Origin of the sequence: Taibaiella sp. KBW10 (assembly GCF_003852495.1) — a bacterium.
Taxonomy (GTDB): Bacteria; Bacteroidota; Bacteroidia; order Chitinophagales; family Chitinophagaceae; genus Edaphocola.
In genome coordinates, this window is the sequence record NZ_QAJI01000003.1 from 115344 (window position 1) to 205841 (window position 90498).

Here is a 90498-nt window from a genome sequence, read left to right on the forward strand (position 1 = left end):
TGCCTAAATAAGGCTAATTGGTGGGTATAATTGAAAACCGGCCATTGGTTACGTGCAATATAGTATCGGACCAGATAATACCACCCAAAACAGCAGGATCGGAATGGTATAACTGCACGTCAAATTCAAAAGTGCCGGTTAACCGTTGCTCCGTTCTTTCTGTAAAAATGATGCTTCCCGTTTGGTTTGCTTTCATTTTGTAAAAATCATCTTGCCGTATAAAATCTTTTATCCTTATTGAGGCGGAAACATCATTCAATAATAGCGTATCCCGGAGCGGCATATGATTTCCGGAAAATGAAAATTGAAACATTCCTGTGGCGTTTTGATTTTTTAAACTCAAGGCATAGATTTGGTAACCTAGGCTTCCGCTTTGGTTGCCGGCACCGAGCGTATAGGCAGAGCCCACAAACAGACTCCCTTTGGTTTCATCCTGTGGATATTCATAACGCTGGCCATTAGCCTCAAATGAAAAATACTCCGATGACTGTTTCTTTTTATTACAGGCCGTTAGTGATAAAATTCCAAGCCCTACTATATAAACCCAGTTCATATAAAATAGTTTTATTGTCGTTAAATATACAAATAAAGATAAAAAAATATATACACTTTATTTTACTAAATTATGAATTAATAACTCCTACAAATCTATATAATTGACAATCTGATGTTTGTGCTTTTTGTTGCCAGAACAAGGCTTAAAGGAGAATCCATGAAGCGGATAGAAAAACAGGAAAAGAAGACTTTACATTTGCTTTTGAGAAGGTGCTCGTAGCACAAATGAACCCTATGGGTCTTCCTGTATTGATTAAAGGTATGGCCGCCTCAAAAAGGGTGTTTGCACAACATTTTCCCCACCACTTTATCGATCGGAAGGCTTAATGTTTCCATAAGCTTTTCTTCTATTGGGTAAAACTTGAGTGTTCCGGTATCTGAGGCTTCCGGAATATATTGCCCAGCTACTAGTGTGACCAGATAGTAGATGCTGATGATCTGTGTATCATCTATGATAGATTTCTGAAAAAAGTCAGTGGTGTAAAAATGGGTACAGTCTTTTATGTTCAAGCCCAGTTCTTCTTCGAATTCCCGACGCAGACAATCTATAGTGCCTTCTCCATATTCCATACCGCCACCGGGAAATTTCACAAAACGATGCGCGCCATATTGCTCTTCGCTCAACAGCACTTCACCCTGAGCATTGATCACGATGCCATAAACCCGTACGTTAAAGTCTTTACCCATAATGCTCTGTTTCAAAACTAACGACCAAAAGTATCATAATTATCTTCTGCATATTTTTCAAAGCGTTTCAACAGCGCTACATTATCTTTTTCTACCGGCGACAGTACTGCATCTACATTACTGCTTACGGGTATGTACCAGTCTACCTGGTCAAAGAACTGGCGTACGCCTTTCTTCTTAAAGGAATAGCCATGACGGGCGTAGACCGTATTGCGAATGATCTCCAGATCGAGTTTTTTCAAATTCTTCAATTGCGCCTCGGTTAGGGCTTGCTTGGAGGCATTGATCTGATACACTTTTTCAGAGGCCGCACGATAATATTGATTCACGATCGTATCGGTACTACCATCTTCATTTTTGTAAAATTCATTCTTTGTTTTACTGTTTTCGTAATCTACATATTCCCAGTCTTTAGGTAGCATGAGATTGGCATTATAAACAAAGGGCTTTTTACTCAAAACAAATTTTTTCTTCGGCCCTTTTACGTTTTGATCATAGCTTTCCCAGGTGCCCACCAGGCTATCGCCTTGGATGTAGAAATCAAAGCGGCCATCATGTTTATCATCGCCAGGCTCATCCATCACAAAAGTATATTTCGTTCCCGAAACCGTAAGCTTACCGCTCATCGGACGATTATTCCCCTTTACCACACTCCTGCCCTGCGCACCTTTGGCTGTAATTTGCGTAATCATAATATTGATCTTTGCCGACTCGATATATTCATCATTATCTTGTACGGCATCTTCAAAATTGCCGATATAATTTCCATAGAGTTCGGTATGCAGTTCCGGTTCCACCACCTCTTTTGCAGGGGCATCAACTTGCTGCTGCGTTTCCTTGTTATTGTTACAAGCACTCAGGAGGCTTAAGCAGACAATTGCGGTAATTATTGATTTCATATGAAATGATTTAGTGGCCTGTTATAAGTGGTTTACGATCCGGCCAAGTGGACGTTCTGTTTCGCTTTCCGACGTAAAAGTAAATATTCTACCCATAATAAATTGGGTACCCAGCCCAATCCGGAGATAATCATATACACATCCATTGGCGCAGGGTGAAACAGCTTGACCAGGATAACCTTCCATAACCGCAAGGTAATCGCAGAAAGTGCCAGGGCGTAACTGCGCATCATCAATTGGCGATGTTCCTCATAGGCTTTATTTTTTACGGCTATCCATGCCTTAAGAGTAAAGATAAACCATAAGATGGCTAAAGTGGTGAAGAATAGTTTTGCGACCCAGCCGCCATTGGCATGTAAGCCTATCACAAAACCGGAGGGCGCTGCAAAAAAGAGTACAGAAACGATATAGATAAAACCCAGTACACGATGTAGCTTTTTTCTTTGCTTCAATATTGCCCGATTAAATTGTGTAAAACCCGCAGGTAAGCAAAACATGGCGGAACAAACGTGGATGTAGAATATAGGAAGGTAATACCCGATCTGTGTAACCTCTGTCTGCTTGATTTGCAGGAAAGCCGCTTCCGGGCTAAAAGGGAAATAGCGGAGGGTTATTTCTAACATCAGCACCGCAAAATATGCCAAAGCCAAAAGCAATGCTACATAGAGATATTTGCCGGATGTTTTCCCTAAACTCATGCCCCTAAATTAAGAAAATATTTTGCAAGATTGCCGCCGCATTTATACGGTATAAAAAACCGTAGCAATCACTATGATTTCGGCGCACAAGAAGGTAGCTTTATAGAAAAATAAAAATATATAAAATGATTTCCCTAAACACAAAAATAAAAAATGATGAAACACAAATCTTTACTCCTCCCGATGGGTTTGCTCTGCTATTTGGCCCAACCCGTTTTGGCACAAAAGGCCGCCACAGACAGCTGTAGTACCGAACCGCAATATTTTGTAGGCATCTCCAGCCCCAATAGCGATCACAGTGTGTACACCGCTATGCAAAACATATGGTACTCCAACGAACAAATTTCCTATCTGGCCATCCCCAACTTCAAAACCGTAGCCAACCCGGCTATTCCGCTAAGAGACGGTGAAGGAAAAAGCGGTTTTCTTTTTGAAGGCAATTTATATCACCAGGCACCTATCATGATGGGGCGTAATCTTAGTAATCATTTATGGCAAACCTCGCGGCTCACGTTTGATTACGGATTCAATATCAGGATGGCTAAAGATCCTTCTAATCCGCTTGTGCCGAACAACAACGTTATCGGGTTGACCATCGACAAGATTCTCTGGGATTCGTATACCCGGTTTCAACCGCTCAAAAGAAACAGCGCCTATGCTTTCTCTGACTGGAACCGGCTGGAACAAGCCCTCACGACCGTCTCTCTGAACATCACGGCACATCATTTCTCCAACGGGCAGCCTCCCGGATTCTTTTTAAGGGATACGATAAACGGGATACCCCAACAAAGAAATAATTATTTGCGTGGCGATTTTTCGACCAATTATCTGCAGGTAGGTATTACGGCTTCGCACATGACCGCAAAGAGAAGTATTTTTTCGATTAAACTGGCTTATCAGCGGGATGGGAATGTCTTCGGCCCTTTGAGTTTTTCGGACGAACAGGTCAAGAGTTACGGGCAAGACCGTCTGAAAGGCTTTATTCAATACCGCTTCGTAGGCAGAAAAGTAAATCAGAAGGGCGGCACTACTATAATCGCGGCCATTTGTGACAGCTGTAGCCCGCAAAGAACGGTAAGATTACACAGAAGTTACGAACTCCTGGCCCGGCTGGATTATGAGTATATACTTGGTGATCTGAGCCTGTACCCGCATCAAAAGAAATACCGGTTTAACCCACATTTCTATCTGATGTACACCCGTCAGAAATGGCGTGCCTTAGGGTTTGTGTTCCACTATTATCATGGCCGTGATTATTCCAATATCCGATACGACTTACCCATTTCTACTTTTATGGCAGGCATCAGCATTAATTTCAATAAATTTAATATCCCTTTCTCCAATAAACAACGGTTTAGTTTAGTGTCCAAAAAGTAATGATATGGCTAATTGCACATCGCCAATTAGCTCTTAAATACACAAAAAACAGGCGCCGGAACCAATGCGTAAAGCGGTTTCGGCGCTTTTAGGGCTGAAAGTAAGGCAGACAAAGGCCCGAACGAATAAAAACCGCTACAGTACTGCATTGTACAACATTATCAACAAGCTGTGCATAAACTAAATCTTTAAAAATTCTGCTAAATATTACCTTTGGAAACCGAAAGGTTCATATTGGGTATTAAGCATTCGGTATAGAAGATATACAGAAGAAGAGATTGGGGGAATCGTGTGCAATTCACGAGCTGTAGCGCAACTGTGAGTAATTCATCATTACAAGTCAGGCTACCTATTTTAATACTATGATTTTTGCTTTCGCTAAAAAGCAATGTCTGCCCTTCTTGCGTACACCTGTTACGCAAATGGATAGCGTTGCTTTGAACGGAATATTATTATTCTTTTAAACAAAAAAGTTATCGCTATGAGTATTTTTGACTTCAGACAGAACTATAAACCATTCGAATATCCGGAGGTTTTACAATTTACAGATGCGATTAATAAATCTTTCTGGGTACACTCGGAGGTCGATTTTACCGCCGACCTGCAGGATTTCCACTCTCACCTTAGTGTTGCCGAGCAACAATCTATCAAAAAAAGTCTGCTGGCGATTGCACAAATAGAGGTAAGTGTAAAAACCTTCTGGGGCAATTTATACACGCATTTACCCAAACCGGAATTTAATGGCTTAGGCAGTACTTTTGCCGAATGTGAGTTCCGCCATTCCGAAGCCTACTCCCGCCTGCTGGAAGTACTGGGATACAATACCGAATTTGAAAAAATCCTGGAGATTCCGGCCATTCAAAAGCGCATCCAATACCTGGGTAATGCCCTGAAGAATGCTAAAAGCGCCGAACCACAGGAATACATCATTTCCCTGGTGCTGTTCACCATCCTGATCGAAAATGTTTCTTTGTTCAGCCAGTTTGCCATCATCCTTTATTTCACCCGTTTTAAAGGATTTATGAAAAACACCAGCAACATTATTGCCTGGACTTCTGTAGATGAGCAATTACATGCCAATGCAGGGATATACCTCATTAACGAGATCAAAAAAGAATTTCCGGAATACCTGAATGTTGATCAGGAAGCCAAAATCCAGGAGATCATTAAAGAATCCCTAACCATTGAAGCGGAAATCCTGGACTGGATTTTTGAAGATGGAGAACTGGAAAAAATCTCCAAAACAGATATCCTTAATTTCATGAAATACAGGATTGACGATAGTTTGGTTAAAATCGGCTTATCTAAAGTATATAATATCAAAGAAGCTGAATATATGCCGATGCAGTGGTTTGAAGAGGAAGTATTTGCCAATAGCCTTGATGATTTCTTTGCTAAACGCCCGGTAGACTATACCAAACATGATAAGAGTATTACCGCTATGGATTTGTTCTAAGCGAGAGCGAAGCACATTCCTCAAAAGCACATTCCTGATCTGATAATCTTAATCGAAACATAATAATGATGAACGTAGCGGAAAGAATAAAAAGCGCTGAGACGAGAATATTTAAAGTGGTTTTTCCAAACACCACAAACCACTATAATACGCTGTTTGGCGGTACCGCAATGCAACTGATGGATGAAGTCGCCTTCATTGCAGCTACCCGCTTCAGCAGAAAAAGAATGGTAACGATCTCTTCCAGCCAGATCGATTTTAAAGAATCTATTCCTGCCGATACGATTATTGAATTGGTTGGTAAGATTACAGAGATCGGTAATACCAGCTTAAAAGTTTCTGTAGAGATTTTTCAGGAAACAATGTTTGATGATGAACGTAAAAGATCGATCAGTGGCATGTTTACTTTCGTAGCGATCGACGAACACAAAAACCCAATTAAAATACTAGATTAAAAGATATGGAAAGATTATGGTGGCTCAACGAGGAAAGTGAGCAGATACTCAACAGGGGCTATTTATTAAAAGGAGAAACGGTAGAAGGTGCTATCGACAGGATTTGTACAGCAGCAGCACAACGTTTATACAAACCGGAATTCAAAGAAGGCTTTAAGGAGTTGATTGAAAAAGGTTGGATGAGCCTGAGCTCCCCGATCTGGGCCAATATGGGTACAGAGCGTGGATTGCCTATTTCCTGTTTTAATGTCCATATTCCGGATCATATCGAAGGAATTACCCATAAATTGGGAGAAGTAATCATGCAAACCAAAATAGGTGGTGGTACTTCTGGCTATTTTGGTACCCTAAGGGAACGCGGCAGTGCCGTAACCGATAATGGTAAGAGTAGCGGTGCGGTTTCTTTTATGAAATTGTTTGATACGGCTATGGATACCATCTCTCAGGGAGGGGTACGCCGTGGTGCTTTTGCCGCCTATCTGGATATTGACCATCCGGATATAGAGGAATTTCTGTCTATTAAAAACATCGGACATCCAATCCAAAACCTGTTCTTCGGGGTATGTATCCCGGATTACTGGATGCAGGAAATGATCGACGGAGATATGGCTAAGCGGGAAGTATGGGCCAAAGTATTGGAATCAAGACAACAAAAAGGCCTGCCTTATTTGTTCTTTACCGATAATGTAAACCGTAACAAACCACAGGTATATAAAGATAATAACTGGCAGATCAACGCCAGCAATCTCTGCTCGGAGATTGCCTTACCGTCCACTATAGACGAGTCTTTTATCTGTTGTTTATCTTCTATGAATTTAGAGTTGTATGACGAATGGAAAGATACGGAAGCGGTAAAAATGGCGATTTTCTTCCTGGATGCAGTGTTGCAGGAGTTTATTGTAAAAACAGAAGATAATTATTATTTAGCAGCAGCCAACAGATTTGCGAAAAGACACCGCGCCTTAGGTTTGGGTGTATTAGGATGGCATTCTTATTTGCAGAAAAACGGGATTCCGTTTGAAGGCCTGAAAGCCAAACAACTGACGAATGAGATATTCAAGCACATTCACGAAAAATCGGAAAAAGCAACCATTGAGTTAAGTTATATCTATGGCGAGCCCGAAGTATTAAAAGGCTACGGCAGAAGAAATACTACCCTTCTGGCGATTGCCCCTACCACTTCCTCATCTGCTATCCTGGGCCAGTCTTCGCCGGGTATAGAACCCTTTAGCAGTAACTATTACAAAGCGGGTTTATCGAAAGGGAATTTTATGCGTAAGAATAAATACCTGAAAGCCCTCTTAGAAGAAAAAGGACTCGATAATGAGGATACCTGGAGAACGATCATGTTGAATAATGGTAGTGTACAGCATGTCGAGGAATTGACCCAACAGGAAAAAGATGTGTTTAAAACCTTTAAGGAGATTTCCCAATTGGAGATTATCCAGCAGGCATCTATCCGTCAGGGCTTTATCGATCAGGCACAAAGCCTGAACCTGAATATTCCGTCTAATATGCCGATCAAAGATGTGAATAAGCTGATGATTGAAGCCTGGAAACTAGGCGTAAAAACCTTGTATTACCAACGCAGTCAAAGTGTATCAAAAGAACTGGTGAATAACCTGGTGACCTGTAGCAGTTGTGAGTCTTAAGAAGATCCCTGCTTAGGTCGGAAGAACAATACATGAACGCTTGTCTTTTTGAATGCAGCGAAGCGGAATGAGAAATCTAAACAAATTTTTATGGATTCCTCCTTACGTCGGAAGGACAAAAAAGACAATATAAAATCACATGACTACCCGCATTTAGGCCACTCTTTTTTTGGTCCTTTTGTTGCCACAAAAGGACCAAAAATGCCTGTTTTCATCAAGGCAAAAGGTAGCAATAGCTATAAATGGAAACCAAAATAATAAAGAAAGTCTTTGTTTACTAAAGCAGATATTCAATTAAATTACCCCGATCCGGAGTCCTCAAAATGCTTAATGAGGACTCCGGATTATTTTAATGCACCCCTACCCGCTGCATAACCAAAAATCAATTTATCTTTAAACAAAAAAAGTCCATGACTACTGAAGAAGCATTTTATACTTCCATTGGCCAATCCATTTCCGAAGCCGAACAAAGCCAGATGTTTGGTAAACCTTGCTTTAAAATAAACGGCAAAGCCTTTGTTTCTTTTTTTCAGGATGCCATGGTGTTTAAGCTTACCGGTAATACACGTGAAGCAGCACTACAATTAGCAGGTGCTGTATTGTTTGACCCTTCGGGTAAAAACAGGCCGATGAAAGAATGGATACAGGTGCCCTATGCCCATCAGAGTGAATGGTCGCGGCTCGCGCAGGAAGCCTTTCAATACGTAAAAAGTAATAAAACAAGGATGCAATAAGGATTTATTGTGCTGCTTACTCAGGCGTACAATCAGTGATCAATACAATCCGGTAATCGATAAATTACGCAAAAAAAATGCAGCAGAAGTTTTACGGATTAGACCATTTAAGAGCCCTGGCAATTATTCTAGTTTTTTTCTTTCATTATTTCATACTCAGTAGCGGGCAACCGGCATGGCTGCCGGGTCTTGCTGCCTTCGGATGGACCGGAGTAGATCTCTTCTTCGTACTGAGTGGCTTTTTAATTTCAGGGGCCTTATTTTCCCGGATTGGCAAAGGGCAAACCATTGCACTCCGATCCTTCTATCTAAAAAGATTTTTCAGAATAGTTCCGGCATACCTGATCACCGTCGGACTGTATTTTTGTATTCCTCTTTTTCGCGAAAAGGAACATTTACCTTCCTTATGGAAGTTTTTAACGTTTACGCAAAACTTCGGCTTGAACCTGAAAGATCAGGGTACATTTTCTCATGCCTGGTCCCTTTGTGTGGAAGAGCATTTTTATCTGTTCCTGCCTTTGATTCTTTTATTGCTGCAATTCACCAGAAGTATGAACCGCGCCTACCTCTTACTTATGGCACTGTTCGGACTGGGATTCCTTACAAGATGGTACAGCTATCATTACTTATACCTGCCGGAAATAGAAAACGCAAATGATTGGGTTTATTGGTACAAATATATTTACTATCCGACCTACAATCGATTAGATGGCCTGCTGGTCGGTGTTACCATTGCCGCAATCTATCAATTTTCGCCCCGTTGCTGGTCTACACTATCGAAATATGGTAATGGATTTATGATTTTGGGTATCGTACTACTGGCGCTTGCATATTTTTTATGTGCAAATCAGCAGACATTTAACGCATCCATTTTCGGATTTCCGTTAATTGCCTTGGGGTATGGATGTATGGTTACCGGGGCAATAAGCCCGGCCAGTTTTTTGTACCGATGGCAGTCCCGGGGCACCACTTTTATCGCAAGCCTTTCTTACGCCATCTACCTCACGCATAAAGGAGTCGTTCATATAACGCATCAATTGCTGGCCGACTATAAGGTGAATGAAAACCTGATGCTCCTGATTTGTATTATTATGTGTACTGCAGCAGCTTATTTACTACATCGCATCGTAGAAAAGCCATTTATAAAACTAAAAAACCGGTTAACCGGAACGCTGTAAATGCGGCTCCCGGTCTCCGGTTTTTATTTCTTTATTTGTGTAACTGCTATTTATTCAAATACAGCTAAATAATATTGTTTCTTGCCCTTTTGGAACAAGATATATTTATCATTTAAAAGATTGTCGGTCGTGATGCGGGCATCAATGCCCTGAATTTTTTCTTTATTCATACTCACCCCGCCGCTCTGTAACATTTTACGGGCTTCCCCTTTAGAAGGAAACACATTGGTATCCGCAAAGAAAGTGATCAAGTCCAAGCCTTCATTTGTCAACGCTTCTTTCTTAAAACTCACCTGAGGTACCCCATCCATAATATCCAGCAACTGGGCTTCATTCAGGCTGATTAATGCTTCCTGAGTGGCCTTTCCAAACAGTATTTCTGTAGCTTGCTGCGCAAATTCCAGGTCTTCTTTGGAATGCACCATCGTTGTAACCTCTTCGGCCAGGCGTTTTTGGAGCATTCTCAAATGAGGTGCTTCTTCATGTGCCTTAATCAATTCATGAATCTCAGCCACAGGTATAAAGGTGAAAATCTTGATCAGGTTTTTAGCATCCTCATCCGTAACGTTCAACCAGTATTGATAGAACACATAAGGAGAGGTTTTGTTGCGATCTAACCAGATATTACCGCTTTCCGTTTTACCAAACTTTCCGCCATCTGCTTTTTTCAATAAAGGACAGGTGAAGGCAAAGGCTTCTCCCTGCGCTTTACGACGTATAAATTCGGTACCGGTCACGATATTTCCCCATTGGTCGCCGCCGCCAAACTGCAATTTCACACCCATATTTTTGTACAGGTGAAAAAAGTCGTATCCCTGGATGAGCTGATAAGTAAACTCGGTAAAAGACAAACCAAATTCCAGACGCTTTTGTACGGAATCCTTAGCCAGCATATAGTTTACCGTAATATGTTTACCCACATCACGAATAAAGTCTAAGAAGGAGAATTGCCCGATCCAGTCATTATTATTAACGATTTCAGCTTTATTGGAGAGGGTTTCATCAAAATCGATGAATTTCTCCAATTGCTTGCGAATCCCTGCAATATTTTTATCAATGGTGGCTTCATCTAATAAATTACGTTCTGCCGATTTCCCTGTGGGATCACCAATCATTCCCGTTGCTCCACCAATGAGTGCAATAGGTTTATGTCCGGACAGCTGTAAATGCTTCAGCAAAATAATGGGCAGCATACTCCCGATATGTAAACTATCGGCCGTAGGATCAAAACCCACATAAGCACTCACCACCTCTTTGGCCAACAATTCTTCGGTACCAGGAATCATATCCTGTAACAAACCACGTTCTCTTAACTCCGGAATAAAATTTTTCATCAACATTACTTTAAGGTTGGCAAATTTATTAAGAATAATCCGAACCATCAACAGGAATAGTTCGTACCTTATTTATAAGGAAGCCAATAAATTACAAATTGTTAGTATATAAATAGCAATATTTTAGTTAAATTTGCCGTTTAGCGCATAAACTCAGGAAGCATTCACATGAAAATAAAAAATATACCCATTACATTCATTATCTTAAGCTTGCCTATTATCTCAACTGCCCAAAGCAGGATCTATGTCAATGAATATCTAAATATTGGCGTAGGGGCACGTGGTTTAAGTATGGGCGGTGCACAGTCGGCTTCCACACATGATGTATATGCAACGTATTGGAATCCGGCAGGTTTGGCACAAATGCAAAACAATGCAGAACTTGGTTTGATGCACTCGGAGTATTTCGGGGGCATTTTCAAATATGATTATGGTGGATTAGCGATAAAACTTAAAGACAAAAAACGAGCAATTGGCGTTTCTTTTATTCGATTTGCCACAGATAATATTCCCTATACCCTGGATTATGTGCAACCGGACGGATCATTTGATGAGAGTAAGCTCAAAGCTTTTTCTGCCGGTGATTATGCCTTCACCTTTAGCTATGCGCAGCAATTGGGCTGGTTTAAAAATAAGAAAGATTTCAGTGCAAGTTTTGGAGCCAATGCAAAAGTGATCTACCGTAATGTCGGGAGCATGGCGAATGCCTGGGGTGCAGGAGTCGATCTGGGACTGCAGATCAAGGCGAAACAATGGTACTTTGGGATTATGGCAAAAGATATTACAACCACCATTACGTCCTGGAGCTTTCACCTAACGGAAAAAGAAAAAGAAACGTTCAGCAAAACGGGCAATGAGATTCCAATTAAGTCCTATGAAGTCATGAATCCTAGAATCAATCTGGGTATAGGCCGGCATTTCATCAATCCTAAAAAAGATTTCCAACTAGGCGCGGAAATTGGCCTGGATGTAACTACAGATGGAAAACGTATTGCGTTGATTTCGTCCAAACAGGTGAGTGTCGATCCCCGGATGGGCCTCGAGGCTTCTTATAAAAACACCATCTTCTTAAGAGGGGGTATTAGTAATATGTATCATGCAACGGATAATGCCGATACCACAAATACCCGGAAATACTTCGTATTTCAACCGGCAGTAGGGGTAGGTTTTAAATTGAAACAGCTACATATTGATTATGCGTTTACAAGTTTGAATATGCAGGACAATCCTTTATACTCACATGTAGTCTCTCTGAAGTTAAATTTCAATAAAGCCAAAAAAGCGAATCCGGAAGCAGAAGCGATTCCTCCTGCTCCGGTAACACCAGCTCCGGCAGCGCCTGTAACCGAACAACCGATTAAACCATAAGCCTCTCCTCACCCTATTAATTCAATGATTATGTATAGAAATTTATGCAACAAAAAGACAGGATTATTTTCTGTGATTTTGGCTTTAGTATTTTTCTCCAACAATATACTTACCGCCCAGCCATTGGGTAACGAATGGATCAATTACAGCCAAACCTATTTTAAATTTAAGGTAGGAGAAAATGGCATCTATCGCATTCCTTACAGCGTCTTGCAAAGCTATGGATTGAGCAATGTACAAGGGGGACAGTTTGCCCTGTACAGAGAAGGGCTGCAATTACCGGTATATGTCAGCACCAATGGTTCTTTTACCGCTGCAGACTATATAGAGTTTTATGGTACCAAAGCGAATGGAAAGATGGATACGGAGATGTATCTCAATGCTTCGGAACAACCTAATGATGAAGTAAACAGCATATCTGATACGGCCTTTTATTTCATCACCTATACGGCCAATAGCGGTGGTAATACAAGATTGAGCCTGAACCCAAACACGATGCCGTCCAATCCGCCGGCAGCAGAAGCGTATTGTATGACCACGGCCTACCCTACGACTTCTTTAAGAACCAGCTTCTCCAACGGAGAGTCTTATTATCTGGGATCAGAGTTGGTATATTATTATTCCGGAAAGTATGATAAAGGAGAAGGTTGGGGGCTCACCGGATATGCACCCACCAGCTTAACGTACAATACCCCAAATGTATATACCGGTATCAGTGCCATATTACAAAGTGTCGTATTCTGGAATTCTAAGCTTGGCGGAGATTTAAAATTCACTTTAAATGGTAATTCGATATTTGACACGGCAGGTCTGGCGCCTTATAACCTTATCAAAAGAAATGTAAGCGTTAACACCGGCAGCCTTTCTGCAACAAATACCCTTAATGTATCTAATGTTTACCAATATGGCTATACGATACAGAAAGCAAACCTTTATTATCCCCGTAATTATAATTTTGCCGGTATCGCCAATTTAAATTTTGACGTGCCCAACAATAACAATACCCAACTGATCTCCCTGACGAATGTGGGTAGTGGAACAAACGCCCTGATCGACATCAATACGAATAATATATACCATCTTAACGGCTCGGGTACAATCAACTGCATTTTACCTCCGAATGGTGGTACCTTCAGAAACCTTTGCTATACACAATCGCCCAAAAACATCCTTGCCTTAACACCTGTAACCTTTAAGAATTATAACCTTACGGCCAACCAGGGAAGCTACCTTATCCTGACCGATCAGGCGCTGGTGAATATACCGAACAGTGCCGTTGCGGCTTATAAATCGTACAGAACCTCTACTGCCGGTGGGGCCTATAATGTTGCGGTGATTGAGGCAAATGAATTGTATAACCAATTTGGGTATGGATTCGATTATCATGCGCTGGCCATCAAGCGATTCCTGAAATATGCGCAAAGCAACAGCAACTGGAGCAGCAAACCGGAATATATGTTTATTATCGGGAAGGGCTTAAGCTATCAGAACATCAAAGGATATTTAGAAAACCAAAGTGCTTTTGATTTTCCGGCAGTTCCTACTTATGGAACACCAGGCTCTGACAACCTCTTTGCAGAAATAGGCAATAGCAATATTCCTTCTATTGCGATTGGCCGTATTTCTGTATTGAATAATACGGAAGTGGCTAACTATCTGGAAAAAATAAAATCGTATGAGGCAGCCATAAAAACACCGGCTGTACCGAATTTAGAAAATAGCTTGTGGAAGAAAAAAGGGCTGCACATTGCCGGTTCTCAGGGTGCCAATATTCAGGCAGAACTGTATTTAGGCCTTAATGCCTGCAAAAGTATTATAGAAGATACGCTGACCGGTGCTACCATTATTACTTCGGGCAAAAGCTCTACTGATGTTATTGAAAACGCGAGCGCACAGATCGATTCATTGATCAAATCAGGCGTACAATACGTTAACTTTTTTGGCCACGCCTCCTCCAGCGGTTTTGATTACAACCTGAATAGCCCGGAAAATACGACTACGAAGCCCAGGTTCCCCATATTCATGGCACATGGTTGTGATATCGCTAATATCTTTACCCTGACGGTATCGAAAACCATCAGCGAGCGCTACCTTGATGTGGCCAATGGTGGTTCTATTGCGATGATCGCCTGCGACAACTATGGCTGGACAACTATGGCTGGACAAGTTATCTGGACAATTATATGCGCGGTATGTACCGTAATATTGCTTACAAAGAATATGGCAATACGCTGGGAAAACAGTACAGAAATAACCTGGAAGGGCTGCAAAATGATAACCCGTCTAATATCTATACCGCTATCCACACACAAAATATGTTACTGCAGGGAGACCCCGGCCTTTCTGTTTACAATCCTGATAAGGCAGATTTTTTCGTAGAAGATGTGCTGCTATCCAACAATCCCTCGATCGTTAATACCACAATCGATTCCTTTACCTTAAATGCAACGGTTTACAATTTGGGTATGGCCGTAAATGATTCTGTTTACGTATACCTGAGCCATACAAAAGTAGGCTCTTCTGTTGTCCTCTTTCAGGATTCCGTTAAAATAAAGATCTTAAATCATAAAACCATCTCCTTTAGAGTACCGGTCAATCCCCTGACCGATGTGGGATTAAACAATTATACCATCAACGTCAATAAAGCGGCTTTACCGGATGAGATTTCCTTTGCCAATAATAAAGCGGTATTGCAATTGTATATTTCTGAAAACAACCTTACACCGATATATCCTTATAATTTCTCCATAGTGCATGAGCAGAATATCGAGTTAAAAGCCTCAACCCTAAATCCGTTTTTACCTAATACCCGGTTTTTAATGGAAATAGACACTACCGAGAAGTTCAATAGTGCATTTAAACAAACCAAGAATATTACCAGCCTGGGTGGTGTCATCAAGTGGCAGATTCCCTTCCAGATGACCGATAGTACCGTCTATTATTGGAGAACGACCATTGATACCCTCATTAATGGTAACCGTACCTGGAACAACAGTTCTTTTATCTATCTGGCCAATGGTTCTGAAGGTTGGAACCAGTCACATTATTTTCAATATGCCAAAGACCAGCTTAATGGTCTCGATTTAGCAGAAAACGACCGTCATTTCCACTTTGGGGCACACGTGAATAATGTAAGAATACTCAATCAGGTTTTTGGCTTTAATGCATCTTATTCTTCTAACTTTTTAAACAACGTCAATCTGGGTAATGCCGGTTGCGTATTTGAAGGTGGGGTACAATTTGTACTGATCAGTCCGGTTACCGGTTTGGCTATGGTGAATACGGGGCAGTATGCGGGTACCATACCAGTATGTCTCAACAGGATGTACCATTTTGAGTTTGCGACAACAAATGCGGCCTCCCGGAAAAGTGCCATGGATTTCCTCCAAAATATACCGGATGGTTATTATGTGATGACGAAGTCCATTATGAGTACCTCTTCCGGAGAAACGTATATTGACACCTGGAAAAACGATACCACACTTTATGGTTCCGGAAAATCCCTGTATCATTCATACATCAATGCTGGCTTGACCGACATCAATCAATTCACTTCAAGAAAACCATTCATTTTCTTTTTCAGAAAAGGCGATCCTTCATTTGCCCCTTCACAGGTAATGGGTAATTTAAGTACCGACAATGTGACTTTGGAAAGAGACTTTAATACTTATGACACCAAAGGCAATATGAACAGTACGACCATAGGGCCATCCAGCGAATGGAAAAGCCTTTTATGGTCTCCGAAATCGAACGATAATCATTTGGAATATGACAAGAATTATGTAAAAGTATATGGCCTCTCCGGTAATGACAATGCCACAGAAACCTTGTTATTCACTACCAGCAACACCGACACTTCCATAGCAGGGATCAGTGCTGCACAATACAAGTATTTAAGATTAGAATGGTATACCGAAGACAGTACCCTATCTTCCCCATCAGACCTGCGCTACTGGAGGGTTTTATACCAACCGCTGCCTGAAGCCGCATTAAACCAATTAGTAGCTTTCCAGTTCAAAGATTCGCTGCAACAAGGTGAAACACTATCTTTAAAATTAGGCGTGGAAAACCTGACCCGCTTACCCATGGACAGCATGCTGATCAAATATAAACTGATTGATGCAAATAATGTAACCCATACCATCGGTACTACGCGTTATAAACCATTGAAAGCATTGGATACGCTGGTCACGCATTTCCAGTTTGACCCTTCTGCCTACCTGGGTAAAAACGTATTATATGTAGAAGCGAATCCTGATTTTGACCAACCGGAAGAATACCATCCAAACAATCTCGGCTATCTTCCTTTTTACTTAAAATCAGACCAGATCAACCCGGTCATGGATGTAACTTTTGACGGTATTCATATCCTGAATAATGACATCGTTTCTGCCAAACCAATGATCAAAATACTCTTGAAAGATGAAAATTTACATAATCTTTTAGCCGATACCTCCCTAATGCAAGTGAGCCTTAGAGATACGGCAAACAGAACGTTTGTAACCATTCCTTTTGATGGTACGGTATGTAAGTTTATACCGGCCAGTAACAATGGAAAGAATGAGGCCTATATCGAGTACAGACCTACATTGGCAGACAATACCTACACGTTGCAGGTGAGCGCCAAAGATAAAGCAGGAAATCTGGCCGGAAGTACCAGCAATAAATATGAAATAGGCTTTATTGTACATAATAAGGCGACGATCACGAATGTACTCAACTACCCTAACCCCTTCTCCACCTCAACACAGTTTGTGTTTACCCTGACAGGCTCAGAAATTCCAAGTCAGTTCAAAATACAAATCATATCCGTTACGGGCAAAGTGGTAAAGGAGATTACAAAAGGCGAATTGGGCAATATCCATATCGGCCGCAATATGACCGAGTACCGCTGGGATGGCCGCGATCAGTTCGGACAACTTTTGGGTAATGGTGTCTACCTCTACAGGGTCATTACAAATAATAATCAGGGAGAAAGCATAGAGCTCAGCAAAAACAATTCGGTAGACAAGTTCTTTAAAAACGGCTACGGAAAATTATACATCATGCGATAAGAGAAACGGCCATCTTGCTACAGATGGCCATTTCTTTTTGAGATAAACATTATATTTACAAAAAATAGAAACGAAGTAAAGATTAAAAAGAAGCAATTATGACTAAGAAGAAACAATCACAATATATACCTAAAACACAGAAAAAATCGGCCCTCTCCGGAAGATCCGCAACCGGCAAACTGGAAATAGTGAAATCAGGAATGGGATTCGTCATCGTAGAAGGATGGGATAAAGACATTTTGATTAAAAGCAATGATATGAAGACCGCTATTGACGGTGATATCGTCAAAGTACTGGTAGAAAGAGTAAGCAGCAGTGGCCGGCCAGAAGGAAAAGTGACCGAAGTGGTTAAAAGAATGCAGAACGAATTCACCGGTATATTGGAAGTATCCGAAAATTTCGGCTTCCTTATCCCGGACAAAAACAATATCAATTTTGACATCTTCATTCCCTCCAAATTTTTAAAAGGCGGAAAGACCGGAGACAAAGCGATTGCAAGGATCAGTGACTGGAATGGTGCCAATAAGAACCCCCAGGGCGAAGTCGTAGAGCTGCTTTCCGCAGAGCGCGACAATCAGGTAGCGATGAAGGAAATTTTGCTGAATGCGGGATTCCAATTGCGCTTCTCCGACGAAGCCATGAAAGAAAGTGATGCTTTACCTGAAACATTGCCCGAAGCCGAGATCGCCAAAAGGAAAGATTGCAGAGACATTCTGACCATTACCATCGATCCTGCTGATGCAAAGGACTTTGATGATGCCATCTCCTTCCGTACGTTAAAAAATGGTTTATATGAATTAGGCGTACACATTGCCGATGTAAGTCACTATGTACAGCCGGATACCGAACTGGACAAAGAGGCCTACGAAAGAGCTACCTCAGTGTATCTGCCCGATAGAGTATTACCTATGCTTCCGGAACACATCTCCAATGTACTCTGTTCTTTAAGACCTAATGAAGATAAATTTACCTTCTCCGCCATCTTCCAAATAAACGAAGAAGGAGAAGTGAAACAATACTGGATTGGCCGTACGGTAACACATTCCGACAGAAGGTTTAGCTATGAGGAAGCTCAGGAAATCATCGAAACCGGAGTTGGGGACTACGCGGAAGAGGTGCTAACCATGCACCGCATAGCCCAGAACCTGAGAAAAGAACGTTTTGAAAAAGGGGCGATCAATTTCTCTTCGCAAGAGATCAGGTTTAAACTTGATGAAGAAGGGGTACCTATCGGCATTATGGTCAAAGAAAGTAAAGATGCGAATAAACTGATAGAGGAATTCATGTTACTGGCCAACAGAACGGTAGCGGCTTATGTGGGTAAACGAAAAGTAAACAATGCTGAAATCCCATTCCCATACCGGATCCATGATCTTCCTAATGAGGATAAGCTGGCCAATTTTGCACAGTTTTCTGCACGTTTTGGCTATAAACTAAATTTAAATACACCCGATACCATTGCGAGTTCCTTCAACCAGATGTTGAAAGATGTAGCCGGCAAACCCGAACAACATATCCTGGAGCAATTGGGTATTCGCACCATGTCGAAGGCGGTATATGCTACCGAAAACATTGGCCACTATGGTTTAGGTTTTGAAGATTATTGCCACTTTACCTCTCCGATACGCCGATACCCGGATGTGATGGTACACCGTATTGTACAACAGGTGATCGACAATGAGGTGAAAATTGATAAGAAAATGGATGCTAAATGTACCCATTGTTCGGAAAGAGAAAGAAAAGCAATGGAAGCCGAAAGATTGGCGGACAAATACAAACAGGTAGAATTCATGAGCAAGCATATCGGAGAAACCTTCGAGGCCTTGATCAGTGGTGTCGCAACCATGGGCTTTTGGGCAGAAACGATTGCACATAAATGTGAGGGAATGATTTCTATAGCGGACCTTAGTTCTTTAGATGAATTCGTATTTGTTGAAGCGGATTATGCCTTAGTAGGCAGCCATACCGGAATGCGCTTTAGAATCGGCGATAAAGTACAAATACAAGTTGTGCGTGCAGACCTGGAGAAGAAGCAGATTGACTTTGATTTTGTACCGGAAGACCAGGTCGGAAATGCCATACCTGTAAAGAAAGCCGCTGCTGCCCTAAAGGAAACTGTAGTAAAAAAGAAAAATACCAGTTCGGAGAAGAAAGGAGCCAATCCGGCAAAGAAAAGTACCAGCTCGCCAAAGAAGAGTACCGGTACCTCGAGAAAGAAAGACAATTAAAATAAAAAATATAAAGGTAATGTAAAAGAAAGGAGCGCTACGAATCGTAGCGCTCCTTTTGTACTATCACATTATTTAGTCTGTGTGCCTTATGCTTTTGAGGAAGAAAATCCATCCAGTTTATCCCGGAGGTCCTGAGGTAATTTATCTTTCAATTTAGTCCCCGCATTCTTTACGGTTTCTTTCACCTTATCCTTATCCTCTTTTTTCATTCCCCATATCCAATAGGCTGCCGCTGCTAAACCTAATGCTAATAATCCACCACTTTTTTTGTTTGCCATAATAAATAGTTTTTAAGATGAATGAATCCTGTTTACCTAACGAATGTAGGACTAATATTTCAATTCTAAATTCTATTTATGTGAAAGATTAATTAAATAACAAGCTATTGTAAGGTGATTTTTTGTGTATAAGTACTTCCTTCTTTATTCACAAACCTGATATAGTAAATGCCTTTGCTCAAATGAGAGACAGAGATTGTTTTTTCCTTGTTTTGCGTTGTCAGCTCATCTGCCCAAACGGCTTGTCCCAGTATATTTACCATTTGTACGCCACCGGCAATAGCCTCTTTATTCAGGACAATATTTAATTTGTCTGATGCAGGATTAGGGAAAATACTGACTCCTTGTGCAAAATTAAGCTGTTTAATACCTGTTGTCGTGTCAATAACCGGAACCGGGCTTGCGACAGTACCAATCACAACATTTCTGCGAGACATAGAGAAGAAGATATTGTTACTCGCCTTCACTTTCACCCTTGCCGTTGTACTGGCAACATCCGGAATAGTAACGATTGCACTACCTGTATTCGGTACATCTTGTGCCAATATAATAGGGAAGGTATTACCTGTATCTAAAGATAAGTAAATATTGACCGCATTACAATTGATCGGCGCACCGCCTGTATGTGCCTGATCCCAATAAATAGTAGTCGCACTGTTTCTGATGATGCTGTCATTTACATTAGGGTAAATGATGCCAAAAGGTCTTGGTGTAGCCACAACCGTAATATGATTCGTTGCATCAGAAAGATTAATTGCTCCCCAGCCATCTTTAACTTCTCTGGCGGTAAATTTAAAATTATAATTTCTGGCAACATCAGAAAGGCGTTGGCCCTTTTGTGAGGTAAAACCACCTTTTAGCATAGCAAGATTTGGAAAACTCCGGAACGCTACCGTGTCTGGTATAAAATTCCTAAATGAAGGTCCTGCATTAAAGCCGGATGCCCCACTTTCATTTTCCTGATAATTACCCAAATTGTATTGTTCAATACTATAGGTAATCCTACTGTCCGTATTTCCTGCAGTAACCGTAGGGAAATCAAATTCAAAAGGTGTTTTCTTAGGAATATAATAATCAGGAATATTATCAATTGTAAAGCTAGGAGAAGCAATACCGGCTGTAGCAACACCACAGGTCGAAGCAGACCCTATAGACAAGCTTGTTCCTATCTCATTAAGACTGGCACTGTGAAAATAGGCATCACTATTATTTTGAAGATTGTTACTAGAACCGCAAATACCGGCATAAGCCATTATGGTAGATCCGCTACCCGGCTCATAAGCGGTTGATTGGTTTTCCGTTCCGGTACAGATATTAAAAGTATGGTTAGCGCCAAATTGGTGTCCCATTTCATGTGATACATAATCTACATCAAAAGGATCGCCAACAGGATTAGGCCTTCCGGTTACACCCCTTGCTTTTAAATTAGTGATACATACCCCTTCCAGAAGGGCAATACCGCCACCACCGGTACTAAAAATATGGCCAATATCATAGTTAGAATTACCTACTTTAGAGGTTGTGTTGGATTGATTTTGACCCAACAATAAATCTCCGTTATTATTTGCCGTAAAAGGATCGGTCGTAGGATTAGTATATACAAGCGTATCGTTATTTGCAATAAACTGCATCGTTACCGATAACTCTCTTTCATAAATACCGTTTACCCGGTTCATAGAAGTCGTCATCGCAGAAAATACTGCTGCTTTAGTAGGATTCGCACCCGCAACTGCTTCTGCATATTCCCCCGTACAACTTAAAGCCAAACGATAAGTCTTGCGTGTATTACCATTCGTTCTTTGAGCAGTCGTACCACCTTGACGAATGCGGTCTTCTTGTGCTCCTGCTACAAATGAAGATTGTTCATCCGTATTTTCACAAGGCATAATTGCGCCCACTCTTTTGGCATCTCCTTTATAAAAAGCCGCATATGCACCGGTATTTACGTCAGTAGGATTAATAAAAAAAGTACGGTCTCCGTCGTATACCATTACATGAAATCCGTAAGTATTATAATCAAGCTTGGCGCTTACCCCTTTTTGATTCAATACAATGGCATCAAAAGTGAGTACTTCCGGAAACTTGGCCTGCAGCGCTTCCGGAAGCAGACTATTCTTCCATACCAACAACTCCAGTCGTTCTCCGCCAGGAGTGGGAATAAGCATTTTTACAGCGGTTTCCTTTGAATTACCCGCCTCATGTAAGGTCTGTAATAAAGTCTGACTATTTACGGTAAATCCATAAGCAGGATAATCCAACTTATTGTCCGTAACAGATGGGCGCCAATATGATTCTTGTGCCCTTAATGCTGAGAAGAAGCCCCCCATTAAAATACCGGTTAAAAGTATTTTCTTCATGTTTTATTCTTATTTATTGTTTACTTTATATCAAATTTATATACGCACTTTGACGTCCTTTATCCATTGGATGTTTAAAACCGGCTACACAATATTTCCCTCAAGATAAACCTACGATTGCATCAGTCCCCATACACCAGGTGATTATTATAACACTCCTGTGTCTATCCATATCATTACGTCACGCATATCGTAATGCATTGTCGTGTTTTCTGTAAATTATTACTTGCTTAGGGTGCGTATGGGTAAGTTCAGCAGAAATGATGTCGGAATATTTAACCACAAAGGCAGGCGCCTCAGAGCATCCCGATAAGGGGATTTTAATCTGGGGGCATTCATTTTTGGCAAAAAAAACGGCAAAATGTTCTTTTTGTATTTTATTATAGGTGGGTTGGTTGGTAGCCTTAGGTAGTTTTCTATGCTTGCAAACTATTTTAGTAAGCAAATCTTGAACAGGGTTAGTCGGTTTTTCCATACATCCTTGACGTTCTAAAAAGGATATATCCGAATTATTGTTTTGTACGGTCAATCTGGAATAATAACTAGAAAGAACAAGCCCTACCCCCAGACAAACGAGCATCACAATTGCCCTCTGCTTCATTTCCCAAATATATATTTATATGATAAAGAATAAAAAAACATTAACAAATGAAAATCCTTTTTTAACACTATTGAATGCCCTTATCCTTACAGGACATGATTTGATTTTAATTATCTGCACGATAATTATTACCTTTGACACCTTATTATAACGAGCATATTTTTGAAAAGTATATGGAGATTTCTTACAATTGGTTAATGCAGTACCTGCCTGAGCCTGTAGCAATAGATGAGTTAAGCCAGATTTTAACCAGCATTGGTCTGGAAGTAGAAAGCATAGAAAAGGCCGAAGCAGTTAAAGGCAGTTTAGAAGGTTTGGTGATTGGTAAAGTGCTTACACGGGAAACCCACCCAAATGCGGATAAATTAAGCATTACAACAGTTGATGTAGGTAAGGGCATTATTTTACCGATTGTGTGCGGAGCGCCGAATGTAGCGGCCGGGCAACATGTAGTGGTGGCAACCGTGGGTTGCACGGTACACCCAACTGAAGGAGAAGCGTTCCAAATTAAAAAAGCAAAAATCCGTGGGGAAGCCAGCGAAGGTATGATCTGTGCAGAGGATGAAATTGGCCTGGGTACCGGACATGCTGGTATTATGGTTTTACCGGAAGATGCACCAATAGGCACGCTTGCTGCAACATATTTCAATATCGCTTCTGCAGACCAGACGATTTCTATAGGCTTAACCCCCAACAGAACCGATGCCATGAGTCATTTAGGGGTGGCACGCGATGTATGTGCTTACCTGACGCATCATAAAGGCAATCCTGTAGCGGTAGTCTATCCGGAAATCAATATTCCCGCAGCAAAGGCAACTTTACCTATCGATATTAGTATTGAAGATGCGGTAGCCTGCCCCCGTTATATGGGCATTACCCTGACCGGCGTAACCATTGCTCCTTCGCCGGAATGGTTACAATTAAAATTAAAAGCCATCGGTGTACGTCCGATCAATAATGTAGTAGACAGTACCAATTTCGTCCTACATGAATTAGGGCAACCCCTGCATGCCTTTGATTACGACACCCTGAGCGGGCACAAAATCGTAGTCAAAAAACTGGAGGCAGACACCCTGTTCAAAACACTGGACGATAAAGAAAGAAAATTACGCAGCGAAGACCTCATGATCTGCGATGCAGAAAAAGGATTATGTATTGCCGGTGTATTTGGCGGAGCCACTTCAGGCATTACCAACAATACCACCAACATCTTCCTGGAAAGTGCTTATTTCGACGCAAAAACCATTCGCCGTACCTCCATGCATCATGGATTAAGGACCGATGCGGCTACCCATTTTGAAAAAGGGGTGGATATGAATATGGTTCCGCTTGCCTTGAACCGTGCGGTACAGCTGATTCTTGAGCATGCCGGCGGACAGGTTGCTTCTGAGGTTAAAGATATTTACCCTACTCCTTTAGCGCCAAGAAAAATCACAGCAAGTTATAAATTCATCAGTACGCTTTGTGGTAAAGAATTTGCTCCGGAGATCACCGATAATATACTGAAGACTTTAGGATTCATTAAAACAGCACAGGACGGAGATACCTTTGAAGTGCTGGTACCAACCAATAAAGTTGATGTGACGCAAGCAGCCGATCTGGCAGAAGAGGTATTAAGGATCGACGGATTGGACAATGTTCCGATCGGGAACAGTATTTCCATGTCGCTTAATAAAAGACCGGAACCGCTATCCCGAAAATGGAAAGAGAAAATAGCCAACCATCTGTGTCATATCGGAATGAACGAGATCATTACCAATTCGATTACCAACAGTAAGTACTATCCGGAACACAGCCAGATGGTAAAGATGCTGAACAACCTGTCCAGCGAATTGGATGTGATGCGTCCGGAACTCATGGAAAGCGGTTTGGAAGTACTGGCCTATAATATAAACAGGAAACAACAAGATCTGATGTTGTTTGAATTAGGGAATGTATATGCACAGTCTGAAATAGGAAAATATACACAAACTGCAAAACTGGGTATTTGGATTACCGGTAACACTCATGCACAGCAATGGCAGGGTAAGGCGGTAAACAGTTCTATATATACGGCAAAAGGTATCGTAACGCAATTGCTCGCCATCAGCGGCATTGCGAAATACCAGGAAGCCACTACAGACAAAGGCATCGAATGGAAACGCGGCAAGATCGTTTTGGCCAAAGCCCTTACTGTAGATACCACGAGATTAAAAGAATTTGATATTAAGCAAGCCGTGTATTACATCGAGGCGGACATCCAAAATTGGGTTGATGCCGCAGAAACGGTAAAAATAAAATATAGTGAATTGCCGAAATTCCCTGCTATGAAACGCGACCTTGCGCTAGTAGTAGACAAAAAAGTAACTTACGACCAGGTAGCCAAAATAGCGCAATCACAGAAATGGGATGCCTATAAAGGATTTGAATTGTTCGATGTATTTGAAAGCGAAAAATTAGGCGCCGATAAAAAATCACTGGCCCTGAGTTTCACCTTCCAACTCAATGAAAGAACCCTGACCGATGAAGAGGTAGAAGAAATGATCCAGAAATTAATACAACAGTTTGAAAAAGAAATCGGGGCAAGTATCCGTTTATAACCTGTAATCTTTATTGACTTAATATGATGTTGTATCAACTTCAAGAAAAGCTACGCGCCTTGATCAGACAGTTTAATCAAGTGCAGCAAAATGAGACCCTGTTAAAGAAAAAAGTAAGTTCCCTCGAGGACACGATACAGCTACAGGAAGAAAAAATACAACAACTGGAAGAAGAACTGATGATTAAAAGACTAGGCGAAAATGATGACCAGCAAGCATTAAAAACATATATTGATAACATTATTAATGAAATAGACAATACTATAAAAAATCTTTAAACTTGTTGAAACCACTACTCTATCTACTTTTAGGCATTTGCCTGTTTGCATCCTGTAAGCCGGATACACAGAACTGCTATGTGCCAAAATCCGTGACGGCACAAATCGGGTTCGAATACATAGATACCGTAATTGGAAAAGACATTTTACAAAGAGACAGTATTTATATAAGAACGGGCGACACCACCCTGAACTACCCTTCTATGTTATCGGTCAATGAAGATTCGGTCATTAAATTCCTGGGCGGTTTTAAAGCAACCCAAATGGCCGTAATGTTTAATCCGGAAAAGCCTGTGATTACCTATCGGTTTCAACCAGACTCTACCGTAAATCAATATGATACCATACGCTTGTATTACAAGCCATCCTATCATTTTATTTCTAATGCCTGTGGTTATACCTATTATTATAAGCTCGATAGCGTACGCACTACAAAACACTTACTTGATTCTGCCTTCGTTAATGTAGCTGATGTAACCCAAAGTGCCCAGGACAAACACGTGAAGCTTTACTTTATAGACTAAACAAAGGACTAACCGATGAAAATGAAGCTTGCCTTGTTATTGCTGCCGATATGGTGTATTTTGAGTATAGAGACCTATGCGCAAAATACCACTTTAGATACGGTGATCACAACAGACACCAATAAGGCAAAAAACGTTTCCTCGCCGGTAGATACCACAAGCAGCGCTAAGAAAAAAAGAGCTCCGTTTGAAAGACAATTGCGTTTGAGCACTGATCTGTACCGTATGATTGCGAGTATCTCCTATCCTTCCCGGTATGGGTATGAATTTATGGCCGATTATACCTTCAGAGAAGACAAATACCTGGTGTTGGAGGCCGGTTATGGTGGCGGAAAAATAAATTACGAAAACCTTAAATACAAAACCAGCAACGGCTTTCTTAAATTGGGGATTGACATTTCCATGTTCGACAAAATAGATAACAAAGACTGGGATATCATCCTTGTAGGCTTTCGTTATGGCATCGGTGTCGGCCAACGTGGCCCGGCAACATTCATTGTCAACAATCCTTTCGGCATACCTAAAAGCGATCAGGTTGCAGCCCGTAACTTCATTGCACATTGGGGAGAAATTACCGCAGGCATGCGCTTTGAGGTGCTTCCCCGTTTTTTTGCCGGCTGGAATGTACGGGCAAAGTTCTTTATTAACTCCGGCACTTTTGACGGACAGGTGTCCCCAAACAACATCTCCGGATACGGAAAAGGCGATCAATCCACCTCCTTCGATTTTAACTTCTACCTGTCTTATGCCATAAGATGGAAAGCATAAATACATCTATTTGTATGTCAAAAAAGCATTTGTACTTGAGGGTATAAATGCTTTTTTGTCTTTTGCATCTCTTATATATTCGCGAGACTGACAAAATGATCACAAAAGACGGTTTGGCAGCATTTTTGAGACCCATGGTATACAGAAAATGAAATCCATTTTCAACCAAACTATAATTTAAAATCAATTTTAAATCCATAATCTAATGGCAAAGAAACAACAAGCGAGCATTACGCCACTGCACGACAGAGTAATCATTAAACCGGCTGAAGCAGAAACAAAAACTGCCGGTGGTATCATCATTCCTGATACGGCAAAAGAAAAACCACAACGTGGTACTGTAATTGCTGCCGGTCCTGGTAAAAAAGATGAGCCCGTAACCGTAAAAGCGGGTGATGAAGTTTTGTATGGTAAATATGCCGGTACAGAAATCAACATCGATGGTCAGGATTTGTTGATCATGCGCGAAAGCGATTTATTAGCGATCATTTAATCCCGTTTAAAAGCACCTCAAGGGCTTTTAAATATTTTAAAAATCTCAATTAAAATTTTCAATTCATAATAATGGCAAAACAAATTTTCTTCGATATCGAAGCAAGAAATAAAATGAAGAAAGGCGTTGACATATTGGCCGACGCAGTTAAAGTAACTTTAGGACCAAAAGGCCGTAACGTTGTTATCGAGAAAAAATTTGGTGCACCGGCAATCACTAAAGATGGTGTGTCTGTAGCAAAAGAGATCGAATTGGAAGATGCGGTCGAAAATATGGGTGCACAAATGGTGCGCGAAGTGGCTTCCAAAACAGCAGATATCGCTGGTGATGGTACCACTACTGCAACGGTTTTAGCTCAGGCGATCATTGCAGAAGGTTTGAAAAATGTAGCTGCCGGCGCCAATCCAATGGATCTGAAACGCGGTATCGATAAAGCAGTAGCAATCGTTGTAGACAATTTGAAAAAACAATCTCAAAAAGTAGGCAACGATAATAAAAAAATTGAACAAGTAGGTACTATTTCTGCAAATAATGACACTAAAATCGGTGCCCTGATTGCAGAAGCAATGGCTAAAGTGGGTAACGAAGGTGTGATCACAGTAGAAGAATCCAAAAACACTGATACTACAGTAGAAGTTGTAGAAGGGATGCAATTTGATCGCGGTTACCTGAACCCATACTTTGTAACTAATACAGAGAAAATGCAGGTAGAAATGGCTAACCCATACATCTTGATTTTCGATAAGAAAATCTCTATGATGAAGGATATTCTTTCTATTTTGGAAAAAGTAGTACAAAGCGGCCGTCCGTTGTTGATCATTGCAGAAGATGTAGAAGGAGAAGCTCTATCGACTTTAGTGGTAAATAAATTAAGAGGTTCTTTGAAAATCGCTGCGGTAAAAGCACCGGGTTTCGGAGACAGAAGAAAAGAAATGTTGCAGGATATCGCAGTATTAACCGGTGGTACGGTAATCAGCGAAGAGCAAGGTTATAAACTGGAAAATGCAGACATGAGCTATTTAGGTTCTGCAGAAACCATCACAATCGATAAAGATAACACTACCATCGTAGGCGGTAAAGGTAAAAAAGCCGATATCACTGCACGTGTTAGCCAAATCAAATCTCAATTAGCAGTAACTACTTCTGATTATGATAAAGAAAAAATGCAAGAGCGTCTGGCTAAATTGGCCGGTGGTGTTGCCGTTCTTTATGTAGGAGCAGCTACTGAGGTTGAAATGAAAGAGAAAAAAGACCGCGTTGACGATGCATTACATGCAACACGCGCAGCCGTAGAAGAAGGTATTGTTCCAGGTGGTGGTACCGCATTCATCCGTGCGATTGAAGCTTTAGACAAAGTAAAAGGCGACAATAATGATGAAACAACAGGGGTACAAATCGTACGTTATGCTTTAGAAGCACCGGTGCGCACCATCGTTTCCAACGCTGGCCTTGAAGCCTCTGTTATCGTTCAGGAAATCAAGAAAGGTAAAGGAGATTATGGTTTCAATGCCCGTACAGAGCAATATGAAAAATTATTGACTGCGGGTGTAATCGATCCGACAAAAGTAGCACGCGTAGCTTTAGAAAATGCAGCCTCTATTGCAGGTATGTTATTAACTACAGAATGTGTGATCGCAGACAAACCAGAACCAAAATCAGCTGCTCCGGCAATGCCAGGCGGTGGAATGGATATGGGTTATTAAGATCTCATCCATATATAATAAATAAAGCCTCCCATTCAGGAGGCTTTATTTATTTCAGGCTTTTCAAATAACCAATCAAACTATTCATTTCTTTTTTTGAAAAATACGGAAAGGCAGTCATCGATGTTTTATTCCACTTATGATAAAGGGCTATAGCCGCCTTATCGCCATTGGCAATCATCCGGGATGGATTAGCAATCCAGGATCTGATCCAAGCCTCTGAATGCCTTTGCATCACCCCTTTCAGTTTAGGTCCGGTGGCATCGTTATAAGGATGATGACAGGAAGCACAATTCGCCTGAAAGATCTGTACGCCGGTTCTGTTTTCCTTTGCCCAAATCATCCGGTCGTATGCCCCTTGATTATTGACAGTCTTTTGCATCAGGGCATCATCCTGATATGTTTCGGTGTACAATAAAGTATCTCCTGTCTGGTCATAATAGCGTACACGCTTATGCCTGAGTGCATCCGTTTCATAAACCGTTTCCTCCGTAAGCGCACCCTGCTCACTATAGGTTTTCCAAACCCCCACCGGCCGGCCGCCACGGTAATATCCACTTATATACAGTTTCCCATTAGCGTATTTCGCACGATAGTCTCCTTCTTCCAGGCCGTCCTTGTACAACAAGGCATTAACCGTATCTCCGTTTTCATAAAAATGAAGCGAGGGGCCGTTTTTGATATAATTAAAACTATCGGTATATTGTTCATAACGAATCCGTTTACCATCATAAAAGCTTTCGCTGACCACACAATTACATGCCACATCATAATACTGTTTGTCCAAAAAAGTATGCCTTTTTTGATCCTGTATAAAAGATAAATTAAGAATGACTACAGTAGCCAAACCAAGGCCCCATAAAAAAGCATTTTTCATGATTATAAAGATATGGAAATCAAATGTACATCTTAAATAAACGCCTCACATTTCAAATTTATCGTACATTAGCAAATTGTTATTTACATAAAATATTGGTGACGGTATAATGAGCATAAAACTTAAATTAACAGTACTTAATTTCTTGCAATTTTTCGTGTGGGGCGCCTGGCTTATTACTATTGCCAATTACTGGTTCGGCACCAAGAACTGGGACGGAACACAATTCGGGCTTATTTTTTCCAGTATGGGTATTGCCTCTTTATTTATGCCTACCCTAATGGGTATTGTGGCTGATAAATGGATCAATGCAGAACGCTTATACGGCATCTTACATGTCTTGTATGCAGCCGTTTTATTTTACCTGCCACAGGTTGATAACCCAAGTACCTTTTTTTGGGTTATCCTGCTGGCCATGTGTTTTTATATGCCCACTTTGGCACTGTCCAATTCGATTGCCTACACCCTGCTCAAGTCCAATAAATATGATGTAGTTAAAGATTTTCCACCCATCAGGGTATTCGGAACACTGGGCTTTATTGTCGCGATGTGGATCACCAATCTCACCGGAAACAAAGCCTCCGCAAACCAGTTTTATATTGCGGGAACAGCCGCTGCGCTCTTAGGCTTATATGCCTTTTCGCTTCCTTCATGCCCACCATTAAAAAGCATTAAGGAAAATCAGAAATGGACCGAAACCTTTGGACTCAATGCCTTTAAATTATTTGCGAATTATAAGATGGCACTATTTTTCATCTTCTCGATGTTTCTGGGCGCCGCCTTACAATTGACCAATGCCTATGGTGATTTGTTTCTGGACGATTTTAAAAAAATGCCGGAGTATGCGGGTTCTATTGTAGTAGAATATTCTACGATCATTATGTCGATCTCCCAGTTTTCAGAAACCCTGTTTATACTTGCCATACCCTTCTTCCTGAAGCGTTTCGGGATCAAACAGGTTATGCTGATCAGTATGGTCGCCTGGGTATTACGTTTTGCTTTATTTGCCTATGGCAATCCACATGAAGGCTTGTGGATGATTATTATGTCTTGTATCGTTTATGGTATGGCCTTCGACTTCTTTAATGTGTCCGGTTCTCTTTTTGTAGAAACCTCTACCGAAAGGCATGTACGCTCTTCTGCACAAGGATTGTTTATGATGATGACAAATGGTTTTGGTGCCGTATTTGGGAGTTTACTAAGCGGTTATATCATTCAACATTACTTTACCGATGCCAATGGCAATAAAATGTGGCATGAAATATGGCTCACCTTTGCCGCCTATTCGGCAGTAGTCGCCCTGCTTTTCGCCATTTTCTTCCGGCATAAACACAATCCCCAAACAGTAGCAGCGATTAAACATTAAAAACGATGACGCAAACCATTATAGAACGGACCGTAGATTTCGTAAAACAAACTTTACAAGGCGCAGAAGCCGGCCATGACTGGTTTCATATAGAAAGGGTGTGGAAGCTCAGTACATACCTCGCCCGGGAGACAGACTGCAACGAAGTTGTGGTTGCACTAGGCGCACTGCTGCATGATATCGCAGATGCAAAATTCCATAATGGCAATGAAGACATCGGCCCGGATATGGCCCTGCAGTTTTTAAACAAGGAAAAGGTAGATCCCTCCCTTATCGATCAGGTCATCTACATCATCCGGAATATCTCTTTTAAAAACAGGAACGAGGTAAGCGCGCATCCCATCGAATTACAAATTGTACAGGACGCAGATCGGCTGGATGCGATCGGTGCAATTGGCATTGCGCGTACCTTTAACTTTGGCGGATACAAGAATAACCCGATGTATGATCCGGACGTTCCTGCCAACCTGAACCTGAGTAAAGAAGCCTATAAGCGATCTAATGGTACAACGATCAACCATTTTTATGAGAAGCTCCTTTTGCTTAAAGACATGATGCATACCGAAAGTGCCCGTAAAATAGCCGAAGAACGGCACCGGTTTATGCTTACATTTTTAGAAGAATTTTATAAGGAATGGAATGTCGCTTTATAAGCGGCATTTTTTATAAAAACAGGTTTTCCAAAGCTTTTGATTTGAGTAATACCTCTTCCCATTCCTGCTCCGGTACACTATCAATCGTAATGGCGCCACCGGTATGATAAGACAACATTTTTTCCTGCTCATGATAGAGCAAGCTGCGGATCACCACATTAAAATCAAAATCACCATCGGGGCTGAAATACCCGACTGCACCGGAATACAGCTCCCGCTTAGACTGCTCCAACGATTCGATGATCTGCATCACAATATGCTTCGGTGCTCCGGTCATACTACCCATCGGAAAGGCCGCCAACAAAGCTTCTAAGGGTTTCGTCTTATCTTTTAATATCCCCTTTACCGTAGAAACCATGGTATGCAAACTAGGGAAGGTATAAACCCCAAATAATTCAGGAACAGTTATCGATCCCGCCCGGCAGCTTTTAGCCAGGTCATTACGCATGAGATCAGTGATCATCACGTTTTCTGCCCGCTCCTTTTGGTCCTCCAGTAGTTTTATCTTCTGCGCTTCATCTTCCGCTTCATCACTGCCCCTGCGTATCGTCCCTTTCATGGGTTGCGCGATAATGACCTCCGACTCTTTATACAAAAAACGTTCGGGGCTACTACTCATAAGCCAGTGTTGTGCTTGCCGGTACAAGCAGGCAAAGGGAGCCGGATTGTGCCGGTTTAAGGCATCAAATACTGACACCGGATCAATTGCCACTGCTGTGGCATAAGCGCCCACGCAGAGGTTTAATTCATAACAATTTCCCTCTCGGAGTTGGACTTTTACTTGTTCTACCAGACTTAGGTATTGTGCAGGACTGCAGTTGCGGGTAAATTTAATTTCAGGAAATGATTCAGAACCTATAATAGCCGCTTCCAACATCATCTGCTGCCAGATAAGCTCAGGCATAGTACCCTCACTTTCTATTACCAAACGGCTGGTACCATAAGGAATATAGGCAACTACTTTAGGGCGAAAAAACTGTACCGGTTCATTCTTAAAATAAGCAGGATGAGCACTCTGTAAGGAAGGGTAAAGCGTATTTTTAAGATCGTAATTAAAATGGCCGAAAAGCCAGCCCTGCCCCACTTGTTCGCTTAAAACAGAAAGTGTTGTGATCTTTAAATCCTCATAGGCATCAGCCGCAATTAAAAGTTCATAACGATTATAAAGATTGGTATAATTATTATTATCCAAATATGAAAAAATGCTGAATTGTTTAATCCAATTCAGCATTTTTATTTTAATATCTTTTATAGGAAAAGAGGAAATATCAATTGTTTGACAATATTTCAAAGCCACCGTAATTTAAAATCTAAAAATCATCATCTTCGAAATCGTCAAAATCATCATTTAAAAATCCCAAATCTTCGAAATCATCAAAACCATCATCTTCTTCCTTTGTCGATTTTTTCTTACCACCACCGGAAGGCGTTTTTTTAGACTTCGGCATTTCAAATTCTTCAAAATCCGGATCTACAAACTCCTCTTCTTCTTTATAGAAATCATCGTCCTGATCATCATCCAAATCGGCATCATCATCGTCGTCGTCGATATCCTTCTTTTTAGAAGCTACTTTCTTTTTGGGGCTTTCGTCCAAATCGTCGTCTTCATCTTCATCCTCCTCCGCTTTTGTTGCTTTAGCAGTAGATTTCTTTACAGCCGCTTTTTTAGGTGCCGCCGCTTTCTTGGTAGTGCTCTTTTTACCAGAATTAGAATTACTAGTGGTCATTTTTTATAAATATTTTTGATTAAATCTGTGGTACAAATTTCTTTATTAGTTGTGATATTTCAAAGGCAAATTTTGTTTGTTTTCATAAAATTTCCAAATTAGAAACATAATTTTTTTTATCCCATTTAACCTTTTACTCAAGTCATGGTCTTAGGTATAATTGAATAACGTATGAAAAGCTGAAAAAAATGTTAGTGTTTTGATAAAAAACAACGGATGAAATACATTTTTTGTTTTATCAAAATAAATAAAATATCTTTGTTATCAATCCTAATTACAATAAAAAATACTCGACATATATGAAACTACTTTACAAAATATTTTTGCTAGCCATGTTGCCTTTGGGCTTTATGGTGCAAGACGTTAAAGCACAGAATGTAGAGCAACAACGCACCTTAAGCACCAGCGACAAAAAGATGATCGCCTATCCAATCCCTGCGAATAGCGCAGTGTATTTCAAGATATCGGTTGCTTTAAGAAACGAAGCAAAAACAGTAGAATTGGTAAACGTTATCGGAAAAACCGTTGCGATTCAGAATATTAATGCAGATGGTAATGACATCGTTTTCGGTGGCTTAAACCAACTTCCGGAAGGTATTTATATTGGTGTGATGAAAAACACAGAGGGTAAAATCATACAAACCACGAAGCTGATGATTCAACATTAATCTACTCAAAAAATATTTATTAACGGAAGCTTCAACGAGCTTCCGTTTTTTTGTAATTTAGTATACAAGAGGATAACAAAAGAGCAACCGGCTTTATGCCCTATATCCATTTTGAAAAATCAATCGTATGGCGAGCACTATATTGTATAAAAAAATCGACGAAGAACAAGAGAAGAAATTTATCTTAAGAGAATACAGAGCCTTATTAAAAGCACTTAAAGAACGCATCAAAAAAGGGGATCGTAAATTATTACGCAGAGCCTTCGAACTAGCTGCCGATGCGCATAAAGAAATGCGCAGAAAGTCTGGCGAGCCTTATATCCTGCACCCGCTTGCTGTAGCCCGTATCACCGTCGAAGAGATAGGCCTGGGTGTTACTTCCGCTATTTGTGCCCTATTGCATGATGTGGTAGAAGATACCGAAATAACACTAGACGACATCAGCCAGGAATTCGGTAGTGTATATGCGCGCATCATTGACGGCCTTACAAAGATTAGCAATGTCGTTGATTTCAAAAACGGCGTGTCAATGCAGGCCGAGAATTTCAGAAAGATATTGCTGACCCTTGCAGAAGACCCGAGGGTTATCCTGATCAAGCTTGCCGACCGCTTACACAATATGCGTACGCTGACCAGTATGGCCAGGGACAAGCAAATGAAGATTGCTTCAGAAACGTCTTTTATCTATGCACCGCTGGCGCACAGATTAGGTTTATATGAAATCAAATCCGAACTGGAAGACCTTAGTTTAAAATATACCCAGCCGGATGTATACATAGACATTGCTCGTAAACTAAATGAGACCAAAAATGACCGTGCAAAATACATCAGGGAATTTATCAAACCCGTTAAACAAGAATTAGAAGACCATAATTTCAATTTTGAGATCTATGGCAGACCCAAGGCCGTCCATTCTATCTGGAACAAAATGAAGAATAAGAATGTGGTCTTTGAGGAGGTATTTGACTTATTTGCCATACGCATTATTTTAGACTCCCCGAGAGAACAGGAAAAGGAAGATTGCTGGCGGGTGTATTCTATCATTACCAATTTTTACAGGCCCAGTACAGAAAGACTTAGAGACTGGATTTCCGTGCCTAAAGGAAATGGTTATGAAGCCCTGCACACAACAGTAATGGGTCCGGGAGGAAAGTGGGTAGAGGTACAGATCCGTACCAAACGGATGAACGAAATTGCAGAAAAAGGACTTGCCGCACACTGGAAATACAAAGAAGGGACCCAAAGTGAAAGTAAGCTGGACGCCTTTTTGAAACATGTGGGTGAAATCCTGAACAACTCTGAAGCGGACTCCCTGGATTTCTTGCAGGATTTCAAACTTGATCTGTTTACGGAAGAAATATATGTATACACGCCTAAAGGCGATATGAGGGTATTACCTAAAGGTGCAACCGCCTTAGATCTGGCCTTCGATATTCACTCCGCCTTAGGCGCACGCTGTATCGGTGCGAAAGTAAACTTCAAATTAGTACCCATCAGTTATGTACTCAAAAGCGGGGATCAGGTAGAGATTATTACCTCCTCTAAACAAAAACCCTCTGAGGACTGGCTTAAATTTGCCATTACGGGTAAGTCCAAGTCCAGAATCAAATATTATTTACGGGAAGAGAAAAGAACCATTTCTGAAGATGGCCGTGCCATCGTAGAGCGTAAGTTGAGCTCGTTCCATTTAGAGCCGAACACGCATAACATTAATGAGATTTGCGCTTACTTCAAATTCCCTTCTCCGCTGGATATGTATTATGCTGTTGCCGTGGGTAGCGTAGACCTCAAGGTCTTGAAAACATTTACCATCAACGGGGACAAATTTTACCAACCGGCCAAAGAGCCTACCCATCATCAGGAGACGAAAGAAAGTGACAGCAATAAAGCCAATACCCAGAAAGGCGGTGCCGAACTGATCATTTTTGGGGAAAGCTCTGATAAGATCTTATACAAACTGGCTACTTGTTGCCAGCCGATTCCGGGCGATGATGTATTCGGTTTTGTGTCTTCCGGAGAAGGCCTTAAAGTGCATCGATATGACTGTCCTAATGCCCAAAGTCTCTTGGCTAACTATGCCCACCGTGTGGTGAAAATCAAATGGGCCAAGAACAAAGAGATTTCCTTCCTTACCGGTATCCGTATTATCGGTCTAGATGATGTGGGGATCGTACAGGGCATCACTAATGTGATTACGACTGAGATGAAGCTTAATATGCGCTCAATCAGTATTGACTCACAGGATGGTGTATTTGATGGTACCATTAAAGTATTTGTAAAAGACAAAGAGGAACTGGATGCACTCTGTGTCGCTATCGAAAAAATAGACGGCGTTCAAAAAGTATTAAGGCTCGAAGCAGAATCTACAGAATCATAAGACCGGAACAATGACCAAAACATATACACAAGTAGTGGCTTCTGCCCTGCCCTTTCCACCGGTCAGTTGGTGGCAAAAAGTATTAAAAGCGAAAACATTGATCCTGGATACGCAGGAGCATTACCAGAAGATGTCCTACAGGAACCGGTATTACCTGGCCGATAAAAAAGGCAAATCAATATTAAGCATTCCGCTGACCAATGGACGCAACCAAAGGATACCAATGAATGCCGTAGGTATTTCTTATGCAGAACATTGGCAAAAGACCCATTGGAGAACGCTGCAAACCCTTTTAGGTAATGCTCCGTTCTTTGAATATATCGATTATCAGCTATTCCCTTTTTTCGAAAAGGAAGTACCCTTGCTGTCGGACTGGAATCTGGCGACCATCATTTGGGCAAATCATTTCCTGGGCAATCCGGTAGCAATCAGCACCAGCGAGGCATATATACCGGAATATGATCAGGATACCTTAGACCTCAGAACAAGTACGCATCCAAAAGATGAAGCTTATATCGGTGCACCTTATTATCAGGTATTTTCAGAAGAGAGTGGTTTCCTGTCAGATTGTTCTATTCTGGATCTTATTTGCTGTGAAGGTAAAAATGCAATAAATTTTTTGAGATAAATGATACTATAATGCAAAAGCGAGACCGGATGGCCTCGCTTTTTATATTTTATGCATAAAATAATCAGGAATGTAAGACTTTCAGTTTTACCGTCTCAATCTTAGTCTGTGTGGCTAATAAGATTTCAAACTCACATTTATTGATGATAATTTTACTGTTCTGCTTCGGAATGGTCGCATAGTTCTTGATGATGTAACCGGAAAGCGTTTCGGTATCTTTATCTTCCAAATCAATATCATATTTCTGTTTGAGATAGTCCAGTTTTAACCTGCCCGAGAAAATATATTCATTTTCGGCAATCTGGCTCTCAGTATATTCTTCTATATCATACTCATCTTTTATATCTCCAAAGATCTCTTCCAAAACATCTTCCATCGTTACAAAACCGGCCGTACCTCCAAACTCATCGATTACCCAGGCAATACTTTTTCGTTCTTTGGTAAACAGATGGATCAGATCGATGGCATTCATGGTCTGCGGTACCGTTGGAATCGTATGCAGAATCTCTTTAATACTCCCCGGATTGCGGCCGAGTTCCAGATGATGCACATAGCCAATTACCGTATCAATATCTTTTTCGTAAATAATAATTTTAGACAGTTTAGAACGCACAAAGGCGTCTCTTACTTCCTGAGGAGCACTACTCACATCCATAGCGAGAATCTCATTGCGGGGAATCATGCATTTCCGCACTTTTATCTGGGTCAGCTGCAATACCTTTTCAAATAACTCTTTGTTTAAAGAGTCATCATCGTTATGTCCATGGATTGAGTTGCGAAGAAACAAATTAGGGTCTACCCGCTCAAATATAGATTGTTTACGGCTTGTTTTAACATTGAACAGATACTTCAGGATCACCTCCGAAATACGGATAAAAAAGTTGGCGATCGGATTGGTAAATTTAATCACGAAGTTCAGGAATCCCGCCCAACTACCGAGTTTTCCTTCCGGATTGCTTTCAAAGCCTCTTTTGGCAATAAAACTGATCGTAAGCAGGATAAATACAGAAGCTAATACCCAATCGACAATGATCTGTGTATATTCAAAATCACGCAATACCTCGGGAAACATCTTTATGAGATGGCCCGACAAAAAATGTAAGGATAAGCAAAAGCCGATGAGGGATAAATAAAATGCTGTAATGGTTCCACCCCAGAATTTCTCGGGGTACTCAAAAAAATGTCCCAATAAAATACCGGAACGGGTCTGTTGTTTTCGCTTTAATTCTATGGTGAGCCGGTTAGCCGCAAAAAAGGCATACTCCAGACCTACGAATACCACAATAAAAAACAGGAAAAACAGTAATGAGACACTACATAGGATAATCAGGATATTAGCTACAGTCATAATCAATTGATCGATAGAGGTCAAATAATAGTAACCGCGTAAAGATAAAATATAATTCTGGTATAATGATTACTAAAAATAGGAGCAATATAATATAAGATATAAGGGTTATTAGTGATTAAAATCGTACCTTCGCTCTCCATTTTTCAAAAATTCCAATGATAAGTCGTAGAAATATTAGAATAAAGGCCATGCAAGCGCTGTATGCTTTAGATACCCTTGGTGCACTTGAGTTTAAAGACAATGATGCACAGCGCAAGAAAGGCTTACAGGTGCTCACGCAGAAGTTTATGAACGCAGCGGAGTTGTTTAATATTTCTGTATTATACCTTGCCCGTATAGCACAGTTTGCCGAAACGGATGCAAGATTGCGTTCTTCCAAATACCTGCCATCGGCCGCCGATATGAATGTGAACACGAAAATTTCGGGTAATATTTACTTATGGCATCTTTTGGAAAACGACACCTTCAATGTCCGCGTCAGCGAAGACAAGTTGGATGATAAGATCGAAACAGACCGGGTGAAGAAGATGTACCAGCATCTGTGTACCGAAGATACTTATCTGAGCTATATCGAGAAAGAAGAACGTACCGCAGCGGAAGACAAAGCCATGCTCTACTTCATCTGGAAGAACGAAATGATCAAAAATGAAGACTTCCTGGAGTATATGACCGACACTTTTGACGGTTGGGAAGATGATAAAGATATGGTGATGATGTTGATGGAAAACTTCTTTAAAAATCCAAAAACAATCAATTTTCTGCAATTTATCTCTCTGGAGAAAAATGAATATGCCCGTAGCCTGCTCACTTCTGTACTGGAAAAAGAAACCGTATTGATGGAATATATTGAGCCTAAGCTGAAAAACTGGGATGCGGACCGTGTGGCTTCTATTGATTTGATTTTATTAAAAATGGGGATTAGCGAATTCCTGTTTTTCCCAACGATACCGACAAAGGTTACCATCAATGAATATATTGAGATTGCCAAAAATTACAGTACGCCACAAAGCGGACAATTTATCAATGGTGTTTTAGACAACTTACTTAAAGAATTGACGCAGGAAAATAAAATCAGAAAGATCGAACGTTCGAAAAACTAATTGCTCATTTTCTATCATTTTTGCTACTTTTATGCTTATGAAAATATCATCTATAGGTACCTTATTGTTGATTTCCGGTTTGCTGACGATTAGTTTTAGTGCATGTACCGGCGTCAGTAATGATTCCGACAGAGGACCGATTACACTCGGAGACACGGCAACCATCGTGACCGAAACCGATAGCCAATATTTGGGAGATGTAGTGCTGGATCTTCAGGAAAAAGATGTGATTCCGGCCAATGTTCCTACAGCGCCTAAAGATACCTTTCGTAATGTAGAAGCGGCCAAACAACTGGCGGCACAGCAAAAGCAAGATTCGATCAATGCGGCAAAGCAGGCACAGACCAAAGAACAGCCTAAGGAAGAAGTGAAGAAACTAAGCCCGGCACAAGAAAGAGCTCAAAGAAAGAAGGATCAGTTAGAAGAAAAAAAGAAAAAAGAAGAGGAAGCGAAAAAGAAACAACATAGAGGTAAATCAGGAAAGAAAGAAGTCACAAAAAAGAATACTAAAGATCGAAGAAGATAAATAAAAAGGGCGGCTACANNTGTAGCCGCCCTTTTTATTTATTGTTTTATAAATTTCTGGTAATAGCTGTACCGGTCACCGCTCAGCTGCAAGAAATAGATACCTGCCGATAAGGACGACACATCCAGGTCTGTACCTTTTTGAGTTGAGGTCAACCATACTTTACCATAAATATCGAATATACGATAAGCCACTTCCTTATTCTCCGTATCCTTTATATACAGGCGATCTGCAACCGGGTTGGGATAAATAAAAATATTGTTTTTACGGGCAATATCCTCTGTACTTAAAGTTGCTGCAAGGTATTCCATCGCCGCTTTCATATTCGGCAATGGGCCGATATTTTCGGTTGCCGGACTTCCCTGAGGGATACCGGTATTTCTTAAAATCGTTTTAATCTGTTGCCCGGTCATACTATTGCCCCCGGTCAGATGGCGGTAATAAGCTTGCAAATTAACCACACAGGAAGCTACTATGGGTGTAGCAGAACTGGTACCGGAGAAATTGGTATAGGTCTGATTAAAGTCACCCCCTATCTGATGAGCATCTCCATAACCCGTACTGAATACATCTGTTCCCCAGGCTTGCAAATCTACCCTGCTTCCATAATTACTAAAATTAAGCCTCGTATGCGCTGTTGTATTGGTACCCGCACCAACCATAATGGCACCGCTATTGCCCCTGGCCATATACGTTGCATAGGCAGGAGCATCAAGATTTTGACTCCCGTTTGCAGCAGCGGCTACAATGATAATCCCTGCATCTGTAGCGGCCTTAGTCAGGCTCCATATCACATTATCATATTCAGCCGGTGCATAACCAGATACGCCGCCTGTCTGCATCTCATAAATAACGACATCTCCGATACTGGTGTTATTAATAGCTGAAGAAACCGCTAAAGCACGATCATAACCCGTTTCCACCGTATACTCCGGGTATAATACGGCTTCTGTAACATTGGGCACCATCCCGGATATCCCATAATCACCTTTATTTGCCGCCAAAATACCCAGTACCGCAGTACCATGTTCTGTATAAGCGGTCGTCAAGGAAGGCTCTATGGTTTTGCCTGGTTGGATAGTTATATTCTGGTCCTCCAGGTCCTCATGGTTTATATTCACCCCATATTCCACATCCCTCACTTTTACATTTTGCCCGAAGAAGCCCTTATCCCATGCATAACGCATATTCACACCCGGATTTACACCAATATAGCTTTGCTGCGCTTCAAAATTGGGCGTTACCGGTGCAATATCTGCAGGGGGTGCTATTGGCGTAAGTGGATGTGTCGACACGTAAGCAACAATATCCATTTGCTGCAATTCTTTTATCAAAGCCTCAAAATGCGTCTTATCTATCGAGGCAGTTTGTACCAAAAAGATCTTTTTCAGCTGTGCTACGGCATCATCATTACCCACGAGTTTAATCGCATTTGCCGATAATTCAGCTAATTTTTGATCCGTAAAATCAAAAGGATTGGCAAGAGAGAGGCCATACGCTTCTTTCAAGCGCTTATATACCGGGCTTTGCGCCATGATCTCCTTTTCATTGATAAGACGATTGTCGAGTGGCACAGCAGGCTTAAATGCCACATACAATTTATCATTCTGTGCCAAAGCAGTGGCACCGGATAGCGCAATAGATAAGATAATAAATAGAATACTTTTTTTCATTTCAAAAGATTGATTAATCCTAAAGATAATATTTTTTTTAGTATATATCACGGCCCTTTTCGGGTTCCGTTTCCAGGTGTAGGCCATTTTTTCGGCATTCCTGTTTTCATATCTAAAGGCATTTGTATTTTTTCCCGGCTCATCAGCTCCGGTTCTTCACAGGCCATGTAAACAAACATCGCAATCAGCATCGCGTTATTGCGGATATCTTCAAACACGATTTTGTCATAGGTATCCCTTTGCGTATGCCAAGTATAGTCGCGGTAATGCCAGTTTTTAGCCGACAAATAAAATGCAGGTATTCCGGCGGTTACAAAAGAAACATTATCCGATCCGCCATTATCCGGTGCGCCCGGATAGCGCATACTCAAATCACTCTTGATTGACTCCGGGATATAATTAAGCCACTTATCGAAATAGGCATAAGCATTTACAAATCCTTGTGTATTGATCTCGGCAATTCTTGCTGTACCATTGTCCTGGTTCAACACCAGACTGATATGATCTGCAATATCCTTATGGTCATGCACAAAGGAACGAGAACCGTTAAGGCCCTGCTCCTCCCCTCCCCAATGCCCGACCAGGATCGTCCGTTTCGGATTCGGATATACTTTTTTAAGAATACGCATGGCCTCCATCATCGTTAGCACCCCGGTACCATTGTCCGTTGCACCGGTACCTGCATCCCAGGAATCCAGGTGTGCCGATAACATCACATATTCCTCCGGATGTACGGTTCCTTTTATTTTTGCCATGGTGTTATAGGTAGGTACATAGGGCCCAAAAGTAGATTCCGCATATATTTGCAGCTTTGGTACCACACCATGTTCTAAATAGCGGTATAACAAATTATAGTCTTCCAGACCCAATTCTACCGAAGGTATTTTTTGTGTTTTCGCTGCAAACACACGGGTTACGCCCCAGCCACCAGACCAGGTATTGGCAATGATACCGGCAGCACCGGCGGCCTCTAATTGGGCAGGTAAGGTTCTGGCAGTAAAACCTGTTTTTGCAATGCGGTTCTGCCATTGAGTAGTTACCAGTTGTTTTGCCTTTTTAAAGCTGTCTAATCGCGCGGCACTGACATTAGCCTGCCAGCTATCCTCCGGCCTACCTGAGATTTGCGGTTGGGAAATCATAATCAATTTCCCCTTTACTGTCGGTAACCATTTGGCGTATGATATAGAATCGGCCAGATCCGGCAAGACCATCACTTCGGCTACCAAAGGCTTTTTACCCGTTGCCGGGCTCCAGGCCATTTGTGTACCCTCCAGGTTGATCCTGCGCGGGTACAGCATATCGATATGGCTAATCCCTCTTTTCCAGGATTTCCACTCTCCCCAAGGTTCATTATAAGCCTCTATCCCGAAACTTTCATATTCATTTTTGACAAAATCATGCGCCTGCTGCATCTCGGGCGTGCCGATAAGCCTTGGGCCAATCACATCTAAAAACCGGTAAGCCCTTGTTTCTAATGATTTATCGGCACTCCCTTCTTTATAGATTGCCTCTATGATAGACTGGGGACCGTTTTGGGCCGGGGAAGAAAGCGGGAACAGGGTACACAAAAGATACCCGATACCGTATATTTTTTTCATATAAAGTACATTTGACAAGCTATAAAAATAAGCTATTTTAGATAATCTATCCTGCTGTTGTTAAGAAGAGTTCGGAAATAAAATGGATCTGCAGGCTGATGCCCGATAAAATCAGCACGTTTTGGTAGCGCCGCCGTAGAAGAAAGTATGCGGCCACGATTGACAAGAGCATGAGCATTGTTCCTTTGATCAAGAAAGGGAGGACAACATCCCAGACAACCGCTTGTGGCAAAATAGGGCTGTTCAGCACATAATATATTTGGAAACAAGCTATAAAAGAAACGATAGTCAAAAAAATAAGAACCCATAACAGTATAGCTGCTATGGGTTTTAAAGACGTATCGTGCCTCTTCATTGAGACAATTCCTCCAAACGCTGTTTTTCTTTTTTAGACAGGCTTTGCAAACCTTTGTCATTAATTTTTTCGAGCAAGTCATCTAACTCCAGTTCCTTATCTTTTCTATGGATATTGTACCGGTCATCCATGCTTAATGCGGCCTGTTCTTTAGGAGAAAGGCCCTTTTTAGGAAAGAATTTATTTTTAAAAGCAAACAGTGCTACAAGCAATATGGCAATAGCGATAAGGATGTAAGAAAACATTGATAAAGGGCTTTCAAATATACACAAGTATTATACACAAAAAATCATATTGAAAAAACTACTCGTTTTCAATATGACCTTACTCAAAAGTACAAAAAAAATTTAGTGCAGAAACAATATCTGCACTAAAAAATAAGTTTATTTAAACTCTTAAAGATTCAATTATTTTTTAGCTAAATAATCGTTTACTTTATCTTTATGGATAATCGCTTCTTTAAAAGTATAAGCGCCAGACTTAGGACTGCGTACAGTTTTAATTACTTTAGTGTAATTTTTCGCATCCAAGTTAGCATTAGGATCTTTCTTAATCGCGGTTTTCGCTGCTTTTGCCATTTTTAATACGTTTTTAAGAATGATAGTAACCTATCAAACAAAATTAATTATTTAATTTCTTTGTGTACAGTTACTTTTTGAAGAATAGAGTTGTATTTTTTCAACTCAATACGCTCAGGCGTATTTTTCTTATTCTTAACTGTGATATAACGACTTGTTCCTGCCATTCCAGAATTCTTATGCTCTGTGCACTCTAAAATAACCTGAACACGATTGCCTTTCTTAGCCATCTCAGTAAATATTTTTAAATTTTAAACTAAATTAAATTGCTACACCCTTAGCACGCAAATCTTTCACAACTGCTAAAAGTCCTTTTTTGTTAATTGTACGGATTGCATCAGATGATACTTTCAGCGTCACCCAACGATCTTCTTCTACTAAAAAGAAACGTTTTACTTGCAGATTAGGCAAAAAACGACGTTTTGATTTCTTGTTAGAGAAAGAGACTTTGTGACCTGTAATAGGCTTTTTTCCGGTTACCTGACATACACGTGCCATATCTTACGAATGTTTATTTTTTTGGACTGCAAAGGTGCGACTTTTATTTTACCCAGCCAAATTTTTTTAATAAAATATTTATTTTTTTATTGGTTAGGCAATTTCAGGGTACAAAAGCTGGTCCAGGTCTGCAATACCAAGATTCGTATCTGAAATAAAGCCTTCTCCATAAGTCACGCCTATGCGTTTTCCGAGTAGAGAAGCACGATCCTTTATTTTATCCAGAAATTTTTCACTGGAAATATATGTAACCGGTGCCCCATCATTACTTTCGCTAAAGAATTGTGTTCCATAACATTTAACCGATTCCATCTTCACCTCCATACTCTCGCTGACATCTACAATAAAACTAGGCTCCAGAAAGCGATCCTGAATATAATGAAATACCCTTTTCGGGCGCCAGGGCTCTTGCGGCTTCCCTTCCCACTCGGTTTCGATCTTGATCAGGCCACTTAAAAATGCGGCATCTCTGATCAATGCCGCTGCCCTGCCATGATCGGGATGACGATCGGAAGGCGCGTTGGCAAGCACCACATCGGGTTGATGTAAACGAAGTATCTGTACTATTTTGAGGATATTTGCTCTGTTCAGTTCAAAAAAACCATCTTCCATTTTCAGGTTATGGCGATAAGAAAGTTGCAGCACAGCACTAGCTGCAGCCGCTTCTGTATATCTTGTAGCGATCGTTCCCCTGGAGCCTAATTCACCCTCTGTAAGGTCGACGATGGCCACTTTTTGCCCTTTTCTGACATGATTATACAGCGTGCCTGCACAGCCTAATTCTACATCATCCGGATGTGCTCCGATAGCCATTACATTAACTTTCATGACGCAAAAATAGCTTAAATCGGTATGTCAAACACCTACCGGTTTAAGCTATAACAAAGAATTAAAAATTATATTTATTCCTATTTTATTTTCCGAATTTGCACCTCAGGTACCCGGTTAAAATAATATTTTGACTCGATATCCTGTACAATTGCTTCAATGTCCTTATCCTTATTATAGGGATCATATTGTGCTTTAAGATCATTATCAAAAAAGTAAGACACCGTTTGGGAAATACGGGCATTCAGCCCTCCTTTCAGTTCTTTAATGATGGAATAACAATCCCGGCCGGTTTGCCGGTTAATGAGTTTTACAAGAATCGAGCCCTGAGTGGTCGATAAATTTTTCAGTTTATCTTTAAATTGCGCATTCAACTGGTTTTCTACCGATTTCAGGTATTGTTTTTTATCCCTTCTGCCATCTGCCTTTAAGGCTTCGATATCGACGTCCTTCAAGACTTTCGCCGCAGCTACGGCATAGGGCCACACCGTCATAACATTATACCTTAATCTTGCCATGCGGTCACTTTTATTTTTGTCCAGATAAGTCGACAATACGGCTACTTCCTGCAAATAAAAATAGGGTAAGGTATCCTGCCCCAGCACGGCACCATAGGTGACAATGGTATCATTCACCCCTTTTTTATCCTGGGCCATTATTTTTTGACCAAAAAGCATGGCAAAAAAAAGCAAGCCCGCATATCCTGTATATTTCTTATTCATATTCTTAAAGCTCGTTTGATGGAGGTGTGATTATAATAATGTAAAATTATAGAATAATTTATTTGCAAAAAGTTTAAAATATTACAGAAGCATCATGGATACGATTTGCTTAACTAGTCAGAAATATATATTTTGCATGCCTAATATTATCCTTAAGCATGATTATCAATTTAAGTCATCAGCATTCTCTCTTGTCACAATGGATGCACGAAATAAGAGCTGTTGATATTCAGCAGGATCGGATGCGTTTCAGAAGGAATACGGAACGCGTAGGCGAAATCATTGCCTATGAAATCAGTAAAACACTGGAATATACACATACAGAGACCACCACCCCTTTGGGCAACAAACAAGTGGAGACGATTGTGGAACAGCCTATTCTGGCCACCATCTTAAGGGCGGGCATTCCGCTGCATCAGGGATTGCTGAACTATTTTGATCAATCGGACTGTGCTTTTATAGCCGCTTACCGAAAACATAATAAAGCAGATGGTACTTTTGAGATCGAGCAACATTATGTAACCTGCCCCGATTTGGATGGGAAGACGCTGATTATAGCAGATCCTATGCTGGCGACAGGCGCTTCTCTGATCCTGGCCATTGAAGGTTTACTGGAATTCGGCAAACCCAAAAGCATTCATATCGCGACGGTAATTTCCTGCTCGGAAGGTATTGACAATGTACTGCGCAAGTTCCCGGAAGCGCATATCTGGGCCGGTGACATTGATGATGAATTAACCGCCAAGGGATACATTGTACCGGGGCTGGGTGATGCAGGTGACCTGTCTTTCGGAAGCAAACTCCAATTTTAAAAAATGTAATAAATATTTTTCATTACTATACTAGGAAATTTAAAGAAAAAGTTATAGTATTGTGAATGAATTCTTGTAATTTTAATTACAGCAGGTACAAGTGTTCAACTATCACCCAAAAAAATTACTCTTTAGATGAAGAAATTTTTATTTAGTATATCTACGGCTCTATTATGCATGAATGTGGGGACCTCATTTGCCCAAGACTCCCATTTCACTCAATATTTTGCATCTCCCTTAACATTGAATCCGGCACATACAGGCCTTACAAATGGTGATTACCGTTTTAGTGCAATTGCCCGGACCCAATGGTATACGGTAACAAATAACCCTTATACAGGTGGTGCTTTATCTTATGATATGCCTATTTTAAAAGGAAAATTACCGGAAGGTGATGCAGCCGGTTTCGGTTTGCAGGTATTATATGATAAAGCCGGTTCAGGTGCTTTACAAAACATTACCAGCTCCCTTTCTTTAGCGTATCACAAGGCTTTAGGCACTGAAAAAAACCATAGAATCTCTTTGGGTGTTCAGGGGTCTTTAGTGAGTAAGTCAATTCGCTTTGACAACCTGATTTTTGGTAATGAAATTGATTTCGGCAGACCAGAGGTATATTTAAAAGGTACTTCAGGTGAAGGTTTGGCGAATGCTGATCTGACTTATCCCGATTTCAACGTGGGCGTATTATACTCTGGTCAGGTAACCGAGAATACGATGCTTTATGGTGGCGTTTCTTATTATCACTTAACAAGACCTTCTGAGAAATTTACCAATATGTCGAACACCGTATCGACTAAAATCAACTCCCGTTATACCGCTTATGTAGGTGGTGCAATGAACTTAAACTCTCATACCGTTGCTTATTTGAGTACTATGTATCAACAACAAGGTAAAGCATGGGAATACCTGATTGGCGGTGCGGTTGGTTTTATCTTGAATCCTTATAATGATGAAGATACCAAAAACACAACATTCTATTTAGGTGCCTGGTATCGTTACAATGATGCGATCGCTCCTTATGTAGGTATCGAATGGTCTAAATGGCAAATCGGATTTACTTATGATGTAAACGTTTCTAAATTCCAACAAGCAACCGGTGGTCAGGGTGCGGTAGAGGTATCTGCCACATACAATGGCATCATTGACAAGATTGTTAAAAAGAGATACAACTTTGCTTGTCCTAAGTTCTAATACTTATTATAAACTATTGATAAAAAACCATACAATTTGTATGGTTTTTTTACTTTTGTGAAAATTAAAAATTTATGCCATCTGACGCGAATATACAACCGGCTAAAAGATTGTTTTTACCGGAACAATTTGAGGTTACTACCTGGGAAGCTATAGCACCTTATTTTACGACACTTATTGATACTTCTATTGAAAGTAAAGAACAACTGGAATCCTGGTTGCAGCAATGGAGCGAATTAGAGGCAGTAATTAGTGAAGATGCCTGCTGGAGACAGATCAGGATGACTTGCGACACAACGGATCCTGCTCTGGAAGAAGCCTTCAATTATTTTTGTCTGGAAATAGAACCGAAACTAAAGTCTTATACCAATACCCTGCAACAAAAACTGGTAGCCTCTCCTTTTACCAAATTGCTGGATCAGGAAGTTTATTTTCCTTTTTTAAGACAGGTTGAGAATGCACTGAGCTTATACCGTGAGGAGAATGTGGCATTGGAAGCACAATTAAGCGTACTGCAACAGCAATATGGAGTGATCTCTTCCAAGATGACGGTAGTGGTCAAAGAACAAACGTATACTTTGCAGCAAGCAGCCAAATTTTTACAGGAACCGGACAGGGAGCTGAGAAAAAATGTTTTTACCGCAGTAAATGAACGAAGACTCGAGGACCGGAAGGTACTGGATGAATTGTTTGATCAGTTGCTGGCACTGCGTCATCAGGTGGCCTTGAACGCGGGGTTTGATAATTACAGGGATTATAAGTTTAAGGCTTTGGGCCGTTTTGATTACACTCCGGAGGATTGTTATCAATTCCACGAAGCGATTAAGAAGCATATTCTTCCTTTACAAGAACGTTTATTAGAGCATCGCAGAAAGCATTTAGGCTTGTCTGAATTGAAACCTTATGATGTGGATGCCGTTGCCGAAGGGGAACAACCGCTGAAGCCTTTCCATAATGGACAGGAAATGCTTGAGAAAAGCATACAGGTATTCAACCAATTGGGTCCTTACTTTGGGGAATGTTTACTGGTAATGCAGCAAAAGAAACGCCTGGATCTTGATAGCAGAATTGGTAAGGCTCCGGGTGGCTACAACTGTCCTTTAGCAGAAACGGGTGTTCCTTTCATTTTCATGAATGCGGTAGGCACCATCAATGATGTGATCACTATGATGCATGAAGGTGGCCATGCGATCCATTCTTTCCAGTCGCATCATCTACCCTTAAGTTCTTTTAAGGAATATCCGATGGAGATTGCCGAATTGGCGAGTATGAGTATGGAATTGTTTTCTATGGATTACTGGGAGACTTTTTTACCAGATGCGGACGATTTACTAAAAGCGAAGCAAGAGGAACTGGAGCGTGTGATTGATGTATTGCCCTGGATCGCGACGATCGATAAATTCCAACATTGGTTATATACGCATCCGGGACATTCGGTAGCAGCACGTACCGACGCATGGAAGGCAATTTTCAATGAGTTTGCTCCGGCCAATATTGACCGCTCTGGTTTAGAACCCTATTTTGAAGCCAATTGGCAAAAACAGTTACACTTATTTGAGGTTCCTTTTTATTATATTGAATACGGTATTGCCCAGTTAGGTGCAGTAGCCATGTGGCGTCAATATAAGGGTAATAAGGAAGAAACCTTGGAGCGATATCTGAACGCCTTGTCTTTGGGTTATACCAAGACACTTCCCCAGTTATATGAAACAGCAGGTATCAAATTCAGTTTTGATGCGGATTATATAAAGGAATTAAAAGCTTTTATGGAACTGGAATTGACTAAAGTAGGATTATAATTGTATATTTTATAAAAAAGGTTGCGCGCNNGCGCGCAACCTTTTTTATAAAACCAAATACATAAGTTACCAATGTATCTATAAATAATGTATTTTTATCAAAATATACCCTATGAATAAACGCGCGCTTTATAAAGGATGCCTGGAGCCAATCATCTTAAAGCTATTGCAGGAGCATAAAAGAATGTATGGTTATGAACTCACGATGATGGTCAAAGAACAGACCAAAGGTGAATTTGTGATCACAGAGGGAGCGCTTTACCCCTTGTTGCACCGCTTGGAGGAAGAAGGCATCCTGCAGGCAGAACTGGAATATATCGGCAACAGACCCCGCAAATATTATAAACTTACGTCTAAAGGCCATACGGCACAGCAAAAAGCGTTTCAGGAACTCTCCAACTTTATCGAAACCTTACAATTATTAAGTAAACCTGCTCAAATCTAATTCTGATGGTACCCTTGACAGAACAACAGATAGACGTTTTATTTCTTTTTTGCCGGCAACATTATATCCGTTATTATGATGTACAGATAGAGCTGGTAGATCACCTCGCGAATGCAATCGAACAGCAGATACACCATCGTCCCGGTTTAGGCTTTGAACAAGCCTTAAACGAAGTTTACCAGGGTTTTGGCAAAACCGGGTTTCGCAATATCATTATTGCTAAAGAAAAATCATTGGAAGCGGCACATCGAAAGTATTACTTCCAGGCGTTCCGCGCCTATTTCACGCTTCCTAAGATACTCTTCACCTTATTCCTGCTCGTAATACCTTTCACTATATATCATTACTTCCAAACCGATGCTATGCTGCTGGGCACCTTTCTTTTTATAGTTCTGTGGCGGTCCTCCTTTATGAGATCAGTATGCCCATTTACCTGCATTATCGTTATAAACGACCGACACAACCGCTCATCAGCCGAATCGTACGGCAACCCTACTATTTTATCGGCGTTTTCGGCTACCCTTCTGTGACTTTAATTATGGATTACTTCTTTAATGACAACTATTTTGCAAAGGCGCAACACTATTTCATCCCACTTTGTCTTTTGAATGGTATATTGTTACTGCTCACTTTGGTGAATAGGAATGTCACTCAGAAAATATATGAAAAGGCATCCAATACTTATCCATTAGCTTTCGCATAGGATTGTATAAAAGTTTATAATGCTTTTGTGTTATGGCCGCTATGGTTGTTTATGCAGCATTGATGCAGGAAGATTGCTCTTATTGTTGGAATAATAAGAAAAGGAAAGTAGAAGGGCTATATTAATATGTAATAAGGAACACCTTTTTGTCTTTTCAAGGCGATGCGCGCTGAGCGAGAAAACTAAAAATAAATCCCTGTACTGCAAGGAGGAAAAGGCAGAAGAATATATGGATGCAGCTTTGAGCAAACGGACATTAATTAATAAACAAAGGGATACTACTATGTGTGATAGTGGTATCCCTTTGTTATGGTAATGATTATTTAGAATTGCGGCTGTACCGGCTTGGTGCCCATTATAACATCAATCTGGTCTAATACCTCGGCTGTCAAAAGGGGCATAACCTCTAATGCTTTCAGGTTCTCTATAAGTTGTGCTTCTTTTGTCGCCCCAACGATAGCGGTAGTTACATTTGGATTGGCAATACACCAGGCCATACTCAGGGTAGCTAAAGAAGTACCCAAATCATCGGCAATTTTTTTGAGGTTTCTTACATCTTGCAGTTTGTTATCGGTCAGTGTTTTGTCTTTTAACCATTCAAAACCATCTAAAGCTAAACGGGAATCTTCGGGAATACCGTCGTTATATTTACCTGTAAGCAAACCGGAAGCGAGGGGACTCCAAATCGTGGTACCCATCCCTACTGTTTTAAAAATCTGTGCATATTCCTGTTCCATTTTGTGGCGATTGAACAGGTTGTACTCGGGCTGTTCCATTTTGGGGCCTTCCAGACCCAAGCGTTGTGCCACAGCATGTGCTTCCATGATCTCTACCCCACTCCATTCGCTGGTGCCCCAATAGAAAATCTTGCCTTGTTGAATGAGGGTATTCATACTACGAACCACCTCTTCTATAGGTACATTTTTGTCGGGACGATGACAGAAATATAAGTCTAAATATTCGACCTGTAATCTTTGTAAAGCCTCATCACAGGCTTCCATAATATGCTTACGACCTAAACCATGTTGGTTGGGTTTATTATCATTTCCTCTCCATCCAAAAAAAACTTTGCTGGACAGTACATAGGAACTGCGATCCCAATTTTTGGTTTTCAGCACCCGGCCCATCATTTTCTCAGATTCCCCTAAGGCATATACTTCCGCATTATCAAAAAAGTTGATCCCGTTTTCGTAAGCAACGCTCATCAAACGATCTGAAATAGAATCGTCGATCTGTTTGTGAAACGTAACCCATGAACCAAATGACAGGAGGCTTAATTGTAAGCCGGTATTACCCATTTTGCGATATTCCATAAAATCTATAGTTATAATTTGAGTTACAAATGTAGGGTAATGTTGCCCACTGAAGCCTTAGTTTATGCTTAAGTATGTATCAATTTTTCCAATAACGAAGCCCAAGAATCAGGGTATGCACCGTGCCGAAATACTGGTTATTGTAATTGGGTCTCTCAAAATAGCCATTTGGCATGATCTGGTACTGAGCATTCAGATGCCAATGGGCGTTTATACGGTAACCAAGCCCTGCCTGAACTGCAGGCATAAAGGAGCGTGTAATCGACTTTGTAGCATTCCGGGATGTATACCGATCCCCATTTACGGTTACCAGAGATTGCTGGGTACTGTGTAGCGGAAACAGGGCAATACCTCCTGCACTGACGTCTATTTTGGGGGATAAAGGATATTTTAATAATAGTGGCAGCGACAAGGTCGTTACCGTATTGGTCAGGGTGATCTGTGTTGTCGTATTGGTATATTTGTTTTGATGCCGGTTGAGAGATACTAAAATACCCGACTCTAATCGAAGCTGTGCTGACAGCCGATATTCAAGAAGAGGGCCTGCTGTAAAGCCTGCTTGAATTACTCTCTTTTGCTCAAAAGCATCACTACCGGCAAAGTTCATACGAGCAATAGTCATCGGTATACCGGCTTCTAAGCCTATGTTCAGCCTTTGCGCGGCCGTATTGAAGGAAACAAGGATGCCTGTAGTGAGCATGCCCAAGAGATAACGAATCATGGCGTAAAAATAATCAAATACAATAAGATATTGCTGCTTATCCGCAAACAGCCCTTGCCGGCACAAACGGTCTCTTATCTCCGTAACACATAAACAGCCGATCATATCAATGACCGGCTGTTTATTCAGAAATATTGTGTAAAAATATTTTAGAATTTGTATCCTACCCCAACCTGAATGTTATGGATGGCACCAAAATCACTTACGTTGCGGGAGCTCTTATATAATTCCGGAGTAATGTAATTATACCTTGCTTCTACAAAAAAGCCTTTCACGATATAATAGTTTGCACCCACAACACCACCTAACTGAAAAGTGTTCAGATCGTCCTTAGTAGACAATTTATCACTCTTTACGGAACCGGATTTAGTGTTCGCATTAGAGGCCAGGTTAAAATTAAAGGAAGGGCCTAAGAATACGCTGAAAGAAGGTGTAATAAAGTATTTTCCAACCAAAGGAACACTAATAGCATGAACCCTGTTGATGCCGATCACATCACCTGTAGGTGTGGCGTATTTAGTTCTAAGATTGTAAAAATCATAGTTAACCTCTAACTGTGCTTTAAACTTATCGCTTGGTTTCTTGAAAGAAAATTCCGCAAGACCACCTGCATAGCCACCAATCCCAAAAGGGGCTTTCGTATCGAAAGTAGTGTTTTCTACGGCTGCCGTACTAAAGTTGGCGCCGCCTTTAATCCCGAATCTTACACTTTGTGCATTTACTGTTGTTCCTAATGCAGCTAAAGCTACTGCTGATAGCATGATTTTTTTCATATTATTTCTATTTTGTTTTTGTTTGTTTGTTTGTTTATCCCGCTTATTGCTAAACGTGGGTACAAAATAACGATGGCTTTGACTAAGAAAGTGCCTTCCCGGTTTAATTTATGAGTACTTTAACGCGCAATGCACCTTAAATCACAGGCTTGTCTGCATGGGAAATATAGAAATAATATACTGATAATCAATATTTTACAAAAAACAAAGACTACTTCTGAGTGGTCTGTATTATACTTTGATTTTGACGGACTTATTAGGTGCTAATAGGCTGCTTTTACGTTAAATAAGTACATAAGTTTGATGCCCCACACATTATTAAACTGTTCTTCCCGTCCAAAACTACTCAGGGCGGCATTCTTTTTCCTGATCGATACGAGGGAGTATTGAAACCTGGGGGATATGAAAAAGCCATAGCCAATATGGAAATTTGCCGTGAGGAGGAAACTGATGTCCAGCTTCCGGAAAGGGAATTGATAAGTTTGACCACTTATGGTATTGATCTTTTCTTCTGAGGCACCCAGGTATCCTATGGCAAAGCCGGCACCGTAAATGCTTTTGCGTGGCCCTCTCCAATAGTTTAGTTGTAAGGGTAATTCGGCATAGGTCAGTGAAATTTTCTGGCTTTTCAATACCGGTGACACAGACGCACCGGAACCATAAGCCCCTTTTCCACTGTATAATACTTCCATACTCCAGGCCAGTGTACCGTCAAAAGGCAGATCGGCATTGCTGATCGGAAAATACAGAATACCCCCACCGGAAGGACTGATTTTATTGTAGCCTTTATAGCCATCACCATCTACCTGTGAGAAATTGGCTCCCCCGAGTAAACCGCCTACGAGTCTATTCCCTTCTTCATAATGTTGCGCAAGGGCCTTTTGTGTATTTGGTAAAGAAAACAGCACAATTAAGAGAACTTTACTACCTTTATCGGATAATATTCTGAACACATTACGGAACATCGGTATTACAACATTTTATGAGTTTCAAATATACACCAAACACTTTAAAGAAAATGGAGCAACTCTTCGATGAGGCCAAGTATATTGTGCGCTACGAAAAGGGTACTTTTTCTTCAGGCTATTGTGTTTTGGAGCATAAAAAGGTGGTCGTGATCAACAAATTTCTCAATATTGAAGGAAGGATCAATGCGCTGGTAGAAATACTACCTTCTATCCGTATCGACGAGCAGACCCTAAGCGGAGAGATGCAAAAGTGGTATGGACAGTTAGTCCAAAACCCTCAATCCAATACGGGTTCGGTACAATCTGAATTAAATCTTTAATCCAAAGCTTGTTTGTGAATATTACTTTCTTAGGCACCGGAACCTCACAGGGTGTACCCATGATTGGTTGCACGTGTGCGGTATGCACTTCTGCCGACCCTAAAGATAACCGATTGCGTTCGGCCGTATGGCTTCGTAATGAAGAGACCAGTGTGGTAATCGACAGCGGTCCTGACTTCCGATACCAAATGTTACGCGCCAAGGTACAGACACTTGACGGGATTGTCTTTACCCATGGACATAAAGATCATGTAGCAGGCTTAGATGATGTACGGGCTTACAACTACTGGACCCAAAAGGATATAGACATTTTTGCCAATGCCGACACGGAAACCGTATTGCGTAGGGAATTTCATTACGCATTTAGCAATCTTCAGTACCCGGGTTTACCACAACTTAAAATTCATACCCTATCAGGCCAGGATTTCGAAGTGGGTAATCTGACTTTCAAAACGATCAAAACCTTACATTATAAACTGGAAGTATATGGTTACCGGATCGGGGACTTTACCTATATCACCGATGCCAATTATATTGCGCCCGAAGAGCTGGAAAAGATAAAAGGTTCCAAAATACTGGTGTTAAATGCATTAAGGCATGAAGAACATATTTCTCATTTTACCTTATCCCAGGCGATTGCGATTGCCCGGGAAGTAGGCGCCACGCAAACTTACTTTACGCATATCAGCCACCAACTGGGTTTGCATGAGGAAGTCAACCGGGAACTACCCGAAGGGATGGCCCTGGCTTATGACGGATTAACGCTAAATCTCTGATCTTGTTTTTGCTCATTTTCTTATATAATCTTTCGATAAGGCTGTATGCACTTGCTGCATATCTGCTGGCTTTTTTCAAACCTAAGGCACGGCTGTTTACGGCAGGCAGAAAGCATCTTCTCCAGAAAATCGCCACAGATATGGCAGGGGAATCGCGTAAAAGCGTATGGTTTCACTGTGCGAGCCTGGGCGAGTTTGAGCAGGGAAGGCCCGTCATGGAAGCCCTCAAAAGCATTTATCCCGATTTGTCTATTGTACTTACCTTTTTCTCTCCCTCGGGTTATGAGGTACGTAAGCAATATAGTGGTGCTGATTATATCTATTATCTCCCTCTGGATACGGCTGCCCATGCCAGACGCTTTATCGCATTGGTACAACCCAAACTAGCCGTATTTGTAAAGTATGAATTCTGGTATCATTACCTGAACACATTACACCGTGAACACATACACACCATTATTATTTCTACCATTTTTCAGGAACGCCATCCTTTTTTCAAATGGTATGGCGGGCTTCATCGCCGGATGCTGTCTTATTTTGATCATTTGTTTGTACAGACCCAATCTTCCGTTACTTTATTGCAGGGTATCGGCATAGATCAGGTGACGCTGGCAGGTGACACACGTATCGACAGGGCCTTGACGATTGCCAATACCCCGAAAACGATTCCTGAAGTACCGGAATTCAAACAACAAGGGCAATTGCTGATTGCCGGAAGTACCTGGCCGGAGGATGAGCAGCTCTTAAAGGATGCATTAAGTGCAATAAGTGCTAAAGGGGTAAAGCTATTGATTGCCCCTCATGAGGTAAACGCGGCCCATATTGCACAGATACAAGCTTTATTTGGTGCAGATTGTTGCCTGATCTCTGAAAGTTCACGATTAGCGCAGTCGACAGTAGCAATCGTAGATTCTATGGGCATGCTGGCCTATCTCTATCGTTATGCAGATTATGTATGGATCGGTGGGGGGTTTAATAAAACAGGAATCCACAATAGTATTGAAGCGGCAGTGTATGGCAAAGCTTTATGTTGGGGGCCAAATTATAGCCGCTACCAAGAGGCTTTGGATTTAATAGCTCTTGGCGCTGCACATGATTTTAGTTCGGGTGAGGGCCTTGCGGCACAGATCGCGCAATGGCAGGCAGACGAAAAAAAATACACCTTTGTCCTACAAGCCACAGAAAATTATGTGCTTCAAAACAAAGGTGCAACGGAACTGATCTTAAATTATATTGCTACGCGTAGAATTTTTTAATTGTTGCCAGCAGAGACAAATAGGTCACATCTTCTTCTGACCAGTTATACCGCTTGGTGGCTTCTTTACTGATCCAGCGTTCTGCGTCTGCCAGGTTGCCGCAAAAATTAATCTTATCCAGCGTTTCTTCGTAGGCCGTTTTATTATTCCCAAAAAGTTCGTTCATAAACTGATACTTATCGTTGATGCCGATAAAGGAACGAATGTCTTTACGGGGTCTTTCGAATACATAGTCAGTCACCGAGCTCTTAACAGCCTCATCATTCACTACCGGTAATTCAAAATGAATTTCAGAATGCACAGGGTCTTCCGTTTTTTCTGCAAGCACGGCTTCTTTTTTTTCTGCAGGCACAGGCACTTCGCTCAATTCAGGATAATCATCGTCATTGATCACGGTTTGCACCTTTTCAGCCTCAGGTACGGCAGCTTCAGCTGGTGTGGCAACCGGTATTTCTTCTTTTTCAATTACATCTTCCGGCACTTCCAGTGGCTCATCATTTTCTATAGCTGATGATGGGGCTTGCACTTCGGTTTCTGCACTCAGTGCGGCTTCCGTTTCTGCCACTTCAGTCTTCACTTCTTCTGTCGATACCGGAGCTTCTACCGGCAATTGAGCCGGAGTAGTCTCTTCTGTAGCAATAGCAGTAGGCACTTCTGTATCAACAGGCGCTTCTATTGCCGCTACTGTTTCTTCGGTATTCGGTACCGTCTCTTCCGCAATAACTTCCGGCTCCGGCACTACCGCCGATTCTGGTTCCAGAACGGGACTGGGCTTGGCAGTATCCTGTATAGTGTCTTTCCATTCAAGCAGGTCGGCATAGAGCACCCGTGTATAATCGAGCATCAGGTCTACATCGATGATTTGCTTCTCTTCCTTGTTATAATATAGGTCTTGTATCTTACGTAGTAAATTGTGTATGCGTTCCATTATGCTGCTTTGTGGCTTTGTGCTACAAATATATTATTTCCTGCTTAAAAAGTAAGTCCTAAAACTAAGCCAATATGTAGATGCATATCTTCATACTTACTTTCGCTGATCAGACTACGGTCTCCCTTTCCCTGATATAAGGCAACCAGGGCACTATTGGTATAGCCGGTCTCTTCTGAATTAATCTTTGTGGCAAACTCTAGTCCTATCCTTAAACGGGAGTCGCCGAATAAGGGAGCGGTCTGATAGGTAGGGGTAAACAGAAAGGTGCCTACAGAAGGGGTAAAGTCGTCGCTGTTCTTGGTTTTACCGTAACGGTAGTCGATATAGGCAATAGGTGTATGGTATACTGTTCCACCCGGAGTCAGGGTGTAATCGTCGTACAAAACGGTAACAGACCGCTTATTTTTCAGAGAACCCATCAGGTTAAATCCGGCAAGCAACTCCACACTACTTCCCTTGCGGGATCTATAGACTGTAGCACCCGCCATAAATTTCAGGTTGAGGTAATAGTTCGTAAAACTACTCGTCATCAGTTTTGTTTTTGTAAGGGGTTGTGTCACGGAAAAACCACTATGGTTCATCATGCCCCCGAAGGTAACCTGATATACAAAACCACCTTTATTGCCTTTTATGCCAATGGCAGCAGCTGCGCCTAAGCCCGGGTCGAGTTTCAATACATTGCCTTTATTAGATTGATAATCTACCCCATTTATATTTTGATATACGCCCAGCTCTACAATGGATTGAAGACTGCCCGGTCGTTTTACATTCCCAGGTCTGTCTCTACGTTGCTTTTGTGCCGATGCCGGTACACACAATAAGGCCAATAAAGCGATTAATAGATTTTTTTTCATAGGATTATCGTTTTATGCGGAATGATGTTGTGGTGTCTATAAAAATACCCCCTTTATCTGTTCTGATCTCTGCGCGGAATTGGTGTACGGCATTATCCAGATCAGGATTTTGGCGTATCGCTATCCCGAACTGAAAGCTACTGACGGGATCAATCCTGTTATCGCCATATACATTTTCCAACAGAGCAGATAGGGTTATGGGATCGGACAAGGTTCGTAGATTATAGTAATGAAAATTGCATATCGCTGTAATATCGGCACCCGCCGGATAGCTGCTGTTATAATTATTGAGGGTAAAAATCTTTACATCGGTAATTTTATCGATATGATTGTAATTATCGGGCGCAATGGTCAGTGCATAGGCCGTATTACCCAAAGCTGGCATTGGTGCGCTTTTTACGAGGTAGGTATAAGTACTCGTCTCAAAACGTAACATGAAACTATCGATCATTACGCTCACTCCCTGAGGAAGAAGTACGGTGTCTTGATCGGTACTTGCCGGGGGTAAGAGCCGGTAAGTATTCAGCTTAATATCTTTTAAAATAACATTATAGCTTTGTTGCCGGCAAGATGCCAGAGAGCATAACCAGACAAGAAAAGTAAGTCCGGTAAAGGAAAGGAGGGTTAAGGATAGTTTTTTCATATTCGTGTGATCGGGGTTTATAAAACTAAAAATAGGTTATTGCTTTTCAGAAAAAACCGCATATGATGGAATGCTTACTATTAGACGTAAAAAGGAACTTGATCCTTAGTCTTGTAAAGACAATATTCCTTAATACACCTTCCCTAATATACAGCGTTCCCTAATAACAAAGGGAATCCATACATGAATTCCCTTTGCGGTGCTTATACCCATGATACCAGGGTATACCTATTGCTCTACTTCATAGAATATTTTATAGTACTTTCTGCCTTCTTCATCAATCCCCTGCTCTAGCTTATTCCGGTCTCCGTGTATATAGATGTGAAAATTTTTATCCAGCTTGATTACACTTTTAAAGCTACGGGCTTGTTTTTTAAAGGCCGATTCCGAAATATCAAACTCATTCTCTACCTGCACTTCGTATTGTTGTTCAAATTCGTTCTTATATTTTGCAAAACGGTCGATAATATCGGGTTGAGCCATCACTTCCTGCTCAAAATCCTGCATATTAAAAGCCTCGTTTTCTTTAAAGTATTGCACCGATCTATTGAGGAGATCGGCCTGGTCGGCTTTGGAAACATCAAAAGCCTGCGGCAGATCCTGCATCACAAAATTTTTGTACATCGACATCGTTTGTGCGGTATGAAAATATTCGTTTTGCATTTGTTGCACCCTTAAAAATTCGTCCAGCCAATACTGTGCTTCAGTCGATTTGTTCAGGTTATCCACGACGGCTACCGTCATAGCTTCTTCACCTGCCCGTTTAATAATAAGACAACCTTTATCCAGTTTATTAATGTTGACCCCTTCCTGCTTTTCTATCGAGAAGTTTTCGTTCTTGGGATATACTTTCAAAAAGACATCTTTATTTTCCGATTTAAAAATACCAACTGCCGGTACGCTTTCTCCCTGAAACGTATAATCCGGGAAAAAGGTGACATACAACTCTCCGCCTTTTATTTTAGGATGATTACTTTGCTGGTATAAATGCTTGGCAATAGCCACAGATTGCTCATGAAGCGTATCCGGGTTTTCAAAGATGGCGCTTGCATATGTGAATACCTCATTCAGGCTCAATTGTGTTTCATGATAGAACTCATAAAGGGTATCGAACTTAAAAGAGGATAAAAAATAAGATTGTAATAACTCTTTGATTTCTTCTTCGGGCTGCAACAGGCTGTCCGACATAAAATATCCTTCATCATTCGATTTATTACCAACCTTGTGTAACGCGATTTGTAGCATGCTGTATAAATTGTACGCTTAATTTTATATGTTTTCTTTTGTTTTTTCCTGATTATTGAAGCGAAACAAACGGCCTCTGGTGAAGGTATAATAGGCTACAACCGCACTCAATCCCATCAAAAGGCCTCCCAAGATAAAAGGCGCTCCCGGCATATATACCGGTGCTTTCTTATGGGTAAAGAAGTAAAAAGTATTGGTCATCAGTGGCGGGCCAATAATTGAGGTGGCGCTCATCAGGCTCGTAAGTGCTCCCTGTAATTCTCCTTGTTCATTAGCCGGTACTTTTGAAGTGATTACTGATTGCAAAGCAGGCCCGGCAATACCACCTAAACAATAAGGTATAAGGAAGGCATACATCATCCAGCTTTCGGAAGCGCTTGCAAATAAGAACATACCTATGGCATAAAATGCCAATCCTACATAAATACTTTTTTCATTACCCAATTTCGGATTTACCCAGCGGATCAATCCTCCTTGCACAATACCGACCAGTACCCCCATCACACCCAAGGAAATACCGACCATCTTTTCGGTCCATTTAAACTGGAACATGGTAAAGTAACTCCAGTTGCTTTGCACCGCATGCGCGCCCACATAAACCAGGGTCAGGGAGATGATCAACCATAATAATTCGGGATATTTTTTGAGGCTCAGCAAGGACCCTACGGGGTTTGCCCGCTTCCAGTCAAAAGGCCTTCTGTTTTCCGGTTTAAGGGATTCGGGCAGGACAAAGTAACCATACAAAAAGTTGATCATACATAATATTGCGGCCGCCATAAAGGGTACTTTAGGACCATATTGCCCCAAAAGCCCTCCGATCAGGGGACCAATAATAAAGCCTAAACCAAAAGCGGCTCCGATCAAGCCAAAATTCTTGGCCCTGTCTTTTTCGGTACTAATGTCTGCAATATACGCACTGGCTGTAGTGATGCTGGCTCCGGTAATACCGGCCAGTACCCTACCCACCATCAACCAGGTAAAGGTTGGTGCAAAATAGAGGAAAATATAATCTAAGGAGAAGCCGACTAAGGAGAGTAATATAATAGGCCTGCGGCCATATTTATCACTAAGGTTACCCACTACCGGTGCAAATACAAATTGGGTAATGGCATAGGCAAAAGTAAGCCAACCGCCATAAGTGGCTGCGCCACTGGCATCGACATGCAGCATGTCTTCCAATAGCTTGGGTAGTACCGGAATAATGATCCCCCAACCGATAATATCAATAAGCAGGGTGATAAAGATAAACCCGATAGCGGCATTCTTTTTATTGGCTTGCATTTTCTTTGGTTTTGGGCAAAGATAAACGCATTACCATATATGGCAAATCAAATGCGCAAGATTAATCTATATAAAACAGTATCTTATACACCAGATTGATTTGCGTACGCCGGATTTAGGCAATTTTTACAGAGGTCATGGTTAGGGAACCGGCCACTGCTTTATCATTAAATAAATGCGGCACTTCGCCTTTTTCCTGCAGCGCCACTGTATATACCAGGGGTAAATAATGCTCGGGAGAAGGAATAGCCATATCAAAGGCCTTGCCTTGTTTTCTAAACTGGACTAAGGCATCATGATTGCCCTCCATGATGAAGGACTTCATTTTTGTATTGGCTTCTATAGCCCAATCATAGGCATAGTTGTCTTTATCAAAATTCTGCCAGTCTACCGCACCCAGGTTATGCACCATATTACCACTACCGATAATCAGGACTCCCTTTCTTCTGAGCGCCGCTAATTGTTGTGCGATTTCGTAATGCCGTTCCGGGCTGGCAGTATAGTCTATACTCATTTGAATGACCGGGATATCGGCATTCGGATACATGTGTTTGATCACGCTCCAGGCACCATGATCCAGGCCCCAGCGGTCATCTAAATGCACATCCGTTGCGGTAATCAGGTCTTTGGTCATTCTGGCTAGTTCCGGACTTCCTTTGGCCGGATATTGTACCTCAAACAATGCTTTAGGAAAGCCGCCGAAATCATGTATGGTCTTGGGCATTTCCATAGCTGTAACCATCGTGCCTTTGGTTTCCCAATGGGCAGAAATACAGATAATGGCTTTTGGCTTCGGTATGGTGGTGGCCACCTTCCGGAATCCACTTACAAATTCATTCTCTTCTATTGCATTCATTGGACTCCCATGCCCCAGAAATAAAACGGGCATTTTTTCCGTTGCAGAAAAACTACTCGCCATAGACTGCAGGGAACTCAGTTTCGTCGCGGCACCGGCAATGGGCAATAATGCCATTGTTCTTAAAAAGTTCTTTCTATCCATAATCATAATGCTTTAATACCAAATATTCATTTGCCCTTCCGTCCCCGCCTTTACCCAATCACAAAAGTGGAATGCTAATCTATTCGGGAACCTTGGTTTGTACTACACGCTCTACGGTTGACCTACTCTGCGCAAAAAATGTATCCTGAACGGAAAGGAGAAATGAAAATATTATTAAAAGGCAAACAGAAGCTATTTCTTATACGGTTTGTTGTACGAACTGCACTTCGGCGTCTATTTTTACTTCTTCACTAACCAATACGCCACCGGTTTCCAGTGCAGAGTTCCAGGTCAATCCGAAATCACTACGGTTGATTTTACCTTTTACGGAGAAGCCCGCTTTATGGTTGCCCCATGGATCTTTATTGGTACCACCATAAGTGACATCAAGGGTAATTTCTTTAGTTACATCTTTAATGGTCAGGTCGCCTGTAAGCTTATATTCTTCATCATCTACTTTTTTGAAGCCTTTGCCGACAAAAGTCAAACCGGGAAACTGCTCTGCATCAAAGAAGTCAGGGCTTTTCAAGTGCCCGTCTCTGTCATTGTTATTGGTAAAAACGGAGGCCGCATCAATATTTACGGTAAGGGGTGCCGTAGTAAAGTCTTCGCCATCGATACTGGCGCTGAAGGTTCTGAATTCACCTTTTACATTGGTGATCATTAAATGTTTTACTTTAAATAAAAGTTCGCTGTGGGTGGGGTCTAATACCCATTTTACGTTTGCCATAATATTTGTGTTTTTGAATCAGTGATTTATATTGCAAAGATCCGACACAAACAGGCCTGCTTGGTTACACTTTTAGGACAATGTGTTGTAATATTAGGAAACCAGCTTTTTCATTTCCTCGCGAAACTCAGTCGGGGTCTGGCCGCTTTTTTTCTTAAATACATTGGTAAAATAGGATTTCTCTTTATAGCCGAGCTCAAAACCGATTTCGGAAATGGTCTTATCGGTACTGACCAATAAATGTTTGGCTTCGGTAAGTTTCCGGGTTTCGATGATCTCCGAAATGCTTTGCTGCATTACATTACGGGCGATAAGGTTTAGATTTTTGCTGCTCATAAACAACTTTTCGGCATAAAAATCCACGCTTGTTCCGCGTTTATAATTTGCCTCCAGCAGATTGAGAAATTGCTTAAACGTCTCATTTTGCGTTTGGACAACAGGATTCGCATCTTTTTCCTGTTTGCGGCGTTCCGCTTCTATCATGGCAAACAAGCCACTGAGTAAATAACGCAGGACCGATTCATCGGGAACGGGCATTTTCATCTCGTCGTTCATGATTTCACAGAGCTTAACCATGCGCTCAAAGCAAAAACCTTTGGGCAAAACAATATTGGCACTATTGTGGTAGAAAGCGTATAAATGAAAGATCAGTTCGGGAATAAACTCACTTTTAAAGCGGATAACCCAAAAGCATAAAGCCCCATTAACGGTTTGGGAGGCTACTTTATGTAATTTTCCTTTGGAAATAAAGCTGACAAAAGGTGCTTCCAGGCTTACCGATTTAAAATCAATAAAATGAGTAAGTTGGCCCTGCACTCCGATAATCAGCTCTTCATAACTATGAAAATGCGGATTGTTACTACCCTGTTCTATTCTTAAGGCTTCTTCTGGTGTAAGCTGAAATATCTTAAATTTTTCCTGCATGATCTAAAGTGGTGATTCAAAATGCATTAAAGGCTTATTAGCCGCTTTGTACCACAAGTTATGGAAAATTCTGTTACCGCATAACATTGATAAAAAGCGCTTAAACAGATCAAGATTGATCTTCTGTTCTCATTACTTAAAAGGACAATTATAACGGCCCGGGAGGCTGCTTATGTCATTTTAATGCCCGACAGAATCTATACTATTTATAATGTAGATGGCTTCTTCCGCTACGCTACACTCAAAAATACAATAACAACGGTAATACAATAAGCACTTATACCCTTCCGACAACAGGAGGAATCTCTATTGTCACTGTGTTAGAAAAATGCTGCTTCCGCTACGCTCTCCCTAAAAAGAGAAAGAACAACGGAAGTAGCAATTACGATAACTTATACCCCAAACTGTCCGAAATGATGTTCCAAATGCTTTGCCAGCATATTGTTCCATTGCTGATGGTTTAAGACCCCAAAAGAAAGGGAGGCTTTGCCTTCAAAATGTTTGGCCCCCAGACCTTGTACCTGCTGCATAAAAGTGCTCAGTCTGGCCTTTTCTTTTTCAAAATCACGGGTATCGGTGATGATAAAACTAGGTGCTGTCGGGGAGCTCTTCTTATAGGGCTTTTCATTGGTGACCTTAGGTTTCACCAACCATTTAAGCAGGACTTTCATCATCCCTTTCGGAGCAGGATGCTTGCCGGGTTCAAAGATCATCTCGTAACTCACATTGAGGTGCGCTAACATTTGCGTCGCATTCATTTTACCCCATAAAGGTTGTGTATTGGTGTTCAGCTTTTCCATACGATCGGTAAAGTACTGTACATCCTTAGCGTCAAAAATATTTTTCATTTATAGTATATTAACTGTATTAAGGGCCTAAAGATAAGAAAGGGTTTTCCTCTGATGAAGAAAACCCTTTTCCTTATTTTATTATTTCGACTAGTTTTGGTCTACTGCACGCATTACCACCTCATAGCCTTTTTTATATTTATTAGGCTGATAGGTCCAGTAAATGCGCTCTTTATACACTAAACCGATACCGTAGGCATATATTTCCTGCGAATAGTTTCTGTCTGCATACACATCGCCATTAGGCGTGTTCGTACTGGCATCTACTTCATTAACCGTAACCGTATTATAGAAGGGATTATTACCCGGATCAAAGCTACTGCCTACATTTGCGTATTTATAGTTCCATCCGTATTTATCTACTTGGTATTCATCCAATTGCGGATCCAAAGTAGAAACAAAAGAATTTCCGTTCCAGGCAGTGCCTTCCACAACCGGGAAAACCATTTTGGTTAGTCTCACATTAGTTTGTACCCATTCTACAGCAGTTTTTGTTTTTGTTACCTGAATCACATCTTTTGGAATAAAGGCATCTGCAGAGTTTCTACGCCACATGACATTTACTGTATATGTTAGACGGTTTTGGTTGTCATAAAAACTATCTACTACATCATAACGCATTTGAGAACGGTAGGATATAGACGTATTATTAAAATCGTTATGTACAATAGAATCTACATCATAAAGAATGTATTTACCCTTTTGCAAAGGCAAATAATTGCTGTTATCAAAGGGTGCTTGGGTTTCTTTTGTACAGGAAGTAAGCATCAGCACAGAACCGGCGGCAAGGGTAACTACTACTTTAAATATATTTCGCATTATGGAATATGTTAAAAATCGGGACTAAGATAAATCAAAAATATTTCATTATGAACTTATTTCAGCGAAATATTTCCGGAACGGATAATACCGCCCGCCACAACATCGTCTCCTTCATAAAATACAGCCGACTGTCCCGGTGCAATACCGCTTACATTATCATAAAAAGAAGCTCTTATAGCACCATCAACTTCGTTATATACATTACTTAAAGTAGGCGCGGTTTTATAGCGGATTTTGGCATCTAATTCCATCCCGTCATAAATAGCATCGTATTTAATATAGTTGAGTCCTTGAACAATCATTTCATTTTGTTCCAGATCCAGGGCATCTCCCAAGACAACCGTATTCGTCTCCGGAATGATTTTAGTCACAAAAGCAGGTTTGCCCAAAGCAATATCCAAGCCTTTACGTTGCCCGATCGTATAAAAAGGGTATCCTTTATGCTTTCCGAGTATTCTCCCGTCTTTATCAACAAAATTACCCCCGATTACGGCATCTTCCAGTCCGTCTACATTACGTTTCAGGAATCCTCTGTAATCATTATCCGGCACAAAGCAGATTTCATAGCTTTCTGCTTTTTTAGATAATTCTATATAACCCATATCTGCGGCCAGTTGGCGCACTTCCGTTTTCAAATAGTCTCCCAAGGGATAAATACTACGGCTCAAACAGTCTTGTTCCAGTCCCCAAAGTACATAACTCTGATCTTTGGTCATGTCCTTAGCCTTAGACAGGATAAAGCGTTCGTTTTCTTCCCGCACTTTTACATAATGCCCGGTTGCAATAAACTCACAATCCAAAGCATTGGCCCGCTTCAATAAGGCCGCCCATTTAATATGGGTATTACACAACACACAAGGATTCGGGGTACGACCTGCAATATATTCGTCTACAAAATTCTGAATCACTGCACCACCAAACTCTTCCCTGATATCCAGGATATAATGTGGGAAGCCATGATGTACTGCTGCCTGTCGGGCATCGTTAAAAGAATCTATATTACAACAGCCGGTTTCTTTTTTTCCGCCCCCGGAACTATCATAATCCCAGGTCTTCATCGTGATACCCACTACTTCATAGCCCTGATGATGCAACATCAAAGCGGATACCGTACTATCGATACCCCCACTCATGGCCACTAATACTCTGCCTTTTTTGCTCATTTTAATTACTATTATAACCTGCAAAATTACTAAAATTTAACAGGAGTCTTATCGTAATAAATTATAGCGGTATTGATAAGCCTATGCACCGTTCAAATGATGAATATTTTTTTACCTTTGATCAAATTTTTTAGACCATGTTTTTCAAAATACAAAAAGCCCCGAAAGGGAATCTGGCATACCTTATTGACCAAACCACACAACTGGACGAAACAGACCTGGATAAATCAGAGAAGGCGTATATCGCACAGCAGCTCAAGAATGAAGCGAAAATGTGTAGTATCAATAGGTATACCCATCAGATTTATATCCTCTTTATAGACACTAAAGGAGCAGAATGGCTTATTGCAGAAAAGATGAGAAAACAAGGTGCAGCACTTTGCGGCAGCTTAAACCAGCTTAAAGCGACAGAAGTCCATATCAGCAACCTTTCTACACAGAAAAGGGCTGCTTATTTTCTTGCAGAAGGACTCTCCCTGGCCAATTATCAGTTTTTAAAGTATAAATCGAATGCAAAAAAAATCGCTCATAGCCTGAACGATATCTTCTTTACCAATCAAAGCATTACGGTAAAAGAGCTGAACGAACTCCAAACGATTGTTGCCGCGGTTTGTAAGGCAAGAGACCTGATTAATGAGCCTTTGCAATACCTTACGGCAGAGCAACTGGGTAAAGATATTCAGGCTTTGGGCAAAGAGGGTGGATTTAAGGTACAGGTACTGGGAAAAGCGAAGATCGAGCAGATGAAAATGGGGGGCATTATGGCGGTGAATAGCGGTAGTATTTTGCCGCCGACTTTCAGCATTATGGAACACCGTCCGCAAAAGTTTATCAATAAAGCACCTATTGTACTCGTGGGTAAGGGCATTGTGTATGACACAGGTGGTTTAAGTTTAAAACCAACACCCAACTCAATGGATCGTATGAAAAGCGATATGAGTGGTGCTGCGGTTGTGGCAGGGATTATGTATGCGGTAGGAATGCTGGATCTCCCCTTGCATATTATAGGCCTGGTACCGGCAACGGAGAACAGACCGGGAGAAAATGCCTATGTTCCTGGCGATGTGATTACGATGTATGACGGGACTACGGTCGAGGTATTGAATACAGATGCGGAGGGACGCCTGGTATTGGCAGATGCCCTGCATTATGCTAAAAAATACCGGCCCGAACTGGTATTTGATTTCGCTACCCTTACCGGTGCAGCCGCTAATGCATTTGGCGATGTAGCCATGTGTACAATGGGCACGGCCAATGAGCATACAAAACAAAAAATCCAGTCCAGTGGCTTTGCCCAATTTGAGAAAGTAATAGAGCTTCCGCTTTGGGATGAATATGGTCAAATGATCAAATCGGATATTGCGGATCTGAAAAATATCGGCGGCCCTACCGGCGGAGCCATCACGGCAGGTAAATTCCTGGAACACTTTACGGATTACCCATGGATGCACTTCGACATTGCAGGCGTCTCACATCACATTTCCGGTAAGGATTATCGCCCTACAGGTGGTGTGGCAATGGGTATCAGGATGATGGTGGATTTCTTAATGAATTATGGCAAATAAAGGTACACACAAACTATAGCGTAGAGATTCCTCCTAAAGTCGGAATGTCAAAAAATCAAAAGAAAGATGACGCGCTCTCGTCTTCTCGAATGATTGAACAATTTCTTTAAAAGTATAAGCCTGCTAATTATAGCAGGCTTATACTTTTAAAAGACTTTCTTTATTTAAAGGTCATTATTTTCACATCGGTATAGCGACCATTATTATTTTCTACGTTCAGCTGGTAAGCATAGTTTCCATTAGCCAGACCCAAACCACCTAAACTGATTTGCTGTTCATGATCTCCTGCACTCAATTTACCACAATCAATCTGCGCTACTTTTCTTCCCATCAGGTCAAAGATCAAAAGGTCTGCTTTTGCCGCTTTTATTAGTGAGAATGGTATTGTTGTAGTACCAGAATGCGGATTAGGATAATTTTGACCCAGACGCATGTTTTTGGCTGTTTCTTTATCTATATTCCCAATGCTCGTGGTGCCACTTCCCTGCACGGCCACTTCCAGGCTGGCTTCATAGCCGCTGCTGGTAGGGCTAAGGGTGCATAACTGATACTGATAACCGTCGGAAAATATATTGTCCGAGGCGATACTCATCGGATCAGCACCTTTTGTATACACACTGGAATTATTAGCATAAATCAGGTTCTTAGTAGCCGCATCAAACGTAAATTGTGAGATGGCCGCATAGTTGCTGCTTACATATACCTGAAAGTGGATATGACAGACACGGCCACTGTACCAACCCGGAAAGATGGTGGTAAAGTTTACATAACCGTTTGCATCGGTCATTTGATACCCTCTCAGATAAGTGAGCCCTGCCTGGCCCACGTTCATCGCATTATCATAACCCGAATAAAGGCCATCTTTATTACAATGCCAGATATTGACCCGCACATTACTCATCGGACCACAATTATTTAGTCCCACAATTTTCAGCTTTACGTTCAGCTGCACGCCTTGTTGCGTTTCGCGGATGTCATTTCTAAAGAAGGTGGTATTGGCGGTCAAATCTAAAGGGAAGGGACCTGCCGTTTCGGTAGGAATAAGGGTGCAGGAAGCGAGATTATTTGCCGGCTCCTCTTCTGCAAAAGCTTTAGTAAAGGGCAGAGACAGACCTAAACCGGCCAAACCTGAAGCTCTGAGAAATTCTTTCCTGTTCATAAAAAGATATTTGGGTTAGTAATGAATAGTAATTCAAAACTAACCCAAATATTAATGTTATATATAAGCGTATGAAGCTATTAATCTACACTTTTCTGCTGTTTACCGATATTATTAAAGCTATAGAAGTAAGAGCCCCTGTTTCCGGCATAAGTACCGCCCAATTGAATCATATCTCCTGCGCCCAAAGCTTCCTGAAAAGCATTAAGATCGCTCACAGGTTTTCCGTTTACCGAAGTAATGATAAAACCTTTTTTAATGCCGGTATAGTTCCTCAAAGTGCCTTCCCCTACGGATTCTACCAAAATACCCCCATCTACGCCCATACTTTGTGCTTCCTGTTTGGAAAGGGCTTTAAAACCGGCTCCTAAATCATTATAAACACCTCCTGCAACGGACGATTTGGCGACCATTCCTTTATTGGCTTTAAGTTCAATCTGGGTTTTTAAAGGTTTTCCGTTTCTGAGGTAATCGATCTGCACTTTATCTCCGGGATTGTAACGGGCAATTTGCTCGGTCAATACGCTACTGCTGTTGACTTCCGTACCATTAATAGCGGTAATAAAATCGCCTTTTTTGATCCCGGCCTGTGCCGCACCGCTACCCTCAACAACATCGCCTACATACACGCCATTGGCATTATCAAAGTCACGTTTGCTGATACCCATTTCTTTGGCTTGCTCCTCCGTCATATTGCTCAGGTCTCCTAATGAAACACCGATATATCCTCTTTGTACACTTCCGAATTTGATCAGGTCATTGGCAATTTTCCGGGCCAGATTAGAAGGTATGGCATAAGAATACCCCGCATAGGTACCGGTCGGGGATGCGATTGCGGAATTGATTCCGATCAGCTGTCCCTGCGTATTGACCAATGCGCCTCCGCTATTACCCGGGTTCACCGCGGCATCGGTTTGGATAAAGGATTCTATGGCTCGGTTAGACTGTCTTTGATTGATGCCTATGGAACGGCCTTTGGCACTTACAATACCGGCAGTTACGGTAGCATCCAGGTTTAATGGATACCCAACGGCCAGTACCCATTGCCCCAGTTTTACTTCATCGGAATTTCCAAAGGCAAGTGCGGGAAAGCGCTGCCCTTCTATCTTTAAAATGGCCAAATCGGTAGCGGGATCTTTGCCCACTACTTTAGCCGTTTGGGTATTGCGATTATTAAAGGTCACTTGCACCTCATCAGCACCATCCACTACGTGGTTATTGGTAAGGATATAACCATCGGTTGATATGATTACACCCGAACCGCCACCCTGAGCATCCGGCATTTTGAATTGTTGTAAACCGCCTTCACCCCAAAAATCAAAAGGATCCCGTGCCATAACGGTTTTCCCTTGTTTCATGGTTTTAATATGCACTACCGACTTTACGGTATTTTCGGCCGCGGCGGTAAAATCAATTGGTTGCCCCACAATAGCACCACTGTTGTTGGCGTAATGCAGATCAGAACCGGCCGCGCTTTGCTTATTTTGAGCAGATAGATTGGATTGTTCCTGGCCTTGAATTTTGTCGTAGGCCCAAACGGTGGCTACAGAGGTAAATACTGCAGCGGCAATAACGGGAATTGCTAACTTTTTCATCGTACTAAAAAGTAATTTTAAAATGAATTAAAATTGATATAAACAAATATAAACTTTAGTATAAAATGATTCCGCTAAGCAATTGTTTTTTAAAAGAAATTTAAGAATAAGGTTAAAGGTCTTGCAAAAAGGCCAGGGTATCTACCCCATCGGCATAATCGGTCAGGGATGGGCTTTGATTCGCGCCGAAAGGCATTAATTTACCCGAATCTACCGCTACCGTTCCTGTGGTGATGCACTGAATACTGTCATTTTGCTGTAAGGCTTCAATCAAAGCTGCTTTATCCTCATAGAAGGAATAATGTACCACGCTGATCGGCGCATAAGGCGATTCATTTTCGACCATGAGCACATGTCCGTTACTCATATAAAGTTGCCTGTTCAGCAAATATAACGCTAATTGATAATCATAATTATTCCGGAACTTGTTATGGTCTCCATGTGCGGCAAAACGGTCGAAAGATCTCAAGAGTGCTTCGAAGTTATAATCTTTGGGAACGTAGACCTTCGTTACATTACGGCAACCCAAGCCAAAAAAGAGATTCACATCGTCCGATAATTTTTTTAACGAATCTTTGTCTTCGCTACCGTCCAAAATCGCCACAGATGTTCTGTTTTTGCGAATAATATGCGGGTATTTCTGGAAATAATATTCAAAATAACGAGCAGAATTATTGCTTCCTGTGGCAATATAAGCATCACAATGCTTCAACATTTCTGATACGGATACCTCCGCTGCAAATTCAGGGTTCCATTCGGCCAGTTTAGCAAATATATGGTTCCACAACACCGTATCCTTAGAGGATAATTTAATTCTAAGCGTATGTCCGGAAATAAAACCACATAAAAAGTCATGAAAACCCACTAAAGGAATATTACCAGCCATTACAATCCCGACCGTTTTGGGTTCAGATCGTTGCTGCAATAGTTTGGGATATTGCTGTATCCAATTTTCAAGCGCCTCTTTCTTCAAAAAATAGTTTGCGATATTATCCATGGCCAGACGGGTAAATTCCGGTATAAACCAGCCATTAGCACGGTGTGCCAGGTCTATTACGTCCTCCAGTTCCTCCGATTTTTGTTCAAAATAATATCCTAATTGAGCCAGTAAAGCAATTCTATTTTCTAAAAGTATCATAACAGTTTGGAATTTATGCTAGGTAAGTTGTAATTTTGCGTTCAAAATAAATCAATAATTATTTAAAATGGCGATAAAAATTACGGACGAATGTATCAACTGTGGTGCCTGTGAACCAGAATGTCCTAATAATGCAATATATGAAGGCGGTATAGAATGGAAAATGGCCGATGGTACGGGCGTAAAGGGCGAATACGTTTTAATGAGCGGCACGACCACCGATGCGCAGGAAGCACATGAACCGGTTGCGGTTGATGTATACTACATTACGCCAGATAAATGTACCGAATGTCAGGGTTTTCATGAGGAGCCTCAATGTGCGGCAGTATGTCCGGTAGATTGTTGTGTGCCTGATGAGCTGTATGAAGAGACGGTAGAGCAATTATTAGAGAAGAAAGAGAAAATGCACTTATAGATACGTGCACCACATAAATATTAAAAAAGGGAATCGTTGAACGCGATTCCCTTTTTTATATTTACAATTGGGAGGGATTGGTTCCCAGCCTTACTATTTTTCTATTCACTTCTACCTTATCAGGGGTATTCAGGTAATATTTACCGTTTTTCGCTTCTATATTCAGCCTTATAAGCCTGTTATAACTAGTATCGGCAAGGTAAAGAACCGCAGTATCTGAAAATTGTTCAAATACCATCTTCACCTTTTGTTGTTTAAGCGTAAAGCACTCCAGGCTGTCGCTCGCAGAAAGCTTTAAATCTTCCTCTTTTCCAATAATAAAATCGCAGGCATGCAAGAAACCTTTTTTAATCCTTAAAGACTGGTTTTGTGAAATCTCCATTTGTAAGGGCACCCCATCGTCTAAAACGAAAAGATATAATGGTTCAGGAGTACTGTTCTTTACTTCAATCGTTGCTTCTTCTTCCATCTTTACCGATTGAAAAAAGCTTACGAAAAAAGGCATCGTCTGTACCGCAGTATCCAAACTTCCGTGTAAGCGAGATATATTCTTGAGACTCGCTGAACGCGCTCTTTCAAAAAACAATTTAGCCACAAGATCATTTACCTTATTGGATTCGGTGACATAATTAAGGTTGTTGGAATACTTACTGGAGCTGTTGCCACAGCCCTTATCCATCAAACGGACAACCGTAATTACAAACACCAGAATAAGCCATATATAATTAAGCCCTTTTGAATTCTTTTTGTGTGGCCTTCTTTTTCTTCCTCCTGGATAGAGATCGGTATCCGAAATTTTTTCTTCGTAGATCTCATGGTTTTCTCTGACCAGTTTTGTATTGGTCGGATCCAGGTAATCCAACTGTATCATCTGCCTGCTGATCAGGTAGCAGGTTCGCTCATCCACATTTTGTATCTCGACACAAAAATTGATCAATACAGTCGCCAGATCATCTTTTACGCTGTATAAATTATCAGGCAGCCAATTCAGGAACCTCGCCCAATCTTTTGTCCATACGGTTACTTCTGCTTTACGGGAAAGAAAAGTGGTTTTATTCAGGTTACGAAAGAGTTTGATGGCATCCTCCAGATAAGTATTGGCACTACTAAAAGCCACCTCTCCATCGGAGATCAGGATCATTTCACAATTGGCAATCCAGTCTGCCGCTGCCTTAAAATCACTTCTGGACAGCCGGTTTTTCATTTCCTTGTTAAACTGCGGTGCAAAATACGGAGAACAGAAGTTTACAAAAGGCAAATCTTCTTTGAGCCCGGCGGTCTCTTGATCCAAGAGTTCGGTTACGGTTCCCGATTCGAGAAACTGAAGGAGGCTTTTATGCGCCCAAATTTTTATATGATGCGTTATCTCGGTAGCAAACTGCGCAGATTCTATAATAGAGAATATATCCTGCTTACTATAGTCTATCCCTTCCAAAGTGATGATCCCCGTAGGTTCCATACTAAACTCAGCCGCAATTTGCTTTTTAACCCTCGCGATATTGATAGCGGCAACATCTGTAAGGTCAATATGACTATAGTCAAAAAATCTTATGGGTGATTTATACTGCATATTTAACCGATTCCTGTGCCTTTAAAATCATCGTTCTTCACTTTGTAATCGCTGTGAACCAATAAATGGGTAATGTTGTATACATGCTGCCTGAACTCGTAGTACTTCTCTCCGTTCAGGGCGGTATCTGCCGATTTAAATATGGTTTGCGCGCCGTTATAATTGGTGTAATGTGCCGGTTCTAATGCTTTAAAACCTTCGTAACGCGAGATCAGGTAGCTGAGTGTGTTCCAAAGAATATCCCAGCCCAGGTCATTGAGCTTTTCCGTCGCTTTCTCCAGTATAGAGGGGTTACGGCTGATTAATACATGATGCTCTCCTCCCAAAATTTTCTGGTATTTCTGAGCCAGCTCTTCTTTTCTGAAATCGGCCATGGGCAAATGATTTTCGGCAAAATCTTTGGACTCAAAATATTCATAGCGCAGGCGCTCCAGGCGGTCTTCGCCACCTAGTTTATCGTAGGCTTTGGAAATACGGTTCAGCATTTCTGCAATTACATATTTGGTATCCGTTCTGTCGTTTTCTTGCAGTTTAAACAGCTCCGCTTTGTGCTGACCCAACTCTTTTAAGAAATCATTGGCCTGAAGTGCCCATACATCATTATCATCTACACTAAACATTTTAATGCTGTTGCGTATTTCGTTTTCAAGGTCGATAAATTGTTCTTTAAGCCGATCCACATTCACATGCTTTTCCGAGATTGAAAATGCATTTTTAAACTCCTGCTGGGTCATTACCAGATAGACTTCTGTATGTAATTCCCGGTTATCAGACATGGAAATCTGTAGTTCTATATCAGAACCTTTGATCAGGTCGGATGTGAGGTCTTTACCCGAAATCACGATACAGGCAATCACAAGGTTGGATAAGGGTCTTGCAAAACGATCCCCTTCCAGAATATTAATGATGATGCTATCGTCCGAACCTTGTTTAATGGTTTTGGAGATTTCGCGGTATAAGGTCTTTTTCTGTGGCAGAATACTGTTTTTTTCAAAGATCAGCTCGAGCTTGGTCGTATGGTTATCTTTATCATCTACCTCGATACAGATATCCTGGGGCAAGGGTTGTCCCGAGATATTGTATTGGCCATGTGTAATGCTCAGTTCTTCCATCGCTGCCCGAATTTCGTTCTGATCGGCGTCGTATACCCTCAGAAAAAAGGTATTGTTTATATTGGGTAACAAAGGAAGGAATTCGGTGAATTTCGATTTAAGAGGCACAAAACCGGTATCAAATCCCCCGTCACTCCGGATAATTCTATAGGTTTTGCGGTCAAGGTCGCCCTCTGCCTTTATGATAAGTACCTCTTCCACGTCCTTACTCATTTTACTATAAGATACTTTAAGCTGTACCGGTGTCATTTCCACAGCATCGAGGTCAAAATCCTCCTCTTCCTCGACCCTGCCCAGGCTGTTCAGCAGATCGTCCACATTATTGCCCAGGGCCAGTTTGGTTCCTTTAGGCTGATAATATTTGTTGGCGGCATAGTATGCCGCACCGATGGCTACCGCTGTAGTAGGATCTATACCCGAATTAACGGCAATCTGTGTCTCGCTTTGTAAACTATTTTTGACATAAGGAATGTAAGTACTACCGCCTACCAGTAGTATCTCTTCAATATTTGAGGCCGCGATCTGGTTTCGCTGCAGAATATCCTGCAACATTCTCAGGGTTTCGCTAATGCGGGTGGTAATGGTTTCTTCAAATTGCTTGCGTGTGATGGATAACATCACATCCTGCGCTACTCCGTCAACCATAAGCGTAAAGTCAAGGATCGTCTGCTCCTGATGCGATAATTCCTTTTTCGCTTCTTCCGATTTATAGATCAGTTCGTAAAACAGTTTTTCATATTTACCATTTTTACTGCGCAGCTCCTGTTCAAAATTTTCGATCTCAAAATGTGCATTGACATAGGGTACAATGATTTGCTCAATCATTCCAAAATCAAAATCGGCACCTCCCAGAAAGTTATTTCCCTCATGATCAATGACTTTCATTTCGCCATCCTTAATCTCCATCAGGGCTATATCAAAGGTACCGCCGCCCAAATCATAGACCAGCCAATAACCATTTTTATCCTCGCCCTGATTGGCCGCATTAAAATAAGCCAAACTAGCTGCTATAGGTTCCTGTAGCAACACGACTTCCTCAAAACCGGCGGCCAGGCCTGCTTTTTTTGTTGCATTGCTCTGCATGGTATCGAAACTGGCCGGAATGGTAATTACCGCCGCTTCGGCTTGCTCTCCCGAATAGATAAACTGTTTTAGTTCTTTCAATACTAAAGTGGATAACTCAATGGGGGTAATATTTTCATCAAGATTAACGACATAAAATTTATCGTCCGTACCCATTCTGCGTTTAAAGTTGGCAAAAATATTGATGGGGTCTTTAATCAAAAATTCCCGCGCTTTATCACCAACCAAGGTCCTGTCCGGGCGAAAAGCCACCACAGATGCCAGGGTATCTTTATGCCCGATGGGGTTTTTAAAAATAGTGACCTGACCATTTTCATACTTCGTGATCAAAGAATTGGTGGTGCCCAGGTCTATTCCGAAATTTATCGATTTCATGCTGATATGGATTATTAAATCAAAAGTTAAACAGAAGGATCATTTGCTTATTCTACAATAACAATGCCCTTCTGTATCAGTACCATTTGTCCGTTTTCTTGTTTGTAGACAATTGGTTTGATGACTTTTGTGATTTTCATATTATGATTTGCTTTTCCTGCAATACTCGCTTCACAGTCTGTTCTGCTCTCTGTGTATTTTTCGCCTAAAGGATTAATACAGTGCAGGCCTTCTTCTTCCAGCAAATTATATATTTTAGTAAAGTTGCGCTCAAATTTTGCACTAAGCTGCTCTTGTTCAATTTTTTGACTGATCTCAAATACCTGGTTAATCAGCTGCACATTCTGACTCATATTGTACCTACATTTGGAGCAAATTACGGAAAAAAATGAATTGCGTAAACAGCCGGCTTTATTTTATAACAAGCCCGTGATATCAATCTATAAAGGAAATCTATTTTTAACAGCAGAAAACCGCAAATACAAGTACGATTACCTAAATTAGCGTTAGGGATCAAACATCTACTGAATTTATAAAATCATCAAGCTATATGGAGTATATCGATTATTACAAAGTCCTGGGTATACAAAAAGAGGCCACAACAGAAGAAATCAAAAAGGCGTACCGGAAATTAGCCCGAAAATATCATCCAGACCTGAATCCGGATAACAAGGAGGCCCAAAAGAAATTTCAGGAGATCAACGAAGCCAATGAGGTATTGAGTGATCCCGAAAGCCGGAAAAAATATGACCAGTACGGAAAAGACTGGAAACATGCCGAGCAGTTTGAGCAAAACCAAAGCAACCGTCAACAGCAGTCCCGCGGACAACAAGAGTATGGTTGGGAGGGCGATTTCGGATCGGGAGATCATTCCGATTTTTTTGAATCCTTTTTTGGGCGGCAAAGATCTGGTGGCCGGCAAACGGCCTTCCGGGGCCAAGATATCTCCGGCGAACTGAGTTTTGAGCTGAAGGATGTGTACCATACTCAAAAACAGACATTTACTGTAAATGGAAAAAATATACGCATTACCATTCCGGCAGGTATTGAAGACGGGCAGAAGATAAAACTGGCCGGTTACGGACATCCCGGTGCCAATGGTGGCCCTTCGGGCGACTTATATATCACTATTTATGTGCACAATAACACTCCATTCAAATTATCGGGCAATGATTTACACCTGAACGCGGACATAGATCTGTATACTGCTGTTTTGGGCGGAGAAAAAACGATCGATACTATTGAGGGAAAGGTAAAGCTAAAAATAAGCCCGGAAACCCAAAACGGGACTAAAATTAGGGTAAAAGGTAAGGGGATGCCGGTATATAAGTCCGAAGGACAATTCGGAGACTTGTATGTTACGTATACCGTAACCTTACCGACAGGCCTCAGTGAGGAGCAAAAAGCTTTATTTAAGCAATTATCTCAGTCTTAAACCTAAGATTATGCAAAAGGAACAATTAATATTAGTCCGTCATTTTTGTCATGTTCATCATTTAGAAGTTAGTTTCATCAGCGATTTACAGCAGTATGAACTGTTTCCGCTGATCGTCATAGAAGAGGAACTTTATATAGAACCGGAGCAATTGCCCCTTATAGAGCGCATTGTAAGGCTGCGGACGGATCTGGGCATTAACCCGGAAGGGATAGAGGCCATCAGCCACTTACTCTCCCGGATGGAGGAAATGAATCATCAGATTGCTTCTTTACAGCATCGCTTAAAGCAATATGAATAACAGGAGTAAAGGATACGCCTCAGGAACGACCAATTCCGGGGTATGATTGAAATTTGGCCAATTCTATAAGGATTGTCGCGTGCAACATGGTCTCTAAACTCTTAACAAATTTATCCGATTAAAAGATTAAATTTGCGACGTTAAATTTAAAAAATTCATAAAATGAAAGAAGTTGTATTAGTTTCAGCAGTACGTACGCCAATAGGAAGCTGGGGTGGTTCTTTAAAGGATTTCTCTGCTACTCAGTTAGGTGCTATTGCGATAAAAGGAGCTTTGGCCAAAATCAATTTAGAGCCTTCTAAAGTTACGGATGTGTTGATGGGATGTGTGATGCAAGCAAATTTAGGACAAGCTCCTGCCCGTCAGGCGGCAAAATTTGCGGGCTTACCGGATGAGGTGAACTGTACTACCGTTAATAAAGTATGTGCGAGTGGGCTTAAAGCCATCACGATGGCGGCTCAGGCAATCATGCTGGGTGATGCGGAAATCGTAGTGGCCGGTGGTATGGAGAGCATGAGTAATGTACCTTTTTATAGCCCGAACCTTCGTTGGGGAAATAAATATGGTAATGCAATTATGGTAGATGGTTTGGCTAAAGATGGCCTTACAGACGTATACCACAATTATGCAATGGGTAATGCGGCAGAAAATACTGCAGCAGAAATGAACATCAGCCGTGAAGCACAAGATGCATTTGCCGTACAAAGCTACACCCGTAGCCAGGCTTCTGTAAACAATGGTAAATTTGAAAATGAAATTGTTCCGGTAGAGATCCCGCAACGTAAGGGCGAGCCTGTTTTATTTTCAAAAGATGAAGAGCCATTCAATGTAAAATTTGATAAGATCCCTCAATTAAATTCTGCTTTTGTAAAAGGCGGTTCGGTAACGGCAGCAAATGCTTCTACCATGAATGACGGTGCTTCTGCACTCATCCTGATGAGTAAAGAAAAAGCGGCAGAATTAGGTTTGACGCCATTAGCGGTTATCCGCGGCTATGCCGATGCGGAACAAGCACCGGAGTGGTTTACCACTTCTCCTGCAAAAGCAGTGCCTTTGGCTTTAGCAAAAGCAGGTATCGCAGCTGATGCCGTAGATTTCTACGAATTGAATGAAGCATTTAGTGTCGTGGGTTTAGCCAACTGTGAAATTTTAAAATTAAAACCAGAACAAGTAAATGTAAATGGTGGTGCCGTAGCATTAGGCCATCCATTGGGTTCTAGCGGTTCGCGTATCGTCGTAACCCTGATCAATGTTTTAGCACAAAACAATGCTAAGATCGGTGTTGCCGGTATCTGTAATGGCGGCGGCGGTGCCAGTGCGCTTGTTATCGAGAAACTATAATAATTAATTTTTAATATATTGACAAAAGGCATCTACTCAGTAGATGCCTTTTGTCTTATAAAGTGTCTGTCTACGCGAAATAGTGTACAAGCAAAGCGGAATGAACAATCTCTTCATCATTAATATTAGCCCCCTCCTATCGTTGGGGTGACAAAGAAAAATGTACACTTTTCTTTTAGGATAGTCGTACGAACGGCTTTAATTTCAGATAAAAGCTCAATTAACCCTCTGTTTTTCAGGCTTTCGCGCCGCTCATTAAGTAATTGTATTATAATGCATTATATTGTAGTACAATTAAAAAACATGCTAAAATATAGGAATTTGATTCTTTGTCTGTTTATGCTTTGCTTAAGTAGCTGTGTTATACTGGATACCCCGGGCTTTCACAGCGGATATAAAAAGCTGAATGCATCGGATAAACAACAAATCCACTTTGTAACCGAAACGAAAGATTTTTGCAACATTCAGAATGATAAGAAGATATATGCGGTAACGGCCGATCTGTTTTTAGATTGTATTAAAGACAAAGACATCACCCTTGTATATTTCTGGAGTGCACATTGTGGTTCTGAAGTATGCATTCTTTTATCTGCGGCACAGGCTTATTGTGATCAGCGGAATTATAATCTCTATGTTGTATCGGAATATTATGATCTTCCCGCAACTTTGTTACAAAACAAAACTAGGAATCCAATCCTATCGGTCAATCATTTATACTACAAAACCGATTATTGTCCGAAATACACCCGACGTTTCCGTAAAGCCATCGCCGGTGCTGCCGCTATCAGTAAAGACGAGTTGCGTTTTTCCCGATTTTATTTTTTCAAGGGAAGCAAATTTATAAAGGCGAAGCAAAAATTAACCGACTAAATATCAAAAAAGGTGCTCAATCCTATCTTACAATATCGCCCGCACACTCATGGTGCCGGTGTGTACCGCCGGATTGGTACCGGGCTTACGACCATCATACTCTAAAGAAAACTCGATACTCTTATTGATCCTCGTGGTCCAGTTGAGGTACCAGAGCCAGTTAGCCCCTTTGGCCAGGGCATCCAGCATCACAAAACTCAAGGAGGTATTGGCCAAACCATTGTATTGTATCTGGCTGTAAGTACCTCTGAATTGTATACTCCCGGAAGATGGAAAGCTCAACCTGCTGTCGATCGAAATATTCTGTACATTGGCAAACTCCCCGCCAAACAGACCTTTGTTCTGACGATGCTCCAGTTTATAACTGGCGGTAATCCGCATTTTACTATTGTATAGAAAAAGCAATGAAGGCTCTACACCCTGAAAGCGGATAAAGTAACTGCGACCATCGTCTAAAGGAGAAGAAAATTGTTTATTCCCGTGAATTGTGGCCAACATAAAGGTATAATTCCTGTTCAGTACCCATCGCAGTTTTTCATTGTGCCTCAATAGCGATTGTCCTTCTAAGCCATAAGTGAGTAATGATTTATTCGTACTATATACCGTCGTATAATCCAAACCCCAACGGGCACTGCTGCGATTGTAGAAGATGGTATTACTCAAGGCTGTACTGCCAGAAATGATGCTGGTATCTTCAAAATTGGTGGCAAAGGGATTAAAGGATTTCAAACCCTCTGCATACAGTGTTCTGTTATTGATCTGCAATGCCAGCTGGTCGCTGAATCGGGAAACAAACTTTTGGATGCCCTTCCGTTCTTTGACATTGCGCCAGAGATTATCGGGATTCAATTGCAGACTGAGGTTGAGGTTGGCAAAATTCACTTTTACATACTCATTGGTCGGGGTGATCAAGCGTATAAATCGCTTTTGGTCTTTATAAATCGCGATTTCAAACTCATTGGCCTGTTGTACCCCATCATTATTGTAATCTATCCACATATAAGTCCCCTGCCCTGCAGCCACCTCCACATAGGTAAATTGTCTTTTCTGTTCCTGACCGGTACCAAAATCATAGACCAAACTCGGCACCAAAAATCCATGAGCGATGTTACCACTATAGTTTATACGGCCTAAAAGTGTTGATCCTGCGGTTTCTTTAGATAATAAACTATTGTCTATTTGGAGTAAGCGATAAGAACCGGTAAGGCTCAACTGATGGTTTTTCCAGGTGCTGACATTCAAATTAGCCTCCACGGTATGCCCACGGTTACTTTGTTTAAAGGCCGTCCCTGCAGGTGCAAAATCCCGCCGAAAGGCATAGTTCAAGTTAAGGTTTAAAGGCTGATTTTCTGCCGTCTTGAAATACAGTTTAGAGATGTCAAAATTATAAGCACTCCATAACAAAGTATCTGCCATCCTGTTTTTCAATTCGTTATATTCTTTCTCGAAACGAAATCCTATTGTGGATTTACTTTTTCGACCAGTAACTGTTTCTGCAAAAAATGTGGGGCGTAAAAAAATACTTTTCTGATCGGGCGACACACTATTCATCGCACTCCCACCCAGGCCTGCTTTATAACGAAGGCTATTATACAAGAATGAGACCTGATGCCTGTTGGCTGTATAATCCGTTCCCCGTTTGTAGAACGTAAAATCGTAACCCAGATTTCCTTTTTTGTGATGCAGCATATTAGTCGCCAAGGTAACGAGGTGCTCATCGGCCCTTGTATCTGTTGCGGCAATATTCCAATCTCTGTTAAACTCTATATTGCGATAAGGAGCAATGGCGACAAACCGTGCATCTACATACTCGTAGCTTACTTTATTGTTCCACTTCCAGGGGCTTTTGCGCGTCAGGCTATCTTTTCCAAATAGACGCGTTTCTTCATAAGCCAGTTTCCCTGCACTGCCCCAATGCAGGGCATTATCTATGGAAGAAAAGGTATTGGGAGAATAATTACTGGAAGACCATTCCATGGATACCTGTTTCAGGCTGTCGATCTGATAATGCGCGCCGGTGGTAAAGACTTGTTGTAACTTTGGGGTAATTAATAAGGCTTTGGGTTCATAATTCCCTTGTTTTAACCCATTTAAAGGAGCAACCCAGGCATAAGAGCGGCCATTGGTATTCAGGCCAGAAATAACATAATCACCATTGCCCTCCCCCACATAACTAAAATTCAGGCTATAGACGACATCATTCGGGTTGGTCGTATACACATACACACCGGGATAGGTAATGCCATTCACTACCGAGTCTGTTTTTCGATACAGTATCTTATTTCCGGCAAAAGTGTCTAATTTTTCAGTAGCATAAAAGGCCTGGTCAATATTATCACCGATCGTGCCTAAAAACCGTTTTTGGTCGGCACTTAGGGTTTGTACATACGTTTGGTTCTTCGCATCCTGATTGGAGTAGGCATTAAAGCGGAAAGTCCATTTGGAACCAATCTTTAGCTCATCACTCACAAAAAATAAGGTATTCAGGTAATTCCGGCTTTGGTATTCAAAATCAACCTGGATACGCTTGTCTTTGGTGATCAGGCGACGCGGCATAAAAATAAGCTCTGCTGTGTTGTAATTGATCACATAATCCAGATCTTCTCCCCGGGCCATTAATTCCCCGTCAATAAATACCCGTTCCGTACCCGCCAAAACAATAAAATATTGTTCCCCATTGTCCCCTTGCAGCTTGTAAGGCCCCTGATTGCCTTCTATCCCCTGAAAAATATTACGGGTAAACTGGCCTTTAGCTACCGAACCATCTAATTTAAGGGTATTCTGAATATTTTTGGTTTTGAGCAGCACTCCATCGTAGGCAATTCCCTGCACCCGTTTATTGAAATTCAGGAAATAACTATTGGGCTTATCCATATTGTAATCTCCTACGGTAAGCTTATGACGTCCTTTTTCGAAGGTAACATACATCTTATCAAACTCCTGCAGGCGTTGCGTATTACCATCAGGCTGAAAGGGAATATTATTATCGGTAATGGCCGCTTCGATTCGAACGCTGTCCAGGATATAACCATTCAATTGCAGGTTAAACTGAGAATTCAGGACGATATCCTGGTTGTTCCCTACAGAAAGGCTGCGCCCATAATTCCCGTTGTAATCAATCGCATTAAAATTGACGAAGTTATTACCGGCATTACCGTTGGCCATCGTTCCATCATAGCGGTAGCCTCCACCCATTACCACATTATGGTCTATTAAGTTGGCTTTTTTATGATAATAGGGACGCGCTAAGGAAAGGGGTAAACGCCGATAGTGGATGGTGACACTATCCGGTGGAATCGGTTTGTTTTTGTTCCAAACCAAGGTGCTATTTGTATAATTTACGCTATAATCCTCAGCAGGTACATGATCTATATAAAAAGAACCTAAACCGATGCTAAGACTGTCGAGCTGGAGCGTATCCGTATGAAGCACTACTCTTCTGGAGATCAGGTTAGAAAGTACACTTGTATCCTGAGCAACAGCAGGCATGCCCTGTAGCAGCATGATGCCCATGAGTAGGAGTATATGACAATATGATCTTATTTTTTTCAAGCCTGCTCTGGAATACTTGGATATTGAACGTGCAAAATACCTCAAACATTTTCTAATATCTGCGGAAAATCGGTAAAATCCCTAAAAATTGATTAAAAACGAAGCAAAACATGCCTTTTTGAACAAAATATTACTTATTTCATTTTTGTTTGTTTTATATTTGTGCCTCAGAAAAAAAGGCTGTTTTCAGGCAGCCATTTTTCGCACATTTATTTTCGAAAATATCCAAATTCCATTTTAAGAAAAAATGAAAGATTTTTCTTTTGTCACCAACGCGCATCCGGCTTATATAGAGTCTTTGTATAACGATTTTTTAAAAAATCCAGAAACAGTAGACCCGGAATATAAAAAATTCTTTGAAGGCTTCGACTATGCCAGCACAAAAGGCGGTACAGCGACAGAAACCAAAGCAGGTGCAAGTATTGGAGGGGGCGCAACCTTAAGCAACGACCAACTCACCAAAGAGTTTGCCGTATATGATATGATTCGTTCTTTCCGCAAGAGAGCCCATCTTATCGCCAATACCAATCCTATTCGCCCGCGTGTAGACCGTAAGGCCATGCTGGCTTTAAGTGATTTTGGATTTACCGATGCAGATCTGGAAACGGAATTCTCTTCCGGCTCCTTTATCGGTTTAGGCAAAGCAAAGCTGAAGGATATTTATCAAAAATTACATACCATTTATGCAGGTAGTGTAGGGATTCAATATACCTATATCACCAATACAGAAACCTACGATTGGGTTGAAACGCATTTCGAAGCGTTTATGCAGGAAGAGTTTTCTTTCGAGCAAAAGAAACGCATTTTACATAAATTGAATTACGGGGTTATTTTCGAAAAATTCCTGAATACTAAATTCATCGGACAGAAAAGATTTGGTCTGGAAGGTGGCGAAAGCATGATTCCGGGTTTGGATGCCATGCTTACTGCTGCTGCTGATGGTGGCGTGGAAGAGGTAATCTTCGGAATGGCACACCGCGGCCGTTTAAATGTATTGGCCAATATCCTTCGTAAAACATACGATCAGATCTTCTCCGAATTTGAAGGCACCATGCCTGCTGATATGACTATGGGCAGTGGTGATGTGAAATATCACCTGGGTTTCCGTTCTATCGTAAAAACGGCTAATGAAAAAGACCTGAATCTGCAATTAATCCCCAATCCGTCTCACCTGGAAACAGTAGATCCGGTAGTTGCGGGTTTTGCAAGGGCTAAATCTGATGCCATCTATAATTCTGATTACAGCAAGGTATTACCCATCTTAATTCATGGTGATGCTGCCGTAGCCGGTCAGGGTATTATATACGAATTATTACAAATGAGCAAATTGAAGGGGTATGCTGTAGGCGGTACCATTCACTTTGTAATCAATAACCAAATCGGCTTTACAACCGACTTTGAAGATGCCCGTTCCTCTATCTACTGTACCAGCTTAGCAGCAATGGTACATGCTCCGGTATTACACGTTAATGGTGATGATCCGGAAGCAGTGGTAAAGGCTTGTATTTTTGCGGCACAATACCGTCAAAAGTTCCATGCTGATATCTTTATTGATATGGTTTGTTACCGCAGACATGGACATAATGAAGGGGATGAACCTAAATTCACCCAACCGAGTTTCTATGCCTTAATTGAGAAACACAAGAATCCAAGAGAGATTTATACAGAGTATTTGATGCAGCACGGTACACCGGAAGCACAAAACCTGGCTAAAGACATGGAGAAGGTGTTCTGGGATGAGATGCAGGCGCGTTTGGACGAGAACAAACAAAACCCAATACCTTATACCTACCAAAAACCAGAATTAGCCTGGCAGGAATTGCGTAAAGGGGTGGAGGAAGATTTTGTAAAGTCTCCTGATACTGCAGTTACTAAAGAGGTGATTGATACCCTGTTTAAAAAACTGATGCAATGGCCGGAAAGCTTCAATCCATTGCGTAAAGTACAGAAATTACTTACCGACAAAACGAAATTATACGAGGAAAGCGAGAAGATCGACTGGGCAACCGGCGAGCTCTTAGCCTTCGCAACTTTACTGAATGAAGGATATGAAGTAAGATTGAGTGGTGAAGATGTGAAACGTGGTACCTTCTCTCATCGCCATGCGGCCTTAAGAGATGAAAAAACCAATGAGGAATACAATCGCTTATCCCAATTGTCTCCTGACCAGGGTAAATTTTATATTTACAACTCTTTATTGAGTGAATATGCTGTATTAGGATTTGATTATGGGTATGCAATGGCAAACCCTTCTAACCTGGTCTTATGGGAAGCACAATATGGTGATTTCGCCAATGGTGCACAAATCATTATCGATCAATACCTGACCAGCGCAGAGCAAAAATGGCAAACTCAGAATGGTCTGGTTATGTTGTTGCCTCATGGTTATGAAGGTGGCGGACCAGAGCACTCCAGTGCCCGTTTGGAGCGCTTCTTACAGATGAGTGCCGAGAATAATGTGTATATTACCAACATTACCACCTCTGCAAACTATTTCCATGCTTTACGCCGCCAGTTAGCGCTGCCGTTCCGTAAACCATTGGTAAACTTTGCCCCTAAAGCAAATCTGCGTCATGTACGTTCCTACTCTTCTGTTGCTGAATTTACCGTAGGCGGTTTCAAAGAAGTGATTGATGATCCGAATATACAAGATGTTGCTAAAGTAAAACGCGTATTGTTGTGTAGCGGAAAGATCTATTTTGACCTGAGTGAAAAACAGATTACGGAAAACAGAACAGATGTTGCCATTATTCGTTTGGAGCAAATACATCCTTTGCCACAAGAACAATTGAACGCCTTATATCAAAAATATAGTGGGGCACAATGGTTATGGGTACAGGAAGAACCTAAAAACATGGGGGCTGCTTCTTTCCTGAAAATGAATATCAATAAACCGATCAACTTAGGCTATCTGACCCGCAAGGCAAGTGCTGCTACGGCTACCGGTTTTGCAAAACTGCATGCGCAAGAACAGCAAATGTTGGTAGATCAGGCTTTTTCGTTCTAAATTAATTTAAGAAAACAAGAATAATTTATATTTTTGCTCCATAAAAGACTTTCAATAACTTATTAAGTATGTCACACGCAACACAAGAAGAAAAGCCGGTATTAGTAACCAAATCTGCGATGTTTTTCGCATTAATGATTGTAGGTTTATTAGTCGGTACGATCAATTTTGTACAGGAAATGGGTCACACCGAAGGACATGGCGGTAGTGCAGCACACGGAACAGAATCGCATACTGCTCCTAATCCCACACATGGTTCAGAAACACATGGTGCCGATGCACATGCTACACCAACGCCTCATGAGCCTAAAGCTCAGGCACAAGCATCTGCAGACGCTGCTCAGAGTGTAAAGGGTAAAGATACCCCTAAGACTGAGGCACATGAAGCACCTGCAAAACACTAATTTTAGAACAATAGATTTAAAAAAGGTTAAGCAAATCGCTTAGCCTTTTTTAAACCACACTATATTGCTTATGCAAAAAGATGCTGTAATTGTCGTGACAGGTGCCGCCGGTTTTATCGGCAGTGTACTGACAGGCCATCTGAATGACCTGGGTTACGAACAATTAGTATTGGTAGACGATTTTTCGTCAAAATCAAAGACCAATAATCTTATTGATAAAAAGTATCTCGCCAAAGTACACCGGGATCAGTTTTTTGATTGGCTCGAAGAGCATCCGGGCAAAGTGGCCTATGTGTTTCACTTAGGGGCGCGCACAGATACGGCCGAGTTTAACTATGAAATATTCAGGGAACTCAATGTACGCTATTCCAAAAGTATATGGGAATATTGTACTGAAAATGGCATTCCTTTGGTGTATGCTTCCTCTGCCGCTACTTATGGCAACGGGGAATTCGGGTATGATGATAATGAGGCGCTGATACCTCAGCTGGCTCCCCTCAACCCTTATGGTGTATCGAAACAAAAATTTGACGTCTGGGCACTAGAGCAGAAGAGTACTCCCCCATTCTGGGCGGGTTTAAAATTCTTTAATGTTTACGGCCCTAATGAATATCATAAAGGGCGTATGGCCTCCGTAATCCTGCATGCCTACCAGCAAATACTCAAAAATGATGGTGAAGTGAAGTTATTCCGCTCTCATAAACCGGAATATGCCGATGGTGGACAAATGCGCGATTTTATCTATGTTAAAGATCTGGTGAAGGTGTGTACCTGGCTGATGCTGCAGCAACCGGAAAATGGCATTTATAACTTAGGTACGGGAACTGCCAGAACCTTTAATGACTTGATCAATGCTTTATACAATACTTTAGGGCTTCCTACTAAAATAACGTATATCGACACCCCGGAAGATATCCGGGAGAAGTACCAGTACTTTACCGAAGCCAATATGAAAAAACTAATCGATGCCGGCTACAAAGAAGGCTTTTACAGCCTGGAAGAAGGCGTTAGCGATTATGTAACACAGTATTTAAAAGAAACGAAATATCATTAAATAACCAGTTCGGACCGCTTAATCCACATGATGTGTAAAATTGAAAAAAGTTTTATATAAATTTGTTTGGTAAATAAAAAAGAATCAGTACCTTTGCAGTCCGAAAAATTTTAAAGAATTAAGAATGCCAACTATTCAACAATTAGTTCGTAAAGGACGTACAGTAATTAAAGCAAAATCAAAATCTCCGGCTTTGGACGAATGTCCACAACGTCGCGGT

Annotated in this window: 82 protein-coding genes and 1 pseudogene; 41 read left to right on the top strand and 42 right to left on the bottom strand. The window is 41.3% G+C overall.

Features of this window, described 5'->3' with window-relative positions; translation table 11 throughout:
• Positions 1 to 13: 13 nt before the first annotated feature.
• From DBR32_RS04785 to DBR32_RS04800, 4 genes are all read right to left on the bottom strand, one after another.
• Complete coding sequence (locus tag DBR32_RS04785) at positions 14 to 553, bottom strand: hypothetical protein (protein ID WP_124635166.1); 540 nt, start codon at positions 551 to 553, stop codon at positions 14 to 16.
• Between the two features lie 272 nt (positions 554 to 825).
• Positions 826 to 1242: an NUDIX hydrolase gene (locus tag DBR32_RS04790; RefSeq protein ID WP_124635167.1), complete on the bottom strand. Its 417-nt coding sequence runs from the start codon at positions 1240 to 1242 to the stop codon at positions 826 to 828.
• A 17-nt stretch (positions 1243 to 1259) separates the two neighbouring features.
• Entirely contained in the window at positions 1260 to 2141 is an 882-nt protein-coding gene (locus DBR32_RS04795; protein WP_124635168.1) for a YARHG domain-containing protein, read from the bottom strand.
• A 32-nt stretch (positions 2142 to 2173) separates the two neighbouring features.
• Positions 2174 to 2839, bottom strand: a complete 666-nt coding sequence (locus DBR32_RS04800) for a DUF2306 domain-containing protein (protein ID WP_199724365.1) — start codon at positions 2837 to 2839, stop codon at positions 2174 to 2176.
• Positions 2840 to 2992: 153 nt separating this feature from the next.
• Here DBR32_RS04800 and DBR32_RS04805 point away from each other — a divergent pair, with 153 nt between their 5' ends.
• The 6 genes from DBR32_RS04805 (at position 2993) to DBR32_RS04830 (ending at position 9691) form a co-directional block, all read left to right on the top strand.
• Positions 2993 to 4216 carry a hypothetical protein gene (locus DBR32_RS04805; protein WP_124635169.1) on the top strand — a complete coding sequence of 408 codons (1224 nt, stop codon included), beginning with the start codon at positions 2993 to 2995 and terminating at the stop codon, positions 4214 to 4216.
• A gap of 481 nt (positions 4217 to 4697) precedes the next feature.
• The gene (locus DBR32_RS04810) at positions 4698 to 5672 is read left to right on the top strand and encodes a ribonucleotide-diphosphate reductase subunit beta (RefSeq protein WP_124635170.1); all 975 of its coding nucleotides are present in this window, start codon (positions 4698 to 4700) and stop codon (positions 5670 to 5672) included.
• Between the two features lie 65 nt (positions 5673 to 5737).
• The gene (locus DBR32_RS04815; RefSeq protein ID WP_233559663.1) at positions 5738 to 6127 is read left to right on the top strand and encodes an acyl-CoA thioesterase; all 390 of its coding nucleotides are present in this window, start codon (positions 5738 to 5740) and stop codon (positions 6125 to 6127) included.
• 5 nt (positions 6128 to 6132) lie between these two features.
• Positions 6133 to 7779 (top strand): ribonucleoside-diphosphate reductase subunit alpha, encoded by a 1647-nt coding sequence (locus DBR32_RS04820; RefSeq protein ID WP_124635171.1) that lies wholly within the window; start codon positions 6133 to 6135, stop codon positions 7777 to 7779.
• Between the two features lie 410 nt (positions 7780 to 8189).
• Entirely contained in the window at positions 8190 to 8513 is a 324-nt protein-coding gene (locus tag DBR32_RS04825) for a hypothetical protein (protein ID WP_124635172.1), read from the top strand.
• 77 nt (positions 8514 to 8590) lie between these two features.
• Positions 8591 to 9691, top strand: coding sequence for an acyltransferase (locus tag DBR32_RS04830; RefSeq protein WP_124635173.1), 1101 nt, complete (start codon positions 8591 to 8593; stop codon positions 9689 to 9691).
• 50 nt (positions 9692 to 9741) lie between these two features.
• Here DBR32_RS04830 and tyrS read toward each other — a convergent pair whose 3' ends face one another.
• The gene (gene tyrS, locus DBR32_RS04835) at positions 9742 to 11025 is read right to left on the bottom strand and encodes a tyrosine--tRNA ligase (RefSeq protein ID WP_124635174.1); all 1284 of its coding nucleotides are present in this window, start codon (positions 11023 to 11025) and stop codon (positions 9742 to 9744) included.
• 168 nt (positions 11026 to 11193) lie between these two features.
• Between tyrS and DBR32_RS04840 the strand changes: the two genes are divergently transcribed.
• The 4 genes from DBR32_RS04840 to rnr all read left to right on the top strand — a co-directional run bounded on the left by DBR32_RS04840 (position 11194) and on the right by rnr (position 19675).
• Entirely contained in the window at positions 11194 to 12393 is a 1200-nt protein-coding gene (locus tag DBR32_RS04840; protein WP_124635175.1) for a PorV/PorQ family protein, read from the top strand.
• A gap of 30 nt (positions 12394 to 12423) precedes the next feature.
• Complete coding sequence (locus DBR32_RS15690; protein WP_233559664.1) at positions 12424 to 14772, top strand: C25 family cysteine peptidase; 2349 nt, start codon at positions 12424 to 12426, stop codon at positions 14770 to 14772.
• A 2081-nt stretch (positions 14773 to 16853) separates the two neighbouring features.
• Positions 16854 to 17447: a T9SS type A sorting domain-containing protein gene (locus DBR32_RS15695; protein WP_233559684.1), complete on the top strand. Its 594-nt coding sequence runs from the start codon at positions 16854 to 16856 to the stop codon at positions 17445 to 17447.
• 98 nt (positions 17448 to 17545) lie between these two features.
• The gene (gene rnr, locus DBR32_RS04855; RefSeq protein WP_124635178.1) at positions 17546 to 19675 is read left to right on the top strand and encodes a ribonuclease R; all 2130 of its coding nucleotides are present in this window, start codon (positions 17546 to 17548) and stop codon (positions 19673 to 19675) included.
• An 89-nt stretch (positions 19676 to 19764) separates the two neighbouring features.
• Here rnr and DBR32_RS04860 read toward each other — a convergent pair whose 3' ends face one another.
• The 3 genes from DBR32_RS04860 to DBR32_RS04870 form a co-directional block, all read right to left on the bottom strand.
• A complete protein-coding gene (locus DBR32_RS04860; RefSeq protein ID WP_124635179.1) occupies positions 19765 to 19956 on the bottom strand; it encodes a hypothetical protein in 192 nt (63 codons plus the stop codon).
• 104 nt (positions 19957 to 20060) lie between these two features.
• Positions 20061 to 22313, bottom strand: a complete 2253-nt coding sequence (locus DBR32_RS04865) for a reprolysin-like metallopeptidase (protein WP_124635180.1) — start codon at positions 22311 to 22313, stop codon at positions 20061 to 20063.
• 181 nt (positions 22314 to 22494) lie between these two features.
• A complete protein-coding gene (locus DBR32_RS04870) occupies positions 22495 to 22914 on the bottom strand; it encodes a hypothetical protein (protein WP_124635181.1) in 420 nt (139 codons plus the stop codon).
• 134 nt (positions 22915 to 23048) lie between these two features.
• Here DBR32_RS04870 and pheT point away from each other — a divergent pair, with 134 nt between their 5' ends.
• From pheT to groL, 6 genes are all read left to right on the top strand, one after another.
• Positions 23049 to 25493, top strand: a complete 2445-nt coding sequence (gene pheT / locus DBR32_RS04875) for a phenylalanine--tRNA ligase subunit beta (RefSeq protein WP_233559665.1) — start codon at positions 23049 to 23051, stop codon at positions 25491 to 25493.
• A gap of 23 nt (positions 25494 to 25516) precedes the next feature.
• On the top strand, positions 25517 to 25771 hold the full coding sequence (locus tag DBR32_RS04880) for a hypothetical protein (protein WP_124635182.1): 255 nt from the start codon (positions 25517 to 25519) through the stop codon (positions 25769 to 25771).
• A gap of 2 nt (positions 25772 to 25773) precedes the next feature.
• A complete protein-coding gene (locus DBR32_RS04885; protein ID WP_124635183.1) occupies positions 25774 to 26295 on the top strand; it encodes a DUF6452 family protein in 522 nt (173 codons plus the stop codon).
• 21 nt (positions 26296 to 26316) lie between these two features.
• The gene (locus DBR32_RS04890; RefSeq protein ID WP_124635184.1) at positions 26317 to 27063 is read left to right on the top strand and encodes a DUF6048 family protein; all 747 of its coding nucleotides are present in this window, start codon (positions 26317 to 26319) and stop codon (positions 27061 to 27063) included.
• Positions 27064 to 27268: 205 nt separating this feature from the next.
• On the top strand, positions 27269 to 27556 hold the full coding sequence (gene groES / locus DBR32_RS04895) for a co-chaperone GroES (RefSeq protein ID WP_124635185.1): 288 nt from the start codon (positions 27269 to 27271) through the stop codon (positions 27554 to 27556).
• A 71-nt stretch (positions 27557 to 27627) separates the two neighbouring features.
• A complete protein-coding gene (gene groL, locus DBR32_RS04900) occupies positions 27628 to 29259 on the top strand; it encodes a chaperonin GroEL (RefSeq protein ID WP_124635186.1) in 1632 nt (543 codons plus the stop codon).
• A 49-nt stretch (positions 29260 to 29308) separates the two neighbouring features.
• On the opposite strand, the gene DBR32_RS04905 is transcribed toward groL, so the two are convergent.
• Positions 29309 to 30136, bottom strand: a complete 828-nt coding sequence (locus DBR32_RS04905) for a c-type cytochrome (RefSeq protein WP_124635187.1) — start codon at positions 30134 to 30136, stop codon at positions 29309 to 29311.
• A 109-nt stretch (positions 30137 to 30245) separates the two neighbouring features.
• Here DBR32_RS04905 and DBR32_RS04910 point away from each other — a divergent pair, with 109 nt between their 5' ends.
• Together DBR32_RS04910 and DBR32_RS04915 are read left to right on the top strand one after the other, a co-directional pair.
• Positions 30246 to 31502: a nucleoside permease gene (locus DBR32_RS04910; RefSeq protein ID WP_124635188.1), complete on the top strand. Its 1257-nt coding sequence runs from the start codon at positions 30246 to 30248 to the stop codon at positions 31500 to 31502.
• Positions 31503 to 31507: 5 nt separating this feature from the next.
• Positions 31508 to 32155 carry an HD domain-containing protein gene (locus DBR32_RS04915; RefSeq protein ID WP_124635189.1) on the top strand — a complete coding sequence of 216 codons (648 nt, stop codon included), beginning with the start codon at positions 31508 to 31510 and terminating at the stop codon, positions 32153 to 32155.
• A 10-nt stretch (positions 32156 to 32165) separates the two neighbouring features.
• On the opposite strand, the gene DBR32_RS04920 is transcribed toward DBR32_RS04915, so the two are convergent.
• On the bottom strand, positions 32166 to 33386 hold the full coding sequence (locus DBR32_RS04920) for an anthranilate synthase component I family protein (RefSeq protein WP_124635190.1): 1221 nt from the start codon (positions 33384 to 33386) through the stop codon (positions 32166 to 32168).
• Between the two features lie 79 nt (positions 33387 to 33465).
• Positions 33466 to 33882 (bottom strand): hypothetical protein, encoded by a 417-nt coding sequence (locus tag DBR32_RS04925; RefSeq protein ID WP_124635191.1) that lies wholly within the window; start codon positions 33880 to 33882, stop codon positions 33466 to 33468.
• Between the two features lie 299 nt (positions 33883 to 34181).
• Between DBR32_RS04925 and DBR32_RS04930 the strand changes: the two genes are divergently transcribed.
• The 3 genes from DBR32_RS04930 (at position 34182) to DBR32_RS04940 (ending at position 37555) form a co-directional block, all read left to right on the top strand.
• Positions 34182 to 34550, top strand: a complete 369-nt coding sequence (locus DBR32_RS04930; RefSeq protein WP_124635192.1) for a T9SS type A sorting domain-containing protein — start codon at positions 34182 to 34184, stop codon at positions 34548 to 34550.
• A 127-nt stretch (positions 34551 to 34677) separates the two neighbouring features.
• Entirely contained in the window at positions 34678 to 36927 is a 2250-nt protein-coding gene (locus tag DBR32_RS04935) for a bifunctional (p)ppGpp synthetase/guanosine-3',5'-bis(diphosphate) 3'-pyrophosphohydrolase (RefSeq protein WP_124635193.1), read from the top strand.
• A 10-nt stretch (positions 36928 to 36937) separates the two neighbouring features.
• Positions 36938 to 37555 (top strand): WbqC family protein, encoded by a 618-nt coding sequence (locus DBR32_RS04940; RefSeq protein WP_124635194.1) that lies wholly within the window; start codon positions 36938 to 36940, stop codon positions 37553 to 37555.
• Positions 37556 to 37619: 64 nt separating this feature from the next.
• Here the strand turns inward: DBR32_RS04940 and DBR32_RS04945 are convergent, their stop codons facing one another.
• Positions 37620 to 38903: a hemolysin family protein gene (locus tag DBR32_RS04945; RefSeq protein WP_124635195.1), complete on the bottom strand. Its 1284-nt coding sequence runs from the start codon at positions 38901 to 38903 to the stop codon at positions 37620 to 37622.
• A 191-nt stretch (positions 38904 to 39094) separates the two neighbouring features.
• Between DBR32_RS04945 and nusB the strand changes: the two genes are divergently transcribed.
• Positions 39095 to 40006 (top strand): transcription antitermination factor NusB, encoded by a 912-nt coding sequence (nusB, locus tag DBR32_RS04950; protein ID WP_158605913.1) that lies wholly within the window; start codon positions 39095 to 39097, stop codon positions 40004 to 40006.
• Between the two features lie 37 nt (positions 40007 to 40043).
• Positions 40044 to 40532, top strand: a complete 489-nt coding sequence (locus DBR32_RS04955; protein WP_124635197.1) for a hypothetical protein — start codon at positions 40044 to 40046, stop codon at positions 40530 to 40532.
• Between the two features lie 38 nt (positions 40533 to 40570).
• Here the strand turns inward: DBR32_RS04955 and DBR32_RS04960 are convergent, their stop codons facing one another.
• From DBR32_RS04960 to DBR32_RS04995, 8 genes are all read right to left on the bottom strand, one after another.
• Positions 40571 to 42205, bottom strand: a complete 1635-nt coding sequence (locus tag DBR32_RS04960; protein WP_158605914.1) for a S8/S53 family peptidase — start codon at positions 42203 to 42205, stop codon at positions 40571 to 40573.
• Between the two features lie 47 nt (positions 42206 to 42252).
• Positions 42253 to 43803 (bottom strand): M20/M25/M40 family metallo-hydrolase, encoded by a 1551-nt coding sequence (locus tag DBR32_RS04965; RefSeq protein WP_124635199.1) that lies wholly within the window; start codon positions 43801 to 43803, stop codon positions 42253 to 42255.
• Between the two features lie 351 nt (positions 43804 to 44154).
• Complete coding sequence (locus DBR32_RS04970; protein ID WP_124635200.1) at positions 44155 to 44403, bottom strand: DUF6576 domain-containing protein; 249 nt, start codon at positions 44401 to 44403, stop codon at positions 44155 to 44157.
• 162 nt (positions 44404 to 44565) lie between these two features.
• A complete protein-coding gene (locus DBR32_RS04975) occupies positions 44566 to 44736 on the bottom strand; it encodes a DUF4295 domain-containing protein (protein WP_124635201.1) in 171 nt (56 codons plus the stop codon).
• Between the two features lie 47 nt (positions 44737 to 44783).
• On the bottom strand, positions 44784 to 44966 hold the full coding sequence (gene rpmG, locus DBR32_RS04980) for a 50S ribosomal protein L33 (protein ID WP_124635202.1): 183 nt from the start codon (positions 44964 to 44966) through the stop codon (positions 44784 to 44786).
• A 31-nt stretch (positions 44967 to 44997) separates the two neighbouring features.
• Entirely contained in the window at positions 44998 to 45234 is a 237-nt protein-coding gene (gene rpmB, locus DBR32_RS04985; RefSeq protein WP_124635203.1) for a 50S ribosomal protein L28, read from the bottom strand.
• A gap of 93 nt (positions 45235 to 45327) precedes the next feature.
• Complete coding sequence (gene bshB1 / locus DBR32_RS04990; protein WP_124635204.1) at positions 45328 to 46062, bottom strand: bacillithiol biosynthesis deacetylase BshB1; 735 nt, start codon at positions 46060 to 46062, stop codon at positions 45328 to 45330.
• A gap of 80 nt (positions 46063 to 46142) precedes the next feature.
• A complete protein-coding gene (locus tag DBR32_RS04995; protein WP_124635205.1) occupies positions 46143 to 46784 on the bottom strand; it encodes a DUF4294 domain-containing protein in 642 nt (213 codons plus the stop codon).
• A 158-nt stretch (positions 46785 to 46942) separates the two neighbouring features.
• Between DBR32_RS04995 and upp the strand changes: the two genes are divergently transcribed.
• The 5 genes from upp (at position 46943) to DBR32_RS05020 (ending at position 51561) form a co-directional block, all read left to right on the top strand.
• A complete protein-coding gene (upp, locus tag DBR32_RS05000) occupies positions 46943 to 47596 on the top strand; it encodes a uracil phosphoribosyltransferase (protein WP_124635206.1) in 654 nt (217 codons plus the stop codon).
• A 135-nt stretch (positions 47597 to 47731) separates the two neighbouring features.
• Positions 47732 to 48787 (top strand): PorP/SprF family type IX secretion system membrane protein, encoded by a 1056-nt coding sequence (locus DBR32_RS05005; protein WP_124635207.1) that lies wholly within the window; start codon positions 47732 to 47734, stop codon positions 48785 to 48787.
• 74 nt (positions 48788 to 48861) lie between these two features.
• Positions 48862 to 50586, top strand: a complete 1725-nt coding sequence (locus tag DBR32_RS05010; RefSeq protein ID WP_124635208.1) for a M3 family oligoendopeptidase — start codon at positions 48862 to 48864, stop codon at positions 50584 to 50586.
• Between the two features lie 112 nt (positions 50587 to 50698).
• Positions 50699 to 51031, top strand: a complete 333-nt coding sequence (locus tag DBR32_RS05015; RefSeq protein WP_124635209.1) for a PadR family transcriptional regulator — start codon at positions 50699 to 50701, stop codon at positions 51029 to 51031.
• Between the two features lie 5 nt (positions 51032 to 51036).
• On the top strand, positions 51037 to 51561 hold the full coding sequence (locus DBR32_RS05020) for a hypothetical protein (RefSeq protein ID WP_124635210.1): 525 nt from the start codon (positions 51037 to 51039) through the stop codon (positions 51559 to 51561).
• Between the two features lie 496 nt (positions 51562 to 52057).
• Here DBR32_RS05020 and DBR32_RS05025 read toward each other — a convergent pair whose 3' ends face one another.
• The 4 genes from DBR32_RS05025 to DBR32_RS05040 all read right to left on the bottom strand — a co-directional run bounded on the left by DBR32_RS05025 (position 52058) and on the right by DBR32_RS05040 (position 55494).
• A complete protein-coding gene (locus tag DBR32_RS05025; RefSeq protein WP_124635211.1) occupies positions 52058 to 53047 on the bottom strand; it encodes an aldo/keto reductase in 990 nt (329 codons plus the stop codon).
• 79 nt (positions 53048 to 53126) lie between these two features.
• The gene (locus tag DBR32_RS05030) at positions 53127 to 53873 is read right to left on the bottom strand and encodes an outer membrane beta-barrel protein (protein ID WP_124635212.1); all 747 of its coding nucleotides are present in this window, start codon (positions 53871 to 53873) and stop codon (positions 53127 to 53129) included.
• A 44-nt stretch (positions 53874 to 53917) separates the two neighbouring features.
• Entirely contained in the window at positions 53918 to 54541 is a 624-nt protein-coding gene (locus DBR32_RS05035) for a porin family protein (protein WP_124635213.1), read from the bottom strand.
• A 263-nt stretch (positions 54542 to 54804) separates the two neighbouring features.
• Positions 54805 to 55494 carry an outer membrane beta-barrel protein gene (locus DBR32_RS05040; RefSeq protein ID WP_158605915.1) on the bottom strand — a complete coding sequence of 230 codons (690 nt, stop codon included), beginning with the start codon at positions 55492 to 55494 and terminating at the stop codon, positions 54805 to 54807.
• Between the two features lie 29 nt (positions 55495 to 55523).
• Here DBR32_RS05040 and DBR32_RS05045 point away from each other — a divergent pair, with 29 nt between their 5' ends.
• The 3 genes from DBR32_RS05045 (at position 55524) to DBR32_RS05055 (ending at position 57861) form a co-directional block, all read left to right on the top strand.
• Positions 55524 to 55829 carry a hypothetical protein gene (locus DBR32_RS05045; RefSeq protein ID WP_124635215.1) on the top strand — a complete coding sequence of 102 codons (306 nt, stop codon included), beginning with the start codon at positions 55524 to 55526 and terminating at the stop codon, positions 55827 to 55829.
• A gap of 14 nt (positions 55830 to 55843) precedes the next feature.
• Positions 55844 to 56605 carry an MBL fold metallo-hydrolase gene (locus tag DBR32_RS05050; RefSeq protein WP_124635216.1) on the top strand — a complete coding sequence of 254 codons (762 nt, stop codon included), beginning with the start codon at positions 55844 to 55846 and terminating at the stop codon, positions 56603 to 56605.
• 140 nt (positions 56606 to 56745) lie between these two features.
• The gene (locus DBR32_RS05055; protein WP_124635217.1) at positions 56746 to 57861 is read left to right on the top strand and encodes a 3-deoxy-D-manno-octulosonic acid transferase; all 1116 of its coding nucleotides are present in this window, start codon (positions 56746 to 56748) and stop codon (positions 57859 to 57861) included.
• Here the strand turns inward: DBR32_RS05055 and DBR32_RS05060 are convergent.
• The 11 genes from DBR32_RS05060 to mnmA form a co-directional block, all read right to left on the bottom strand.
• Positions 57842 to 58789, bottom strand: a complete 948-nt coding sequence (locus DBR32_RS05060) for a hypothetical protein (RefSeq protein WP_124635218.1) — start codon at positions 58787 to 58789, stop codon at positions 57842 to 57844. The two genes, DBR32_RS05055 and DBR32_RS05060, sit on opposite strands and share 20 nt — an antisense overlap.
• A gap of 44 nt (positions 58790 to 58833) precedes the next feature.
• Positions 58834 to 59646: a hypothetical protein gene (locus tag DBR32_RS05065; protein ID WP_124635219.1), complete on the bottom strand. Its 813-nt coding sequence runs from the start codon at positions 59644 to 59646 to the stop codon at positions 58834 to 58836.
• Positions 59647 to 59650: 4 nt separating this feature from the next.
• The gene (locus DBR32_RS05070; protein WP_124635220.1) at positions 59651 to 60289 is read right to left on the bottom strand and encodes a DUF5034 domain-containing protein; all 639 of its coding nucleotides are present in this window, start codon (positions 60287 to 60289) and stop codon (positions 59651 to 59653) included.
• Positions 60290 to 60517: 228 nt separating this feature from the next.
• Positions 60518 to 61534: a nucleoid-associated protein gene (locus DBR32_RS05075; RefSeq protein ID WP_124635221.1), complete on the bottom strand. Its 1017-nt coding sequence runs from the start codon at positions 61532 to 61534 to the stop codon at positions 60518 to 60520.
• A 24-nt stretch (positions 61535 to 61558) separates the two neighbouring features.
• Positions 61559 to 62815, bottom strand: a complete 1257-nt coding sequence (locus DBR32_RS05080; protein ID WP_124635222.1) for a TCR/Tet family MFS transporter — start codon at positions 62813 to 62815, stop codon at positions 61559 to 61561.
• Positions 62816 to 62930: 115 nt separating this feature from the next.
• Positions 62931 to 63815, bottom strand: coding sequence for a 4,5-DOPA dioxygenase extradiol (gene ygiD / locus DBR32_RS05085; protein WP_124635223.1), 885 nt, complete (start codon positions 63813 to 63815; stop codon positions 62931 to 62933).
• A gap of 199 nt (positions 63816 to 64014) precedes the next feature.
• Positions 64015 to 64545, bottom strand: a complete 531-nt coding sequence (locus DBR32_RS05090) for a YceI family protein (protein ID WP_124635224.1) — start codon at positions 64543 to 64545, stop codon at positions 64015 to 64017.
• A 93-nt stretch (positions 64546 to 64638) separates the two neighbouring features.
• Positions 64639 to 65469 (bottom strand): AraC family transcriptional regulator, encoded by an 831-nt coding sequence (locus tag DBR32_RS05095; RefSeq protein WP_124635225.1) that lies wholly within the window; start codon positions 65467 to 65469, stop codon positions 64639 to 64641.
• A 392-nt stretch (positions 65470 to 65861) separates the two neighbouring features.
• On the bottom strand, positions 65862 to 66317 hold the full coding sequence (locus tag DBR32_RS05100) for a DUF1569 domain-containing protein (RefSeq protein WP_124635226.1): 456 nt from the start codon (positions 66315 to 66317) through the stop codon (positions 65862 to 65864).
• 90 nt (positions 66318 to 66407) lie between these two features.
• A complete protein-coding gene (locus DBR32_RS05105) occupies positions 66408 to 67136 on the bottom strand; it encodes a hypothetical protein (protein ID WP_124635227.1) in 729 nt (242 codons plus the stop codon).
• Between the two features lie 56 nt (positions 67137 to 67192).
• Entirely contained in the window at positions 67193 to 68302 is a 1110-nt protein-coding gene (gene mnmA / locus DBR32_RS05110; RefSeq protein ID WP_124635228.1) for a tRNA 2-thiouridine(34) synthase MnmA, read from the bottom strand.
• 137 nt (positions 68303 to 68439) lie between these two features.
• Between mnmA and DBR32_RS05115 the strand changes: the two genes are divergently transcribed.
• Positions 68440 to 69867 carry a M17 family metallopeptidase gene (locus tag DBR32_RS05115; RefSeq protein ID WP_124635229.1) on the top strand — a complete coding sequence of 476 codons (1428 nt, stop codon included), beginning with the start codon at positions 68440 to 68442 and terminating at the stop codon, positions 69865 to 69867.
• A gap of 160 nt (positions 69868 to 70027) precedes the next feature.
• Here DBR32_RS05115 and DBR32_RS05120 read toward each other — a convergent pair whose 3' ends face one another.
• The 3 genes from DBR32_RS05120 to DBR32_RS05130 form a co-directional block, all read right to left on the bottom strand.
• A complete protein-coding gene (locus DBR32_RS05120) occupies positions 70028 to 71026 on the bottom strand; it encodes a T9SS type A sorting domain-containing protein (RefSeq protein ID WP_124635230.1) in 999 nt (332 codons plus the stop codon).
• 80 nt (positions 71027 to 71106) lie between these two features.
• On the bottom strand, positions 71107 to 72621 hold the full coding sequence (locus DBR32_RS05125) for a trypsin-like peptidase domain-containing protein (RefSeq protein WP_124635231.1): 1515 nt from the start codon (positions 72619 to 72621) through the stop codon (positions 71107 to 71109).
• Between the two features lie 112 nt (positions 72622 to 72733).
• Positions 72734 to 73759, bottom strand: a complete 1026-nt coding sequence (locus tag DBR32_RS05130) for an acyl-CoA reductase (RefSeq protein ID WP_124635232.1) — start codon at positions 73757 to 73759, stop codon at positions 72734 to 72736.
• Positions 73760 to 73826: 67 nt separating this feature from the next.
• Between DBR32_RS05130 and DBR32_RS05135 the strand changes: the two genes are divergently transcribed.
• Complete coding sequence (locus tag DBR32_RS05135) at positions 73827 to 74174, top strand: 4Fe-4S dicluster domain-containing protein (RefSeq protein WP_124635233.1); 348 nt, start codon at positions 73827 to 73829, stop codon at positions 74172 to 74174.
• A 61-nt stretch (positions 74175 to 74235) separates the two neighbouring features.
• Here DBR32_RS05135 and DBR32_RS05140 read toward each other — a convergent pair whose 3' ends face one another.
• The 3 genes from DBR32_RS05140 to DBR32_RS05150 are packed head-to-tail and all read right to left on the bottom strand — an operon-like array spanning position 74236 to position 78667.
• Entirely contained in the window at positions 74236 to 75744 is a 1509-nt protein-coding gene (locus DBR32_RS05140) for a hypothetical protein (RefSeq protein ID WP_124635234.1), read from the bottom strand.
• A 2-nt stretch (positions 75745 to 75746) separates the two neighbouring features.
• Positions 75747 to 78314, bottom strand: a complete 2568-nt coding sequence (locus DBR32_RS05145; RefSeq protein WP_124635235.1) for an Hsp70 family protein — start codon at positions 78312 to 78314, stop codon at positions 75747 to 75749.
• Positions 78315 to 78361: 47 nt separating this feature from the next.
• Complete coding sequence (locus DBR32_RS05150) at positions 78362 to 78667, bottom strand: hypothetical protein (RefSeq protein WP_124635236.1); 306 nt, start codon at positions 78665 to 78667, stop codon at positions 78362 to 78364.
• A 197-nt stretch (positions 78668 to 78864) separates the two neighbouring features.
• Here DBR32_RS05150 and DBR32_RS05155 point away from each other — a divergent pair, with 197 nt between their 5' ends.
• From DBR32_RS05155 to DBR32_RS05170, 4 genes are all read left to right on the top strand, one after another.
• Entirely contained in the window at positions 78865 to 79749 is an 885-nt protein-coding gene (locus DBR32_RS05155) for a DnaJ C-terminal domain-containing protein (protein ID WP_124635237.1), read from the top strand.
• A gap of 10 nt (positions 79750 to 79759) precedes the next feature.
• Entirely contained in the window at positions 79760 to 80050 is a 291-nt protein-coding gene (locus DBR32_RS05160; RefSeq protein WP_124635238.1) for a chaperone modulator CbpM, read from the top strand.
• 162 nt (positions 80051 to 80212) lie between these two features.
• Positions 80213 to 81391 (top strand): acetyl-CoA C-acyltransferase, encoded by a 1179-nt coding sequence (locus tag DBR32_RS05165; protein ID WP_124635239.1) that lies wholly within the window; start codon positions 80213 to 80215, stop codon positions 81389 to 81391.
• Between the two features lie 339 nt (positions 81392 to 81730).
• Positions 81731 to 82261 (top strand): hypothetical protein, encoded by a 531-nt coding sequence (locus tag DBR32_RS05170; RefSeq protein WP_233559666.1) that lies wholly within the window; start codon positions 81731 to 81733, stop codon positions 82259 to 82261.
• Positions 82262 to 82288: 27 nt separating this feature from the next.
• Here DBR32_RS05170 and DBR32_RS05175 read toward each other — a convergent pair whose 3' ends face one another.
• Complete coding sequence (locus DBR32_RS05175) at positions 82289 to 85774, bottom strand: hypothetical protein (RefSeq protein WP_124635241.1); 3486 nt, start codon at positions 85772 to 85774, stop codon at positions 82289 to 82291.
• A gap of 286 nt (positions 85775 to 86060) precedes the next feature.
• Here DBR32_RS05175 and DBR32_RS05180 point away from each other — a divergent pair, with 286 nt between their 5' ends.
• From DBR32_RS05180 to DBR32_RS15700, 4 genes and pseudogenes are all read left to right on the top strand, one after another.
• Positions 86061 to 88820 carry a 2-oxoglutarate dehydrogenase E1 component gene (locus DBR32_RS05180; RefSeq protein ID WP_124635242.1) on the top strand — a complete coding sequence of 920 codons (2760 nt, stop codon included), beginning with the start codon at positions 86061 to 86063 and terminating at the stop codon, positions 88818 to 88820.
• A 68-nt stretch (positions 88821 to 88888) separates the two neighbouring features.
• Positions 88889 to 89224, top strand: a complete 336-nt coding sequence (locus DBR32_RS05185; RefSeq protein WP_124635243.1) for a hypothetical protein — start codon at positions 88889 to 88891, stop codon at positions 89222 to 89224.
• Positions 89225 to 89294: 70 nt separating this feature from the next.
• Positions 89295 to 90278, top strand: coding sequence for an ADP-glyceromanno-heptose 6-epimerase (gene rfaD, locus DBR32_RS05190; RefSeq protein WP_124635244.1), 984 nt, complete (start codon positions 89295 to 89297; stop codon positions 90276 to 90278).
• A gap of 124 nt (positions 90279 to 90402) precedes the next feature.
• Positions 90403 to 90498: pseudogene (locus tag DBR32_RS15700) on the top strand (30S ribosomal protein S12); the annotation flags it as partial.

Coding starts and splice junctions, on each gene's coding strand:
- tyrS (WP_124635174.1), bottom strand. CDS start 11,025: ATGAAAAATTTTATTCCGGAGTTAAGAGAACGTGGTTTGTTACAGGAT.
- bshB1 (WP_124635204.1), bottom strand. CDS start 46,062: ATGAAAGTTAATGTAATGGCTATCGGAGCACATCCGGATGATGTAGAA.
- DBR32_RS04915 (WP_124635189.1), top strand. CDS start 31,508: ATGACGCAAACCATTATAGAACGGACCGTAGATTTCGTAAAACAAACT.
- DBR32_RS04920 (WP_124635190.1), bottom strand. CDS start 33,386: ATGCTGAATTGGATTAAACAATTCAGCATTTTTTCATATTTGGATAAT.
- DBR32_RS04945 (WP_124635195.1), bottom strand. CDS start 38,903: ATGACTGTAGCTAATATCCTGATTATCCTATGTAGTGTCTCATTACTG.
- DBR32_RS05170 (WP_233559666.1), top strand. CDS start 81,731: ATGCTTTGCTTAAGTAGCTGTGTTATACTGGATACCCCGGGCTTTCAC.
- DBR32_RS05175 (WP_124635241.1), bottom strand. CDS start 85,774: ATGGGCATCATGCTGCTACAGGGCATGCCTGCTGTTGCTCAGGATACA.
- DBR32_RS04865 (WP_124635180.1), bottom strand. CDS start 22,313: ATGAAGAAAATACTTTTAACCGGTATTTTAATGGGGGGCTTCTTCTCA.
- DBR32_RS04955 (WP_124635197.1), top strand. CDS start 40,044: ATGAAAATATCATCTATAGGTACCTTATTGTTGATTTCCGGTTTGCTG.
- DBR32_RS04810 (WP_124635170.1), top strand. CDS start 4,698: ATGAGTATTTTTGACTTCAGACAGAACTATAAACCATTCGAATATCCG.
- nusB (WP_158605913.1), top strand. CDS start 39,095: ATGCAAGCGCTGTATGCTTTAGATACCCTTGGTGCACTTGAGTTTAAA.
- DBR32_RS05030 (WP_124635212.1), bottom strand. CDS start 53,873: ATGATCGGCTGTTTATGTGTTACGGAGATAAGAGACCGTTTGTGCCGG.
- DBR32_RS05185 (WP_124635243.1), top strand. CDS start 88,889: ATGTCACACGCAACACAAGAAGAAAAGCCGGTATTAGTAACCAAATCT.
- DBR32_RS04805 (WP_124635169.1), top strand. CDS start 2,993: ATGATGAAACACAAATCTTTACTCCTCCCGATGGGTTTGCTCTGCTAT.
- DBR32_RS05020 (WP_124635210.1), top strand. CDS start 51,037: ATGGTACCCTTGACAGAACAACAGATAGACGTTTTATTTCTTTTTTGC.
- DBR32_RS05095 (WP_124635225.1), bottom strand. CDS start 65,469: ATGCAGGAAAAATTTAAGATATTTCAGCTTACACCAGAAGAAGCCTTA.
- DBR32_RS04785 (WP_124635166.1), bottom strand. CDS start 553: ATGAACTGGGTTTATATAGTAGGGCTTGGAATTTTATCACTAACGGCC.
- DBR32_RS05165 (WP_124635239.1), top strand. CDS start 80,213: ATGAAAGAAGTTGTATTAGTTTCAGCAGTACGTACGCCAATAGGAAGC.
- DBR32_RS04795 (WP_124635168.1), bottom strand. CDS start 2,141: ATGAAATCAATAATTACCGCAATTGTCTGCTTAAGCCTCCTGAGTGCT.
- rpmB (WP_124635203.1), bottom strand. CDS start 45,234: ATGGCACGTGTATGTCAGGTAACCGGAAAAAAGCCTATTACAGGTCAC.
- DBR32_RS05125 (WP_124635231.1), bottom strand. CDS start 72,621: ATGAAAAAGTTAGCAATTCCCGTTATTGCCGCTGCAGTATTTACCTCT.
- DBR32_RS05120 (WP_124635230.1), bottom strand. CDS start 71,026: ATGAACAGGAAAGAATTTCTCAGAGCTTCAGGTTTGGCCGGTTTAGGT.
- DBR32_RS05145 (WP_124635235.1), bottom strand. CDS start 78,314: ATGAAATCGATAAATTTCGGAATAGACCTGGGCACCACCAATTCTTTG.
- DBR32_RS05025 (WP_124635211.1), bottom strand. CDS start 53,047: ATGGAATATCGCAAAATGGGTAATACCGGCTTACAATTAAGCCTCCTG.
- rpmG (WP_124635202.1), bottom strand. CDS start 44,966: ATGGCTAAGAAAGGCAATCGTGTTCAGGTTATTTTAGAGTGCACAGAG.
- DBR32_RS05090 (WP_124635224.1), bottom strand. CDS start 64,545: ATGGCAAACGTAAAATGGGTATTAGACCCCACCCACAGCGAACTTTTA.
- DBR32_RS04860 (WP_124635179.1), bottom strand. CDS start 19,956: ATGGCAAACAAAAAAAGTGGTGGATTATTAGCATTAGGTTTAGCAGCG.
- DBR32_RS04970 (WP_124635200.1), bottom strand. CDS start 44,403: ATGTTTTCTTACATCCTTATCGCTATTGCCATATTGCTTGTAGCACTG.
- DBR32_RS05160 (WP_124635238.1), top strand. CDS start 79,760: ATGCAAAAGGAACAATTAATATTAGTCCGTCATTTTTGTCATGTTCAT.
- rnr (WP_124635178.1), top strand. CDS start 17,546: ATGACTAAGAAGAAACAATCACAATATATACCTAAAACACAGAAAAAA.
- DBR32_RS04960 (WP_158605914.1), bottom strand. CDS start 42,205: ATGAAAAAAAGTATTCTATTTATTATCTTATCTATTGCGCTATCCGGT.
- DBR32_RS05105 (WP_124635227.1), bottom strand. CDS start 67,136: ATGCGAAATATATTTAAAGTAGTAGTTACCCTTGCCGCCGGTTCTGTG.
- DBR32_RS15695 (WP_233559684.1), top strand. CDS start 16,854: ATGCAAGTGAGCCTTAGAGATACGGCAAACAGAACGTTTGTAACCATT.
- DBR32_RS05140 (WP_124635234.1), bottom strand. CDS start 75,744: ATGCAGTATAAATCACCCATAAGATTTTTTGACTATAGTCATATTGAC.
- DBR32_RS05100 (WP_124635226.1), bottom strand. CDS start 66,317: ATGAAAAATATTTTTGACGCTAAGGATGTACAGTACTTTACCGATCGT.
- DBR32_RS05070 (WP_124635220.1), bottom strand. CDS start 60,289: ATGAAAAAACTATCCTTAACCCTCCTTTCCTTTACCGGACTTACTTTT.
- DBR32_RS05150 (WP_124635236.1), bottom strand. CDS start 78,667: ATGAGTCAGAATGTGCAGCTGATTAACCAGGTATTTGAGATCAGTCAA.
- DBR32_RS04790 (WP_124635167.1), bottom strand. CDS start 1,242: ATGGGTAAAGACTTTAACGTACGGGTTTATGGCATCGTGATCAATGCT.
- groES (WP_124635185.1), top strand. CDS start 27,269: ATGGCAAAGAAACAACAAGCGAGCATTACGCCACTGCACGACAGAGTA.
- DBR32_RS04930 (WP_124635192.1), top strand. CDS start 34,182: ATGAAACTACTTTACAAAATATTTTTGCTAGCCATGTTGCCTTTGGGC.
- DBR32_RS05035 (WP_124635213.1), bottom strand. CDS start 54,541: ATGAAAAAAATCATGCTATCAGCAGTAGCTTTAGCTGCATTAGGAACA.
- DBR32_RS05045 (WP_124635215.1), top strand. CDS start 55,524: ATGAGTTTCAAATATACACCAAACACTTTAAAGAAAATGGAGCAACTC.
- DBR32_RS04800 (WP_199724365.1), bottom strand. CDS start 2,839: ATGAGTTTAGGGAAAACATCCGGCAAATATCTCTATGTAGCATTGCTT.
- upp (WP_124635206.1), top strand. CDS start 46,943: ATGATTATCAATTTAAGTCATCAGCATTCTCTCTTGTCACAATGGATG.
- DBR32_RS05015 (WP_124635209.1), top strand. CDS start 50,699: ATGAATAAACGCGCGCTTTATAAAGGATGCCTGGAGCCAATCATCTTA.
- groL (WP_124635186.1), top strand. CDS start 27,628: ATGGCAAAACAAATTTTCTTCGATATCGAAGCAAGAAATAAAATGAAG.
- DBR32_RS04880 (WP_124635182.1), top strand. CDS start 25,517: ATGATGTTGTATCAACTTCAAGAAAAGCTACGCGCCTTGATCAGACAG.
- DBR32_RS04890 (WP_124635184.1), top strand. CDS start 26,317: ATGAAGCTTGCCTTGTTATTGCTGCCGATATGGTGTATTTTGAGTATA.
- DBR32_RS04925 (WP_124635191.1), bottom strand. CDS start 33,882: ATGACCACTAGTAATTCTAATTCTGGTAAAAAGAGCACTACCAAGAAA.
- DBR32_RS05055 (WP_124635217.1), top strand. CDS start 56,746: ATGGCAGGGGAATCGCGTAAAAGCGTATGGTTTCACTGTGCGAGCCTG.
- DBR32_RS05005 (WP_124635207.1), top strand. CDS start 47,732: ATGAAGAAATTTTTATTTAGTATATCTACGGCTCTATTATGCATGAAT.
- DBR32_RS15690 (WP_233559664.1), top strand. CDS start 12,424: ATGTATAGAAATTTATGCAACAAAAAGACAGGATTATTTTCTGTGATT.
- ygiD (WP_124635223.1), bottom strand. CDS start 63,815: ATGGATAGAAAGAACTTTTTAAGAACAATGGCATTATTGCCCATTGCC.
- DBR32_RS05115 (WP_124635229.1), top strand. CDS start 68,440: ATGTTTTTCAAAATACAAAAAGCCCCGAAAGGGAATCTGGCATACCTT.
- DBR32_RS05135 (WP_124635233.1), top strand. CDS start 73,827: ATGGCGATAAAAATTACGGACGAATGTATCAACTGTGGTGCCTGTGAA.
- DBR32_RS04965 (WP_124635199.1), bottom strand. CDS start 43,803: ATGAAAAAAATATACGGTATCGGGTATCTTTTGTGTACCCTGTTCCCG.
- DBR32_RS04975 (WP_124635201.1), bottom strand. CDS start 44,736: ATGGCAAAAGCAGCGAAAACCGCGATTAAGAAAGATCCTAATGCTAAC.
- DBR32_RS04995 (WP_124635205.1), bottom strand. CDS start 46,784: ATGAATAAGAAATATACAGGATATGCGGGCTTGCTTTTTTTTGCCATG.
- DBR32_RS04940 (WP_124635194.1), top strand. CDS start 36,938: ATGACCAAAACATATACACAAGTAGTGGCTTCTGCCCTGCCCTTTCCA.
- DBR32_RS05155 (WP_124635237.1), top strand. CDS start 78,865: ATGGAGTATATCGATTATTACAAAGTCCTGGGTATACAAAAAGAGGCC.
- DBR32_RS05010 (WP_124635208.1), top strand. CDS start 48,862: ATGCCATCTGACGCGAATATACAACCGGCTAAAAGATTGTTTTTACCG.
- DBR32_RS05065 (WP_124635219.1), bottom strand. CDS start 59,646: ATGAAAAAAAATCTATTAATCGCTTTATTGGCCTTATTGTGTGTACCG.
- DBR32_RS05075 (WP_124635221.1), bottom strand. CDS start 61,534: ATGCTACAAATCGCGTTACACAAGGTTGGTAATAAATCGAATGATGAA.
- rfaD (WP_124635244.1), top strand. CDS start 89,295: ATGCAAAAAGATGCTGTAATTGTCGTGACAGGTGCCGCCGGTTTTATC.
- DBR32_RS04830 (WP_124635173.1), top strand. CDS start 8,591: ATGCAGCAGAAGTTTTACGGATTAGACCATTTAAGAGCCCTGGCAATT.
- mnmA (WP_124635228.1), bottom strand. CDS start 68,302: ATGAGCAAAAAAGGCAGAGTATTAGTGGCCATGAGTGGGGGTATCGAT.
- DBR32_RS04870 (WP_124635181.1), bottom strand. CDS start 22,914: ATGAAGCAGAGGGCAATTGTGATGCTCGTTTGTCTGGGGGTAGGGCTT.
- DBR32_RS05180 (WP_124635242.1), top strand. CDS start 86,061: ATGAAAGATTTTTCTTTTGTCACCAACGCGCATCCGGCTTATATAGAG.
- DBR32_RS04935 (WP_124635193.1), top strand. CDS start 34,678: ATGGCGAGCACTATATTGTATAAAAAAATCGACGAAGAACAAGAGAAG.
- DBR32_RS05060 (WP_124635218.1), bottom strand. CDS start 58,789: ATGGAACGCATACACAATTTACTACGTAAGATACAAGACCTATATTAT.
- DBR32_RS04910 (WP_124635188.1), top strand. CDS start 30,246: ATGAGCATAAAACTTAAATTAACAGTACTTAATTTCTTGCAATTTTTC.
- DBR32_RS04825 (WP_124635172.1), top strand. CDS start 8,190: ATGACTACTGAAGAAGCATTTTATACTTCCATTGGCCAATCCATTTCC.
- DBR32_RS05080 (WP_124635222.1), bottom strand. CDS start 62,815: ATGCAAGCCAATAAAAAGAATGCCGCTATCGGGTTTATCTTTATCACC.
- DBR32_RS04820 (WP_124635171.1), top strand. CDS start 6,133: ATGGAAAGATTATGGTGGCTCAACGAGGAAAGTGAGCAGATACTCAAC.
- DBR32_RS04815 (WP_233559663.1), top strand. CDS start 5,738: ATGATGAACGTAGCGGAAAGAATAAAAAGCGCTGAGACGAGAATATTT.
- DBR32_RS04905 (WP_124635187.1), bottom strand. CDS start 30,136: ATGAAAAATGCTTTTTTATGGGGCCTTGGTTTGGCTACTGTAGTCATT.
- DBR32_RS04840 (WP_124635175.1), top strand. CDS start 11,194: ATGAAAATAAAAAATATACCCATTACATTCATTATCTTAAGCTTGCCT.
- DBR32_RS05130 (WP_124635232.1), bottom strand. CDS start 73,759: ATGATACTTTTAGAAAATAGAATTGCTTTACTGGCTCAATTAGGATAT.